This window comes from Chitinilyticum aquatile DSM 21506, assembly GCF_000430805.1.
Classification (GTDB): Bacteria; Pseudomonadota; Gammaproteobacteria; order Burkholderiales; family Chitinibacteraceae; genus Chitinilyticum; species Chitinilyticum aquatile.
In genome coordinates, this window is record NZ_AUMS01000008.1 from 1 (window position 1) to 114224 (window position 114224).

103 protein-coding genes, 4 tRNA genes, 1 rRNA gene and 1 other RNA gene (1 of these 109 running past the window's edge) are annotated in these 114224 nt (G+C 61.8%); 57 read left to right on the plus strand and 52 right to left on the minus strand.

Features of this window, described 5'->3' with window-relative positions:
• The 3 genes from H559_RS0106685 to H559_RS19260 all read right to left on the minus strand — a co-directional run.
• Positions 1-71: ribosomal RNA gene (locus H559_RS0106685) — 16S ribosomal RNA — on the minus strand; the annotation flags it as partial.
• Between the two features lie 494 nt (positions 72-565).
• The gene (locus tag H559_RS0106690; protein WP_028452066.1) at positions 566-1624 is read right to left on the minus strand and encodes a glycosyltransferase family 4 protein; all 1059 of its coding nucleotides are present in this window, start codon (positions 1622-1624) and stop codon (positions 566-568) included.
• Positions 1621-2439: a UDP-2,3-diacylglucosamine diphosphatase gene (locus tag H559_RS19260; RefSeq protein ID WP_051279017.1), complete on the minus strand. Its 819-nt coding sequence runs from the start codon at positions 2437-2439 to the stop codon at positions 1621-1623. The genes H559_RS0106690 and H559_RS19260 overlap by 4 nt, the downstream gene beginning before the upstream one ends.
• A gap of 187 nt (positions 2440-2626) precedes the next feature.
• Between H559_RS19260 and H559_RS0106700 the strand changes: the two genes are divergently transcribed.
• Complete coding sequence (locus H559_RS0106700; RefSeq protein ID WP_028452067.1) at positions 2627-2836, plus strand: DUF1289 domain-containing protein; 210 nt, start codon at positions 2627-2629, stop codon at positions 2834-2836.
• A 68-nt stretch (positions 2837-2904) separates the two neighbouring features.
• Here H559_RS0106700 and H559_RS0106705 read toward each other — a convergent pair whose 3' ends face one another.
• From H559_RS0106705 to H559_RS0106725, 5 genes are all read right to left on the minus strand, one after another.
• Entirely contained in the window at positions 2905-3390 is a 486-nt protein-coding gene (locus H559_RS0106705; protein ID WP_051279019.1) for a GNAT family N-acetyltransferase, read from the minus strand.
• A gap of 154 nt (positions 3391-3544) precedes the next feature.
• Positions 3545-3889, minus strand: a complete 345-nt coding sequence (locus H559_RS0106710; protein WP_162143301.1) for a hypothetical protein — start codon at positions 3887-3889, stop codon at positions 3545-3547.
• Positions 3890-3942: 53 nt separating this feature from the next.
• Positions 3943-5529, minus strand: a complete 1587-nt coding sequence (nagZ, locus tag H559_RS0106715; protein WP_028452070.1) for a beta-N-acetylhexosaminidase — start codon at positions 5527-5529, stop codon at positions 3943-3945.
• Positions 5530-5609: 80 nt separating this feature from the next.
• Complete coding sequence (locus H559_RS0106720; protein ID WP_028452071.1) at positions 5610-7799, minus strand: ATP-binding protein; 2190 nt, start codon at positions 7797-7799, stop codon at positions 5610-5612.
• A 20-nt stretch (positions 7800-7819) separates the two neighbouring features.
• Positions 7820-8320 (minus strand): putative pterin-binding protein, encoded by a 501-nt coding sequence (locus tag H559_RS0106725; protein ID WP_028452072.1) that lies wholly within the window; start codon positions 8318-8320, stop codon positions 7820-7822.
• A 126-nt stretch (positions 8321-8446) separates the two neighbouring features.
• On the opposite strand from H559_RS0106725, the gene rlmD reads away from it, so the two are divergent.
• The gene (gene rlmD, locus H559_RS0106730; RefSeq protein WP_028452073.1) at positions 8447-9982 is read left to right on the plus strand and encodes a 23S rRNA (uracil(1939)-C(5))-methyltransferase RlmD; all 1536 of its coding nucleotides are present in this window, start codon (positions 8447-8449) and stop codon (positions 9980-9982) included.
• Between the two features lie 188 nt (positions 9983-10170).
• Here the strand turns inward: rlmD and H559_RS0106735 are convergent, their stop codons facing one another.
• Positions 10171-11454, minus strand: coding sequence for a DUF445 domain-containing protein (locus tag H559_RS0106735; RefSeq protein WP_051279024.1), 1284 nt, complete (start codon positions 11452-11454; stop codon positions 10171-10173).
• An 84-nt stretch (positions 11455-11538) separates the two neighbouring features.
• On the opposite strand from H559_RS0106735, the gene H559_RS0106740 reads away from it, so the two are divergent.
• On the plus strand, positions 11539-11922 hold the full coding sequence (locus tag H559_RS0106740; RefSeq protein WP_155845325.1) for an immunity 53 family protein: 384 nt from the start codon (positions 11539-11541) through the stop codon (positions 11920-11922).
• Positions 11923-11932: 10 nt separating this feature from the next.
• Here the strand turns inward: H559_RS0106740 and H559_RS0106745 are convergent, their stop codons facing one another.
• The 3 genes from H559_RS0106745 to H559_RS0106755 form a co-directional block, all read right to left on the minus strand.
• A complete protein-coding gene (locus tag H559_RS0106745) occupies positions 11933-13360 on the minus strand; it encodes an exonuclease domain-containing protein (protein WP_034640101.1) in 1428 nt (475 codons plus the stop codon).
• Between the two features lie 127 nt (positions 13361-13487).
• Positions 13488-14351, minus strand: coding sequence for a lytic transglycosylase domain-containing protein (locus H559_RS0106750; protein ID WP_028452077.1), 864 nt, complete (start codon positions 14349-14351; stop codon positions 13488-13490).
• Positions 14352-14353: 2 nt separating this feature from the next.
• Positions 14354-15295 (minus strand): class I SAM-dependent methyltransferase, encoded by a 942-nt coding sequence (locus tag H559_RS0106755; RefSeq protein ID WP_028452078.1) that lies wholly within the window; start codon positions 15293-15295, stop codon positions 14354-14356.
• 112 nt (positions 15296-15407) lie between these two features.
• On the opposite strand from H559_RS0106755, the gene H559_RS21540 reads away from it, so the two are divergent.
• Complete coding sequence (locus H559_RS21540; RefSeq protein ID WP_155845326.1) at positions 15408-19079, plus strand: bifunctional diguanylate cyclase/phosphodiesterase; 3672 nt, start codon at positions 15408-15410, stop codon at positions 19077-19079.
• A gap of 23 nt (positions 19080-19102) precedes the next feature.
• Here the strand turns inward: H559_RS21540 and coaD are convergent, their stop codons facing one another.
• Entirely contained in the window at positions 19103-19603 is a 501-nt protein-coding gene (coaD, locus tag H559_RS0106765) for a pantetheine-phosphate adenylyltransferase (RefSeq protein WP_028452079.1), read from the minus strand.
• A 350-nt stretch (positions 19604-19953) separates the two neighbouring features.
• Here coaD and H559_RS19270 point away from each other — a divergent pair, with 350 nt between their 5' ends.
• The 3 genes from H559_RS19270 (at position 19954) to H559_RS0106780 (ending at position 21910) form a co-directional block, all read left to right on the plus strand.
• Positions 19954-21075: an ABC transporter substrate-binding protein gene (locus H559_RS19270; RefSeq protein ID WP_051279028.1), complete on the plus strand. Its 1122-nt coding sequence runs from the start codon at positions 19954-19956 to the stop codon at positions 21073-21075.
• A gap of 158 nt (positions 21076-21233) precedes the next feature.
• On the plus strand, positions 21234-21584 hold the full coding sequence (locus H559_RS0106775) for a DUF4870 domain-containing protein (RefSeq protein ID WP_028452080.1): 351 nt from the start codon (positions 21234-21236) through the stop codon (positions 21582-21584).
• A gap of 5 nt (positions 21585-21589) precedes the next feature.
• Positions 21590-21910: an NINE protein gene (locus tag H559_RS0106780; protein WP_028452081.1), complete on the plus strand. Its 321-nt coding sequence runs from the start codon at positions 21590-21592 to the stop codon at positions 21908-21910.
• A 79-nt stretch (positions 21911-21989) separates the two neighbouring features.
• On the opposite strand, the gene dnaJ is transcribed toward H559_RS0106780, so the two are convergent.
• The 3 genes from dnaJ to grpE form a co-directional block, all read right to left on the minus strand.
• Positions 21990-23117: a molecular chaperone DnaJ gene (gene dnaJ / locus H559_RS0106785; protein ID WP_028452082.1), complete on the minus strand. Its 1128-nt coding sequence runs from the start codon at positions 23115-23117 to the stop codon at positions 21990-21992.
• Positions 23118-23199: 82 nt separating this feature from the next.
• Positions 23200-25146 carry a molecular chaperone DnaK gene (gene dnaK, locus H559_RS0106790; RefSeq protein ID WP_028452083.1) on the minus strand — a complete coding sequence of 649 codons (1947 nt, stop codon included), beginning with the start codon at positions 25144-25146 and terminating at the stop codon, positions 23200-23202.
• A 126-nt stretch (positions 25147-25272) separates the two neighbouring features.
• Positions 25273-25809, minus strand: coding sequence for a nucleotide exchange factor GrpE (gene grpE / locus H559_RS0106795; RefSeq protein WP_028452084.1), 537 nt, complete (start codon positions 25807-25809; stop codon positions 25273-25275).
• Positions 25810-25986: 177 nt separating this feature from the next.
• Between grpE and aceA the strand changes: the two genes are divergently transcribed.
• The 3 genes from aceA to H559_RS0106810 all read left to right on the plus strand — a co-directional run bounded on the left by aceA (position 25987) and on the right by H559_RS0106810 (position 29753).
• Positions 25987-27267 (plus strand): isocitrate lyase, encoded by a 1281-nt coding sequence (gene aceA / locus H559_RS0106800; protein WP_028452085.1) that lies wholly within the window; start codon positions 25987-25989, stop codon positions 27265-27267.
• 82 nt (positions 27268-27349) lie between these two features.
• Positions 27350-28936, plus strand: coding sequence for a malate synthase A (gene aceB, locus H559_RS0106805; protein WP_034640105.1), 1587 nt, complete (start codon positions 27350-27352; stop codon positions 28934-28936).
• A gap of 205 nt (positions 28937-29141) precedes the next feature.
• Positions 29142-29753 carry a glutathione S-transferase N-terminal domain-containing protein gene (locus H559_RS0106810; RefSeq protein WP_028452087.1) on the plus strand — a complete coding sequence of 204 codons (612 nt, stop codon included), beginning with the start codon at positions 29142-29144 and terminating at the stop codon, positions 29751-29753.
• A 408-nt stretch (positions 29754-30161) separates the two neighbouring features.
• On the opposite strand, the gene ffs is transcribed toward H559_RS0106810, so the two are convergent.
• The 6 genes from ffs to H559_RS0106835 form a co-directional block, all read right to left on the minus strand.
• An RNA gene (gene ffs, locus H559_RS22155) (signal recognition particle sRNA small type) lies at positions 30162-30259 on the minus strand.
• Between the two features lie 73 nt (positions 30260-30332).
• Entirely contained in the window at positions 30333-31268 is a 936-nt protein-coding gene (locus H559_RS19275; protein ID WP_162143302.1) for an asparaginase, read from the minus strand.
• Positions 31269-31358: 90 nt separating this feature from the next.
• Positions 31359-31431 (minus strand) — tRNA-Ala (locus H559_RS0106820).
• A gap of 56 nt (positions 31432-31487) precedes the next feature.
• Positions 31488-31563, minus strand: a tRNA-Glu gene (locus H559_RS0106825).
• Between the two features lie 51 nt (positions 31564-31614).
• Positions 31615-31690: transfer RNA gene (locus H559_RS0106830), tRNA-Ala, on the minus strand.
• Between the two features lie 74 nt (positions 31691-31764).
• On the minus strand, positions 31765-32580 hold the full coding sequence (locus tag H559_RS0106835) for an outer membrane protein assembly factor BamD (protein ID WP_081412912.1): 816 nt from the start codon (positions 32578-32580) through the stop codon (positions 31765-31767).
• On the opposite strand from H559_RS0106835, the gene rluD reads away from it, so the two are divergent.
• The 5 genes from rluD (at position 32579) to btsR (ending at position 38208) form a co-directional block, all read left to right on the plus strand.
• On the plus strand, positions 32579-33634 hold the full coding sequence (gene rluD / locus H559_RS0106840) for a 23S rRNA pseudouridine(1911/1915/1917) synthase RluD (RefSeq protein ID WP_028452089.1): 1056 nt from the start codon (positions 32579-32581) through the stop codon (positions 33632-33634). The genes H559_RS0106835 and rluD overlap by 2 nt on opposite strands.
• Positions 33621-34364 (plus strand): peptidoglycan editing factor PgeF, encoded by a 744-nt coding sequence (gene pgeF / locus H559_RS0106845; RefSeq protein WP_028452090.1) that lies wholly within the window; start codon positions 33621-33623, stop codon positions 34362-34364. Before rluD ends, pgeF begins: the two co-directional genes overlap by 14 nt.
• A 115-nt stretch (positions 34365-34479) precedes the next feature.
• Positions 34480-35502 carry a ZIP family metal transporter gene (locus tag H559_RS0106850; protein ID WP_028452091.1) on the plus strand — a complete coding sequence of 341 codons (1023 nt, stop codon included), beginning with the start codon at positions 34480-34482 and terminating at the stop codon, positions 35500-35502.
• A gap of 181 nt (positions 35503-35683) precedes the next feature.
• Positions 35684-37387 (plus strand): sensor histidine kinase, encoded by a 1704-nt coding sequence (locus H559_RS0106855; protein WP_028452092.1) that lies wholly within the window; start codon positions 35684-35686, stop codon positions 37385-37387.
• 83 nt (positions 37388-37470) lie between these two features.
• Complete coding sequence (gene btsR / locus H559_RS0106860; RefSeq protein ID WP_245579342.1) at positions 37471-38208, plus strand: two-component system response regulator BtsR; 738 nt, start codon at positions 37471-37473, stop codon at positions 38206-38208.
• Between the two features lie 59 nt (positions 38209-38267).
• On the opposite strand, the gene H559_RS22605 is transcribed toward btsR, so the two are convergent.
• The 5 genes from H559_RS22605 to rsmI form a co-directional block, all read right to left on the minus strand.
• Positions 38268-38735 (minus strand): hypothetical protein, encoded by a 468-nt coding sequence (locus tag H559_RS22605; RefSeq protein ID WP_155845327.1) that lies wholly within the window; start codon positions 38733-38735, stop codon positions 38268-38270.
• Positions 38736-39010: 275 nt separating this feature from the next.
• Entirely contained in the window at positions 39011-39544 is a 534-nt protein-coding gene (locus tag H559_RS22610; RefSeq protein ID WP_155845328.1) for an imm11 family protein, read from the minus strand.
• Between the two features lie 26 nt (positions 39545-39570).
• Positions 39571-40542: an RHS repeat-associated core domain-containing protein gene (locus H559_RS21545; protein ID WP_155845329.1), complete on the minus strand. Its 972-nt coding sequence runs from the start codon at positions 40540-40542 to the stop codon at positions 39571-39573.
• A gap of 382 nt (positions 40543-40924) precedes the next feature.
• A tRNA-Leu gene (locus H559_RS0106875) sits at positions 40925-41008 on the minus strand.
• 47 nt (positions 41009-41055) lie between these two features.
• Positions 41056-41901: a 16S rRNA (cytidine(1402)-2'-O)-methyltransferase gene (gene rsmI, locus H559_RS0106880; RefSeq protein ID WP_211230903.1), complete on the minus strand. Its 846-nt coding sequence runs from the start codon at positions 41899-41901 to the stop codon at positions 41056-41058.
• Positions 41902-41916: 15 nt separating this feature from the next.
• Here rsmI and H559_RS0106885 point away from each other — a divergent pair, with 15 nt between their 5' ends.
• The 4 genes from H559_RS0106885 to H559_RS19285 are packed head-to-tail and all read left to right on the plus strand — an operon-like array spanning position 41917 to position 44588.
• Positions 41917-43050 carry a penicillin-binding protein activator gene (locus H559_RS0106885; RefSeq protein ID WP_028452096.1) on the plus strand — a complete coding sequence of 378 codons (1134 nt, stop codon included), beginning with the start codon at positions 41917-41919 and terminating at the stop codon, positions 43048-43050.
• Complete coding sequence (locus H559_RS0106890; protein ID WP_028452097.1) at positions 43047-43391, plus strand: YraN family protein; 345 nt, start codon at positions 43047-43049, stop codon at positions 43389-43391. The genes H559_RS0106885 and H559_RS0106890 overlap by 4 nt, the downstream gene beginning before the upstream one ends.
• Before the next feature lie 13 nt (positions 43392-43404).
• Entirely contained in the window at positions 43405-43998 is a 594-nt protein-coding gene (locus tag H559_RS0106895; protein WP_028452098.1) for a phosphoheptose isomerase, read from the plus strand.
• Positions 43998-44588 (plus strand): BON domain-containing protein, encoded by a 591-nt coding sequence (locus H559_RS19285; RefSeq protein WP_051279034.1) that lies wholly within the window; start codon positions 43998-44000, stop codon positions 44586-44588. The genes H559_RS0106895 and H559_RS19285 overlap by 1 nt, the downstream gene beginning before the upstream one ends.
• A 220-nt stretch (positions 44589-44808) precedes the next feature.
• Here the strand turns inward: H559_RS19285 and H559_RS0106905 are convergent, their stop codons facing one another.
• The 6 genes from H559_RS0106905 to glgB form a co-directional block, all read right to left on the minus strand.
• Entirely contained in the window at positions 44809-47265 is a 2457-nt protein-coding gene (locus tag H559_RS0106905) for a glycogen/starch/alpha-glucan phosphorylase (protein ID WP_028452099.1), read from the minus strand.
• Positions 47266-47278: 13 nt separating this feature from the next.
• Positions 47279-48721, minus strand: a complete 1443-nt coding sequence (glgA, locus tag H559_RS0106910) for a glycogen synthase GlgA (protein WP_028452100.1) — start codon at positions 48719-48721, stop codon at positions 47279-47281.
• Between the two features lie 89 nt (positions 48722-48810).
• Positions 48811-50085 carry a glucose-1-phosphate adenylyltransferase gene (glgC, locus tag H559_RS0106915; protein WP_028452101.1) on the minus strand — a complete coding sequence of 425 codons (1275 nt, stop codon included), beginning with the start codon at positions 50083-50085 and terminating at the stop codon, positions 48811-48813.
• A gap of 151 nt (positions 50086-50236) precedes the next feature.
• Positions 50237-51865 (minus strand): alpha-D-glucose phosphate-specific phosphoglucomutase, encoded by a 1629-nt coding sequence (locus H559_RS0106920; RefSeq protein WP_028452102.1) that lies wholly within the window; start codon positions 51863-51865, stop codon positions 50237-50239.
• Positions 51866-51869: 4 nt separating this feature from the next.
• A complete protein-coding gene (gene glgX / locus H559_RS19290; protein WP_051279036.1) occupies positions 51870-53849 on the minus strand; it encodes a glycogen debranching protein GlgX in 1980 nt (659 codons plus the stop codon).
• The gene (glgB, locus tag H559_RS0106930; RefSeq protein ID WP_051279038.1) at positions 53842-56052 is read right to left on the minus strand and encodes a 1,4-alpha-glucan branching protein GlgB; all 2211 of its coding nucleotides are present in this window, start codon (positions 56050-56052) and stop codon (positions 53842-53844) included. Before glgB ends, glgX begins: the two co-directional genes overlap by 8 nt.
• 254 nt (positions 56053-56306) lie before the next feature.
• Between glgB and malQ the strand changes: the two genes are divergently transcribed.
• Entirely contained in the window at positions 56307-57917 is a 1611-nt protein-coding gene (gene malQ, locus H559_RS0106940; RefSeq protein WP_028452104.1) for a 4-alpha-glucanotransferase, read from the plus strand.
• A gap of 133 nt (positions 57918-58050) precedes the next feature.
• Entirely contained in the window at positions 58051-59202 is a 1152-nt protein-coding gene (locus H559_RS19295) for a TDT family transporter (protein ID WP_211230904.1), read from the plus strand.
• A gap of 24 nt (positions 59203-59226) precedes the next feature.
• On the opposite strand, the gene H559_RS0106950 is transcribed toward H559_RS19295, so the two are convergent.
• Complete coding sequence (locus H559_RS0106950) at positions 59227-59433, minus strand: hypothetical protein (RefSeq protein WP_028452105.1); 207 nt, start codon at positions 59431-59433, stop codon at positions 59227-59229.
• 141 nt (positions 59434-59574) lie between these two features.
• Between H559_RS0106950 and H559_RS0106955 the strand changes: the two genes are divergently transcribed.
• The 11 genes from H559_RS0106955 to H559_RS19305 all read left to right on the plus strand — a co-directional run bounded on the left by H559_RS0106955 (position 59575) and on the right by H559_RS19305 (position 69255).
• A complete protein-coding gene (locus H559_RS0106955; protein ID WP_028452106.1) occupies positions 59575-61005 on the plus strand; it encodes an SEL1-like repeat protein in 1431 nt (476 codons plus the stop codon).
• A 217-nt stretch (positions 61006-61222) separates the two neighbouring features.
• A complete protein-coding gene (gene cysE, locus H559_RS0106960) occupies positions 61223-61996 on the plus strand; it encodes a serine O-acetyltransferase (protein WP_028452107.1) in 774 nt (257 codons plus the stop codon).
• A 106-nt stretch (positions 61997-62102) separates the two neighbouring features.
• Positions 62103-62597 carry a Fe-S cluster assembly transcriptional regulator IscR gene (iscR, locus tag H559_RS19300; RefSeq protein ID WP_034640115.1) on the plus strand — a complete coding sequence of 165 codons (495 nt, stop codon included), beginning with the start codon at positions 62103-62105 and terminating at the stop codon, positions 62595-62597.
• A gap of 9 nt (positions 62598-62606) precedes the next feature.
• Positions 62607-63818, plus strand: a complete 1212-nt coding sequence (locus H559_RS0106970; RefSeq protein ID WP_028452108.1) for an IscS subfamily cysteine desulfurase — start codon at positions 62607-62609, stop codon at positions 63816-63818.
• Positions 63819-63969: 151 nt separating this feature from the next.
• Positions 63970-64350: a Fe-S cluster assembly scaffold IscU gene (gene iscU, locus H559_RS0106975; protein WP_028452109.1), complete on the plus strand. Its 381-nt coding sequence runs from the start codon at positions 63970-63972 to the stop codon at positions 64348-64350.
• 70 nt (positions 64351-64420) lie between these two features.
• Positions 64421-64744 (plus strand): iron-sulfur cluster assembly protein IscA, encoded by a 324-nt coding sequence (gene iscA, locus H559_RS0106980; protein WP_028452110.1) that lies wholly within the window; start codon positions 64421-64423, stop codon positions 64742-64744.
• Between the two features lie 107 nt (positions 64745-64851).
• Positions 64852-65382 (plus strand): Fe-S protein assembly co-chaperone HscB, encoded by a 531-nt coding sequence (gene hscB, locus H559_RS0106985; RefSeq protein ID WP_028452111.1) that lies wholly within the window; start codon positions 64852-64854, stop codon positions 65380-65382.
• Positions 65383-65649: 267 nt separating this feature from the next.
• A complete protein-coding gene (gene hscA, locus H559_RS0106990; protein ID WP_028452112.1) occupies positions 65650-67506 on the plus strand; it encodes a Fe-S protein assembly chaperone HscA in 1857 nt (618 codons plus the stop codon).
• Between the two features lie 73 nt (positions 67507-67579).
• Entirely contained in the window at positions 67580-67918 is a 339-nt protein-coding gene (fdx, locus tag H559_RS0106995; RefSeq protein WP_028452113.1) for an ISC system 2Fe-2S type ferredoxin, read from the plus strand.
• Between the two features lie 72 nt (positions 67919-67990).
• A complete protein-coding gene (gene iscX, locus H559_RS0107000; protein ID WP_028452114.1) occupies positions 67991-68185 on the plus strand; it encodes a Fe-S cluster assembly protein IscX in 195 nt (64 codons plus the stop codon).
• Between the two features lie 59 nt (positions 68186-68244).
• Positions 68245-69255 carry an HD-GYP domain-containing protein gene (locus H559_RS19305; RefSeq protein ID WP_051279040.1) on the plus strand — a complete coding sequence of 337 codons (1011 nt, stop codon included), beginning with the start codon at positions 68245-68247 and terminating at the stop codon, positions 69253-69255.
• 7 nt (positions 69256-69262) lie between these two features.
• On the opposite strand, the gene H559_RS0107010 is transcribed toward H559_RS19305, so the two are convergent.
• Positions 69263-69739 carry an EF-hand domain-containing protein gene (locus H559_RS0107010; protein WP_028452115.1) on the minus strand — a complete coding sequence of 159 codons (477 nt, stop codon included), beginning with the start codon at positions 69737-69739 and terminating at the stop codon, positions 69263-69265.
• Positions 69740-69858: 119 nt separating this feature from the next.
• Here H559_RS0107010 and H559_RS0107015 point away from each other — a divergent pair, with 119 nt between their 5' ends.
• Both H559_RS0107015 and H559_RS0107020 read left to right on the plus strand, forming a co-directional pair.
• Positions 69859-70176: a DUF2322 family protein gene (locus tag H559_RS0107015; protein WP_034640118.1), complete on the plus strand. Its 318-nt coding sequence runs from the start codon at positions 69859-69861 to the stop codon at positions 70174-70176.
• A gap of 79 nt (positions 70177-70255) precedes the next feature.
• Positions 70256-70600, plus strand: a complete 345-nt coding sequence (locus H559_RS0107020) for a hypothetical protein (protein WP_028452117.1) — start codon at positions 70256-70258, stop codon at positions 70598-70600.
• A 57-nt stretch (positions 70601-70657) separates the two neighbouring features.
• On the opposite strand, the gene H559_RS0107025 is transcribed toward H559_RS0107020, so the two are convergent.
• Positions 70658-72112: a DEAD/DEAH box helicase gene (locus tag H559_RS0107025; RefSeq protein ID WP_028452118.1), complete on the minus strand. Its 1455-nt coding sequence runs from the start codon at positions 72110-72112 to the stop codon at positions 70658-70660.
• 180 nt (positions 72113-72292) lie between these two features.
• Between H559_RS0107025 and prmB the strand changes: the two genes are divergently transcribed.
• Positions 72293-73201: a 50S ribosomal protein L3 N(5)-glutamine methyltransferase gene (gene prmB, locus H559_RS0107030; protein WP_028452119.1), complete on the plus strand. Its 909-nt coding sequence runs from the start codon at positions 72293-72295 to the stop codon at positions 73199-73201.
• Positions 73202-73268: 67 nt separating this feature from the next.
• On the opposite strand, the gene H559_RS0107035 is transcribed toward prmB, so the two are convergent.
• From H559_RS0107035 to H559_RS0107045, 3 genes are all read right to left on the minus strand, one after another.
• Positions 73269-74168 carry an ankyrin repeat domain-containing protein gene (locus H559_RS0107035; RefSeq protein ID WP_028452120.1) on the minus strand — a complete coding sequence of 300 codons (900 nt, stop codon included), beginning with the start codon at positions 74166-74168 and terminating at the stop codon, positions 73269-73271.
• An 84-nt stretch (positions 74169-74252) separates the two neighbouring features.
• Positions 74253-75080: an aminodeoxychorismate lyase gene (pabC, locus tag H559_RS0107040; RefSeq protein WP_028452121.1), complete on the minus strand. Its 828-nt coding sequence runs from the start codon at positions 75078-75080 to the stop codon at positions 74253-74255.
• Positions 75077-76375 carry an aminodeoxychorismate synthase component I gene (locus tag H559_RS0107045; RefSeq protein ID WP_051279111.1) on the minus strand — a complete coding sequence of 433 codons (1299 nt, stop codon included), beginning with the start codon at positions 76373-76375 and terminating at the stop codon, positions 75077-75079. Before H559_RS0107045 ends, pabC begins: the two co-directional genes overlap by 4 nt.
• A gap of 71 nt (positions 76376-76446) precedes the next feature.
• On the opposite strand from H559_RS0107045, the gene H559_RS0107050 reads away from it, so the two are divergent.
• Entirely contained in the window at positions 76447-76974 is a 528-nt protein-coding gene (locus H559_RS0107050; RefSeq protein WP_051279043.1) for a lipocalin family protein, read from the plus strand.
• Between the two features lie 140 nt (positions 76975-77114).
• Here the strand turns inward: H559_RS0107050 and H559_RS0107055 are convergent, their stop codons facing one another.
• The 9 genes from H559_RS0107055 to H559_RS0107095 form a co-directional block, all read right to left on the minus strand.
• Positions 77115-79565 carry a DUF1631 family protein gene (locus H559_RS0107055; RefSeq protein WP_028452124.1) on the minus strand — a complete coding sequence of 817 codons (2451 nt, stop codon included), beginning with the start codon at positions 79563-79565 and terminating at the stop codon, positions 77115-77117.
• A gap of 167 nt (positions 79566-79732) precedes the next feature.
• A complete protein-coding gene (fabF, locus tag H559_RS0107060) occupies positions 79733-80974 on the minus strand; it encodes a beta-ketoacyl-ACP synthase II (RefSeq protein WP_028452125.1) in 1242 nt (413 codons plus the stop codon).
• A 133-nt stretch (positions 80975-81107) separates the two neighbouring features.
• Entirely contained in the window at positions 81108-81347 is a 240-nt protein-coding gene (acpP, locus tag H559_RS0107065) for an acyl carrier protein (RefSeq protein ID WP_028452126.1), read from the minus strand.
• A gap of 199 nt (positions 81348-81546) precedes the next feature.
• Positions 81547-82290 (minus strand): 3-oxoacyl-ACP reductase FabG, encoded by a 744-nt coding sequence (gene fabG, locus H559_RS0107070; RefSeq protein WP_028452127.1) that lies wholly within the window; start codon positions 82288-82290, stop codon positions 81547-81549.
• Between the two features lie 102 nt (positions 82291-82392).
• Positions 82393-83322: an ACP S-malonyltransferase gene (gene fabD / locus H559_RS0107075; protein WP_028452128.1), complete on the minus strand. Its 930-nt coding sequence runs from the start codon at positions 83320-83322 to the stop codon at positions 82393-82395.
• Between the two features lie 54 nt (positions 83323-83376).
• Positions 83377-84333, minus strand: coding sequence for a beta-ketoacyl-ACP synthase III (locus tag H559_RS0107080; protein ID WP_028452129.1), 957 nt, complete (start codon positions 84331-84333; stop codon positions 83377-83379).
• 45 nt (positions 84334-84378) lie between these two features.
• Positions 84379-85428: a phosphate acyltransferase PlsX gene (gene plsX, locus H559_RS0107085; RefSeq protein WP_028452130.1), complete on the minus strand. Its 1050-nt coding sequence runs from the start codon at positions 85426-85428 to the stop codon at positions 84379-84381.
• Between the two features lie 86 nt (positions 85429-85514).
• Positions 85515-85691 (minus strand): 50S ribosomal protein L32, encoded by a 177-nt coding sequence (gene rpmF / locus H559_RS0107090; protein ID WP_028452131.1) that lies wholly within the window; start codon positions 85689-85691, stop codon positions 85515-85517.
• 37 nt (positions 85692-85728) lie between these two features.
• Positions 85729-86217, minus strand: coding sequence for a YceD family protein (locus tag H559_RS0107095; RefSeq protein ID WP_245579343.1), 489 nt, complete (start codon positions 86215-86217; stop codon positions 85729-85731).
• Positions 86218-86304: 87 nt separating this feature from the next.
• Here H559_RS0107095 and H559_RS0107100 point away from each other — a divergent pair, with 87 nt between their 5' ends.
• From H559_RS0107100 to H559_RS0107135, 8 genes are all read left to right on the plus strand, one after another.
• The gene (locus tag H559_RS0107100; RefSeq protein ID WP_034640124.1) at positions 86305-86907 is read left to right on the plus strand and encodes a Maf family nucleotide pyrophosphatase; all 603 of its coding nucleotides are present in this window, start codon (positions 86305-86307) and stop codon (positions 86905-86907) included.
• Complete coding sequence (locus tag H559_RS0107105) at positions 86904-87614, plus strand: SAM-dependent methyltransferase (protein ID WP_028452134.1); 711 nt, start codon at positions 86904-86906, stop codon at positions 87612-87614. Before H559_RS0107100 ends, H559_RS0107105 begins: the two co-directional genes overlap by 4 nt.
• A gap of 486 nt (positions 87615-88100) precedes the next feature.
• Complete coding sequence (gene rbsK / locus H559_RS0107110; protein WP_028452135.1) at positions 88101-88994, plus strand: ribokinase; 894 nt, start codon at positions 88101-88103, stop codon at positions 88992-88994.
• Entirely contained in the window at positions 88991-89389 is a 399-nt protein-coding gene (rbsD, locus tag H559_RS0107115) for a D-ribose pyranase (RefSeq protein WP_028452136.1), read from the plus strand. The genes rbsK and rbsD overlap by 4 nt, the downstream gene beginning before the upstream one ends.
• A 17-nt stretch (positions 89390-89406) precedes the next feature.
• Positions 89407-90891 (plus strand): sugar ABC transporter ATP-binding protein, encoded by a 1485-nt coding sequence (locus H559_RS0107120; RefSeq protein ID WP_028452137.1) that lies wholly within the window; start codon positions 89407-89409, stop codon positions 90889-90891.
• The gene (locus tag H559_RS0107125; RefSeq protein WP_028452138.1) at positions 90888-91829 is read left to right on the plus strand and encodes an ABC transporter permease subunit; all 942 of its coding nucleotides are present in this window, start codon (positions 90888-90890) and stop codon (positions 91827-91829) included. Before H559_RS0107120 ends, H559_RS0107125 begins: the two co-directional genes overlap by 4 nt.
• 138 nt (positions 91830-91967) lie before the next feature.
• Entirely contained in the window at positions 91968-92906 is a 939-nt protein-coding gene (gene rbsB, locus H559_RS0107130) for a ribose ABC transporter substrate-binding protein RbsB (protein WP_028452139.1), read from the plus strand.
• Between the two features lie 82 nt (positions 92907-92988).
• On the plus strand, positions 92989-94002 hold the full coding sequence (locus tag H559_RS0107135) for a LacI family DNA-binding transcriptional regulator (RefSeq protein ID WP_028452140.1): 1014 nt from the start codon (positions 92989-92991) through the stop codon (positions 94000-94002).
• 86 nt (positions 94003-94088) lie between these two features.
• On the opposite strand, the gene H559_RS21550 is transcribed toward H559_RS0107135, so the two are convergent.
• Entirely contained in the window at positions 94089-96677 is a 2589-nt protein-coding gene (locus H559_RS21550; RefSeq protein WP_051279045.1) for an ATP-binding protein, read from the minus strand.
• Between the two features lie 101 nt (positions 96678-96778).
• On the opposite strand from H559_RS21550, the gene H559_RS0107145 reads away from it, so the two are divergent.
• The 6 genes from H559_RS0107145 to aroA all read left to right on the plus strand — a co-directional run bounded on the left by H559_RS0107145 (position 96779) and on the right by aroA (position 103297).
• Positions 96779-97999 carry a tetratricopeptide repeat protein gene (locus tag H559_RS0107145; protein ID WP_028452141.1) on the plus strand — a complete coding sequence of 407 codons (1221 nt, stop codon included), beginning with the start codon at positions 96779-96781 and terminating at the stop codon, positions 97997-97999.
• Positions 97996-99570 carry a GGDEF domain-containing protein gene (locus H559_RS21555; RefSeq protein ID WP_051279047.1) on the plus strand — a complete coding sequence of 525 codons (1575 nt, stop codon included), beginning with the start codon at positions 97996-97998 and terminating at the stop codon, positions 99568-99570. The genes H559_RS0107145 and H559_RS21555 overlap by 4 nt, the downstream gene beginning before the upstream one ends.
• A 127-nt stretch (positions 99571-99697) precedes the next feature.
• Positions 99698-100618 carry a branched-chain amino acid transaminase gene (locus H559_RS0107155; RefSeq protein WP_028452142.1) on the plus strand — a complete coding sequence of 307 codons (921 nt, stop codon included), beginning with the start codon at positions 99698-99700 and terminating at the stop codon, positions 100616-100618.
• Between the two features lie 65 nt (positions 100619-100683).
• A complete protein-coding gene (locus H559_RS0107160) occupies positions 100684-100887 on the plus strand; it encodes a zinc-finger domain-containing protein (RefSeq protein ID WP_034640130.1) in 204 nt (67 codons plus the stop codon).
• Between the two features lie 64 nt (positions 100888-100951).
• Positions 100952-101980: a lipopolysaccharide heptosyltransferase II gene (gene waaF / locus H559_RS0107165; RefSeq protein WP_028452144.1), complete on the plus strand. Its 1029-nt coding sequence runs from the start codon at positions 100952-100954 to the stop codon at positions 101978-101980.
• A 12-nt stretch (positions 101981-101992) separates the two neighbouring features.
• Positions 101993-103297: a 3-phosphoshikimate 1-carboxyvinyltransferase gene (aroA, locus tag H559_RS0107170; protein ID WP_028452145.1), complete on the plus strand. Its 1305-nt coding sequence runs from the start codon at positions 101993-101995 to the stop codon at positions 103295-103297.
• 80 nt (positions 103298-103377) lie between these two features.
• Here aroA and H559_RS22615 read toward each other — a convergent pair whose 3' ends face one another.
• The gene (locus tag H559_RS22615; RefSeq protein ID WP_155845330.1) at positions 103378-103542 is read right to left on the minus strand and encodes a hypothetical protein; all 165 of its coding nucleotides are present in this window, start codon (positions 103540-103542) and stop codon (positions 103378-103380) included.
• Between the two features lie 241 nt (positions 103543-103783).
• On the opposite strand from H559_RS22615, the gene H559_RS22905 reads away from it, so the two are divergent.
• From H559_RS22905 to H559_RS0107200, 5 genes are all read left to right on the plus strand, one after another.
• Entirely contained in the window at positions 103784-104344 is a 561-nt protein-coding gene (locus H559_RS22905) for a hypothetical protein (protein ID WP_162143303.1), read from the plus strand.
• A gap of 22 nt (positions 104345-104366) precedes the next feature.
• Positions 104367-105458, plus strand: a complete 1092-nt coding sequence (locus H559_RS19320) for an SGNH/GDSL hydrolase family protein (protein ID WP_051279049.1) — start codon at positions 104367-104369, stop codon at positions 105456-105458.
• Positions 105459-105611: 153 nt separating this feature from the next.
• Positions 105612-106913 (plus strand): DUF3300 domain-containing protein, encoded by a 1302-nt coding sequence (locus H559_RS22620; RefSeq protein ID WP_028452147.1) that lies wholly within the window; start codon positions 105612-105614, stop codon positions 106911-106913.
• Between the two features lie 176 nt (positions 106914-107089).
• On the plus strand, positions 107090-107986 hold the full coding sequence (locus H559_RS0107195; RefSeq protein ID WP_028452148.1) for a DUF2950 domain-containing protein: 897 nt from the start codon (positions 107090-107092) through the stop codon (positions 107984-107986).
• 140 nt (positions 107987-108126) lie between these two features.
• Positions 108127-109791, plus strand: coding sequence for a SulP family inorganic anion transporter (locus H559_RS0107200; protein ID WP_028452149.1), 1665 nt, complete (start codon positions 108127-108129; stop codon positions 109789-109791).
• 78 nt (positions 109792-109869) lie between these two features.
• Here the strand turns inward: H559_RS0107200 and ppk2 are convergent, their stop codons facing one another.
• Together ppk2 and H559_RS0107210 are read right to left on the minus strand one after the other, a co-directional pair.
• Positions 109870-110682 carry a polyphosphate kinase 2 gene (ppk2, locus tag H559_RS0107205; RefSeq protein WP_028452150.1) on the minus strand — a complete coding sequence of 271 codons (813 nt, stop codon included), beginning with the start codon at positions 110680-110682 and terminating at the stop codon, positions 109870-109872.
• Between the two features lie 87 nt (positions 110683-110769).
• Entirely contained in the window at positions 110770-111423 is a 654-nt protein-coding gene (locus H559_RS0107210; protein WP_245579344.1) for an arylesterase, read from the minus strand.
• Here H559_RS0107210 and H559_RS19325 point away from each other — a divergent pair.
• Both H559_RS19325 and H559_RS19330 read left to right on the plus strand, forming a co-directional pair.
• Positions 111422-112147, plus strand: a complete 726-nt coding sequence (locus tag H559_RS19325) for an ABC transporter ATP-binding protein (RefSeq protein ID WP_034640133.1) — start codon at positions 111422-111424, stop codon at positions 112145-112147. The two genes, H559_RS0107210 and H559_RS19325, sit on opposite strands and share 2 nt — an antisense overlap.
• On the plus strand, positions 112144-114224 hold the 5' portion of the coding sequence (locus H559_RS19330) for an ABC transporter permease (protein WP_034640135.1). It continues 370 nt past the right edge of the window; 2081 of the gene's 2451 nt are visible here — the first part of the coding sequence; it begins with the start codon at positions 112144-112146; its stop codon lies off the right edge, out of view. Before H559_RS19325 ends, H559_RS19330 begins: the two co-directional genes overlap by 4 nt.

Consider the following 114224-nt stretch of genomic DNA (forward strand, 5'->3'; position numbering starts at 1 on the left):
CTCCGTTCGACTTGCATGTGTAAAGCATGCCGCCAGCGTTCAATCTGAGCCAGGATCAAACTCTTTCGTTTAATCACTGTTACTACTTAATTGCGCTCGCTTGCTTAAAACTCAGAATCAACAAGTGTGTACTTGTTACTTCTGTCTTAAGTGCGAGTGCCGGTCAAACCAAGCACTCACACTCATCGGCTGTAGATTGTTAAAGATCGTTGCCCTGACACAGAAAAACTCGCTAAACTCTTCGTTTCGCTTCGTTTCCTTCACTGCGTCAGCAGCAGAGAGGCCGAACTATACCGGCCACCTCCAAACCCGTCAACACCCCGCACCACAAAAACATCAACCAGTGCGACAAGTGCTTGTTTTGAAAAGCACCGGTCGGGTGCCAGATTCACCCCCATTACCAGCCACGCTGCATCCGCCAACACCGGCCACTCCGGCGCCGTGCAAGATACAGCCATCAGTAATGGTCTGAGACCCTTGGAATGCGAAGGCCGCAACCTGATACCCCACAAACAAAAGGGCGATGCATTGCATCGCCCTTTTGTTTGTGGATGCAAGCCCCTGCCTATTCGCCGCCAGCGCCCTGCATGACCAGCGTCAGCTCGGCCTGCGCGGCAGGCGTGAACGGATGCAGGTGCGAGAGGAACTGCCGCGTGGCTGCAGCCCAGGAATAGCGTTCGGCAAAACGTCTCACCTCGGAGCGATCCAGCTTCAGCGCATCCAGGCACGCCTCGCGCAGGTCTTCCTTCAGTGCGCCGGGACCATCAACACCAATCACGTCGATCGGCCCGGTCACCGGATAGGCGGCCACCGGGCAGCCGCAGCCCATCGCCTCGAGCAGCACCAGTCCGAAGGTATCGGTTCTGGACGGGAAGACAAAGACATCCGCCGCGTTATATACCTCGGCCAGCTCCTGCTGGTTCAATACTCCCAGCCAGTTCACGCCCTGCTCGGCGCCATACTTGGCCCGCAGGCTGGCGGCTGCCGGGCCGTCGCCGCACACCCACTTGGAGCCAGGCAAGTCGAGCTGCAGGAAGGCCTCCACATTCTTTTCGACGGCAACCCGCCCTACATAGACAAAGATCGGCCGACGGGTCTGCAGCTTGTCGCGGTGCCCCGGCTTGAAGATGTCCAGATCAACACCGCGCGACCACATCACCACATTCTTGAAACCGCGCGCTTCCAGATCACTGACCACCACGCGGGTCGGCGCCATGACCGCGCAGGCATCGTTATGGAAGTTGGCAAGGAATTTGTAGGTCCAGGACAAGGGGATGCCGAAGCGCAGCTGCACATATTCAGGGAAGCGTGAATGGTAAGCCGTGGTGAACGGCAGCTTCTTGCGCTTGCAGTACTTGCGGGCAGCCAGCCCGAGCGGGCCTTCGGTGGCGATGTGGATGGCATCGGGCGCGAAAGTCTCGATGCGATCGCGCAGCTTGCGCCCCGGAAACAGAGACAGCTGGATTTCGGGATAGGTCGGACACGGGATGGTGCGGAATTCAAGCGGGGAAACGACTTCGACCTGGTGCCCGGCCTTCTGCAGCTCAAGCCGTGTCTGCTTCAGGGTGCGAACCACCCCGTTAACCTGCGGCTCCCAGGCGTCGGTTACGATCAGTACTTTCATGCGACAAGATCCTCAGTGGTTGCAGTTAGGGTAGTAAAGGCGCGCACTTCGGCGCTTTGCTCGGAAAAGTATTTCTGCCAGGTCAGGATGCGCAGCTCGCCGCACGGCATTTCCACCAGCGCGGTCAGGCTTTCGACCCAATCCCCATCGTTGCAGTACAGAATGCCGTTGATGTCGCGCATCTCGGCTTTGTGGATATGACCGCAGATCACGCCATCCAGCCCGCGATCGCGTGCCTCGTTCGCGACGGCTTCCTCGAAATCGGTCACGAAATTGACCGCTGTCTTGACCTTGTGCTTCAGGTATTGCGACAGCGACCAGTAGCCCAGCCCCAGCCGGGCGCGCAAACGGTTGAACCAGTGATTGAGTGTCAGGGTGATGCCATACAGCCGGTCGCCGACCACCGCCAGCCAGCGGGCACACTGCACCACGCCATCGAAACGGTCGCCGTGCAGCACCAGAAAGTGGCGACCATCGGCCGTGGTGTGAATGATTTCGTCTTCGATACGGATTTCGCCGAACATCAGCCCCAGGAACTGGCGGGCAGCCTCGTCGTGATTGCCGGGAATGAAGGTGACCTTGCAGCCCTTGCGCGCCTTGCGGAGGATTTTCTGGATGACGTCGTTATGGCTCTGATGCCAGAACCAGGAGCGCTTGAGCGCCCAGCCGTCGATGATGTCGCCAACCAGATAGAGATGCTCGGCGTCGGTGTGCTTGAGAAAATCGAGCAGATAGCCGGCCTGGCAGCCGGCAGTACCCAGATGGACATCGGAAATCCAGATACTGCGGAACTTCAGTCGTGGCAGATCGCCCATGCATGACTCCGAGTGGAATTCATGCGGCTATCATGCCGGCGTCACATGACGGTTCAGCGAAGCATTTGTGACATCAGAATGGCTTTATCGCGACAAAACAATGACATGGCACCACCTGGCGGGCCGGGCATGCACGAACAGCGTCCGCATGGTATTTTCAGCGATTCGCCAGCGCCCCAGAACCGCCATGTCCAAGCCTGAACGCCCCGATACACCCTGCATCGCCGTATGCTCGACCGCACTGGGCGACGACGTCTGCCGGGGCTGCGGCCGTTCCGTGCAGGAAGTTGCGATGTGGGTCATGCTTGGCGACGACGAAAAAGAGGCAGTCTGGCAAAGGCTGGAGCAGTTCTGGGCGGAACGGAATCTGGTGCCGCCGTGGGAGCGGCGCGGCTGAAGCGGCAACGAAAAAGCCAGCACACCCCATCCCCCCAGCGCAGATGAGCCCCCCCGGCTTTACTGGTGCTACAGCAGCTTCTGCATGAATTGCGCATCGGGCCCGTAATAGGCCGGCACCACTTGCGCCGGCTCGACCGGAACAAACCCCTGCCGCTGCCAGTAGCCGGCGGCATCCAGCACGGCGACCAGTGTCAGCCGTGGCAAGCCCTGCCCCCGGGCCCAGTCACTGGCCTGTACCAGCAAGGCGGCAGCCAGCCCCTGTCCCTGCCTGTGCGGCAGAATCGCCATATCGTGCAGAAAAAGCTGGTCAACCTCCCCGGGCATTTGCAGCCCGTTCTTTCCCCAGGCCGGCGGCAATGCTCCTGACCAGGGATGGGCCAGCAGATAGGCGCAGACACGGCCATCGTCCTGCACGCACCAGCAGCTTTCCGGCCCGAGACGCTGCTTGTCGCGCAGCACGTCCACAGCCTCATGCAGCGCCGGTGGATAGGCGTGTGCCTGTACCTCGCGCACGGATTCCCAGTCCTGCGCACCGATACTCACAATCTGCATGAATCGTCCCTCCCAGCTCCGCCTGCAGGCGGCAAACCATTAACGCCGCTCGCCATCACCCGGCCTGCCGGCATGAAAAATGGCGGACTGCGCCGCCATCTGATAGGTATACCACCACAACCCAACAATCTGAAAGGCTGCAGAGCAATACCCGTTAGCGCCTCTTTTTCGAAGCCGCTGACTTGTTCGTCGCTTTCTTGCTGCCGGAAGATTTCGCTGCCGGCTTGGCTGCACTTTTGTGCTTGCCGGACTGGCGGCTGGCCCTGGATTTACCCGATTTGCGACTCGTGCCATAGGATTTTCTGGCACTACTGCCGGACGACTCGCGGGTCTGCGGCGCCGGAGCCTGCGCAACCTTCTTTTTAGGCAAGGGCGCGGCGGCGGCCGGCTCGTCAAAAGGCAGCGGCGCATCTTCCGCGAGCGCGACGCCGTGCGTCGCCACCAGTGCAGCCACCATGAAAGCGGTCACTCCCGCGCGCAAACACTGCATTCTGTTCATCATTTCTCCCGCCCCTTGGCCTGCAAGGGGGCGATTATAACCCTAGAAGCGGATCATGGCCGTGTCGTGCCGGTGCTTTCGACCAGAGGCGTGGCTCCCTGCCCGAGCAGAGCCGCGGCAACCGCCCGCAGTGCGGCTGGCCGGCTGGAAAAGCAGGTTAGTCGTCCCCGCAGCATCGGCCAGCACGCCAGATCGCCACTGATGCGGCCGGCGACCAGCCAGGTGCGGCCGGCGGCCTCACTGGCGAGCTGATCCAGCAGGCGCTGCTGCCGCGGCTGCAGCATGGCGTTGTAGGACACAACAATGATCTGGCCAAAATCGCGCGCCAGGCGCAGGACCTCGGCCAGATCGGCGTCACCCGGCGCCAGTGGCAGGTACATCGCACGCACCGGAACACCGGCTGCATGCAACTGCGCGGCCAGCGTGCCTTCGCGGCTTTCCGTTTCATCCATCTCGGTGCGCTGGCGGATTTCGCACTGCAGCACCAGCGTGGGCAGGCTCGCATCCAGCGGCTCCGGTATTCCCTCCCAGCGCAATGCGCCAGCGTGAATCGCGGCAGAACGTGCGAGCGTCTCCGCGGTGGCAAGACTGGCAGGCAGCGGGATCGGCTGGTTGGCCCAGTCCTGCATGCGGTAGCGCGCCTTCAGCGCCAGAATGCGCGCGACCGACTGATCGATGCGTGCCTCGGAAATATCCCCGGCAAGCACGGCCTGCAGCAGTGCGGCATGGACGGCGCGCTGGCGGTCAAGGCGATGCGAAACAAGCAGCACATCGGCGCCGGCCCGGAAAGCGGCCAGCGCACCAGCCACAACCCCCATCCCCGCCGCGATGGCGTCCATTTCCAGGCAATCGGTAAACACCACGCCGTCAAAGCCCATTTCCTGCCGCAGCAAACCGGTGAGGACGGCATGCGAGCAGGTCGATGGCGTGTCGCGATCAGGCTCAATCGCCGGAAAGACCACGTGCGCGCTCATGACCGCCGGCGCACCGGCCGCCAGAGCGGCACGGAACGGCGCCAGCTCGACCTCATCCAGACGCGCCCGCTCGTGATTCACCACCGGCAGCCCCAGATGCGAATCCACTTCGGTATCGCCATGCCCCGGGAAATGCTTGACGACGGGAACAACGCCGCCTGCATTCACGCCCGCCATGGCGGCCAGACCATACTCGCAGACGGTCGCCACCGTATTGCCGAATGCCCGCACGCCGATCACCGGATTGCGCGGGTTATTGTTCACATCAAGCACGGGGGCGAAATTGACATTCACGCCGGCTTGCAGCAGCTCGGCATTGGCAATGCGCGTCAGCTCGAAACAATCGGCAGCGCTGCCGGCCAGGGCGAAGGCCTGCGCTGACGGCAGGGGGGTCAGCCCGGTTTCGAGACGGGCGACCATGCCGCCCTCCTGATCAATGCCGATCAGCAGCGGCAGGGAACTGGACAAGGCATTGCGTGACTGCAGGGCACGCGTCAGCGCCGCAAGCTGGGCGGGGTTTTCGACATTGCGCCGGAAAAGAATGACACCGCCCACCTGCTCATGCTGCAGCAGGCTTTCAATGTGGTGATCGGGCGCCAGTCCGTCAAAACCGACCATCAGCAACTGGCCGATTTTCTGCGACAGCGTCAATGCTGCTGTATTCATGCTCCGCTCCGCGAAATCAGCGCCATCGGCGGCGCAGCGCGCAAGTATAGCGGAGCAGGCGATCCCGGCGTACCGGGCAGTCAGCCCTGGCGCCAATCGTCCCGGGTCTGCGGCCAGATTTCGCTGGCATGCCGCCAGCAATCAAGGCAATCGGCAAAGCGGGTGGCATCCTCCGGCTCCTGCTCCAGCAGCAGGCAGGCCTGCTGCAGGGCGATGGCACCAATCTGCCCGGCAATGCCCTTGGCCGTATGCGCCAGACGCTGGCGCTCTTCCCAGCCTCCCGCCTGGAGCCACCCCTGCAGCAGATCGCCCACTCGCTGCAGACCACGCTCGACGACCCCCAGAAAACGGGCTGGGGCATAGCCCAGGGCATTCGCGGCAGGTGTCAGCGCCCAGACCGGCACATTCTGCGGCACGCCGGAATCGGGAGCCGCAGTGGCATCTCTCGTGTCGGCATCCAGTGCGGCCGCATGCTCAGCAACACACGCCGAGACCATGGGCGCGAGTGCCGCCAGCAACTGATCGCGCTGGAAGGGTTTGGCAATCGAGCCGCTAATACCGGCCTCCTGCATGTCACGCTCGTCCGGCAACAGGCCGGCCGTGCTCAGCAAAATCCGCCCCTGATACTGGCGCGCGCGGATGGCTTTGGCCAGCTGCAGGCCATTCATCAACGGCATGTGGTAATCGACAATCACGCCGTCAAATTCGTTATCAAGCTGCATGCGCGACAGGGCTGCATACCCGTCGGATTCGGCGACCACACTGGCTCCGGCCTGCTGCAGCAGATCCTGCAGCAGATCGAGGTTCATTTCCTGATCGTCGACAATCAGCAGATGCAGCCCACTGAGACTGTTGGTCGCCGGCAGGCAGACAGCTGGCAGATCAGCGCTGGCATGCTGCACCGGCAATTGCAGGAAAAAGCTCGAACCGGAACCGAGCCGGCTGTCGAAGTGCAGCGTACCGCCCATCAGCTCGGCGAATTCCCGGCTGATCGCCAGCCCCAGCCCCGAGCCGCCCGCGCGCTTGCCATCCAGCGATTGTTCGAAAGGACGGAAAATCCGTCCGGCCGCTTCCGGCGGAATGCCAGGCCCCGTATCGCGCACGACGGCATGCAGCCAGGAATTGCTGCCGGCATCAAGCGTCTGCCAGAAATTGACGCTGACCCCTCCCGTGCTGGTGAGCTTGATGGCGTTGCCGATCAGATTGACGAGAATCTGCCTCACCTTGCCGGCATCGAGCTGCAGGACATCATCCACCTTGGGGTCGACACGCACTTCGAAGTAAAGCCCCTTGTGCTGGGCCTGTTCGCGGAACAACGCATCGAGCTGGCGCGTTAGCTGCGACATCGACAGCGCACCGATCTGCAATTCGGCCTTGCCGGCCTCGATGCGGCTGAGCTCGAGAATATTGGCCAGCAGGTTCTGCAGGTATTCGCCACTGGAAGCAATGCGTTCCAGCCACTGCTGCTGCCTTGGCGCCAGCCCGCCAGCCTCGCGCAGACGCTGACCGTAACCGAGAATGGCCGTCAGCGGCGTGCGGATTTCATGGCTGACATGCGCAAGGAAACGGCTCTTGGCCAGGCTGGCCGATTCCGCGACTTCCAGTGCCTCGTTGAGCTGCTGCGCCATCTTCTGCTGTTCCTGCTGACGCCGCTCCAGGCGCCACAGCGACCAGAACATGAAGGCGGCAAACACGCACAGCATGCCGAACTCCAGCATGGAAAGCAGAATGCGCGTGCGCGCCATGCCATCGATCTGCTGCTTGCGCTCGGCATTGCGCTCGGCAAACTGGGTGCGGGCCGCCTGGACGATGAAATCCACATCATCATTCAGGGCAAACACGGCGCGCTGCAGGCGCTCCGGCCCCTGCGGGCGTTCCATGGCAGCCACGAAGGCATCGATTCCCTCGGCACGCGTCGCCAGCAAATCCAGCCGTTCGGCCAGCTCGGGAGTTCCGCGCGCCAGTTCGGCGAAGGCCGGGTCACGCAACATGGTGATGCGTCCGACGAAAATGTCCTGCCAGCGCCGGACCGCCACATAGGAATCCGGGTTGCGCACATGGCGCAGCTTCAGTGCCTCTTCCCGCAGGTGCTGGTATTCATTGCCGAGCTGGAAAACCTGCCAGAGCTGGTTTTCCACCGCAAACTCGGTCATCCGCGACAACTCGTTGCGCTGCCGGATTTCCAGTTGCAGCACGAAAAACAGCGTCAGCCCCAGCGCACCGATGGCGGCCAGGGCAATCCAGCGCAGATGATGCAGGAGATAGTTCACGGCAGGCAGGCGTGCTTGTGCTATTGAACGTCGATCTGGCTGAGCTGCCAGACGCAACGCTGGTAATACTCCGAAGTCCGCAATGCTTCATTGCGGTCAAACGGGAACATCACGAAAAGCGGCCCCTTGGTGCGGGGCGTCATCACCTCGCCGTTATGGCGCAAGGCGAGAATCACGCCGTTCTTTTTGGCCTCGGCCAGCGAATACGTCACCTTGTAATCATTGAGTGCCTTGAAGGTCACCTGCCTGCCCGTGGCTTTGGCCTGCGCCAGCACATCGGCCAGCAGCGGCCCTTCGAAAGTCTGCGGACCGGTAAACCAAGGCACGACGACGGTGTATTTCTGCTGAGGCAGTTTTTCGAGCATGGCCCGGTCGAATACGGCCGCACTGGCCTGGTTGGCACTGGCAATGGTGCCATTGACCGTCAGAATGACCTCGCCCTGCGGCTTGTCCAGCGCCAGCGCAGGCGGGGCGGACGCGGCAAGAAGCAGCAAAAAGGCAAGCAGTTTGCGTAGCAGCACAATGTGTCTCCGGAAATGTTTTTATTTTTCAGCAGGCTTCATTGTTGCCAGCCGGCCGGCTTTACGCAAGCGATGCGCCGGGCACGCAGGTATAATCGGCCACTTTATTTTGCTCATACCCCGAACATGGCCGACAAGATCGCAACGATTGAATCGCTGGACCACGAAGGTCACGGCATTGCCCGATATGAAGGCAAAACCATTTTCATCGACGGTGCGCTGCCTTTTGAAACGGTCAGTTTCTCCAGCTACCGCAAGAAACCCAATTTCGAAAACGCGCAGGCGACAGCCATCCATAAGGAAAGCTTCATGCGCGTCACGCCGAAATGCCCGCATTTCGACATTTGCGGCGGCTGTTCGCTGCAACACATGGAATTCAACGCGCAGGTTGCCGCCAAGCAGCGCGTACTGGAAGACAACCTCCAGCGCATCGGCAATGTCTCGGCCGAAGTCTCGCTGCCGCCGATCTATGGCAGCCCCTGGGGTTACCGCCACCGTGCACGCCTGTCGGTGCGCCATGTCGCCAAGAAGGGCGGCATGCTGGTTGGTTTCCACGAGAAGCGCTCGTCCTACATCGCCGACATGACCGAGTGCCACATCCTGGTGCCGCATGTCGCGAAGCAATTGCCGGCCATGCGCGAGCTGGTCAGCAAGTTGTCGATTTTCGACCGCATGCCGCAAATCGAAGTGGCCGTCGGCAGCAAGGTCACCGTGCTGGTGTTCCGCAATATGGAAGCCATCACGCCGGCCGATGAAGCGATCCTGAAAGCCTACGCGGACGAGTGGCAGGTGCAGATCTGGCTGCAGCCCAAGGGGCCGGACACCGCCTACCCGCTCTACCCGCTCGACGCACCGCAGCTTTCCTACGAACTGCCGGAATTCGGCATCGAAATGCCGTTCAAGCCGACCGAATTCACGCAGGTGAATCATCAATTGAATCGCGTCATGGTCGAGCGCGCGATCAATATGCTCGACCCGCAGCCGGGCGAAACCATTGCCGACATGTTCTGCGGCCTGGGCAACTTCACGCTGCCGATCGCCAAGCGCGGCGCGAAAGTTCTCGGCATGGAAGGCAGCCAGCAACTGGTCGAGCGCGCATTCCAGAGCGCGGAACACAACAAGCTCAGAGACAAGGTCGATTTCAAGGTCGCCAATCTGTTCGAGATGACCCCAGACTGGCTGAACCAGCTCGGCCATTTCGACAAGATGCTGATCGACCCGCCGCGCGACGGCGCCATCGAGCTGGTCAAGGCCATCGACCCGATCAATGGCCCCAAACGTATCGTGTATGTGTCCTGTAATCCATCGACGCTGGCACGTGATGCCAATGTGCTGGTGAACGTGAAGGGCTACACGATGAAATCCGCCGGGATCATGAACATGTTCCCGCACACCACGCATGTGGAATCCATCGCCTGGTTCGAAAAAACCGGCCCGGGACTGAATGCCGAGGAACTGGCGGCCCTGGAAGCGCGCGAAGAAGCCGCGCGTCAGGCCGCCAAGGAAGCGCGCAAGCTGGAGGCCGCAGCCGAGGCCAAACGCAAAGCGGACAAGGAAGCGGAACTCGCCGCCAACCGTGCGCGCAAGGCTGCTGAAAAGGAAGCCCGCCGCGCCGAATGGGAAGCCAGGCAAGCCGCCGAAGGTGGGCAATCCGACGCCTGAGCGGATCATGCAAGGATCAAAAAGGGGCGCCGTTTGCGCCCCTTTTTGTTGGCCACGCACAATACATGGCGATGTATGCCATTCAAGCCATTTATTCGTAAAGGCTACAGCCACATACTCATCAAAAAGGCAGCACCCCGCCGGAGCTGGGCCGCAGCCCATTCTGGGCGGCAATCGGGCAAAAACACCTACAGCGTGACGACAAACTGCCCGAGCAGATAGATCAGCAGGCCGATCAGCCCGCCCACCAGCGTGCCATTCACGCGGATGTACTGCAGATCGGTACCAATATTAAGCTCCAGCCGGTCAACCATCGTGCGGTCATCCCAGTCCTTCACCTGCGTAGCAATGAAATCGGCAATCGGCTCGCGCCAGCGCTCCAGCAGGCGCGGCACCGCCAGTTCAACCTGCTCGTTGATCCACGCCCGCATGCCGGGGTCGCGCCGCAGGCGCACTGCCAGCGTTGCGGTGACGGCCTCCAGCTGATGGCGGATGACCGAATCCGGCTGCTGGACGTCGAGTGCCAGCCAGTCGACCACGCTCTGCCAGAAGGCTTCGAGCTGCCCGGCAAAGGCCGGCTGCGCCAGCAGCTCATGCTGGGCACGCACCAGTCGCTGCTGCAGCTGCGGATCGTGCCGCAACTGGACGGCGAGCTCGACCAGCCAGCCATCAAGCCGCTGGCGCAGCGCGTGCTGCGGATCATGGCAGGCCAGCCGCAGCTCGCGCTGCACGCCGTGCACCAGCTTTTCGGTGACATAGCGCGCGGCGGCACGGTCAAGGCTGATGTAGCGCAGGATGTTCATTTCGCCGGCAACCACAGTCACCAGCCTTTCCTGCACATCGGTTTCGTCCAGCTGGCGGTCCAGCTCGCGCAGCACTTCCTCCAGCAAGCGGTGGTGACGGTTGCCGTAGGCCAGCCCGTCGAGCAGCGACGCCAGCAGCGGCGCCATGTCGAGGCGCTGCAGGTGCTGCTGCAGCGTTTCACCGACGAAGGTGGCGACACGGCGGTCGTTCAGCGCCAGCAGCAGCTGGCTGAGGAGATTGAACAGCAGCTCGTTCAGCCATTGCTGCGCCTGCGGACGTGCCAGCCAGCGCATGAGCTGCGCGGCCGGGTTGTAATCGCGCAGCGCCGCCAGCACCCGCTCGGTCGACAGGAAATTGCCGGTAATGAAGCTGCCGAGGCTATCGGCAATCCGTGCCTTGTTCTTCGGAATGATCGCTGTGTGCGTCAACGGCACACCCAGCGGATGCCGGAACAGCGCCACCACCGCGAACCAGTCGGCCAGCGCGCCGATCATCGCAGCCTCCGAAAATGCTGCGACATAAGGCCAGAGCGGGTGCGTATTGCGCAGATACTGCGCCAGCAGGAAAAGCGCGGTGACCAGCAGCAAGAGGCCCAGCGCCAGCCGCCGTGCCCGCGTCAGGCGCTGGCGTTTCAGCCGTGTATCGATCGAATCCTGCTCGCTTGCCATTGCCTGCCCTCCCCCTTCTTTTGTCCGCACCACTATAGCCAGAAAAAGCCGGCTGGCGCAGCATGCCAAGTTCAGTAGCCTTCATTGGAATTTGTTATTCTTGGGTCATCCCTGAACAATTCAGCCTTTGCGCCCCTTCACATGTCAGCGTTACTCGAATTACAGGAATGGTATCTGGCTCATTGCAATGACGAATGGGAACATGGTCAGGGCGTCCGTGTCGAGACACTCGACAATCCCGGCTGGAAGCTTGTCGTCGACTTGGCAGGCACAGAACTAAGTGGCAAGTACTTTGATGCGGTGGCAGTAAACTGTGACGCCGGCAATGGGACTGATGAGCAACACTGGTTTCACTGCACGATCCAGAGCCAGAAATTTACAGCTTACGGAGGTCCCAGAAACCTGGACACCCTGCTGCAGATATTCCTTGACTGGGCCAAAGCAGACCATACCGATCCCAAACAATAACTGCACCGAGCTAGGAAAACAGCTGCACCTTGCCGTCGCGCGCCTTCAGTTCCTTCTGAATCAGCTTGTAGCTGTCGACATCGAACTGCGGCACTGACTCCGCCAGCAGCGCCGGCAGCTCGGCCGGATCGTGAATCGTGCCAAGATAGCACCAGTGCAGGATCACATGCAGGGCAGGCGCCCATTCCGGGCCTTCAGGCAGCGCGATCGCGTCCGGATAGGGCCAGGCGGCAAAACGGTGCCGGGCCAGGCCGAACAGCAGCCTCGCGTTGTGCCCGGCTGCCGGCTCGCTGGCCACGCAGATACCGCCGGTTTTGCCCAGCGCGCAGGCGGCGCACCCCTTGCCCGTTTTCGGGCGCACTTCCAGCCCCAGTACCTGCCTGCACAGGCCATTGGCGTCAGCCAGTTTGCTCAGCAGCGCGCGGGCTTCGCGCCGGCTGCGAAACGGCCCGTAGAGGGCATCGCCGGCCGCCAGATCCAGCCCGTCCAGCGCCACCAGCTGCGGGCGCAGCAGGCCATTATCCTGCGTCTCCAGCTGCCACGCGCAGAGCTCCTGATCGCGCCGTGCTTGCGGGTTGAGGCGCGGCGCAAGCTGGCGCAGCCAGCGCTGTTCAAGCAACAGGGCGCCGAATTCACCCGCGGTTTCCGTCCAGTCGATGCGAGTGGTCTGCTGCAGGAGGATGTGCGTGCTGGCCATGTCACGGCTGACCTTGCCGAGCTTTTTGGCCGGTGCGAAATACTGCAGCACGCGCTTGCGAATATTGGGCGCGCGCGCCACCAGCAGCGCCTGCCCGCTGGCGTCATAAAAGGCGAACACGCCGGCGCTTTCCGGCAGCTCGTCGGCCACCTGCGGGTCAACGCCCGGCGGCAGCGCGGGCTTGTTCGTCAGCTCGGCAATGGCGCCAGCCACCGTGTCGCGGCCATGCTCGCGCACGAGCACCGCGAGAAACTGCTCCAGCAGCACCGCATCGGTCAGCGCACGGTGCCGGTCGCCCTCGAAAACGAGGCCGTGCCGGGCAATCAGCGTGTCGAGGCTGTGCTTGAACTCAGTCGGATAGAGCTGCTTCGAGAGCTTGACGGTACACAGCACCGGCGCAACCAGCTTGCGGCCGAGGCGCTTGAATTCGCTGCGCAGAAAGCCGTAGTCAAAGCGGGCGTTGTGCGCGACGAACACCCGGCCCTGCAGCCTGGCGAACACCTCGTCGGCCAGATCAGCAAAGGGCGGCGCGTCGGCCACCATCGCGTCGTCGATGCCGGTGAGCTGCTGGATGAAGGCCGGAATCGGCTGCTGCGGATTGACCAGCGCGCTCCAGCGCCGGCAGCCGTCCGCATCGATCTGCACGATGCCGATCTCGGTAATGCGGTCACGCAGCGCATTGGCGCCGGTGGTTTCGAGATCGACCAGCACCAGCGGTGCATCGTAATAGGGATTGGACATCGACAGTACAGCTCCGGGTATCAGCCCATAACCATTTTATTCAAAGGGCTACAGCCACATACCCATGATGGTGGACACCCGCATCGCAGATGCGGGCCGGCAAGGCGCTCATTGTACCGGAAAGGTTTTACAGAATCCGGCTGCGCGGCGGGCCGGGCCAGCGGTGCAGGTCGGGCCGGTGCATGGGTGAGCGATACAGGTGCAGCACCTTCTTCACGTACTGCTGCGTCTCCTTGTACGGCGGCACGCCGCGATAGCGCTCAACCGCCTTTTCGCCCGCGTTGTAGCCGGCAGCCACCAGTGCCACGTCGCCTTCGAAACGGTCGAGCAGGAAACGCAGATAGCGCACGCCACCGCGGATGTTCTGGCTGGCGTTGAAGGCGTCCTTCACATTGAAGCGCTCGGCCGTTTCCGGAATCAGCTGCATCACGCCCATGGCATTGGCCGGCGACACCACCTGCGGATCAAAGCGCGACTCGACCGTGGCAATGCTCAGCGCCAGTCGCGGATCGACGTTGTACCAGCCGGCCATGCGCTCGACCATGCCGGCCACCCAGCGCTTGTTTTTCGGCAAACCGGCCAGAATGGCATCCAGCTCCGGCGAGCCGGCCACCGCATAGGCCTTGCTGCGCGGCGGCAGTGCGCCGGTCGTCACGCAATCGGGCAGGGTTTCGCCGGCGATGGCGACGGTATCGAGCATGTTCTGCGCTTCGCGATGGCCCTGCATGGCGGCGGCGGAAAACAGCGTCGCCGCCACCTTGCGGTCGGCATCCACACCACCACCGAAGGCATAGAGCATGCCGAGCCGGTACTGCGCCTCGGTCACGCCCTGCCGCGCAAGCTGGCAGTAGCGCACGGCGGCCTGCCAGGGGTCGCTGTTTTCCAGCCGGGTGGCCGCTGCGAGCGCGGCCTCCTGCGGCTCGTCGGCAGCCTGTGCGACGACGCAGGAAAACAGCAGGCACAGCAGCAGGCCGGCGCGCATCCGCTGCATGCTCAGCCCTGTTTCACGAAACGCCAGCACTGATGGATGCGCTTGTTGCGGAAGTCATCCGGCACCGATTGCACTGAGATATCCTCGCACAGGGGGGCGATGTGGTCGTCGAGCCTGAACGTGCGCAGATTGTTCGAGAAGTACAGCACCCCGCCCGGGTTGAGCAATTCGAGACACGACTCGACCAGCCAGCCATGATCGCGCTGCACATCGAGCACGCCGATCATTTTCTTGGAATTGGAAAAGCTCGGCGGATCCATCACGATCAGGTCGAAGCGCTCGCGATCGGTCATCGCGTTCTGCAGAAACTGGAACACATCGGCGCGCACGCGCTGGTGCCGCGCCTGATCCATGCCGTTGAGCTCGAAATTGCGCCCGGCCCAGTCGAGATAGGTATTCGACAGGTCAACCGTCACCGATTCACGTGCACCGCCGGCGGCGGCGTAGACGGTGAACGCACCGGTATAGCTGAAGAGGTTGAGGAAACGTTTGCCGGCTGCCTCCATCATCACCCGCTTGCGCGTGTTGCGATGATCGAGAAAGAGGCCGGTATCGAGATAGGCACCGAGATTGACCCAGAATTTCAGGCCATTTTCCGTGACGACAAAATCCTCGCCCTTCTCGCCGGTTTTTTCATACTGCTCGGTCCCCTTCTGGCGCTCGCGCCGCTTGAGCACGACCGCTTCAGCAGGAATGCCGAGCACCTCGGAAGTCGCAGCACAGAGATCAGCCAGCCACTGCGCGTGCTCTTCCTCGCTCTGCTGCCAGCCGGTGTCGAATTCCTGCAGGTGCACGCGCGCACCGTAGCAATCAATGATGACCGGAAACTCGGGCACATCGCGATCATAGATGCGGAATGCCTCGAGCCCCTGGCGCCGCGCCCATTTGCCCCAGTGGCGATAATTCTTGAGCAGGCGGTTTCGAAAGCTGGCGATGTCGGCCATAAAGATGCATATCCGGACATAAAAATGGAATTCTACCAGCCTAGGCGATATGCTTGACGGATTAAGAAATCGCTAATGTGTTTCCCCTAGCCTGACTGCCGATCACCACACAGTGTCCAATACCGCTTCCTGCCCTTCCTGCTTCGATACCCGTCTCGCCCGCGCCATGACGGAGGGCCCGCACGCGCTGCTGCTGCTCGATGCGGTGCGCGATGAAGCTGGCGAAATCACCGACTTCTGCTGTGTATTTGCCAATGATGCCGCCGTGCGTGAACTGCAACTGGGCGACATCCGCCTGCTGCAGGGCCGCCAGATCCGCCGAGACTGGAATAACAGCGCCGATCGGGAGACGCTTTTCAGCCTGCTGAAGGAAGTGCAGCTGCGGCAAGCCCCGCTGCGCCTCGAACAGAATCTGGCCTTCCGCGACGAAACCCACACCTATCGCGTGCAGATCTATCCGGCCGCACCGGGCATCGCACTGGGATTGCGCAATATCGATCAGGAAGTCGGCGCTCGCCAGCTGGCAGCGGACTACATGGAACGCCTTGAAGCCGCTGTGCAGGAGCGCTCCCGTGCGCTTGAGCAATCAGAGCAGCGGGCCGGCGCACTGCTTGCGGCGCTGCGCACCGGCATCCTCTGCCATGCACCGGACGGCCGCATCACCGAATTCAATCCGATGGCGGGCGCGCTGCTGGATCTGACGCCCGAACAGATCAACGTGCCAACGACAGAGCTGGCGCGCAACTGGGATCTGCTGGATGAAGAAGGCAGACCGCTCCCCGTCGAGCTTTATCCGAACCGGCTCGTCATTGCCAGCGGCGTGCCGGTGCAGGAAGTCATCTATGGCATTGCCCATCATGACGGCCGCCCGCTCATCTGGTGCCTGACCGATGCCTTCCCGCGTTACGACAACCAGGGCGTGCTCAGCGAAGTCATCGTCCATTTTGTCGACATCACAAGCCAGATGCGGCAAAAAACGGCCAGCCAGCGCAACCGCCGCCGCGCCGAACACATGCTGTTCCTGCAAAGCAATGGCAGCGAAATCAGTGAAGCGACACTATTGCAGGAAGTCGAGCAGCTGGCTTGCACACTGACCGATAGCTCGACGGCGATGATTGCCCTCGGTGAAACCAGTCCTACCCTGGTCGGCCAGCACCAATTGCAGGTCCGCATCAATGGCAGCAGCAATGAAATCATGCTGCTGTGCGTCAGCGGCAAGGCTCGCGCCTATGACGAGGTTGACCGGCAGTTGCTGGAAGACCTCGGGCGCGATTGCTGGCTGGTCCTGCACCAGTTGCGCCTGCAGCAGGCCTGGCAGGCTGACCGCAAGCGCATGCAGCTGGTCATCAGCGCCAGCCGGATCGGCATCTGGGAATATGAAATCCTGGAAAACTACAACAGCGTGCGCATCAACCGCGAACATGCCCGCAAACCGGGCTATCCGGTCGAGCATTTCAGCGAGGATGCACAGGGGTTCAGCGAGCGGCTTCATCCGGACGACCGCGAGCGGGTCATAACCTATCTGCACCAGTATCTCGAAGGTGCGATTGCGCATTACCAGCAGGAATTCCGCCTGCGCGACAGCCACGGAGAATATCGCCATATCCTGTCTTCCGGCGAGATTGTCGAGCGTTATCCGAACGGGCAGCCACGCCGCATGCTGGGGACGCACCTTGATGTGACCGAAGAGCGCCGCACCGTTGCCGAATTGCGCGCCATTGAGCAACAACTCAGCGAAACGCTCAACAGCGTCAATCTGATCACGCTGATTCTGGATGCCGAAGGGCGGATTGCCTTCTGCTCGGAGCACCTGGCTCGGCTGGTCGGCTATACGGTCGCGGAGCTGGCCGGGCGCAACTGGTTCGATGAGTTCGTCCCGCCGGAAGAAAGCATCCGCAGCGCCTTCCAGAATGCCATCGCCACATCCAGCCTGCCGGCCGTGCATGAAAATCCGATCCGCAGCCATGATGGCAGTCTGCGGCAGATCCGCTGGCACAATTCCCTGCGGCGCAACTCTAGCGGACAGGTCATCGGCACGATCGCCATTGGCGAGGACATCACCGAACAGCAGCTTGCCCAGAAAGAACTGCAGCTGGCAGCAACCGTCTTCGACAGCAACAGCGAAGGCGTGCTGATAACCGATGCACATTTCCGCATCGTGAAATCCAATCGCGCGTTCAGTCTCCTGAGCGGTATTGACCCGGCCTCGCTGCCGGGCATGCATGCCCAGCGCCTGTTCCAGCTGGACCGGCCGGATGATTACCGCAAGCAGCGCTATCTGCTGGGCATCAATCATGCATGGCAGGGCGAACTGACCTTGCGCCGTCCGGGCAACCGGGCGTTGCCGATCAGCCTGTCGGTCAACTGCGTGCAGAATGCACAGCAGCAGATCAGTCATTACGTGGCAGTCATCACCGACATTTCCGAGCGCAGGCGCCAGCAGGCACAGATCGAGTACATGGCGTATCACGATCCGCTGACCGGACTTCCCAACCGCCTGCTGCTGGCCGATCGCTTCAATGTGGCACGCGCGCTGGCCGAGCGGCACAAGAGCAAGTTAGCGCTGCTTTTCATCGATCTCGACCGCTTCAAGCTCGTCAACGACACACTGGGGCACCCGACCGGCGACATGCTGCTGCAGCTGGTCGGCGCGCGCCTGCATGATTGCGTGCGCGAGAGCGATACCGTTGCCCGACTGGGCGGGGATGAATTCCTCGTCATGCTCAGCCTGCAGAATGCGGCAGATGCAGCTGAGATTGCACAGAACATCCTGAACGTGATGGCCATGCCGCTGCATCTGTCTGGCCGGGCTGTTCACAGTGGTGCAAGCATCGGCATCAGCCTTTATCCGGACGATGGTGACGATTTCACACAGCTGCAGCAGCGTGCCGACACCGCGCTGTATCTGTCCAAGCAGGAAGGGCGCAATACCTACCGTTTTTATCGCAACACGGCGAGCGACGCCGCGCAGGACCCGCTGGAGCTCGATGCCCGCCTGCGCCAGGCCTTGCACAATCGCGAGCTGCAGGTGCACTACCAGCCGCAGATCGAGCTGGCAAGCGGCCTATTGGTCGGTTTCGAAGCACTGGTTCGCTGGCACCACCCGCAGAAAGGCGCGATTTCACCGGCACAATTCATCCCGCTGGCCGAAGAAACCGGCTTCATTCTGGATATCGGTGCGTGGGTCCTGCATGAAGCCTGTCGGCAGATGCGCGAATGGCTGGACGCCGGCTATCCGGAGCTCACACTGGCGGTGAACCTGTCGGCGATCCAGTTCAGCCGTGGCAATCTGGCACAACTGGTCAGCGAAACGCTGGCCGAAACCGGTCTGCCGCCGCACTGTCTGGAGCTGGAACTCACCGAATCGGTACTGCTCAACGACGCCGAACTGTGCCGGCGTACGCTCAATACGCTCAGCAGTATGGGAGTACAGGTATCGATCGACGATTTCGGTACCGGCTATTCGTGCCTTTCCTATCTGAAAGATCTGGATGTATCGAAACTGAAAATCGACCGCAGTTTCGTGATGAACCTCAGTGACGAGCGCAACCGGGCCATCGTGCGCGCCATCATCAGCCTGGCCAAGGCACTGGGACTGACCACGCTGGCCGAGGGGGTGGAAACGCCGGCCGAACTGCTGCAGCTGCACCGGCTTGGTTGCGCCGAAATCCAGGGCTATTTCTGCGGACGGCCACTGGCCGCCGAGGAATGCCTGCCCTGGCTGATCTGCAGCAGCCAGAACGAGCCGCTCATCGCGCCACCGCACAACGTACTGACCGACTGATTTCCGGCTCCGGCCGGATGTGTTTACTTGCCGCCGGCAGCCTGCCAGCGCACCAGATGCTGCAGAACCGGTGGTGGTACATAGTGCGCCACCACCTGCTCCCAGCCCAGCGGGCCAACCAGTCCTTTTACCATTGTCGAGCTGATTTCGGCGATGCTGCGTGGCGGCATGAGGAAAACCGTGTCGATATGCGGCGCCAGGTCGGCATTCACATATCGCATCTTGCGTTCGTACTCGTAATCGGCCGCTTCGCGGATGCCGCGCAGAATGTAATGAGCCTGGCGTTCGCGGGCAAAATCAACCAGATAGCGGTTCTCAAAAACCTCGATGCGCACCTTGGGCAAGTGCTGCAGGCCATCCCGCAGCAACTCAACCCGTTCTGCGGTACTGAAGGTGTAGCGCTTGTCCGGATTCTCGCCGATGGCGACGATCATTTCGTCGAAAAGGCTGACGCCACGCTCGATCATCCACAAATGACCATTGGTCAGCGGGTCAAAACTTCCGGCATAGACGGCTCTACGCATCACTTTTTCCTCTTGCATGAGCCGACACTATACCATTAGCAAACATTTAATTATGATGACCGGAGCTGACAACCGTCGCAGCCGCACCACTTGCAGCAACACTGGCAGTGGCTACCGGTTGCATGACCGGCTTTGCCGGATGCACATCGCTGTACGGCTACAAGCGCCAGCATGTCTCTTGCTGGGCAGTTTCATGAATAACCAGCCTCCGGTTTCCCCTGTATTGCCGGGAAAACGAAGGCAAACGAAAGACAAGTCTTGATTTTCATGCACTGGTTTGCACCGGACTTTGCCCGGAGCGTGTTGACGGTGGGAGAATCAGCTTCTCAATACCCTGGTAGAAGGAGTGCATGACCGTGATCCGCCATCTGATTTTCTGTGCCACCCTGTCCCTGACTTCGATGGCCATGGCAGACATCAACATCGGCCAGTCCGTGCCAACCACCGGGATCGCGGCCGACACCGGCAAGGCACTGGCCATCGGCGCATCGCTCTACTTCAGCCGCGTCAATGCGCAAGGCGGCATCAATGGCGAGATGATCAACCACATCGTGCTTGATGATGCCTACGATGCCAAACGCGCCGTCGCCAATACCCGCACCTTTATCGAGCGCGACAATGTTGCGGCGCTGGTTTCCTACTTCGGCAGCGGCAGCGGACTTGAACTGAGCCAGTCCCGCACGCTGGAAAATGCCGGACTGCCACTGATCGGCATCTATTCGGGCGCACAAAGCCTGCGCAACAACCCGAACATGTTCCACACCCGCGCCAGCTATGCGGAAGAAGTCGACAAAACCATCCAGCTGCTGACCACTCACCTTGGTGTCACCAAGATCGGACTGGTTGCGCAAAGCGATGCATTCGGCCAGGACGGCCTTGAAGCCGCCAAGGCCGCGCTTGCCAAACGCAAACTGAGCGCCGTCGGCGAAGCGCGGTATGACAAGAACAGCGGCGATGTTGGTGCTGCAGCCAAGACCATGGCAAAACTCAATCCGGAAGTGGTACTGCTGATTGCCGTCTCGCAACCCGCCGCCAAATTCGTCAAGCAGTACCGCGAGTTGGGCGCCAGCTCGCAGCTCTACACCCTGTCGCCTGTGCAATACGAAGAAGTCGACAAGGCGATTACCCGCAAGCTGGCACACGGCCTTGGCATCAGCCAGGTCTACCCCTACCCGAACGATGCCCGCCTGCGGCTGATCCGCGAATTCCAGGCTGACTCGGCAGCCATGCTGAACAAGGGCGAGTATCCGTCCTATGCGCTGCTAGAAGGCTACATTTCAGCCAAGCTGACTGTTGAGGCACTCAAGCGCGCTGGCAAGACGCCCAATCGCGAGGGTGTACTGAAAGCCATGCAGGCACTGGGGCGCTATGATCTGGGCGGTTTTGTCGTCGATTACAGCAACGGCAAACGCGCTGGCTCCAGCTTTGTGGAACTCACCATGGTCGCTCCGGCTGGCGGCCTGACGCGATAGCTTCAGCAGCAAGAAGCCAAAAACACAGCAGTGTGCGCCACGTCAGCGTGGCGCGCATCACTCAATACCCTATACGTACTTGACCTTACACCCGCCTCACTTCTACCATCTGCTGACTGCGCAATTTCCATACAATCAAATCATCCGGGAGTAAAGTAATGAGCGATAACCTGCAACCCGCACCGGTCTCCGGCAATTCGGAATCCAACAACATGGCCCTGCTGGTCTGGGTCGGCGCGATCTTTTTCGGCTGGCTCGTTCCGCTGATCATGTATCTGGTCAAGAAAGATGATGCCTTCGTTCAGGAAGTCTCCAAGGAAGCGCTGAACTGGGCAATTACAGCCTTCATTGCGGGCCTAATCTGCAGTGCACTGATGGTTGTGCTGATCGGTCTGATCCTGCTGCCCGCCTTGCTGATCGCCAACCTGGTGTTCTGCATTCTGGGCGCCGTTGCTGCAAGCAAGGGCCAGGTCTATCGCGTGCCCTTCTGCCTGCGTCTGATCAAGTAATCCGGATGCAAGCTGGCAATCAAAAGCGCCTGCGGGCGCTTTTATTGTGTGCGCTGGCCGGCATGTTCGGCGTACACCGCTTCTACGTGCAGCGGCATCTGAGTGGCGGGCTGATTTTCCTGCTGATGACGGGCGGCATGCTCTGGGGCTGGCAGGCACTGGCAGCGCTGCCGCCGGGCAACAGCTGGCCGGACTGGGTGCAGGCACTGCTGCTGCCCTTCATCCCGATGGCGATTGCCATTGTCTGGATGCACATCGATCTGCTCTTGATCCTGCTGGGCAAGCTGGACCCTCCGCCTGCCGCAGCCGACGGCAAAAAAGGGTGACCGCAGTCACCCTTTTTATTTACCCGATCACGTATTGATCCGCAGCCATTTCGAATGAATGGCTATAGACACATACCCATCAACCCGCGAAGAAATCCTTCACCTTGTCCATAAAGGACTTGGCACGCGGATTCTGCTTGTCGGACTCGCCGCGACCGATTTCGTCGAATTCCTTCAGCAGTTCCTTCTGCCGGCTGGTCAGATTGACCGGGGTTTCGATCACGATATGGCACATCAGATCGCCCGTCAGGCTCGAGCGCACGCCCTTGATGCCCTTGCCGCGCAGGCGGAACACCTGCCCAGTCTGCGAACCAGCCGGGATGCTGATGCGGGCCTTGCCATCGAGCGTAGGGATTTCGATCTCGCCACCCAGTGCGGCCGTGGCAAAGCAGATCGGCATTTCGCAATGCAGATCGTTGCCTTCGCGCTGGAACACACTGTGCGCCTTAATGTGCATGACCACATACAGATCGCCCGGAGGACCGCCATTGACACCCGCCTCGCCCTCGCCGGACAGACGGATGCGATCACCCTCGTCGACCCCCGCCGGAATTTTCACCGCCAGGGTCTTGGTGGTCTGCACGCGGCCCGTGCCGTGGCACTTGCGGCAGGGGTCCGGGATGTACTTGCCGCTGCCGTGGCACGTCGGGCAGGTTTGCTGGATGCTGAAGAAACCTTGCGACACGCGCACCTGACCATGGCCGCCACAGGTGTGGCAGGTCTTTGATTCGGTACCCGGCTTGGCGCCCGTGCCGTGGCAGGTATCACATTCGTCATGCGACGGAATCTTGATCTGCTTTTCGACGCCGCGCGCGGCCTCTTCCAGCGTGATTTCAAGGTTGTAACGCAGGTCTGCACCACGATAAACGTTGGAGCGACCACCACCCCGGCCGCCACCGCCGAAAATGTCGCCAAAAATGTCGGAAAAGGCATCCGAGAAACCGCCGGCACCAAAGCCGCCACCGCCCATCCCGGCCTGCTGATCTACACCGGCATGGCCATACTGGTCATAGGCGGCACGCTTCTGGCTGTCGGACAGGATCTCGTAGGCTTCCTTCGCTTCCTTGAACTTGTCTTCCGCTTCCTTGCTGTCCGGATTGCGGTCCGGATGATATTTCATCGCCAGCTTGCGGTAGGCCTTCTTGATTTCGTCATCACTGGCGTCGCGATTGACGCCAAGGATGTCGTAAAAGTCTTTTTTTGCCATTGTTTTCACCACAGAGACACAAGGGCACAGGAAACAGCGGGGCTGCCGCCCCGCGTTTCTGTGCCCTGGTGATTAGCCGGAATTACTTGTCTTTGACTTCGGTGAATTCGGCGTCGACCACGTTGCCGTCGTCCTTTTTCTTGCCGTCATCGTGGCAATCGCCAGCGCAGTCGCCATTGCCGCAACCGTGCTCGCCGCCAGCGGCGCCGGCCTGGGCATACATGGCTTCGGCAACCTTGTGGCTGGCTTCGGTCAAGGCAGCAGTCTTGGCTTCGATGGCGTCCTTGTCGTCGCCCTTCACCACGTCTTCCAGATCCTTGATCGCAGCTTCGATCTTGGTCTTTTCAGCGGCGTCGACCTTGTCGCCGGCGTCAGTCAGCATCTTCTTCACCGAGTGAATCATGCCTTCGGCCTGATTCTTGGCAGTAACCAGTTCATGCAGCTTCTTGTCCTCTTCCGCATTCAGCTCGGCATCGCGCACCATGGCTTCGATTTCGGCTTCGGACAGACCGGAAGATGCCTGGATGGTGATCTTGGCTTCCTTGCCGGACGCCTTGTCCTTGGCACCCACGTGCAGAATGCCGTTGGCATCAATGTCGAAGGTTACTTCAATCTGCGGCACGCCGCGCGGTGCTGGCGGAATGTCGCCCAGATTGAACTGGCCGAGGCTCTTGTTGGCCGAGGCCTTTTCGCGCTCGCCCTGCAGCACGTGAATGGTTACAGCGCTCTGGTTGTCGTCAGCGGTCGAGAAGGTTTGCGATGCCTTGGTCGGAATCGTGGTGTTCTTCTGGATCAGCTTGGTCATCACGCCACCCAGGGTTTCGATGCCGAGGGAAAGCGGGGTTACGTCGAGCAGCAGCACGTCCTTGCGGTCGCCACCGAGCACGGCGCCCTGGATTGCCGCACCAACGGCCACGGCTTCATCCGGGTTCACGTCACGACGCGGATCCTTGCCGAAGAATTCCTTCACCTTGTCCATGACCTTGGGCATGCGGGTCTGGCCACCGACCAGAATCACGTCATCGATGTCGGAGGCCTTCAGGCCGGCATCCTTCAGTGCCACGCTGCACGGAGCAATGGAGCGCTCGATCAGGTCTTCGACCAGCGATTCGAACTTGGCGCGGGTGATCTTCAGCACCAGGTGCTTCGGACCGGTAGCGTCCATGGTGATGTACGGCAGGTTGATTTCGGTCTGCGCGCTGGAGGACAGTTCGATCTTGGCCTTTTCAGCGGCTTCCTTCAGGCGTTGCAGCGCCATCACATCCTGCTTCAGGTTGATGCCCTGTTCTTTCTGGAATTCGCCGATGATGTAATCGATGATGCGCTGATCGAAGTCCTCACCGCCGAGGAAGGTGTCGCCATTGGTGGCCAGCACTTCGAATTGCTTGTCGCCATCGACGTCGGCGATTTCGATGATGGAAATATCGAAAGTACCACCACCAAGGTCATACACGGCGATCTTGCGGTCGCCCTTTTCCATCTTGTCCATGCCGAATGCCAGCGCAGCGGCAGTCGGCTCGTTGATGATGCGCTTGACTTCCAGACCGGCGATGCGACCGGCGTCCTTGGTCGCCTGGCGCTGGCTGTCGTTGAAGTAGGCCGGAACAGTGATGACGGCTTCGGTTACTTCTTCGCCAAGATAATCCTCGGCGGTTTTCTTCATCTTGCGCAGCACTTCGGCGGAAATTTGCGGCGGAGCGAGCTTCTTGTCGCGCACCGAAACCCAGGCGTCGCCATTGTCGGCCTTGGTAATCGCAAAAGGCATCAGGTCGATATCCTTTTGCACTTCCTTGTCTTCGAAACGACGACCGATCAGGCGCTTGACCGCATACAGGGTGTTCTTCGGGTTGGTCACTGCCTGACGCTTGGCGGGCGCGCCAACCAGAATTTCGCCGTCTTCCTGATAGGCGATGATGGAAGGCGTGGTACGCGCACCTTCGGCGTTTTCAATAACCTTGGGCTGACCGTTTTCAATGACGGCAACACAGCTGTTGGTTGTACCCAGGTCGATACCGATGATCTTGGCCATGATGTTCTACCTCAAAAAATCTGATGACAAATTACAGGATTGACCGTATTGGCCAATCGCTTCAATTAACCTTGTTCTGGAAATGGGGATGACAGGCAGCTATTCAAGTGCCGGCATCGCGCACTGCTATTTGGCTGCAGCAACCACAACCATTGCCGGGCGCAGCACGCGGCCGGCCAGCGAATAGCCTTTCTGCATCACGGTCACAACCGTATTGGCTTCCTGATCCGCAGGAACGGCAGAAATGGCCTGGTGCAGATTCGGGTCGAGCTTGTCGCCCACCGCCGGGGCAATATCGACGAGCTCGAATTTCTCGAACGCGGAAACCAGCGCCTTGTGGGTGAGATCAACGCCCATTTTCATCGCATCGAAATTGCCGCTGTTATCAAGCAGCGCCATTTCCATCGCATCTTTCACCGCCAGCAATTCGCGGGCGAATTTTTCGACGGCAAACTTGCGCGCCTTGTCGATTTCTTCCAGACCGCGACGGCGGATGTTTTCACCCTCCGCGCGAGCATACATCACGTCCTGCTTGGCCTTTTCAAGTTCAGCCAGCGCATTGCTGAGCTGCTCGTCCAGGGTAGGAGTCGTCGCGGATTCGCCAGCAACAGCCTCAAGATCCGGGGCTTGTGCGGTCGATGCATTCAGTTCTTCGTTAGTCATGCTGTCCTCCAAATCGGGTCAGGACAGCACATGGGGATAACCCTGCCCATTTCAAGGGGATTGATGATGCTTTTTCCATCACCCGCAGCAATCATCGTCATCAGAATATTGTTGTTGCAGCGCAATATTTTTCTGCTTCAATGGATGGGTAACTCACTGATTCCACGGGAGACCGCCATGACGAACGCCGCACAACGCATTGCCCAACTGCAGCAGGACTGGAGCACCAACCCGCGCTGGCAAGGCATCCAGCGCCCCTATTCCGCTGCAGATGTCGAGCGCCTGCGCGGCACCGTGCTGATCGAACACACGCTGGCCCGACGCGGCGCCGACAAGCTGTGGGCACTGATGCACGAGCAGCCCTATGTGCATGCGCTGGGCGCGCTGACCGGCAATATGGCCATGCAGCAGGTCAAGGCAGGGCTCAAGGCCATCTATCTGTCCGGCTGGCAGGTCGCCGCCGACGCCAATATCGCCGGTGAAATGTATCCCGACCAGTCGCTCTATCCGGCCAATTCGGTGCCGCAGGTTGTGCGCCGCATCAACAACACCTTTGCCCGCGCCGATCAGATCCACCACGCCGAGGGTGACGACAGCATCGACTGGTATGCGCCCATCGTGGCCGACGCCGAAGCTGGTTTTGGCGGCGTTCTCAATGCCTTCGAGCTGATGAAGGCCATGATCGAAGCCGGCGCCGCCGGCGTGCACTTCGAGGACCAGCTCGCCAGTGTGAAGAAGTGCGGGCACATGGGCGGCAAGGTACTGGTTCCGACCCGCGAAGCGGTCGAAAAACTCGTGGCAGCCCGGCTGGCCGCCGATGTGATGGGCGTGCCGACGATTCTGGTGGCACGCACCGATGCCGAAGCGGCCGACCTGCTGACCAGTGACGTCGACGACAATGACAAACCCTTCTGTACCGGCGAGCGCACACCGGAAGGCTTTTATCGCACGATGCCAGGCCTGCAGCAGGCGATCAGCCGCGGGCTGGCTTATGCGCCCTATGCCGATCTGGTGTGGTGTGAAACCGGCAAGCCCGATCTGGACTACGCCCGCAAGTTCGCCGAGGCCATCCACGCGAAATTCCCCGGCAAGATGCTCGCCTACAACTGCTCGCCGTCGTTCAACTGGAAAAAGAACCTGGACGACGCAACGATTGCCAAATTCCAGCGCGAGCTGGGCGCGATGGGTTACAAGTTCCAGTTCATCACGCTGGCCGGTTTCCATGCGCTGAACTACGGCATGTTCAATCTGGCTCACGGCTATGCACGCGAGGGCATGCCGGCCTTTGTCGAATTGCAGCAGGCCGAATTCGCCGCCGCTGACCGTGGCTTTACTGCGGTGAAACACCAGCGCGAGGTCGGCACGGGCTACTTCGACCAGGTCACGCAGGTCATCCAGCAGGGCCAGAGCTCGACGACCGCGCTGACCGGCTCGACCGAGGAAGCGCAGTTCCACTGAACACCGCAGCAGATCGCACCATAACGCCTGCCGGAAATACCGGCAGGCGTATCCATGTCAAAGCCTTATAGGGAAAAGCACAATGAACAATACCCCTGTTGGTGTAAAGGCGCCATTGGCAGCCAACGCGCAGCAGGCCGCCATCCTATCGCAGGATGCGCTGTATTTTCTGGGCCAGTTGCACCGCAAATTCGAACCCCAGCGCCAAGCCCTGCTGGCTGCGCGAGCCAAGCGCCAGGCAGCCCTGAACGCCGGCGAATCGCCGGACTTTCTGCCGGAAACGGCTGACATCCGAGCTGGAAAGTGGACCATTGCTCCGCTGCCGGCCGACCTGCTTGACCGTCGCGTGGAAATCACGGGGCCGGTCGAGCGCAAGATGATGATCAATGCGCTCAATTCCGGCGCCAGATCGTTCATGGCTGACTTTGAGGATTCAAACACACCGACCTGGCAGAACCAGATCGAAGGCCAGCAGAATGTGATCGACGCCTATCGCAGAACACTTGCCTATACCAGCCCGGAAGGCAAGGAATACACGCTCAACGAAAGCACTGCCACGCTAGTACTGCGGCCACGCGGCTGGCATCTCGATGAAAAACACGTCACTGTCGACGGTGAAATCATGTCCGGCAGCCTGTTCGACTTCGGCCTTGTCGCGTTCCACAATCTGAAATACCAGCTGGAACAGGGCTCATCCTGCTATTTCTATCTGCCCAAGATGGAATCACATCTTGAAGCGCGCCTGTGGAACGATGTGCTCACCTTTACCGAATCCTATCTGGGTGCTCCTCATGGCGTGATGAAGGCCACGGTCCTGATTGAAACCATTCTTGCCGCCTTCGAGATGGACGAAATTCTCTACGAATTGCGCGACCATTCGGCGGGCCTGAATGCCGGCCGCTGGGATTACATCTTCAGCTGCATCAAGAAATTCCGCTCGCGCGAAGGCTTCTGCCTCGCCGAGCGCAGCCGCATCACGATGACCACTCCCTTCATGCGGGCATACTCGCTGCTGCTGCTGCAAACCTGCCACAAGCGCAATGCGCCTGCCATCGGCGGCATGAGCGCCTACATTCCGGTAAAAAGCGACCCCGTCGCCAACGAAAAGGCACTTGCGCAAGTCAGGAGCGACAAGGAGCGCGATGCGGGCGATGGCTATGACGGCGGCTGGGTGGCGCACCCGGGGCTCGTGCCCGTAGCCATGGCGGCCTGGGATACAGTGCTGGGCGACGCGCCCAACCAGATTGCCAGGCAGCGCAGCGATGTCGCGGTCACCGCCGCCAATCTGCTCGATTTCCAGCCTGAAGCGCCGATCACCGAGGCAGGCTTGCGCAACAACATCTCGGTCGGCGTGCAATACCTGGCCTCCTGGCTTACCGGGCAGGGATGCGTGCCCATCCACAACCTGATGGAAGACGCTGCCACGGCCGAAATCAGCCGCTCGCAAATCTGGCAATGGCTGCGCAGCGACAAGGGCGTACTCGATGATGGCCGCAAGATTGACCGTGCCTTATTCCACACTCTGCTGCCGGATGAAGTAGGCAAAATCCGGGCCGCAGGCAAATATGCCGCTACCCTGGACGAATCGGCCAGACTGTTCGACCAGCTCACCACCAGCGAAGAATTCGTCGAATTCCTGACACTTCCTGGCTATGCACGGCTGGCGTAATGGCGGCGCCACAATACCCCCCCCATAAACCGGGAGGCATTCTTTGACAAAGGATGGCTGGCAATACCCAGCCATCCGTTTCTTATGCCAGCAGCGCAGCGCCCACAAGCAACACTCTCTGTAAGGATTTGGAAGGATTCTGGCCGCCAGCAGGCCAGCCCGCTAGAATGAACGGACAACACACATAAACCTCGCGCTCCCCCCCATGAAACTGATCACCTCTCCCAACAGTCCTTACGGTCGCAAGGTCCGCATCGTTCTGGCCGAAAAGCGCATCGATTGCGAGCTGCTCCTCACCGACGTAAACCAGCCCGACAATCTTGCGCTGGCGCATAATCCACTTGGCAAGGTACCGGTCTTGCTACTGGATGATGGCAAACCGGTGTTTGATTCCAGCGTCATTGTCGAATACCTCGACCATGTATCGCCGGTCAGCCGCCTGCTGCCGGCCAGCCCCCGCCAGATGGTCAGTGCCAAGCGGCGCGAAGCACTGGCGGATGGAATCATCGATGCCACTGTAGCCATCATGCTGGAGCGTCGCCGCCCGCAGCCGCAGCAATCGGAAGATTGGATTGCCAAGCAGCGCGGCAAGATCGAACGCGGCATCATCGCGGTCGCGGAAGACCTCGGCGACAAGAAATACCTGCTCGATGACAGCTATTCACTCGCCGATATTGCCACCGGCGTCATGCTCGCCTACCTGAGCTTCCGGGTGCCGGAACTTGACTGGGCCAGCCAGCACCCCGCCCTGGCTCATTATCTGGAGCGGCTGGAAGAGCGCCCCTCATTCAGCGAAACACGTCCGCAAGCAGCCTGAGCGCATGGTCAGCGGCGATAGCCGGCATCAAAAACAAAGCCCTTGCATACCAAGGGCTTTGTTCTGTCAAATTGGCAGATACCGGACAGGATGATCAATGGCATTTCACGTCCGCTTCGCCGGGGACAGGCAAAAAAAAACCGCCGCGTAAAGACGCGGCGGAAATTACCACTGGAGATACACGAAGCATCAGCTTGCGAATCACATTCTGCGCGGATTGCGTGTAAGCGTCCTTGACCCCGCTCAACAAAGCAGGCATCGCACGGAAGACGACGAAACTTGGGCTCCTGCCGGAGAGATGCGCAGTCACAACAGCGGCCGGACGCGGAAACAGGCCACGATCTGGAGCGGGTGATGATGCATGTTCGCAAACAGGGGGGCGGATGGGAGACAGAAGGGAAAGAGAGGGGTGGCGAGCCCGACCCCCGGCACTGGCATCAAAAGCTGTGGCTGCTTCCTTCCGGACCTGACCAGGTTCACCTTCTAGCCATGCGGGGAGACCCGCCATGGAGCCGCTGCCATGAAGGCAACGTCACTTGAGGGCTGGACTATAGCACAGCTCGGCAGCAGAACGCGAGATCAACATGTTTGCCAGCGCTGGCGCAAACCGGACACATCGGCGCACTCAGTCAGCAATACATAAAGCTGGGCTAGGCAGGCTTCCACCCCCAGCCAGCCCCCCGAAATCACCCCGAGCCCGGCCAGCAAACTGCCCGCCTGGTATTGCCCGACATGCACTTCGCCGCCAAGACACTGCGTACACGCCACAATCGGAATGTTTTGCTGCACCAGGCCGCGCAGCGCTGCCTGCAAGGCAGGCGAGTCGGGCAGGTTGCCGGAGCCATAGCATTCCAGCAGCAAGGCAGCCGGGGGCGTCGATGCAAGCGCGGCAGCCAGCCAATCGACCGAATGGCCGGGGTACAGACGAACCGCGAGTACCTCATGCCGGGTGCTGATACGACGAGGGCCAGACCAGACTGACTGTTCGACGGGCTGGTAGCGAGCAGCATTGGGTGCCACGAATGCGCGGTCTGCATCCGCATCCAGCTTGTGTACGAAGCGTCCGGGCAGCACATCGCCCCCGAAGGCCAGCCACACACCGCAGCGCTTCTGCTGCGCAGCCTGCAAGGCCAGACGAACGTTGGCACCGGCATCCGAATCTTCGCGGAACCAGGGGCGCTGCGAACCGGTCAGCACGACCGGCTTGCCAAGACCTTCCAGCAGAAAACTCAGCGCGGCGGCGGTGTATGCCATCGTGTCGGTACCATGCAGCACGACGGCCGCATCGCACTCCGGCAATGCAACGGCGAGTTCGTCGGCAATCGCGGCCCAGTCCGCGGGTCCCATGCAGGAGGAATCGAGCAATTGCGGCAGCGCAGTGAATGTCAGCTCGCATGTCACATCACTGGCCAGCACCTGCAGACGCTCAGCCATGCCCGCCGCGGCAGGATTCAGGCCCTCAGGTCCGGGGATGCAGCCGATGGTGCCACCGGTATACAAACAGAATATCCGCACGATTCAGCCTCCGCCGCGCGTGTGGCGCAGAAAAAGAAAAAGCCGGCATGAAAGCCGGCTAATCCATTAAAACACAACATCTGAATCAGTCACAGGTAAACGGGATCGAACCGATGACCTCTTGCATGCCATGCAAGCGCTCTCCCAACTGAGCTATACCCCCACGATTGTTGATGGCCAGCAGCAAACTAGGGCATTTGCTGCTTTTCCACTATAAAGTGGCGTCCCCACGGGGATTCGAACCCCGGTTATCGCCGTGAAAGGGCGGTGTCCTAGGCCTCTAGACGATGGGGACAAAACTGTGTTGCCAACAATCAAACGCAACGCAATCTGTCAAATCTGGTCTTGGTGGAGGTAAACGGGATCGAACCGATGACCTCTTGCATGCCATGCAAGCGCTCTCCCAACTGAGCTATACCCCCGACAAGAGCTGCGCATATTAGAGAGGCACGCCAGCCCTGTCAAGCCGTCAGGCAAATTATTTCATGCTGCGGCTTTAAATCGGTTTCCACCAGTCCGGGTCATAAACCACGTCGTCCGTCGCCGCGGTACTTTCCGGATAATTTTTGGCCAGCACGCGCTTCGCATCATCACGCAATACCGTCAGACCCAGCTTGTCATAGGACTGGATCATGATGCCGAGCGCCTTTTCGGTCTGCTTGGTGTTGCTGTAGTTGCGCAACAGCAGGTTGCCGCGATTGGCCGCCGCCAGATAGGCGCCACGCTTGTAATAATACGTCGCCACATGCAGCTCGTACGACGCCAGCACCCCGAGCAGATAGCGCATGCGGATGTCCGCATCGCTCGCATATTTGCTTTCCGGATAGCGGGTGACCAGTTCCTTGAAGGCAGCATACGAATCACGTGCACTCACCGGATCGCGCGTCGACATGTCCTGCGGGAACAGGGTCGACAGGAAGCCCTGCGAGTCATTGAAGCTCACCAGCCCCTTCAGATACAGCGCGTAATCCATGCTCGGATGCGCCGGGTTCTGCTTCATGAAACGGTCGATGGCTGCCAGCGCCAGCGCCGGCTCCTTGTCCTTGTAGTAGTTGAAGGCCATTTCCAGCTGGGCCTGCTGGGCATAGCGGCCATAGGGGAAACGGGCCTCGAGCTTTTCCAGCAACTTGTTGGAATCACTCCAGTTGTTGGCACTCTGCTCGGCCTTGGCCTCGTTGAAAATCTTGTCGGCTGTCCAGCCCTTGGTCTTGTCGTCGGGATCGACCTTGTCGGCGGTCGGCGTCGACGAGCAGGCACTGATCAGAACAACGGTCAGAGTGGACAGCAGGAAACGCGGTAGAATGGTTCTCATGATGCATCCTGATTTCGAACTCGACGATTATAGCGAGTTAGACGCCCGCCGTGTCCTTACCGTGCCTGCCGAATGTGCAGGCATGCGTCTGGATGCTGCACTGGCGCAACTCATTCCCGATTTTTCGCGCAGCCGGCTGGCCACCTGGATCAAGGATGGCCGCGTTCTGGTGGACGATATTGCCGTCACTGCGCCCAAGCACAAGCTCTGGGGCGATGAGACGCTCAGCGTCGATGCCCAGCCCGATCCGGACGAGATCGCCTTCCAGCCGGAAGACATCCCGCTCGACGTGCTGTACGCCGACGACTCCATCCTCATCATCAACAAGCCCGCCGGCCTCGTTGTTCATCCCGGCAGCGGCAACTGGTCGGGCACGCTGCTCAACGCCCTGCTGTTCCACTACCCCGAGCTGAAAAGCATTCCGCGTGCCGGCATCGTGCACCGCCTCGACAAGGACACCAGCGGCCTGATGGTCGTGGCGCGCACGCTCGCGGCGCAGAACAATCTGGTGCAGCAACTGCAGGCGCGCACCGTCAAGCGCCATTACCTTGCCATCGCGCAAGGCGATGTCAGCAAGGATGGCACCGTTGACGCACCGATCGGCCGCCACCCGCGCGACCGCGTCAAGATGGCCGTCGTCCACACCGGCAAGCCTGCCGTCACGCATTACCGCGTACTGGAGCACTTCACCGCCCACACGCTGGTCGAATGCCAGCTGGAAACCGGCCGCACCCACCAGATTCGCGTGCACATGGCACACATCGGCCACCCGCTGGCCGCGGACAGCGTCTACAACCTGAAGCAGGTTCGCACATCAATCGAAGTCGACATGGCGCTGGACGACTTCAACCGCCAGGCCCTGCACGCCAGAAAACTCGCCCTCGTCCATCCCGTCACCGGCAAGACCATGCAGTGGAAAGCGCCGATCCCGCAGGATTTCGAAAACCTGCTCGCCGCGCTGCGCTTCGACGCCCATCCAGACGACGAGGCGGATGACGACTGGGATGACGAAGACGACGATCATGATTGTGAAATCATCTATGTCCGTGACTGATCCGCAATTCATCATTCCCGACTGGCCGGCACCGGCCAATGTCCGTGCCCTGCAGACCACGCGAGTCGGCGGCGTCAGCCAGGCGCCGTATGCCAGCCTGAACCTGGGGATGCACGTTGGCGACGACCCGACCAGTGTCGCCGCCAATCGCGCCATGCTGGCCAGCCTCCTGCCTTCCGAGCCAGCCTGGCTGAATCAGGTGCACGGCACAGACATTGTTGATATTGCAGGTATGCAGACACAGCCCAATGCTGACGCAAGTTTCAGCCGCATCCCCGGCAATGTATGTGCAATCATGACCGCCGACTGCCTGCCGGCGCTGTTCTGCGACCGCACAGGTAGTGTTGTTGCCGGCGCGCACGCGGGCTGGCGCGGCCTGTGCAACGGCGTTCTTGAAGCAACGCTTGCCGCAATGCAGGTCGCGCCGGCCGAGATCATGGCCTGGCTCGGCCCGGCCATCGGCCCGGACGCGTTCGAAGTCGGCGGCGAAGTACGTGACGCCTTCATTGCCCATGACCCACAAGCCAGCGCCGCGTTCAAGCCCGGCGCAGCAGACGGCAAATGGCTGGCCGACATCTACCTGCTCGCCCGCCAGCGCCTGAATTCCGCCGGCGTAACCGCCATCTACGGCGGCGGCCTGTGCACGGTGAGCGACAGCGCGCGCTTCTTCTCCTACCGCCGCGAACAGATCACCGGCCGCATGGCGAGCCTGATCTGGCTGGAGTCATAAATCCCCTGACCCGATTTGCAGTCGCACGACTGCAAATCGCCTCCAGCACGCACATGCTACACAGTTGCATTTTGCGGTACACTCCGGTTTTGCCTGTCCCTACCCCTCCCTCACCATGTCAACTTTGAGCTGGATTGTGCTGGCGACCCTCGCCGGCAGTATCTTGAGTGTACTTTCTGCCGCGCTGCTGGCCTACACGGCGCGGCCGAGCTGGATTCCGAAGCTGGTGAGCTTTGCCGTCGGCGCGCTGCTGGCGGCGGCCTTTCTAGAAATCCTGCCGCATGCCTTTGGCGAGCACGATCACGCCCACACCACACCCGTAGCCGCACAGGACAGCAGTATCGCCAGCGCGCCGGCCGCTCTGGTCGAAACTGGCCATGACCATGAGCACGACCATGGCGAGGGGCACGATGCAGCAGACGATCACGACCATGATCACGCCACCGCGCACGCCGAGGTCCCTGCTCCAGCGGCAACAGAACACGCCGCTGCTGAAGAAGAACACCCCCGCCCTTCGCCGGCCGCGATCTCGATCACGCTGCTGGCCGGCATTCTGGCCTTCTTCATCCTTGAAAAACTGGTGATCTGGCGGCACTGCCACCATGAATCGTGCGAGGAACTCGAGCCGCACGAGCATTCGCACAGTCACGAGCACGGCCATTCGCATGGCAGTCATGCGCATGGTCACGGCCGCGCCGGGCTGATGATCATCATCGGCGACACCTTCCACAATTTCCTTGATGGCGCACTGATTGCCGCCGCCTTCATGACCGACACCTCGGTCGGCATCGCCACGGCGGCCGCCATCATCGCGCACGAAGTCCCGCAGGAAGTCGGCGATTTCATCGTGCTGCTGCATTCGGGCTACAGCAAGCTGCGCGCACTGCTGTTCAATCTGCTCTCGTCGCTGGCGGCGCTGCTGGGCGCACTGCTGGCCTACTGGTCGCTGCACACGGTCGAGCATCTGCAGCCCTATCTGCTGGCGCTGGGCGCGTCGAGCATGATCTATGTGGCGATTGCCGACCTGATTCCGGGCCTGCACAAGCGCCCGCACCTGAAAGACACAGCGCAGCAGGTGGCACTGATTCTGGCCGGCGTGGCGCTGATCAGCATCCCGCACCTGTTCTTCCCGCACTAGATACGTTGCACCCCATAGCTCTGCAGCCATTTAATCGAAATGGCTGCATGGCCATACGCTTTGACACCAACCCCATCGGGAAAGCCTGCATGGCATTGCCGCAGCACTTGCGGTATAGCTGTCGGCCTGGCCAGACCAGATACGTTCCGATTCCTTCCTTGCCCAGCCAGCGAGGCCGCCCATGCTGTCCCAGCAACTTCTGCTCGTCATCCAGCTCCTGCAGCAGACCTGCGTGTTTCTGGTCATTGCCTGGCTGCTGTCCAAAACACCGCTGTTCACGCCGCTGATGCAGGTCACCATCCGCCTGCCGCACAAGCTGACCTGTTATGTGGTGTTTTCTGCCTTCTGCATTCTGGGGACGTTTCTCGGCCTGAAGGTTGGCGAATCCATCGCCAACATCCGTGCCATCGGCGCCGTACTCGGCGGCCTGCTCGGCGGGCCCTCGGTCGGGCTGGCGGTGGGCTTTACCGGCGGGCTGCACCGCTACAGCCTGGGCGGCCCGACCGACCTCGCCTGCATGATTTCGACCATTACCGAGGGCCTGCTCGGCGGGCTGATCCACCGCGCCCTGATCCGGCGCGGTCGTGTCGACCTGCTGTTCCAGCCGATGCTGGTGGGCGTGGTGGCACTTGCAGCCGAGATGCTGCAGATGCTGATCATCCTCGCCGTCACGCGGCCCTATGCAACGGCCTTTGCGGTGGTGGACAGCGTGGCGCTGCCGATGCTCACCGCCAACAGCATCGGCGCGGCGATGTTCATGCGCCTGCTGCTCGACCGCCGCGCGATGCTGGAAAAATACTCGAACGCCTTTTCGGCGCATGCGCTGCGGATTGCCGCACGCACCGAAGGCCTGCTGCGTGCCGGCTTCAACGAAGCCAATTCGCAAAAGGTGGCCAGGATCATCTCGGAAGAAACCGGCGTCGGCGCGGTGGCAATTACCGACCGTGAAAAGCTGCTGGCCTTCACCGGCACGGGCGCCGACCACCACCTGCCGGGCACGCCGATCACCTCGGAGCACACCATGCAGGCCATCCGCGACAACCGTGTGGTCTACGCGGACGGCAACGAGGTCGCCTACACCTGCTCGATCCATTCCGAGTGCCGGCTGGGCTCGACGCTGGTGATTCCGCTGCAGGACGCCGACGATCAGGTTATCGGCACGATCAAGCTCTACGAACCCAAGGGACGCCTCTTTGCGCGGCTGAACCGCACGCTGGGCGAAGGGATCGCCAAGCTGCTGTCGCGCCAGATCCTCACCGGCCGCATCGAGGCGCAGAAGGCGCTGCTGACGCAATCCGAGATCAAGCTGCTGCATGCGCAGGTCAACCCGCACTTCCTGTTCAATGCGCTCAACACGATCAACGCCGTCATCCGGCTCGACCCCGACCGCGCGCGCGGGCTAGTGCAGAATCTCTCGACCTTTTTCCGCAAGAACCTGAAGCGCCCGGAAGAAACTGTGACGCTCGCAGACGAAATCGAACATGTAAACGCCTACCTGCAGATCGAGCTGGCGCGTTTCGGCGAGCGGCTCAAGGTCGAAGTCGACCTGCCCTACATCTATGCGCAGGTGCGCCTGCCGGCCTTCTCGCTGCAACCCATCGTCGAAAACGCCATCAAGCACGGCACCTCGCACCTGCTGGGCAGCGGGCACATCCGCCTCTTTGCCGAAGCGGGCAAAAAAGCCGACACGCTGCTGGTGCATGTCGAGGATAATGCCGGCCTCTACCCGCCCCGCAAGACTGCCGGCGACGGGATGGGCATGGGGCTGGTCGACCGCCGCATCAAGGCGCGCTTCGGCTCCGAATACGGGCTGGAGGTCGCCTTCGAGGCGGAACGCTACACCCGCATTACCCTCACACTGCCACTGGGTTCTGTTGATGCCTGATTGGTTTTTACGCAGCTCCGCCAGCTTTTCGGGCGCGCGAAGCCGGGCACAAGCAAGAACCGGAATTTTCGAGGACCTGAATCATGCGCGCACTGCTGGTTGACGACGAACCGCTGGCCCGCAGCGAACTGCGGGCGCTGCTGGAAGAAGACGCCACCCTGACCATCACCGGCGAAGCCGGCAATGCCATCGAAGCGATGCAGGCCATCAACCAGCAGCGCCCCGATGTGGTGTTCCTCGATATCCAGATGCCGCGCATTTCCGGGCTGGAGCTCGTCAGCATGCTCGACCCCGGCCAGATGCCGCACATCGTCTTTGTCACCGCCTTTGACGAACACGCGGTGCGCGCCTTCGAAGAACACGCCTTCGACTACCTGCTCAAACCCGTCTCTGCCGAGCGCCTGGGCAAGACGCTGGCACGCCTGCGCAAAACCTCCGCCACGGCCGGCGAGGCTGCCGCACCGCCCGATTACAGCCTGCTGCCCGGCCAGCGTGCGCTGCGGCAGCTGCCCTGCCACGGGCATAACCGCATCCTGCTGCTGCCGCTTGATGCCGTTGAATCCGTCACCGCACGGCTGTCCGGCATCTACCTGGTCGACACCGCCGGGCAGGAGCACTTTACCGAGCTGACACTGAAAACGCTGGAAGAAAAGACCCCGCTGCTGCGCTGCCACCGCCAGCACCTGATCCACCCGGACCAGATCGCCGAAATCCGCCTCAACGACAGCGGCGGTGCCGACATCATCACCCGCAGCGGCCAGAGCGTGCCGGTGAGCCGGCGCTATCTGAAACCGCTCAAGGAATCACTCGGGCTGGGCTGATACGCTGCAACCCATCCCTTTGCGGCCCTTTCATATAAAGGGCCACAGCCACATACACATCAAAACAGGCAAAACAAGAGCGGGAGCTGCTCTGGCGCAGCTTCAGCTATCAACCGGATGCCGTGATGCAGGATAGGGGTTTTGCTGGCCCGAGCATCGGGCCGCTGGCCTGGATGCACATCACCGACCTGGGCAGCATCAATCTTGGCTTTGCCGATGGTGAAGAAACCGGTCCGCTGTTTGCCGACATGCCGCTGCACTTTGCGGATGACAGGCATGTTCCATGCCGGATGCGGGTATGGGGATTGGGAGCGGCACTGGCTGGCCGCCTGAGCAAAAGGTGAAGGGGCCGGATGAGCAGCCACAAGGGCGCGTGAGCGTGGCCCTGCCCAGCTGTGGCGGGAGCCATGCCTGCAGTGCTTCGACAGGAGAAAATGAAAAATCAGACAGGTATATGCCTGCAGCCATTTATTTAAAATGGTTGTGGGCGTATACCCATGAATATCAAAAATAAGTAGGTAGCGCATCCCATGCCCGGTTTGCGTACACCACCAGCAGCGAATCGCATTTGCCCCCCGGAGAATTGCGCCGGCCAGTCTGCGCCAACACCACCACAACCGGTGACACCCCCCCAGAAAAATTGCAATTCAGCGCGGGGCAAGACTCGCCCTACAGGGCCGCGAGCTGCAAGAGCGGGTCAGCGGGCAATGCAAACCACATCGCCTGTGGCGACCCGGATTACCGCGTTGCGGCGAATCCAGGCTACAAAACGGCTGCGCCGTACGCGGTGTTAAGGCCAAAATCAAACAACCTGCCCTATAACTTTAAACCCAACCCCACAAATACCTGAAGACTCAATTGCGCTCTTAATTTTATCAGTAACAAAAAAGACAGAATTATTAGAACCAGCGAGCGTAAATATATCCGCCTTCCCAAGCGCATCATTACTAATAACAAGCCACTGCACTAAAAAAATTTCCTCTGAATAGGGTGAAATGTACACAATAGACTGTCCCTTTTCATAACTAGATACCTTCTTCAAGCAATTCAAAACAAACCACGCACTCCCTTCAACAGAAACGGGGAGAAACTCAACACAATCTTCCGCTACATCGCAAAAACAATCAACAAAAGCGCCATTAACAACCCAAGACGAGAGGTATGTCGGGCAAGCATCAGGATATGCATCCGATTTTTTAATTCTAGAACACCACACAAAATCTAATGGTATCCATCCAGATAACAGCGAAGCTCCTGAGTGAACATTTTTTAAAGCTTCTCTCGCCCCATCCAAGTCTATCGCTTGTAAATCAAGAAATCCTTCAACCGGGAACATCTTATATAGACAACCCACACCACACCTCAAGGGAAAGTGCCAGAAATAATTCCCGCCTTTATCACAGAAAGGCGAGCCGCGACATCCTGATATGTAGAAGCTCCTCTCAGCGCGGTATTCACAGCATCGTAATAAGCTCTTGTGTGCATTTTTCGATGGTATGGCGTATTAACAAACAACCCATTATTTGGATCATTAACACTCATCCCAGCATTATGAAGAATATTACGCGCCTCTTCTGCCCGGTTATCTTTAACAGCCACAACATGATGGGAGCTCTCAAATCTACCCTTAACCACTCCAGTTGCCTCGGTTAAGTTTCTCTCTAGTATTGCACTATTACAATTTAATACTGCGACTCCACCTGCATTTTGTGAATTATCAATATTTCCATAAGGATCAGGAAGGCTGTTTTGGTAAGCTGCTAATGCTATGGCGACAGTGAGAGGGTTGCTTAATAATCTTGCCGCAACCGCACGAGCAACACCGCCAATGAGTGCATTTGCAATAGCTTGTTGTGTTCTCTCCGCAACTACTGCTTCATACAGTCGCCCATCCGGATCAACAAATCTGAGCGGGTTATTGTTCGCGTACGCATAGCGGTTGAAGCTGTGCACCGGGTTGCTGTCCACCCAGTCCACCGGGTCGATGGCCATGAAGCGGCCCAGCACCGAGTCGTACCAGCGCGCACCGAAGTAACTCAGGCCAATCTTGTCCTCAAACGGCTTGCCGGTAAACCATTGCTGGTTTTTCGTCGTCGCGCCGGCCAACTTTTCGCCAAAGGGGCGGTAGCTGGTGCGCCACAGCAGCGCGCCATCGGCGGCGGTGGCGGCCAGCGGGCTGCCGGTCGGGTCGCTGTGGTAGTAGGTGACGCTGCTGCCTTCCACGTCCACCAGCTTGCTGCGGCCGAGGTAGAGGTGTTTGGTGGAGACACTGTTGCCGAGGTTGATTTCGTAATACAGCAGGCCATCCAGCCCGGTGAATTCGAGCTTGTTCACCTGGCCATCGGCACTCGTGCTGATGACGCGGGTGGAGGCGCCGTCGCCCCGCAAGGGGACTTCCACTGGGCGTAGGTGCAGGCGACCTGGCTGCTGCTGCCGCAACCGTAACACGGGCCGGCACTTTCTGAGCCGCTGAAGGAGGCACGCGGGCAGGGCTGATACCCGCTACCCCATGGCAACACTGGCAAACCGGGGAAAGGGGTTCAGCCACATACATCACCACAGCATGCAGAATGGTACGTATGGTCTACCCGGAATCCGGTGACTGCTGCAGTAAAGCTGCTTCGTTTACGGAATGAACGCCAGAGACAACAAAAAACCCGCAAGCATTACGCTATGCGGGTTTGATGGATTTTCTGGACTGCTTGGTACTGAATTCTGGTGCCCGGGGTCGGACTCGAACCGACACGCCTTGCAGCGGGGGATTTTGAATCCCCTGCGTCTACCATTTCGCCACCCGGGCAGGGAGGACAGGCATTATGCCTTGCACCCGCCCCGGTGACAAGCCTGTTACGACTTGTTGTCCTTGAGCTGGAGCGCCCGCTCGTAGAGGGTATTGCGCGGTGCGCCGGTGATGCGCATGGCAATCGCTACCGCCTGCTTGACGGGCAACTCTTCCACCAGCGGCTGCAGGACGGCATCAAACTCGGCGCCGTCAGCGCGCTCCTGCTCCGGGGCGGCATCAATCACGACCACGCATTCGCCGCGCTGCTGGTTGCTGTCCGATGCGACAAAGGCATGCAGGCCGGCAAGGCTGTCACGGCGGATGGTCTCGAAGGTTTTGGTCAGTTCGCGGCAAAGCACGGCCTGACGATCGGCGCCCAGCACCTCGACCAGATCGGCCAGACATTCAAGAATGCGGTGCGGGGCTTCATAGAACACAATCTGGTAGGGCGACTGCGCGAGCGCAGCCAGCTCAGACTTGCGCTGGCCGCTTTTCGGGGGCAGAAAGCCATAGAACAGCGCATGCGCGGCGGTGAAGCCGGCGGCACTCAGCGCCGTGGTCAGGGCCGAGGCGCCCGGAATCGGCACAACACGGATGCCGGCAGCGTGTGCAGTAGCAACCAGCACGGCGCCGGGATCGGAGATGGCGGGCGTGCCGGCGTCGGACACCTGCGCCACTACTTCACCGGCCTGCATGCGGGCGACCAGTTTCTCGGCCATGCCGCGTTCATTGTGTTCGCGCAGGCTGATCATTGGCGTACTGATGGCATAATGCTTGAGCAGCAGACCGGTGACGCGGGTATCTTCCGCCGCGATGACATCCGCCTGCCGCAACACGTCCAGCGCCCGGCTTGTGAAATCGGCACGATTCCCGATCGGCGTTGCAACCACATATAATGAAGACTTGCTCACCAAGAAAGTATCGTCATGCACGCCAGAAACCTCCTACTCCGCAGTGTGCGGCTTATTGCGGCGGTACTATACGGTGCTGCCGCCATTACGGCTACCGCCGCGGACGTCACCGCGTCGGCGCCGAAGGCAGCCGCTCCGGCTGAACACAGCCATATCGCATTGCTGCTGCCCACCAAGAGCAAATCGCTGAAGCCAGCTACCGACCAGATTCGCGCCGGTGTGCTGGCCGCGGAACGGATGCACGGCAATACCGACATTCCGCCAGTGCGCCTGTATGAAACCACCGATTCCGAAGCCGACGTGCTCGCCCAGCTGCAAAAAGCACAGGCCGATGGCGCCCGCGCCGTGATCGGCCCGCTGAGCAAATCGGCGGTGAACTACATTGCCGATGTGGCCGAGCTGGACATCCCGGTGCTCGCGCTGAACAGTTTCGACGGCAGCACGCTGCAGCGTGCCAATCTCTACAGTTTCAATCTGTCGATCGAAGCCGAAGCGGCACAACTGGCGCGCTCAATCCACGAAGGGGGGCTGACGCACCCCGTACTGCTGCAAGGCAGCGGTGCCCTGCCGCCGCGCATGGTGCAGGGCTTCATCGATGGCTGGATGCGGGTGGCCGGCGCGCCGCCTGCCGTGATCGACCTGGCCGACCCGGTGGCTGCTCCGGCAACGCTGGCGGCACTGCTGAACGACAACGGCGCCGATGCAGTCATCCTCGCCACCACCGGCAAGCAGGCCCGCCTGATCCGCCCCTATCTTGGCAATGATCGCCTGGTGTTTGCCACCAGCCAGATCGATACCGGCAATCTGAAAGCCGCGCTGGATCTCGCCGGCATCCGCTTTCTGGACATGCCGTGGCTGGCCACGCCCGAACTGGAAGAATATGCGGCCTACCAGCGCAAGCGCATGAACTCAACCGACCTGGAACGCCTGTTTGCGCTGGGCGTGGATGCCTGGCGCATTGCTGCAGCGCTGGCCACCGGCAACGGCGAAAAGGAATGGCAGGGCGTCACCGGCCAGCTGAGCATCGGCGAGAACGGCCAGATCAACCGCGAGCTGGTGCTGCGCACCGTGCCGGGCCGGCCGCTGGCACTCAGCCCGGCAACGCAGAAAGCGGCCTCGGAACCTGCCGCCGCTTCGCCCGTCCAATGAACGACAAGGGGGCAGCAGCCGAGCAGGCTGCCGCAGAATTTCTGCGCCGTGCCGGGCTGTCTATTGTCGAGCGCAACTGGCAATGCCGGCGCGGGGAAATAGACCTGATTGCCCGCGAGGGTGAAACACTGGTATTTGTAGAAGTCAGAGCCCGCGCTTCCCGCCGTTTTGGCGGTGCCGCGGCCAGCATCGGTCAGGCAAAACGCGCTAAACTCCTGACCGCCGCACAAACTTACCTGAGCAGTCTGCGTGTCACGCCACCCTGCCGCTTCGATGCCGTGTGCTTCGAAGGCAGCGAAATCATCTGGCTGAAGAACTGCCTGGACGCCACTGACGCTTAACGAAGGATAAACAATGGATTTGATCAATCGCGTACAGCACCACTTTCTGGAAAGCATCAAGGTCAAGCAGGCCGCTGCCGACGAGCTCTCCCCGGCCATCGCGGCCGCTGCCGAACTGATGGTGCAGTCGCTGATTGCCGACGGCAAGGTTCTGGCCTGCGGCAATGGCGGTTCGGCCGCTGATGCGCAGCACTTCGCCGCGGAGATGGTCGGCCGCTTCGAGCGCGAGCGCCCGGGCCTGCCGGCCATTGCGCTGACGACCGATACATCGGCGCTCACCGCGATTGCCAACGATTACGACTTCGACCTGGTCTTCTCCAAGCAGGTGCATGCGCTGGGCCGCGCTGGCGATGTGCTCGTTGCCATTTCCACCTCGGGCAACTCGGCCAACGTCATTGCCGCCATCCACGCCGCACACGACCGCCAGATGCGCGTAATCGCGCTGACCGGCAAGGGCGGCGGCCAGATCGGCGAGCTGCTGACCGGTGAAGACGTGCACATCTGCGCGCCGAGCCAGCGCACGGCCCGCACCCAGGAAGTCCATATTACCGCCATCCATGCGATGTGCGATGCTGTTGACTTCATGCTGCTCGGGGGGGATCAGTAATGCTGCGTCGCTCGCTGCTCACCGCTGCTGCCGTCTGCTCGATCGGGCTGACCGGCTGCGTGCCGCTGCTGGTGGCTGGCGGCGTTGCCGTCGGCGCCTGGATCGGCTCCGACCCGCGCAAGACCACGCTGATCGAAAGCGACACCAACAGCGCAGCCACGATCAGCGCCAGCATCATCGACACCTTCAAGGAAAAGGTGCACGTCAACGTCACCGTCTACAACGGCGTGGCACTGCTGACCGGCGAAGTCCCCGATGCTGCTGCCCAGGCCAGGGTGGCCGAACTGGCGCGCGCTGACCGCCGCATCCGCCAGGTCTTCAATGAAACGGTGATCGCACCCAATTCCAGTGCCGCCGACCGCCTGAATGACAGCCAGCTCACCACCCGCGTGAAAACCGCCATCCTCACCGGCGGCAATGACATGGCCAGCGTGCATATTCTGGTCGTCACCGAACGCAAGGTCGTCTACCTGATGGGACTTTCCTCGCCGGCCATGGCCAGCAAGGCCGCCGATCTCGCCAGCCGCGTCAGTGGCGTGCAGCAGGTCGTCAAACTGGTCGAGCACCTGCCGCCAGCCAGCGGCAAGTAATCCTCGCCATCAGAACCATGCAAGGGTATACGCCTGCAGCCTTTTAATAAAAAGGGCCGTGGGCATATACCCTTTTCCATTTACTTTTCCGACCCACATCCCAGAGCCTGAACTGCTGCGCGGACAAGCGCTCCGGCTGCTCGATTCCGGCCCATTGCCATGAAAAAGGCCGGCGTCACCGCCGGCCTTCTGCTGCTTGCGGGACAAGCGCACCGCAGACTCAGAGTTTGACGGAAGGCGTGCGCCAGATGCGCTCGGCATATTCGGCAATCGTGCGGTCGGACGAGAAACGCCCCATGCCGGCCACGTTGAGAATCGCCTTTTTCGCCCAGACATCCGGCTTGGCATACACCGCATCGACCCTGTCCTGCGTGTCGATGTAGCTCTGGTAATCCGCCAGCAGCTGGTAGTGATCGCCCCAGTTCACCAGCACGTCGAACAGGAAGCGGTAGCGCTCGGGCTCCTGCGGGCTGAAGAAGCCATTGGCCAGCTGGTTGAGCACTTCACGCAGCTCGCGGTTGGTTTCATAGATTTCGCGCGGGTTGTAGCCGTTCTTGCGGCGGGTTTCCACCTCGTCGGCCGTCTGCCCGAAGATGAAGATGTTGTCCGCCCCTACAGCATCCTGGATTTCGACATTCGCGCCATCGAGCGTGCCGATGGTCAGCGCGCCGTTGAGAGCAAACTTCATGTTGCCCGTGCCCGATGCCTCGGTGCCGGCCGTTGAAATCTGCTCGGACAGGTCGGCCGCCGGCATGATGATTTCGGCCAGGCTCACGCTGTAGTTCGGGATGAACACCACTTTCAGCTTGTCGCCCACGCGCGGGTCGTTGTTGATTTTCACGCCCACGTCGTTGATCAGCTGGATGATCATTTTCGCCGTGCGGTAGGCGGATGCCGCCTTGCCGGCAAAGATCACCACCCGCGGCTGGAAGTGTTTTTCCGGGTGCTTGATGATGCGGTTGTAGCGCGTGATCACGTGCAGCACATTGAGCAGCTGCCGCTTGTATTCGTGAATGCGCTTCACCTGCACGTCAAACAGCGCATCCGGATTGATCACGCCGCCCAGCGTGCGCGCAACATACCTGGCCAGCCGCTCCTTGTTGGCGTGCTTGGCGGCCTGGAAGGCTTCGACAAACTGCGGGTAGTCCACCTTGTCGCGCAGCTCGGCCAGTTCGTCGAGCCGCACGCGCCAGGTACGCCCGATCGCACCATCAATGAGCTCCGACAGCGCCGGATTGGCCAGCGCCAGCCAGCGGCGCGGTGTGACGCCATTGGTGACATTGGTGAAACGGTCGGGATAGATGCGCGCGAAGTCGGCAAAAATCGACGTTTTCATCAGTTCCGAGTGCAGTTCGGACACGCCATTGACCTTGTGGCTGGCAACCACCGCCAGATAGGCCATGCGCACCTTGCGCTCGCCCCCTTCCTCGATCAGCGACACATGGCGAAGCAGGTCATGGTCGCCGGGGAATTTGGCTTCGACTTCTTTCAGGAAACGCTCGTTGATATCGAAAATGATGCGCAGGTGGCGCGGCAGCAGACGCCCCAGCATGTCGACCGGCCAGCACTCCAGCGCCTCGCTCATCAGCGTGTGGTTGGTGTAGCTGAAAATCTTGCTGGTGTAGCCCCAGGCGGTATCCCAGTCCAGACCGTACTCATCGAGCAGGAGGCGCATCAGTTCGGGAATGGCCAGCACCGGGTGCGTGTCGTTGAGGTGAATGGCAATCTTTTCCGGCAGATGTTCCAGCGTTTCATGCGTCAGCTTGTAGCGGTGCAGGATGTCCTGCAGGCTGGCCGAGCAGAAGAAGTATTCCTGCCGCAGGCGCAATTCCTTGCCCGAGTAGGTCGAATCATCCGGATAGAGCACGCGCGACACGTTTTCAGAGACGTTTTTCTCGGCCACGGCAGAGAAATAATCGCCCTCGTTGAACTTGGACAGATTGATTTCTCGCGTCGAGCGCGCGGTCCACAGGCGCAGCGTATTGGTCGCGATGGTGTCGTAGCCCGGAATGATGATGTCGTGCGCGACGGCGAGCACGTCATGCTGGGTGTCAAGCCAGTAGATCTTGCTGCCTTCCTGCTCGACCCGGCCACCGAAGCGCACGCGGAAACACACTTCATCACGCGGGAAATCGAGCACGTTCACCGAGCCCAGCCAGGTATCGGGTGCCTCGACCTGCTTGCCCTCGATGATGCGCTGCTTGAACATGCCGAACTGGTAACGGATGCCGTAGCCGAAGCCGGGCACACCCAGCGTCGCCATCGAGTCGAGGAAACACGCCGCCAGACGGCCAAGGCCGCCATTGCCGAGCGCGGCATCAGGCTCTTCCTTCAGCAGATCGTCCAGATCGATGCCCATTTCATCAAGCGCCTGGCGCACCGGCTCCTGCAGGTTCAGCGCCAGCAGTGCATTACCCAGCGCACGGCCGATCAGGAATTCCATCGAGAGGTAGTAGACGCGCTTCACATCCTGCGAGTACTGCGCGCGCGTGGTCTGCATCCAGCGCTCGACCATGCGGTCGCGGATGGCCAGAAAGGTGGCATCGGCCCAGTCTTTTTCGTTGGCAACCGAGGCATCCTTGCCGATGGCAAACATCAGCTTGTAGGCAATCGCTTTTTTCAGTGATTCGACATCGAGGCTGTCGGTAGGCGAATCAAAGGTAATCGGGTTGATCATGGTGGCTCCAGGGTCAGGCAATCAGTTGTTGGTATAAGGCAAAGTAATGCTCGGCAGAAGCACGCCATGCAACATCCTGCTGCATCGCCCGCTTGCGGACCTGCTTCCATTCGCGCGACCTGGCCCACAAAGCATAGGCCCGGCGCACCGCGCGCAGGCAGTCCGTGACATTCAGCTCGTCAAACACGAAGCCGGTGGCACAATCGTCAGCCAGATTTTCCAGCGTGCAGTCGCTCACCGTGTCGGCAAGACCGCCAACCCGGCGCACCAGCGGCAGCGTGCCGTACTTCAGCCCGTACAGTTGCGTCAGGCCGCAGGGCTCGAAGCGGCTGGGCACCATGATCACGTCGCCACCGGCAATCAGCCGGTGGGAGAATGCTTCGTCATAGCCGATTTTCACGGCGACCTGGCGCGGATTCGCGTACGCCAGATTGCGGAAGGCCTCTTCCAGCCAGGCATCCCCGCTGCCGAGCAGGGCAAACTGCCCGCCGCGCGCCAGCAGTTCCGGCAGTGCCTCCAGCAGCACCGGCAAGCCTTTCTGGTCGGTCAGCCGTGACACCACGACAAAAAGCGGTTGCTCGTCCGTCTCAAGCAGGCCGAGCTCCTGCTGCAGCGCGGTCTTGCATCTGGCCTTGCCGGCAAGCTTGTCCACGCTGTAGCCGGCCGGCAGCAGCGGATCCGTTGCCGGGTTCCAGACCAGCTCGTCCACGCCGTTGATGATGCCGCTCAGGCTCGCACGCCGCATCTGCAGCAGCCCTTCCAGGCCGCAGCCCTGCTCCGGCGTCGTGATTTCGCGGGCATAGGTCGGGCTCACCGTGGTGATGTGGTCGGCAAAGTGCAGACCCGCCTTCAGGAAGGACAGATTGCCGTGGAATTCGACACCTTCGCGGTCGAAGAAATGCGCGGGCAGTTCCAGCGCGTCGAAACAGTCGCGGCCGAACACACCCTGATAAGCCAGATTGTGCACGGTGATGACCGACCTGGCCGGCCGGCCGGCGGCAGCCAGATAGGCTGGTGCCAGGCCGGCATGCCAGTCGTGCGCATGCACGACCGCCGGCCGCCAGTACGGGTCCATTCCCTGCGCAAGCTGCGCGGCCACCCAGCCCAGCAGGGCAAAGCGCAGATGGTTATCCGGATAGGACTGCTGATTGGCATCGTGGTAGGGATTGCCGGGGCGGTCATACAGCGCGGGGGCGTCGATGATGTAGACGGCAATCCCGTCAGCAGTCTTGCCGAACAACAGCCGCGCAGCGCCGCTGGCACCGCTCAGAGCACTGAATGCCGCCACTTCACCTTCGATGGCGACACCGGCCAGAATCGCCGGGAACCCCGGCAGCAGAACGCGCACGTCGGCGCCGAGCGGCGCCAGCGCCAGCGGCAGCGCGCCGGCCACATCGGCCAGACCACCGGTTTTCAGAAGGGGAAACAGCTCTGCCGCCACATGCAGGACACGCATAATCAATTCTTGCCTCGGTTAAGTCGATTCAGTCAGTCTGCCGGCCGCTGATGACAGCCGGATTGCAGCCGGATTACACCCCTACCGGCTCAGAGCTTCTCCAGCATGTCGCGGGTGATCAGCACCACGCCGTTTTCACTGCGGTAGAAGCGGCGAGCATCTTCCTCGGCGTTCTCGCCGACCACCATGCCGTCGGGGATGACGCAGCTGCGGTCGATCACCACGCGGCGCAGGCGGCAGGAACGGCCGATGGTCACGTCCGGCAGGATGACTGCTGAATCGATGGTGCAGAAGGAATGCACGCGCACCTGCGAGAACAGCACCGAGTTGAGCACCAGCGAGCCCGACACGATGCAGCCGCCGGATACCAGCGAATTGAGCGTCATGCCGTGGCTGCCGTTGCGGTCCTGCACGAACTTGGCCGGCGGCAGCTGCTCCTGGTAGGAGTGGATCGGCCACGCGCGGTCATACATGTCCAGCTCGGGGGTCACGGAAGCCAGATCGAGGTTGGCGGCGTGGTAGGCATCAACGGTACCGACATCGCGCCAGTACGGGTCGCCCGATTCATCGCTCTGCACGCAGGACAGGCCGAAGGGATGCGCAAACGCCTCGCCCTGGCTCACGGCCTTCGGGATCAGGTCCTTGCCGAAATCGTGGCTAGAGTCGGGGTTGCGGATGTCTTCTTCCAGCAGCTGCGCCAGATAGTCGGTGTTGAAAATGTAGATGCCCATCGACGCCAGCGAGACATCGTCCTTGCCCGGCATCGCCGGCGGATTGGCCGGTTTTTCGACAAACGCGGTAATCTGGCGGTCTTCGTTCACCGCCATCACCCCAAAGGCGCTGGCTTCGTTGCGCGGTACTTCAATGCACGCCACCGTGCACTTGCCGCCCTTTTCCACATGATCCAATAGCATGCGCGAGTAATCCATCTTGTAGATGTGATCTCCCGCCAGAATCACCACATACTCGGATTTGTAGGTCCGCACGATGTCCAGATTCTGATACACCGCATCGGCCGTGCCGCGATACCAGTGCTCCTCATCCACGCGCTGCTGGGCCGGCAACAGGTCGACAAATTCGTTGAGCTCGCCGCGCAGGAACGACCAGCCGCGCTGCAGATGGCGCAGCAGCGAGTGCGACTTGTACTGCGTGATGACGCCTATGCGGCGGATGCCGGAATTCAGGCAATTCGACAGCGCAAAATCGATGATGCGGAACTTGCCGCCGAAATACACCGCCGGCTTGGCGCGGTGATCGGTCAGCGCCTTCAGGCGCGAGCCGCGGCCGCCGGCGAGCACCAGCGCGACCGATTTGTTGGGCAGCTGGCGGGCCAGCGTGATCTTGTCCAGGGTTTGCGTCTTCATGTGTTTATTCTCCCTTACTCATCCTCGGAGGGCTTGTCGCCCGCGCCGTTGCGACTGTTGCCGCAAGCTCTGGATCGCAGCGATATACACATTAATGTATATCGCCGAATCCCTTTATTTTTAATGGCTACATCAATATACCCAAAGGAAATCAGGTCACCACAGTCGGCTCGGTGCGGCCGGTGCGCTCGGCGATCTGCGCAAGCTCCCTGGAAATCGTGATCAGCGCCGCCAGCGCCGACTGGGTATCCTCGCCGTGCCCTGCGGCATCGGCCACATAGCGCTCCAGATACACGCGCAGCGTGGCCCCTTCGGTGCCGGTACCGGACAGGCGATACACCACGCGGCTGCCGTCTTCGAACAGCACACGGATGCCCTGCTTTTTCGACACCGAGCCATCAATCGGATCGGTGTAGGCAAAATCATCGGCCAGCTTCACCGTCAGACCGTGCAGCTGCTGGCCAGCCAGTCCGCCCAGCAGGCCACGCAGGTGTTCCATCAATCCATTGGCCGCATCGGTATCCAGCCCCTCGAAATCGTGGCGCGAATAGAAGTGCCGCCCGAAACGCGCCCAGTGCGCACTGACCAGCTCAGAAACGCTCTTGCCCGTTGCGGCCAGCAGGTTCAGCCAGAACAGCACCGCCCAGACGCCGTCCTTCTCGCGCACATGGTCCGAGCTGGTGCCATACGACTCTTCGCCGCACAGCGTGGCGCGGTTGGCATCCAGCAGATTGCCGAAGAATTTCCAGCCGGTGGGTGTTTCGAAGCAGGGGATACCCAGCGCCCTGGCGACGACATCGGCTGCCTGCGAGGTCGGCATGGAACGGGCGATGCCGGACAGGCCGTCCTTGTAGCCCGGAATCAGCGTGGCGTTGGCGGCCATGATGGCCAGCGAATCGGACGGGGTCACGGCCAGCTTCTTGCCGACGATCATGTTGCGGTCGGCGTCGCCGTCGCTGGCGGCGCCCAGATCGGGGGCATCCGCCGCAAACATGGCTTCCATCAACTCATGCGCATGCGCCGGATTCGGATCGGGATGATGGCCGCCAAAGTCTTCCAGCGGCTCGCCATTGACGACGGTGCCTTCTGGCGCGCCCAGCACGCCTTCGATGATGTGCTTCGCATACGGGCCGGATACGGCCGACAGCGCGTCAAAACGCATGGCGTGACCTGCCGCGAACCAGGCGCGGATCGCGGCGAAATCGAACAGGCCGGCCATCAGCTCGCTGTAGTCGAGTACGGAGTCGAGCACCACGACCTGCATCCCGGCCAGCTCGCCCTCGCCCAGCGTATCCAGGTTGTAGTCGGCGGCATCAGCAAGCTGGTATTCGGTAATGGTTTGCGTGCGCGCGTAAATCGCTTCAGTCACCGCTTCCGGCGCCGGGCCGCCGTTGCTGATGTTGTACTTGATGCCGAAATCGCCATCCGGGCCACCCGGATTGTGCGAGGCCGACAGCACGATCCCGCCGACCGCGCCGTATTTGCGGATCACGCAGCTGGCTGCCGGTGTGGAGAGAATCCCGCCCTTGCCCACCAGCACCTTGGCCACGCCGTTGGCGGCGGCCATTTTCAGGATGGTCTGGATCGCCGTGCGGTTGTAATAGCGGCCGTCGCCGCCGACTACCAGCACGCCGCCATCGAGTTCCGGCACCGAATCAAAAATCGCCTGCACGAAGTTTTCCAGATAGTGCGGCTGCTGGAAAACGGTCACTTTCTTGCGCAGGCCGGAGGTCCCGGGGCGCTGGCCGGCAAAGGCTTGGGTAGTAATGGTCTTGCTCATGCGTTCATTCCTGTCCATCGAATCGGGTGAGTACGGTCACGCTGCGCGCGGCGACGCGGCAGTCGTGCAGTTTGTGTGAAGTCTGGGCATCGCCAGTACTGGCCAGCCTCAGCTGCCAGCTGCCCGCCGGCAAATGAAAATGCAACTGGTGCGCCGAGGCATTGAGCAGGATCAGCAAGTCACCCGCCAGCAGAATCATCAGCGCACGACCTGCGGCATCGTCCCAGTCGTGCGGGTGCAGAGCATCACCAGACGGGTTGAGCCATTGCACATCGGCAGTCGCTCCGGCCTCGGTGCCACGCCACCAGTGATTGCTGGTGAGTGCCGGGCAGCTTTTGCGTATGGCGATCAGTTCCGCAACGTAATCGGCCAGCCCCGACTGGGCGTTCTGCCAGTCCAGCCAGGTGATGTCGTTGTCCTGGCAATAGGCGTTGTTGTTACCCTGCTGGCTGTGGCCCAGCTCGTCGCCAGCCAGCAGCATCGGTGTGCCCTGCGACAGCAGCAGCGTCGCCAGCAAGGCCTTCTGCGCGCGTTCGCGCAGGGTGTTGATGCCGGCGTCATCGCTCGGGCCTTCCGCGCCGCAATTCCACGACAGATTGTGCGAATGGCCGTCGCGGTTGTGTTCCTTGTTGGCGAGATTGTGCTTGTGGTTGTAGCTGACGAGATCGCGCAGGGTGAAGCCATCGTGCGCGGTCAGGAAATTCACGCTGGCCTGCGGTGCGCGCCCGCCATGCTGGAAACGGTCGCTCGATGCCGCAAAGCGGCGCGCAAAGAGGGCGCGATTCACGCCGTCGTGCAGCCAGAATTGGCGCATGGAGTCGCGATACTGATCGTTCCACTCGCCCCAGCCGGCAGGAAACTGACCAAGCTGGTAGCCGCCCGGGCCGATGTCCCACGGCTCGGCGATCAGCTTGACCCGGGTCAGCAGCGGATCCTGCTGCATCGCCACCAGCAAGGGCGCAAGCGCGCTGAAGCCGCCGTTGACGCGCCCCAGAATCGGCGCGAGGTCAAAGCGGAAGCCATCAACATGGCATTCGCCTACCCAGTAGCGCAGCGCATCCATCACCAGCTGCGCCACGCGCGGGTGCGAGAGGTTCAACACATTGCCGCAGCCGGTCCAGTTCTCATACTCGCCATGACCGTTGAGCACGTAATAGGCAGCGTTATCGATGCCGCGATAGCCCAGCACCGGCCCCGGCGCATCCAGCTCTGCCGTGTGGTTGAACACCACATCGAGTATTACCTCGATGCCGGCAGCGTGCAGCGCCTTTACCGCGTCGCGAAACTCCGACAGCGGCGTGGTACCGGCCCGGCCCGACCAGTAGCGCGATGCCGGTGCAAACCAGGCCAGCGGGTTGTAACCCCAGTAGTTTTTCAGACCGAGATCGATGAGCCGCGGCTCATCCAGAAAGTACTGCACCGGCAGCAGCTCGATGGCGGTGACGCCGAGTTTTTGCAGGTGCGCGATGATCGCCGGGTGCGCCAGCGCCGCGTAGCTGCCGCGCAGCTCGGCCGGAATCTCCGGATGCCGCATGGTCAGCCCGCGCACATGCGCTTCGTAGATCACCGTCTCGCCCCAGGGCGTGCGCGGCGGCGTATCGTCGCCCCAGTCATAAGCTTCCGCAGTCACGCGTGCCAGCAGCGGCGTCTTGCCGAATTCGCCGACGACTTCGCGGGCATACGGGTCGAGCAGCAGCAGTTCGGGATTGTGGCGCAGGCCGCGCTCGGGCGCCCACTCGCCACTTACCCTATAGCCGTATACAGACCCAGCCTTTACATCATCGATCCTACCAAACCATACCCCGTTCTCACACTGGGTCAGTGTGTAGCGGGCCCGTTCCTGCGCACCACTCGTATCGAACAGGCACAAGGTTACGCCGCTGGCCGCGCCGGCATAGAGCGCGAAGTTCACCCCGCGCTCGTCCGGCGTCGCACCCAGCGGATACGGCAGCCCGGTTGATAGGCTCACAGCCTGATCAACCATCGTCACGCGCCAGATAAATGACCGAGAGCGGCGGCAAGGTCAGCGTGATCGACTGCGCGTGGCCATGCAGCGGATGCGCTTCACTGGCCACACCGCCATTGCCGGTATTGCTGCCGGCATAGAAGGTCGAATCGGTGTTCAGTATCTCGCGGTAATGCCCCGCATCGGGCACGCCGATGCGATAGCCATGACGCGGCACCGGCGTGAAGTTGCACACCACGATCACCGGGCGGCCATTGTCCGCATAGCGCACAAACGCCAGCGTGGAGTGTTCAGAGTCGTCGGCCACCAGCCACTGGAAGCCGCGCGGGTCGAAATCGATCTCGTGCAGCGCCGGCTCTGCCTTGTAAGCCCGGTTCAAATCACGCACGAGCGCCTGCACGCCGGCGTGCCACGGGCCTTCATTCAGCAGATGCCAGTCGAGGCTGCTGTCATGATTCCACTCGCGCCCCTGGCCGAATTCGCCGCCCATGAACACCAGCTTCTTGCCCGGATGCGCCCACATGAAGGCGTAGTAGGCACGCAGATTGGCAAACTGCTGCCAGCAGTCGCCCGGCATCTTGCCAAGCAACGAGCCCTTGCCGTGCACCACTTCATCATGCGACAGCGGCAGCACGAAGTTTTCCGTAAAGGCGTACAAGAGCCCGAAGGTCAGCTGATTGTGATGATGCTTGCGGTGAATCGGCTCTTTCTGGAAATAGCTGAGCGTGTCGTGCATCCAGCCCATATTCCACTTGTAGTGGAATCCCAAGCCGCCCATTTCCGGCGGCCGGCTCACGGCCGGAAACGCCGTCGATTCTTCAGCCATCGTCATCGCCTCGGGGCGCTCGGTGCCAACGGTCGCATTCATCCGGCGCATGAAATCGATGGCTTCCAGATTCTCGCGGCCGCCAAACTGGTTCGGCACCCACTCGCCTTCTTTTCTCGAGTAGTCGCGGTACAGCATGGACGCCACCGCGTCGACGCGCAGGCCATCGATGCCGAAGCGCTCGACCCAGTACAGTGCATTGCCGATCAGGTAGTTGCGCACTTCGTTGCGACCGAAGTTGTAGATCAGCGTGTTCCAGTCCTGATGGAAGCCTTCCTTCGGATCGGCGTGCTCGTAGATGTGCGTGCCATCAAACGTCGCCAGGCCATGATCATCGGTCGGGAAGTGGCCAGGCACCCAGTCCAGCAATACACCGACGCCAGCCGCATGCGCCGCCTCGACGAAATAGCGGAAATCTTCCGGGGTACCAAAGCGCGAGGTCGGCGAATAAAGGCCTAGCGGCTGGTACCCCCAGGAACCATCAAAGGGATGCTCGTTGATCGGCAGCAGCTCGATATGGGTGAAGCCCAGTTCGGCCACATAGGGCACCAGTTGTTCGGCCAGCTCGCGGTAGGTCAGCCAGCGATTGCCCTCTTCCGGCACACGGCGCCAGGAGCCCAGATGCACCTCGTAAATCGACACTGGCGCATTGAAGCGGTTGGCGCTGCGGCGCGCTTCACTCGGCTCGACCCAAGATGGCAGAAAGGCGATTTTCGATGCGGTACTCGGGCGCAGCTCGGACGCGAAGCCATAGGGGTCCGACTTCAGGCGGATTTGGCCATTGGCATCCAGAATTTCGTATTTGTAATTGCTGCCAGCCGGAATATTGGGCAGGAAGATTTCCCACACCCCGCAGCCCAGATGCTTGCGCATCGGGTGCCGCCGGCCGTCCCAGCCGTTGAAGTCGCCGACCACCGACACGCGCCGGGCATTTGGCGCCCACACGGCAAACGCCACGCCGCCCACCTCTTCCATCGTGCGCGGATGGGTACCCAGGCGCTCGTAGGGGCGCAAGTGTGTCCCTTCGGCCAGCAGCCAGACGTCCTGTTCACCCAGCGTCGGGGCAAAGCGGTACGGATCTTCCAGATCGAATTCGTGTTCGCCCCAGCGTACCAGCAGCCGATAGGCAAAGGCATTCTTGCGTCGCGGCACGCTGCCGGCAAAAAAACCGCGATCATCAAAACGGGTCAGCTCGACCAGCTTGCGGCCGGTTTTGGCATCCAGAACGCTGACCTGATCGGCACCAGGCAGCCAGGCCCGCACCTGCAGGCCGGCGGTGGTGGAGTGCATGCCCAACAGGGCAAAGGGATTGTCATGCGTGCCGCTGCAGATGGCCTCGATTGCGGAGGCGTCAAGGGCTGCGGCTTCGATTTCTGCGCACGGGAGGGTCAGCATGTAAATCCTCGCTGGTCATTGTTTTTATTGGCGCCCGACGCTGTCAATTGTCAGCTGATACACCAGATTCGTAAGCCTGCACTTCCAGGGCGGAAATGCTTGCGCTTGCAGCAAAAATGCCACATAACGGGCGATGCAGGCCAGCTTTGCGGCAGCGCAGCAGCACAATATGCGACAACGACAGCTTGCTTACCAGCTAGTTTACCGAAATATTACTTACCAAATTATTACACTTTGTCATATAGGTGCGCACAATGACGTTCAGCCGAGCATCCGGCCTGCTGGCCCACATCACCTCGCTGCCTTCGCCTTACGGCATCGGCGACCTTGGTCCGGCAGCCTGCCGCTTCGCCGATTTTCTGCAGTCCGCTGGCCAGACGCTGTGGCAGGTTTTGCCGCTGGGCGTGACCAGCTACGGCGATTCACCCTACCAGTCCTTCTCCACTTTCGCCGGCAACCACTACCTGATCAGCCCCGAACTGCTGATCAAGGATGGCCTGCTCACTGACGCCGACATCCCGGCGCTCGCCTTTGATGCCCAGCACGTCGATTACGGCAGCGTCATCCCGTGGAAAATGACCGTGCTGCGTGCGGCATGGCGCAACTATCAGGCCAGCCCGCCTGCCGCCTTGAAAAAGGAGTTCGCAACCTTCTGCAAGCAGCACGTCTGGCTGGATGACTTTGCGCTGTTTGTCGCCTGTAAATTCCACTTCATCGCCGCGCGACAGAATGACTATGAAACACCCGAGTACCAGACCTACTACCAGCGACTGGCTGGGCGGCTTACGGACAACCAGATCAAGGATTGCTACTACGGCGCGGTATGGAATTCCTGGCCCGCCGAGCTGGCAGCGCGCACTCCCAAGGCATTGAGCCACTGGCGCAAGACGCTGGCCGACGACGTGGCCTTTTATCAGTTCCTGCAGTTCCTGTTCTTCCGCCAGTGGGGGCAACTCAAGACCTACGCCAATGAGCGCGGAATCCGGCTGATCGGTGATATTCCGATTTTTGTCGCCTTCGATTCGGCCGACGTGTGGGCCAATCAAGCGCTGTTCTGCCTCGATGCCGCCGGCGACCCGAATGAAGTCGCCGGCGTACCGCCCGATTATTTTTCCGCAACCGGCCAGCTGTGGGGCAACCCGCTGTACGACTGGCCCAGGCATCAGGAGCAGGACTTTGCCTGGTGGACAGATCGCATCGCCGCACTGCTCGCTTCTACTGACATCGTGCGCATCGACCACTTCCGCGCCTTTGCCGCCTACTGGGCGGTGCCGTTCGGCGAAGCCACGGCGGTGAACGGCCAGTGGAAAAAGTCGCCGGGCAAGGCGCTGTTCGCCGCCATCGAAAAGGCGCTGGGCAAAAACCTGCCCATCATCGCCGAAGACCTGGGCATCATCACGCCGGACGTCACCGCCTTGCGCGAAAAGCTGGGCCTGCCCGGCATGAAGGTGCTGCAGTTTGCGTTTGATGCCGACGCGGCCAGCGACCACCTACCGCACAACTATCCGGAGAGCCGCACGGTGGTCTACACCGGCACGCACGACAACGACACCACGCTGGGCTGGTATGGCGCAGCCAATGAAAAGGCACGCGACTACTTCCGCCGCTATCTGAATACCTCGGGCGAAGCCGCAGGCTGGGATCTGATCCGGCTGGCGTGGTCTACCAGCGCCCTCTTCGCCATCGCACCGGTGCAGGACGTACTCGGCCAGGGCACGAGCGCCCGGATGAACACGCCGGGCACGGCAAGCGGCAACTGGCAGTACCGCTTCAGCGCCGACGCGCTTACCTCCGGCCAGGCCGAGGGGCTGAAGTACCTGAGCCAGCTGTACGGGCGCAATGGCCTGAGCGCCTCGGCACCATAAAGCCAATACGTATACGGATAGACGCAAAACAGGCAAATGGATACACCGACATACCCAATAATGTATTTAGCGAAAAAGCCTGGAACCTCCCTGACTTCAACACCGTCACGCGTGCTCCGGGAAGGATACCCTGATGATGACCGCAGACAAACCCGCCTTGCCTCCAGCCACGCCCGGCGCCGCAAATCCGGCAGGCATACTAATCGGCCCCAACTGGTTTGCATCGGTGATGGGCACCGGCATCCTGGCGATAGCCGGAAAACTGCAGCCCATCCGCTTCCCCGGGCTTGAGCTGATCATCACCAGCGCCTGGCTGGCAGCAACGCTGCTGCTGATCGTGCTGCTGATCGCAGCGACCTGGAACTGGTGCAGCCGGCCAGCAGCCCTGAACGCCCTGCTCGATGACCCGGTCGGCATCCAGTTTTTCGGGGCGCCGCCGATGGCCATTCTCACCGTGGGCACAGCCACGATGCTGGTCGGGCCGCAGTACATCGGCCTTGAACTGGCGATGTTCATCAAGATCGGCTGCTGGCTGACCGGGACCATACTGGGCTTCGCCTGCGCGGTGCTGGTCACCTTCCGCCTGTTTACCCGCCTGCAGGTCAAGCATGACTCCGCCTTCGGTGGCTGGCTGATGCCCGTCGTGCCGCCCATGGTTTCGGCGGCGGCAGCAGCGCAACTCATTCCATACATTGAAGATGCCCTCTGGCGGCATAGCTTGCTGGTCATCAGCTATTCGCTCTTCGGCATGAGCCTGATTGCCTCCCTGGTCATCATTTCACTGATCTGGAGCCGGCTAGCCCATTATGGCTCCTCGGGCGGCGTGCGCGTCCCGACCCTGTGGATCGTGCTGGGGCCGGTTGGCCAATCGATTACGGCAGCAGGCGGGCTGGGGATCGCGGCTGTGGCCTATGATGGCGCAGCCCTGCCCTTTGCGGAGGGCTTGCTGAACATCGGATTGTTCTACGGGCTGGTGATGTGGGGGTTCATGTGGTTGTGGATGGCCCTCGCCATCCTGCTCACCTGGCGGGCAATCCGCCGCCAGATGGGATTTGCCCTGACCTGGTGGTCCTTCACCTTTCCGGTCGGCACCTGCGTCACCGGAACCTGCGTTTTGTCGATCATGCTGAAACTGCCGCTGTTTCGCTGGATCGCCCTGTTGCTGTATGCCGTGCTGCTGTGCGCGTGGCTGCTGGTGTTTGCCCAGACACTGAGGGGTGTGATTTCGGGAAAACTGCTGCGTCCGCCCCTGATCAGCCCGCAAGCGGTGGCCCGGAAGGAATAATTGTTGGCATGGAATCATTCAGGCTCACGATAGTACTTCCAGATCTGCGGCAATCGCCTTCAGCCTTGAATGCGATGAATGATCATATTTTTGAGCGATTACTAAATTGCCTTTCTGCAGACCTGTAGCCACCACAACAAACAACCTCACGCCGAAGCACAACAACGACCCGAATTCGATGATGCGCCCATAGCTGGGGCAGCAGGTCCTGGTTTCTTGGCTCAGCATCATTCATGCCGCCATCCAGCTCCAATTTCAAAGCACTGGCGTGTGAAACACAACACAGGACAAAGGGTGGGTATCGCCACATACTCCTTGAAGAAAATACCCCCTACCAACATACCCACAACCCTACCATTGCAAATCCCCACCATGTCACTCCGCCATTGCTGCATCACGGTCTTATTCCTGCTTGGCAGCGTCCACGCCGCAACGCTGGAAGAATTGTTCGAACAGAAGCAGTTTGCCGAATTCCAGCCCAAAGCCCTGGCGGCGGCTGAGCAAGGCGATGCACAAGCGCTGTTTCTGCTGGGCAAGGCGCACCATCTGCACCTGATCAAAACACCCGATGCCCCCGATTACATCGAAGCCGAAGAACTGGCACTGGCGCAAGCCTATTACGAGCAGGCTCGCGCCAGGGGCTACGCGCGCGCCAGCCACAATCTGGGCCTGCTGCTGATCGATCAGGGCATGAAGCGCGAAGGGATTGCACTGCTGGAAGAAGCGCTGGCACGCGGCCTGAAAGTGCCGACGCTGCAGGTGCTGGCGCGGGCCGTGGTGCCGGAGGCGGACTATCTGGTCTACCCCAGCACCATCGCCGACTCCGGCAAATCCGGCGACTATTTCGCTGCGGCACTGGCCGCCCAGCCCGAGCAGCACGCTCTGGAGAACGATGCGGCAGGGCAGTACCTGCGCGCCTACCTCTATTACCTGAAAGCCCGCGACGACGTGCAGGCAGAGTTTGACCGGAATGCGCTGCGCCAGCGCGCCATCAGCTGGCTGGACAAGGGGCGGCAGCGCAACGATGCCATTGCCTGGACCAATTACGGCGTGCTGCTGATGGAGGAAGTCCGGCAGGCCGGCAGCGACAACGCTCCCGCCGATTTCGCTCCGGCGCGGGCCGCGCTGGCACGCGGCGCCGAACTCAACAATCCCGTGGCGCACTTCCAGCTGGCAGAACTGGCCTACGAAGGGCGCGGCCTGCCCGAGCGCGACCTCTCGCTCGCCCTGCAGCACTATGAAGCGGCCGCTCTGCTGGGGCTGAAACAGGCAGTCCAGCCGGCGCGGCACCAACTGGAAGAGGCGCTGCGCTACGAAACCGATCTGGTCAAACTGGAAGCGGGCATAGCCCGGCTGGCAGCCCTGCAGAAAATCGACCCCAAGACGTTCGCCTATCCGGATGAACTGCTGGCGGAGCGCCTGGCCTGGGGCAGGCTGCTGGCGGCCGAGCAGGCCTCGCCACCGGTACTGCCCGCCCTGCCGCTGGAGCTGAACCTGTGCGGGATGGGGATGAATCAATCGGCCGGCCTCGCGTACAACCTGAGCGAAGGGCTGGAGTGGTGGCTGGCAGTATTCGAGCAGATGGATGAGCCGGTCAAGCTGGCGGTCAGCGGCCGGATCGACAGCAAGGGCTGCATCCGCGCCAGGGGCAAGGCACTGGAGACGCTGCGCCCCTATCTGCAGCGAGGCGCCATCGCCGCACTGGCCTTCCCGGGGTCGAGCCTGCCCTTGACCACCCGCAGCACGGGCAAGGCAATCCGGCTGGAACTGCGCGGGCCGGACACCCCGCAACCGCAATATTAATATTGCTCCTGCTGCCCATCGAACCAGCCCTTTGGCCGCTGGAGTTCAATTTTCCGAGAGCCGGATCAGCGGCTCCAGGCTCCAGCACCTGGGGGCACGCCGCTTGCATGCCGGCAAGCCCCCTCCTTGCACCACGGCCAGGCAGGCTTACAAGCCTAGCCCCCACCGGCATAGTCGAGTAAAATAGTCGGCTTAATCTGCCCTTCCCGGCCCGATCATGCTTGATTACCTGCGCGAAACCATCAATGTCATCCTGCAACGCGACCCTGCAGCCAAAAGCCGCCTGGAAGTCGTGCTGTGCTATCCGGGTTTCCATGCACTGGCTCTGCACCGCATCTCGCATGGCCTGTGGGTACGCGACCTGCGCCTGCTTGGGCGCATCGTGTCGCAATTCGCCCGCCTGATCACCGGCATCGAAATCCACCCCGGCGCCACCATTGGTCGCCGCGTGTTCATCGACCATGGCATGGGCGTGGTCATCGGCGAAACGGCCGAACTGGGCGACGACGTGACGCTGTATCAGGGCGTGACGCTGGGCGGCACCTCGCTCAACGGCGGCAAGCGCCACCCGACACTGGAGCGCGGCGTGATCGTCGGAGCCGGTGCCAAGGTGCTCGGCGGCTTTACCGTTGGTGAAGGCGCGAAAATCGGCTCGAACGCGGTGGTCGTCAAAGCCGTACCGGCCGGCGCGACGGCCGTGGGCATTCCGGCGCGCATCGTCGAGGCGGTCGTGCAACCGGCCTGCTCCGAGGAAGACCAGGCGCGTGCGGCCAAGGCGGCCCAGCTCGGTTTTTCGGCTTACGGCATTTCCAGCGACATGAACGACCCGATGGTGAAAGCCATCCATGGCCTGCTCGACCACACAGTGGCCACCGATGCCCGGCTGGAGGCCATTCTGAAAAAGCTGGAAGCACTCGGCGTCGACTGCGCCGAGGAACGCGCCCGCGACGATCATTTCGATCCGGGCTACCTGAACCGGCTGGTCGACTGACCGCTGCAGCGCGCCCATAAAACCCGACTGAACCAGTCGGGTTTTTAGTTGACTAAATCACTAGGTTATTTTAGGATTGAGGCAAATCCAAAGCGAGGAAACCCGCATGCGCCTGACCACCAAAGGCCGCTTTGCCGTCACTGCGATGCTCGACCTGGCGCTGCGCGAAGCGAACGGGCCGGTCACGCTGGCCGGCATCAGCGAACGCCAGCACATATCGCTTTCCTATCTGGAACAGCTGTTCGGAAAACTGCGCCGTCGCGAACTCGTCGACAGTGTTCGCGGCCCAGGCGGCGGCTACTGTCTGGCTCGCCCGGCGCACGAAATCACCGTCGCCGCTATCATCTGTGCGGTGGACGAGCCGCTGGATGCCACGCAGTGCGGCGGCAAGGAAAACTGCCGTGACGAACACCGCTGCATGACACACGACCTGTGGGCCGGGCTGAACCGCACCATCTACGAGCACCTGTCCGCCGTTTCGCTGGGCAACCTGCTGGATGACCACAAGGCCAAGCTGGCACGCCGCAGCGAAATTGCCACCGGCAGCCTGATCGACACCCGCACCCTGAAAGAATCCGCAGGTTCGCCTGCCGCACATTGAGTACCGGCCATGACCAAGAAACCGATCTACCTCGATTACTCCGCCACCACCCCGGTTGACCCGCGCGTGGGCGCCAAGATGATCCCCTACCTCACCGAGCTGTTCGGCAATCCGGCCAGCCGCTCCCACCCCTACGGCTGGGAAGCCGAAGCTGCGGTGGAAGAAGCGCGCGAGCAGGTTGCCGCGCTGGTGAACTGTGATCCGAAGGAAATCGTCTGGACCTCGGGCGCCACTGAGTCGAACAACCTGGCCCTCAAGGGGGCTGCGCACTTCTACAGCAACAAGGGCAAACACCTGATCACGGTGAAGACCGAACACAAGGCCATCCTCGACACCATGCGCGAGCTGGAACGTGAAGGCTTTGAGGTCACCTACCTCGACGTACTGGAAAACGGCCTGATCGACCGTGCCGCACTGGAAGCCGCCATCCGCCCGGATACCATCCTGATTTCCGTGATGTTCGTGAACAACGAAATCGGCGTGATCCAGGATATCGAAGGCATTGGCGAACTCTGCCGCAGCAAGGGCATCCTGTTCCATGTTGATGCCGCGCAGGCCACCGGCAAGGTGAAGATTGATCTCAATGCGCTGAAAGTCGACCTGATGAGCTTCTCTGCGCACAAGACCTACGGCCCCAAAGGCATCGGTGCGCTGTACGTGCGCCGCAAGCCGCGCGTTCGCCTCGAAGCGCAGATGCACGGCGGCGGCCACGAGCGCGGTTTCCGCTCCGGCACGCTGGCCACCCATCAGATCGTCGGCATGGGCGAAGCCTTCCGCATCGCTCGGGAAGAGATGGATGAAGAGAACAAGCGCATCGGCGCACTGCGTGATCGCCTGTGGAACGGTCTGAAGGAAATCGAGGAAGTGCACCTCAATGGCGACATGGCGCGCCGCGTGCCGCACAACTTGAACGTGAGCTTCAACTACGTCGAAGGCGAGTCGCTGATCATGGCGCTGAAGGACCTGGCGGTTTCCAGCGGCTCGGCCTGCACCTCTGCCTCGCTGGAACCGTCCTACGTGCTGCGTGCACTCGGCCGCTCGGATGAGCTGGCGCATTCGTCGATCCGCTTCACCATCGGCCGCTTCACGACGGAAGAGGACATCGATCACACCATCGAACTCTGCAAGGCCAAGATCGGCAAGCTGCGCGAACTGTCGCCGCTGTGGGATATGTACAAGGAAGGCATCGACATCTCCACCATCGAGTGGGCCGCCCACTAATTTGCTCCGGCTCGCAGCGCCCTGCGGCGTTGCGTTGCCGCTTGTTTACAGCAGTAAACCGCGCGACACCGCGCCTTGCAGGACACCGCGACCCGGGCAAATTGCCCGGATGTGCGCGACCAATACAGATTAGAACTCGGAGGTACACAAAATGGCATACAGCGAACAGGTCCTCGACCACTACGAAAATCCGCGCAACGTCGGCGCCTTTGACAAGGGCGACGATACCGTCGGCACCGGCATGGTCGGCGCACCGGCCTGTGGCGACGTGATGAAGCTGCAGATCAAGGTCGGCGAAGACGGCGTGATCCAGGATGCGAAGTTCAAGACCTACGGCTGCGGCTCGGCGATTGCGTCGAGCTCGCTCGTCACCGAATGGGTGAAGGGCAAGACGCTCGACGAAGCACTGGCTATCAAGAATACGGCGATTGCCGAAGAGCTGGCGCTGCCGCCGGTGAAAATCCACTGCTCCATCCTGGCCGAAGACGCCATCAAGGCAGCGGTGGAAGACTACAAGAAGAAGCACGGCTAATTAAGAAGGGTATCAGCTTGTAGCCATTTAAAATCAATGACTACAAGGCAATACAGATAAAGGTATAGCAATGGCACTCACACTGAGCGAAAGCGCTGCCACCCACGTGGCCAACTTCCTCGCCAAGCGCGGCAAGGGTCTGGGCGTACGGCTGGCCGTGAAAACCGCCGGCTGTTCGGGCATGGCGTACAAGCTGGAATTCGTCGACGTGGAAAACCCGGAAGATCTGGTGTTCGAGAGCAATGGCGTGAAGATCTACACCGACGCCAAGAGCCTCGCCTACATCGACGGTACCGAGCTCGACTACACCAAGGAAGGGCTGAACGAAGGCTTCAAGTTCAACAACCCGAACGTGAAGAACGAGTGCGGTTGCGGCGAGAGCTTCCACGTTTAAATTGAAATTCCACCACAGAGACACAGAATCACAGAGAAACCCGTTCTCCTCTCTGTGCCTCTGTGTCTCTGTGGTTCAACGCTATTCAAACCGGCAGAAGGACTGCAATGCAGTTTGATTTCAACCAGAGCCATTTCGCCCTGTTCGGCCTGCCGCAGCGCTTTGACGTCAGCGTCAGCGAACTCGACAGCCAGTACCGCGCGCTGCAGGCCGAATTCCACCCCGACCGCTTTGCCAGTGCCGATGACGCCACCCGGCGGCTGTCGCTGCAGATTGCCACCCGCGTCAACGAGGCCTACCAGACCCTGAAATCGCCACTGGCACGCGGCCGCTATCTGCTCGGGCTCAATGGCGTGGACACGCAGGAAGACACCAACACGGCCATGCCGATGGATTTCCTGATGCAGCAGATGGAATGGCGCGAAACCATTGCGGATGCCAAGGCCAGTCGCAATCTGGATGAACTGGAACGCCTGAACGTCGAGCTGCGCCATGAAATCGCTGCGCTGGAAGAACACCTCGGCCTGCTGCTGGACGAGGCACAATGGCAGGAAGCCAGTGTGGCGGTACGCAAGCTGCGCTTTCTGGAGAAACTCGACCAGGAAATCGGCGACGCGATCGAAGCGGTGATGTTTTAAGGTGATGTTCTTTTAAGCAGCCGCAGGCAGGTGAAAACAGCCTGCCCCCTGTTTTCTGGCGCCGCCGGAAAACAGGGAAAGCCCGGTCAGGCGGCACTGGTTGCCGGTTGTGAAACCGGTTTTTCACGATTCATAGTGTGGATTCCAATCCTGAGTCACGACATACCCGCACGCCGATTGCGCCACAGCCCTTCAAAACAAAGGGCCACAGCACAATACCCGTGATTGACGATTAGAATTCAAGCCAAGCACACAGGACTGAAGCCAATGGCTTTGTTGCAAATTTCCGAACCCGGCCTTTCCGCCGCACCGCACCAGCACCGCCTGGCGGTGGGTATCGATCTGGGCACCACCAACTCGCTGGTTGCCACGGTCAAAAGCGGCAGCGCCACCTGCCTGCGCGATGAGGATGGCAGGAGCCTGCTGCCCAGCGTCGTGCATTACGGCAAGACTGGCGACATCCTCGTCGGTTGCGCGGCGCAGCTGCGCCAGAATGAAGATCCGGCCAACACCATTGTTTCGGTAAAGCGTTTCATGGGCCGTGGTGTCACCGACATTGGCGAGCTGGCGACCCCGTACCGCTTTGTCGATGAACCAGGCATGCTCAAGCTCGTGACCCGCGCCGGCGTGAAGAGTCCGGTGGAAGTCTCGGCCGAAATCCTGAAAAGCCTCAAATCCCGTGCGGAAAGCAGCCTTGGCGGCGACCTCGTTGGCGCGGTGATTACCGTCCCCGCCTATTTCGACGACGCGCAGCGTCAGGCGACCAAGGATGCCGCCAGGCTCGCCGGACTCAATGTGCTGCGGCTGCTCAACGAACCGACCGCCGCCGCCATTGCCTACGGGCTGGATAACGGCGCGGAAGGCACGTATGTCGTTTACGACCTGGGCGGCGGCACCTTTGACGTGTCGGTGCTCGAGCTCTCGCGTGGCGTGTTCGAAGTGCGCGCCACTTCGGGCGATGCCCAGCTTGGCGGTGACGATTTCGACCACCGCCTGTATTGCTGGGTGCTGGAGCAGGCCGGGCTGATGACGCCGTCGGCGCAGGACCAGCGTCTGCTGCTCACGCGCGCGCGCGAAGCCAAGGAGGCACTGACCGAGCACGACAGCACGCGCATCACTGCCGTGCTGTCCGATGGCCAGGTGATTGACCAGCAGCTCACCGCGCACGATTTCCAGCAGCTCACCGCACATCTGGTGCAGAAGACCCTCCTGCCGGTAAAAAAAGCGCTGCGCGATGCAAGGCTCACTACCGGCGACATCAAGGGTGTCGTGCTGGTCGGTGGCGCAACCCGCATGCCGCATGTGCGCCGCGCGGTTGCTGACCTGTTCGGCCAGGAGCCGCTGACCAACCTCGACCCGGACAAGGTCGTCGCGCTCGGTGCGGCGATGCAGGCCAATGTGCTCGCGGGCAACAAGGGCGATGACGACTGGCTGCTGCTGGATGTGATTCCGCTGTCGCTGGGTCTGGAAACCATGGGCGGGCTGGTCGAGAAGGTCATCCCGCGCAATTCGACCATTCCGACCGCGCGTGCGCAGGAATTCACCACCTTCAAGGACGGCCAGACCGCGATGGCGATCCACGTGCTGCAGGGCGAGCGCGAACTGGTCTCCGACTGTCGCAGCCTCGCACGCTTCGAGTTGCGCGGCATTCCGGCCATGGTGGCGGGCGCGGCGCGCATCCGCGTCACGTTCCAGGTCGATGCAGACGGCCTGCTGTCGGTATCGGCACGCGAGCAGTCGACCGGCATCGAAGCCAGCATCGCCGTGAAGCCCTCGTATGGCCTCTCGGATGACGAGGTGGCCCGCATGCTGCAGGATTCGATGCAGCACGCCCAGGACGACCTGCGCCTGCGCAAGCTGGGCGAAGCGCGGGTCGAGGCGGAAAGCCTGCTCAATGCACTGGATGTGGCACTGGCCACCGACGCAGACCTGATCTCGGCTGCCGAGCAGGCTGCCATCCGTGCCAGCATGGCGAATCTGCGCGAGCTGTGCAGCGCCGACGATGCCGATGCCATCCGCATCGCCGCCGAAGCACTGAACCAGGCCAGCAGCGACTTCGCCGCCCGCCGCATGGACGCGGCGGTACGCCGTGGCCTCGCCGGGCAGAAAATTGCCGAGCTTTGAATACCCCATGCGGCCGATGAGTCCCTTTTGCCGTGACTGAACTCATGGCACAGACAAATCCAGAGAAACGATCATGACCCAGATAGTTGTCCTGCCCCACGCCACACTGTGCCCGGATGGCGCAGTCATCGACGCCGAACCCGGCACCAGCATCTGCGATGCCCTGCTGGAAAACGACATCGAAATCGAGCACGCCTGCGAGAAATCCTGTGCCTGCACCACCTGCCACGTTCTGGTCCGTGAAGGCTTCGACAGCCTTGCCGAAGCGGACGAGCTGGAGGAAGACCAGCTCGACAAGGCCTGGGGGCTGGAAAGCTGCTCGCGACTCTCGTGCCAGGCCATCGTCGGCGAAACCGAGCTGGTCGTCGAGCTGCCGAAATACACCATCAATCACGCACGTGAACACCACTGAGATACATTGACAGGTATGAATCTGCAGCCCTTTTTTCAAAAAGGCTGCAACGAAATACCCAAGGAGATTGTGATGAAATGGACCGATAGCCGGGAAATTGCCATTGCACTGGCCGACAAGTTTCCCGATGTGGATCCGAAAACCCTGCATTTCGTCGAACTGATGCAGTGGGTACTGGAGCTGGATGGCTTCAATGACGACCCGAAACATTGCGGCGAGCGGATTCTGGAAGCCATTCAACTGGCATGGATGGACGAAGCCGACTAAAACACCTTAAACTGCTGCCAGCGAATATTAGCGTATGGTAATGCAGAAGAAAGGTGCCCATGCCCTCCTCCCACTCCGCCACGGCCGGTGAGTACGCCGGCAACCGCCTCACCCCGCTGGCGCGCCTGCTCGGATTGCGTGGCCTGCTGGGCGAGATGCTGGACAATCCGCATTCTTTTGCGGAAACGCTGCCTCAGCTGATTCGCCAGTGCGTCCACAGCATCCAGGAGGCTTGCGGCGAAAATGCCGATCTGGCGCTAGCCAGCATCCTCGTCTGTCAGGAAGGCGATTACCCCAGCCGCCATGCCTGCAATGTCGCCGTACTGGTCGAGCAGGTACTCAAAGCGCTCGGCTGGCGCGACAACGAGCGCCTCCCTGTCGTTGCCGCTGCACTGACGATGAACATCGCCATGCACCAGCTGCAGAAGGAGCTGTCGCAGCAAAGCACGGCCCTGACCGAGGCACAGCGCCAGCTGATCCAGCAGCACCCGATCAACGGGCGCGACCTGTTGCGCGAGCTTGGCGTCGCCGACGCGGCCTGGCTGGAATGCGTACTGCAGCACCATGAAGCCCCCGATGGCAGCGGCTATCCGCAGCAGCTCACCGGCGATGCCGTGCTGTTCGAAGCCCGCCTGATCGGCCTGGCGGATCGCTACTGTGCCATGCTGTCGAAAAATGCCTGGCGCCGGGGCCAGCAGGCCGATGCGGCGCTCATTTCGGCGCTGAACAGCTCGGCCAAATCGGTGGATGGCAAGCTGGGCCGCATATTCACGCAGACACTGGGCCCCTATCCACCGGGCGCGCTAGTCAAGCTGCTTACCGGTGAAATCTGCATGGTGCAAAGCGCGGGGCGTTCACTGGAAACCCCGCTGCTGATCGTACTCTTCGATGCCGCCGGCCGCGCGGTGAAGCCGCTGCTGCTGCGTGACAGCTTCCAGCTTGAATACAGCATTCAGGAAGTCCTCGACCTGCAAAGCGCACCGGGACCGATCAGCCTCACCCGCGTCTGGGGGCCGGATGCACGCCTGCCGGAGCCGGCGCCGGCCGCAGCAAGCACTGCCAGCGCCTGAAGCACGCTTACCAGAGCGGCTCGTCAACCGGGGCTCCGCCGCCTCGCCGCTGCTGGTGCGCGGCCCGCTTCTGCTGCTGCCAGCTCTTGCGTTCGGCTTGCGTCACGACGCCGTTCCTGTCGGCATCCATGCGATCGAACATCTGTTCGGCGCGCTGAACGAAATCAGCCTTGCTGATGTCGGCCTGCATCCGCGGCCCCCGACCATCGCCCTTCGGGCCACTGGCTTGCTGCTTGCCCGCACGCGGGCACTGCGCCTTCATTGCGTCACGCCTGGCCTGACGCTCGGCGACCGTCAAGACACCATTGTGGTCGGCATCCATCAGGTCGAAGTGTTCGCCGGCCAGCCGGCCGGCATCTGCGCGGTTCAAATCGCCCTGCATTGCCATCGGGCGGGCACAGGGGCCGGATACAACAGGTGCGGGCACTGCCAAGGCAACGGCCGAAACGGCCACGGAAATAACTGCGGTCATGAAGATTTTCATGATGATTCTCCAGGGATAAGAAAAGTGCCGGCCAGCATGTGTGATTAACGCCCGCACCTCTGCCCGGTTGACACAATCTGCGCTATCCTCGCGGCTCTTTGCTCTCGAGAGGCTCAAGCATGACCAATACCTTTGCCGAAAATCTGGCGGCCCTGCCCACCATTGACCACCTCGCTGCGCTGGAGCTGCTGCACGGCGATACCCTGATTGCCCGCATGGAAAACAAACCCGGACAGGCTGGCAGCCTGCGGGTCTATCATGCGCTGTATCAGGAATTCGGCTGCATCAATACGGTTGCGGCCGACAAGGGCCTGCGGCTCTATGCCGAGCACACCGACGATGCGCGCACGAACCCGGGCAAGCATCCGAATATCGACCGCCTGTTTGCTGTCGAGGCCGAGCGCCCGTTTGCGGTGCGGCTGCTGCCGTCTGCCTGATCGCACACAGCAAGGAATGACAAACCGGCCGGACTTTTTGCCATCATGATGAAGTCATGTTCTTCCCGGAGTATGCGCCATGGCCGCCTACGGCTTTTTCGATGATGTAATCCTGCCGGCCTGCGTTGTCACGGCTTTTGCCGGTTTTTTCCTGCTGCTGGCCATTTCACGAATCCTGTATGACTACATCGAACGCAATTACGGCCTGATGCTGAACAAGACACTGAGTTCGACCTTCTGGGTCGACCAGGACATGGCCATGGCCTACGTCGGCGACATCTGGGCACTGACCCGCAGCGGCGAATACCGCCGCATTGAATCCCCCTTCTGGCGCGGCCTTTTTGCCGTCAATGCGGCCATCGGGCTGGCGACCAGCACCGCACTGGTGGTTCTGATCCTCGGCTTTCTGGGGCTATTCCAGTAGTTCCGCTAAAAGCCGTTTGCCATGAAAAAGCCCGCGTACTGCGCGGGCTTTTCTGTCTTACTCCTCGGAGCCGGTCTCGACTGCCACCACCGGCGGTCTGGCTTTCGGCGGCAGGAACAGGGCGGCAATCTGCTGCTGCGGACGGGCTGGCAGCGGAGGCAGATTGGTTGGAAAAACGACACCGGCCATCGGATCGATATCGCGATCACGCCGGGGCGCGCGTTCGGCATATGCATCGCGGCGCTGACCATCACGCTCGGAGCGCGGCCTGTCGGTGCGTGCATCACGGCCTGCACGTTCACCGCGACTGCTGCCTCGGTCTGTGCGCGCAGCGAAATCATCGCGGCGCGGCGTGCCCAATTGCTCGGTACCCGGCGAGAAGCCCGGAACCGGAATGAGGGCAAGGTCTTTCTTGATCAGCTTCCTGATCTGCTCGAAGGCTTTTTCCTCTTCCGGTGCCACCAGCGAAATGGCAACGCCTGTCGCGCCGGCACGGCCGGTACGACCAATGCGATGCACGTAATCTTCCGGATTGTTCGGCAGCTCGAAATTCACCACAAACGGAAGATCGGAAATATCGAGCCCGCGCGCGGCAACATCGGTCGCCACCAGCACTTTCACGCGGCCTTCCTTGAATCCGGCCAGCGTTTCCATGCGGGCACGCTGCTCGCGGTCACCATGAATGGCCTCGACGGCAAAGCCGTCCCGCTTCAGGTCACGGCTAAGCTGGTCGGCGTTCTGCTTGGTGCGGGTAAAGACAATCACCTGCTCCATCTCGTGCAGACGGATCAGATGCGCCAGCAGGGCTTTCTTGCGGTAGCTTTCAACCGGATGCAGTTCCTGCTTCACCGATTCATTGGTGGAATTCTGCCGCTCGACCTGGATGAGCTGTGGCGAACTCATGAAATCGTCGGCCAGTTTCTTGATTTCCGGGGCAAAGGTTGCCGAGAACAGCAGGGTCTGCTTGCGGGCGGTGCACAGGTTGAAGATGCGGCGGATATCGAGAATGAAGCCCATGTCGAGCATGCGGTCGGCTTCGTCCAGAACCAGAATTTCGACCTGGGAAAGATTGACCGATTTCTGCTCGATATGATCCAGCAGACGGCCAGGCGTTGCGACCAGAATTTCCACTCCGGAGCGCAGCGCGGGAATCTGGCCCTTGATGTCTACCCCGCCATAGACCACGTGATTGCGCAGTTTGCTGTACTTGGCGTAGGTGGTGACACTGTCGTGCACCTGGTCAGCCAGCTCGCGGGTCGGCGTGAGCACCAGCGCACGGATCGGGTGCTTGGCTGGTGAAACACTGCTGCTGGCGTGCTTCAAAAGGCGTTGCAGAATCGGCAGGGTAAATGCGGCGGTCTTGCCTGTGCCTGTTTGCGCGGCACCAAGCACATCCTGGCCTGCCAGCACAACGGGAATCGCGGCAGCCTGAATCGGAGTCGGATTCTCGTATCCCTGTTCGCTTACGGCCTTGAGCAATTCCGGCGCCAGGCCGAGCGCTGCAAATGTCATCCTTTTGTTACTCCAGTGTGCAAAAAATAAGCAGCTCATTCTACACCAAGCGCCCTCCCCTGCCTACCTGACACTGCCGGCCGGCAGCAGGGAAAAGGCCAGAAATCCATAGCCTGAGCCCAGGATACACACTAAACTGACGCCCATTCATGCCATTCAAAGTCTTGTCCAGGAGGCTCCATGTTCGACCAGGCCAGAACCACCCTCACCACCATCCGTGACCTGCACCGCTTTGCAGTCAGCCGCTTCCGCGCCGCCGAGCTGTTCTACGGCCACGGCACCGACAATGCCTGGGACGAGGCTGCCTACCTTATTCTTGCCACGCTGAAGCTGCCGCTGGACCGGCTGGAGGCGGTCTACGATGCCAAACTGCTGCCAGGCGAACTCGAGCAGGTTCTGGCCGTGCTGCAGGCCCGAGCTGAAACCCGCAAGCCGGCCGCCTACCTGACCAGAGAAGCCTTTCTGGGCGAATACCGCTTCTATGTTGACGAACGCGTGATCGTGCCCCGTTCCTTCATCGCCGAAATCCTGAATAAGGGCGGACTCGACCCCTGGATCGAACATCCGGAGCTGGTCCATCGCGCGCTCGACCTGTGCACCGGCTCAGGCTGCCTCGCCATCCTGCTGGCAGAACACTTCCCTGATGCGCAGGTGGATGCGGTCGACCTTAGCCCGGATGCCCTCGATGTCGCCGAACTGAATGTTGTGGACTACCATCTCGGCGAGCGGATTGACCTGCTTGACGGCGACCTCTTCGGCCCGCTGGAAGGCGAAATGTATGACCTGATCATTTCCAATCCGCCCTATGTCGACGCGCACAGCATGGACGAGTTGCCGGACGAATATCGGCACGAGCCGGAAATGGCGCTCGGCAGCGGTGAAGACGGACTGGACATCACACGCCGCATTCTGGCGGAGGCCAGTGCGCACCTGAATCCCTTTGGTGTCCTCGTCGTCGAAATCGGCCACAACCGCGATGAACTGGAAGCCAATTTCCCCGAACTGCCGTTTGTCTGGCTCGACACGGAGTCAGGCGACGGCTTTGTATTCCTGCTCACGCGGGAAATGCTGCTTGAGGCCGGCTACTGACCGGCAGTGCACCCCAAGCACACAAAAAAGGAGCCTGGCGGCTCCTTTTTTGCTGCCTGCAGCCAGCTCAGAACAGCGCAGGCAAGCGGGTATCCGAACTCATCAGCGCCAGCTCCAGCGGGGTATGCCCTGCCCAGTTGACAATGGTGCGGTCAGCGCCATAACTCAGCAGCAGCTCGACCATCCGCGCCTGCTTGGACGTCACGGCCATATGCAGCGCGGTATCCTGCCGCGCATCCTGGCGCTGGATATCCGCGCCAGCTTCCAGAAGGCGCACCACCGAGCGCATCTTGCCTCCCTGCACGGCAAGATGGCAGGGCGTCAGCCCCTTCTTGTCGGCGGCATTGACATCGGCACCCGCATTGATCAGCAACTCCAGCGTATCCGCACTACCAGACTGTGCGGCCAGATGCAGCGGTGTGCGCCCCTGGCTGTCTGCCGCATCCACCTGCCCGCCCAGACGCAGAATCGCTTCAACACACTGAGCATGACCATACTCGGCAGCGCCATGCAGGGCCGTTGCTCCGCCAATTCCGGAAGGAATATTGATGGTCAGACCGGCATCAAGATGCTTGCGGATGGAATCCAGATCAGCGCGCTGTGCGGCTTCATGCAGCGTTTCCGGTGTCAGCAGGCTTTCATTGCTGCGTTTCTCGCCCTGCAACATCTCGGCGGTTTCCCACACATCATCAAAATGGGACAACGCTCCGGCAGCCTGCAGACGCATCGATTCAGTCATGTGAGACTTGATCCACGCATGCAGATGGAACAGATCCTTGGCGACCGCCTCGGGAAATCCTTCTCGCCCGCCGCGCTGGTCAAACAGCAAACCGTTGAGGTAGACCATGACATCCGGCGTCCCCCACAGCGTCACGATCCGCTCAACGATGCGCGGGTAGTGTTCGGCCAAGGCGTGCGGGTATTGGGTCTCGTCGCCCCCCAGCTTGTGCAGCAAGTTCTCGTTCATGACCTTTGCCATCCTTGACTGGTGATGTTTCAGTCTAGAACGCAGCAAGCACAGTGCAAGTTGCGCAGTATTCCGTCTGGCGGTTCAGCGCAATGACAGACTTTCCTGACAACACCGGTCTGCCAGGGTCTGCTGCAGAGCCCCGTTCAGCGGCAGAATCTGCCAGTTCCGTTCTCCAAGCATCCGCACTGGCAGCAGGCCGAAAAGGCTGTTGCACAACCAGACCTGCTCGGCCTCCAGCAACTCCGCCAGCAGAAAATCACTGGGTATTACCGTATAGCCCTTTTCAGCAAAGAGCTCCATGACAATACCCCGCATCACGCCGGCAACGCCACTCGCCGCCAGCGTCGGGGTCAGCACCTGCCCACCACGCAGAATCAGCACATTGCTGAACACACCTTCGACCACCAGCCCGTCGCGATCCAGCAGCAGCCCCTCGAAAATGGCCGGATCACTCCACTCACGCCGTGCCAGCACATTTTCCAGGCGATTGAGGTGCTTGATACCCGCCAGCGCCGGCTGCCAGCTGGCGCAGGTGTCGCACACGCGAATCACGACGCCTTCATCCCGCAGCGCTGACGGGTAAGCGGGCAAGGGTGCGGCCAGTACCATTCGTGTTGGCAGGATATCCGCCGGTACAGCATAGCCACGCGCCGATTCCCCCCGGCTGACGATGATTTTCACCACCGCATTCTCGACTCCCAGCCGATGAAGGTCCGCCAGCAGCACTTCCTCGCTGGGGCAGGCGATGCCCAGTGCGGCGCAATCCGCTGCCAGCTTTGCATGGTGCCGCGACCAGAATGGCACGCGGCCATCTTGCACCTGCAGCGTACGAAACACGCCATCGCCAAACTGAATAGTCCGATCAGTCAGATTCAGATGATCGGTGGGCTGGCCGTTGACGAGCCTCATCCGGCGACTCCCAGCGCGCGCAGGAGTCCGCGCGCCTTGTGCCGGGTCTCGGTCAGCTCGCGTTCGGCATCCGAGTCGGCAACGATGCCCGCACCGGCACGGAAGTAAAGCCGGTCATCCTGCATCAGGAAGGTGCGGATCAGGATATTCAGATCGAGCGAACCATCCCGGTTGATGTAGCCGAGGCTGCCGGTATAGGCCGCGCGCGGGCGGTCCTCCAGCTCGCGAATGATCTGCATGCAGCGCACCTTGGGACAGCCGGTGATGGTGCCGCCGGGAAACAGCGCACGCAGCACATCGGCCGCCGTCATGCCCGCGCGCAGTTGCGCGCGAATGTTCGATTCGATGTGGTGCACGAAGGCATAGGTTTCCACGGCCATCAATTCATCGACATGCACCGTTCCCGGCACCGCAATCCGGCCGAGATCGTTGCGCTCGAGATCGACGAGCATGATGTGCTCGGCACGTTCCTTGGGCGTATCGATCAGTTGCTGCTTGAGCCGCGCGTCCTCGACCGGATCGGTCGAGCGCGGGTGCGTGCCGGCAATCGGCCGGGTCTGCACCACGCCAACACGCACACTGACCAGACGCTCAGGCGACGAGCTGACAATCTGCACGCTCCCCAGATCCAGCAACGCTGAAAACGGTGCCGGATTGGCCTGGCGCAAGGCGGCAAACACGTCGCACGCCGCACCGGCGGCCAGCGCTACATCCCAGCCCCTGGAGAGGTTCACCTGGAAGACATCGCCGTCGTAAATGTACTGCTTGCAGCGCGCCACCCCGGCCAGAAAGGCGGCCGGATCATCTTCCGTGATCTGAGCAACCTGCAGGGCCTGCGGCAGCCAGGCAGGCGCACCATCCAGCAAGGCCTGCAGCTCGTCGAGTTGCGCGGGCGTCTCAGCCAGCAGCGTCACGGCGCCGCTGGCGCGCTCGACCAGTACGGCAGCCGGGCAGCGAATCAGCGCGGCCAGCGGGGCCGCATCGCCGACACGCGCAGGCACGCTCGGCTCGAAGGTTTCCAGCAGTTCGTAAGCGGCATAGACCAGCCAGCCACCATGAAACGGCAGGCCACATCCGGGCAGGGGCATTTGCGGCAAGGCCGCGAGGTCGGCAACGAACTGCGCCCCTTCGTGGCAAGCGTAGAGGCGCAGCTCCTGCGGCAGCGCGAACAGCATGTCCCAGCCGCTGTCGCGCGCCGATTGCAGAAGCGCGGGGAAATGCGCAGGATCACGGGCGGCCAGCGCCATCAGGTCGAGCCCGGGCGGACCGCTGCGGGTATGAATCTCGGTAGACATGGCGCGCATTCTAGCTTGAAAATGGCCCGAACAGCCCAAGTTCAAGCCCGTGCCATCCGAGGAACTCCGCCATGCTGCTCCGCCTGCTTGCCCCCCTGTTTCTGACGACAGTACTGCTGTACCTGCCCGCACACGCCGCCGGTGTGCAGACGGTGCCAGCCGTCGACTTGCAGCGCTATCTCGGGCACTGGTACGAAATTGCCGCCTTTCCGATGCGCTTTCAGGCGCATTGTGTCGGGGAGACTACGGCACAGTACAGCCTGCGCGACGATGGGCAGATCAGTGTCGTGAACCGCTGCAAGACCGCGAGCGGCGAATTCGACAGCGCCAGCGGGCGCGCGAAAGTCGAGCCCAACAGCGGCAATGCCCGCTTGCGGGTGACCTTTTTCTGGCCCTTCTATGGCGATTACTGGATCATCGGCCTCGACCCGGATTACCAGTGGGCCGTGGTCGGCCACCCGGAGCGCGAGTACCTCTGGATACTGAGCCGCAACCCGCAACTGCCACAGCCAGCGCTGGATGCGGCCCTCGCGAGCGCCAGGGCACAGGGCTACACCCTGGAAAAACTGCGCTATACGCCGCAGTCCACCGCGCCCTGACACTGCGTCGTAAAACGGGGGCAGGCTGTGCTACCACAGTCTGCTCAGGATGACCACCGGACTGCCACGGCGAATACCAATAAGGGTATCAAGCCAAAGCCATTTATATTAAATGGCTACAGATCAATACCCGGCAAGCACTACTGCGGATGCTGCGCATCCATGGCATCGGCCGTATTCAGCAGCGAGGCAATAGCCCGCTCGAAGAGCGGCGCGTCTTCCAGCAGGCGCAGGCGCCCATTGGCCAGCATGCGGCGGAACACGGAAACACTGAGCAGGCTGGGAGCCGCCTCGCCATCGAGCGTGAGAACCATGCTGGATTCGGTCGGGCTCATCCAGCACAGCTTGGCCTTGACCGGCTGGCCAACCAGATTGATTTCGATGGTGACGCCTGCGCGCAGGCTGGCCATCATCTGCGCAACACTGTCTTCCTCCGGCGCGGGCGCATCATTCCGCGCGACATCACTGCGCGCAGCGCTCTCCTCGACCAGGCGGTCGATCTGCCTGAGTTCGACGGCAATTTCGCCAATGGCCTCCTCCAGCAGCACGGGATTGACCGCGTCCAGCGTCACCAGATTGCTGCTGTCGACCTCTTCGGCGGTCTGGCCGATGAAATCGGTAAAGCGGGCGCGCAGCTCGGCCACGCTGGGCACCTGCACGTTGCTGCTGGTGATACGCAGGGCGTGCCGATGCGCATCAACCAGCCAGCTCTGGAAGGCCTGCCTCTGTGCAACAGTCCACGGCGTATGCTGCAAGCCTTCGGTCAGCGTGGCCAGCAGTGACGGAATCATCGTCAGCAGCTCCTGCCGCTCGGCCCGATCCGTCTTGGGAGCGATGCTCCACAGCAGCTCCGGCACCAGCATGCGATAGCGCAAGGCAGTAACGGCATCGTCACGCTCGGCATGTTCGATCGCATAGGCCCAGGTGTTGACGAAGAAATCACGCAACTGGGCGTCCAGCGTAAAGGCGGCCAGCGCCTCGGCCGACTGTGCGCTGACACGCGCATAGCGCAGCGTGCGGCCTTCGGCATGCTCCATGGCCCGGGCGGCGCGATCGACCTTGTCATCCCCGGCACGCAGCTCACGGGCGATGAAGGCGTCAAGCTCGTCCAGCATGCGCGCAAACAGCGCCACATCCTCTTCGTCTTCCGTCAGCAGCGCCTCGATGATGCGGCGAATTTCGGCGGTGATGCGCTCGGCGTTGGGATCCAGCTGCTGCAGGCCTTGGGCAATCGAACCGATGCGGTTGACCAGCAGACGGGCCGGATGGTGTTTCTGCGAGAAGAGTGCCGGATTCTGCAAGGCGGATTTCAGCACCAGCAACTGCAGCCGCCCGAGCTGGGCGCGGATTTCGGCCGGCACCTGACCATCGCGCAGAATGAACTCGAACAGCATCCCGACGATGTCGATGATCATCTGCTCGTTGATGTCTTCGGTCGCCTCGCTGAGCTGCGGGCGCATTTCCAGGATCAGGTTGCGCACCTGCCCCTGCGCATCAAGCAGGGGCTCTTGTCCGGCAATGCTGGCCTGCTGCAGGGTATCGATCGATTGCGTCAATGAGGCCGTCATGGGCTCGCCGGCGCGGCCGGCGCCGCCATGGCCGCTGAACAGCTGCCTGACGGCGTGGCCGATTCCCTGCACGCTGGCAAGCCAGCCACCGTGCTGCGATCCGGAATGGCCGGGTGCTGCCGGCGCATTCATCATGGCATCCATGCCTGACCATGCCTGCGGTGCTGCAGCCGGCATGCCTCCCGCCGGCTCGATACCACCAGCCTGGGCACGCACCAGCTCAAGCAGGCGGTTCAGCCGTTGCGGCCCTGCTGCCTGCGCAGGTGCAACATCAACCGCATGCGGTTGCCCCACGCTGCCCGGATGCATGTCAGCCGCTGCGCTGCCAGCGCTCACGGCCTCGCTGGCCTGCGTTGCAGTCGGCATGTGCCCAGGCAACTGGCGTACCCGCAACTGCAATTGCGCAGCAATGCCCTTGCTCGCCAGCAACTGGTTCAGCTCTTCGTAAATACCGCTGACCTTGCTCATCAGCTCACCCGCCATCACGGCGGTCAGCAGATCGTGCTGTGTGGGCGTCAGCCCGAGGTGCTCGACGGCAAGACTCAGGCAGCGTGAAATCAGGTAGGGGCGGAACGGATTTTCCCGCTCGTTGATATTGTCCTGGTCGAACAGCACCGCCATGCGGATATTGAGGTCGCGCAGCTGCTCTTCGGCCATGTTGCGCATGCGGGTGGTGATTTCGTCGATGCGCAACTCGCCATCAAAGACCGAGGCATCGACCAGCGACAGCGACTGGCTGCTGAACGCCGAGGAAAAGGAAGGCCGGAAGGACGCATAGGCCGTCTGGTAGCTGCGGTTGAGCAAACGCTCCATCGAGGAAATCAGGGATTCCTGGATTTCATGCTCGCGCGACATCAGCACAACGCGGATATCCAGCAGGTCGCGCTGCTCGGTCAGATTGCGGGCGTGATCAGCCATGCCGAACAGCGTTTCCGCCGTACGCCCGGTCAGGCCGTGTACGGCCACATTGAACGCCCGCAAGAACGCAGTCCGGGTTGCGGTGAGCAGTTCGTTCCTGTCCATGGTAACTCGAGATAGGGAAAAGGATTGGCAAAGCCGCGTATTATGCAGGCAGCGAGGCAATTATAGTGCGGGTTTTACATTACCCGCCGACGAAACCCCGGCACTCAGATGCCAAAATGCAAACAGCCACCCGAAGGTGGCTGTCCGTTTTCCGTATTTCGCGACCGTCAGACGCGCTTGAAGACCAGCGTGCCGTTGGTACCACCAAAGCCGAAGGAGTTGGAGATCGCCACGTCGATCTTCATATCGCGAGCGGTATTGGCGCAGTAGTCCAGATCGCAACCGGCCTCGAGATCCTGCTCGTTGAGGTTGATGGTCGGTGGCGAAACCTGGTTGTGCACAGCCAGAATCGAATAGATGGCTTCCACGCCACCGGCGCCGCCCAGCAGGTGGCCGGTCATCGACTTGGTCGAATTCACCACCAGTTTCTTCGCGTGATCGCCAAACGCCAGCTTCAGCGCATTGGTTTCGTTGGCATCGCCCAGCGGGGTCGAGGTGCCATGCGCATTTACATACTGCACCTGGTCGGCGTTGATGCCGGCATCGCGCAGTGCGTTCATCACACCGCGCGCCGGACCTTCGGCGTTCGGCGCGGTGATGTGGTGCGCGTCCGAGCTCATGCCGAAACCGATCAGCTCGGCATAGATCTTGGCGCCGCGCTTGACGGCATGTTCGTATTCTTCCAGCACCAGGACACCGGCACCTTCGCCCATCACGAAGCCATCGCGGCCCTTGTCCCACGGCCGCGAGGCAGTTGCCGGATCATCGTTGCGGGTCGACAGCGCCTTCATCGCGGCAAAACCGCCAACGCCCAGGCGGGAAATCGCGCCTTCGGCACCACCGGCGACCATGATGTCCGCATCGCCGTACTGGATGATGCGCGCAGCATCACCAATGCAGTGGGCACCGGTCGTGCAGGCAGATACGATGCCGTAGCTCGGGCCCTGATAGCCCTTGATGATCGTCACGTGACCTGCGATCAGGTTGATCAGCGAGCCCGGAATGAAGAACGGGCCGATCTTGCGTGGACCGCCTTCCATCAGGTCGACACCGGTGTTTTCGATCAGCGGCAGGCCGCCGATGCCGGAGCCGATATTCACGCCGACGCGTGTCTTGTCGAGATCAGCCACCTCGTCGAGGCCGGCATCGCCAATCGCCTGCAGCGCAGCGGCAATGCCGTAATGGATGAACACATCCATGCGACGCGCATCTTTCGGGCTGATGTACTGGCTGATGTCGAAGTCTTTGACTTCGCCGGCGATCTGGCAGGCCAGGTCGCTGGCATCAAAACGGGTAATACGGCCGATACCGGACTTGCCGGCCAGCAGGTTGGCCCAGCCAGTGGCAACATCGTTGCCGATCGGGGATACATGGCCCAGGCCGGTAACCACTACTCTGCGTTTGGACACGGTGGAGATCTCCAGAACAGTGCCGGCGGCATGTCGCCGGCTGCAGCTGCCCGTCAGAAAGGCAGCGCCAATGCAATAAGACCTCCGCGCTGGCCGGATAAGGGCCAGGGCAGAGGTCTGGGAACGAGACTGCTTACTTGCTCAGGTTGGCAGACACGTAGTCAACTGCTTGCTGAACGGTAGTGATCTTTTCAGCTTCTTCGTCGGGGATTTCGCACTCGAATTCTTCTTCGAGGGCCATCACCAGTTCAACGGTGTCAAGGGAGTCGGCGCCGAGGTCGTTCACGAAGGACGACTCGATCTTGACGTCGGTTTCCGGCACGCCAAGTTGTTCGGCTACGATTTTCTTAACGCGTTGTTCGATGTTTTCCATGGATTTTTCCCAAGCCTTCCTAGCTGTTTGTATGAAAAAGCGACCGCATTCTACCAAAAATCCGTCGTGGTGTAACGACACGGATTTGAAATGGATCAAATGGGCGCAGTCTAACCCAGGCGGGGCGGATTGCAAATATCTCTCCGCCACGCGTCACATTTACTTCATCAAGCCACTGCAGCAATGCCGCAACGGCAGATCAGTTCATGAACATGCCGCCGTTCACGTGCAGCGTATTGCCGGTAATGTAGGCCGCACGATCGGACGCCAGAAAACCGACGGCATCGGCGATGTCCTTCGGCAGACCAAGGCGGCCCAGCGCGATGGCTTCGACCAGCTTCGCCTTCTGCTCTTCCGGCAGCGCCTTGGTCATGTCGGTATCGATGAAACCGGGAGCCACGGCATTGACGGTCACGCCACGGCTGCCGATTTCCTTCGCCAGTGATTTGGTGAAACCGAACAGTGCGGCCTTGGCGGCCGAGTAGTTGGTCTGCCCGGCATTGCCGGTGGCACCGACCACAGAGGCGATATTGATGATGCGCCCCCAGCGGGCCTTCATCATGCCGCGCATCACGGCCTTGCTGAGCTGGTACACCGGCTTGAGATTGGTGGCCATGATGGCGTCCCACTCATCATCCTTCATGCGCATCAGCAGGTTGTCGCGGGTGATGCCGGCATTGTTCACCAGAATGGCAACAGGGCCGTAGTCCTTCTCGATGGCAGCGATGATGCCTTCGCAGGCACCCTCCTCGGTCACGTTCAGGCGCAGACCGGCGCCGGTGGCACCCGCTTCCTTCAGATAAGCGGTAATGGCTTCGGCGCCACTATCGCTGGTTGCGGTGCCGATGACGGTCGCCCCCTGGCTGGCGAGCTCCAGCGCAATGGCCTGGCCGATACCACGGGATGCGCCGGTCACCAGCGCGACTTTGCCTGCAAGACTCATGTTCAAATCCTTGTCATGCGTACCGGACGAGCCGGCATCGTGTATACCTTGTTATCCATACAGCCACAGCCATTACAATAAAATGGCTACAGCCATATACCCTTAGAGAACAGCCTTGAGTTCGTCAAACGCCGCGAGACTGGTCAGCGCCACGTGCTGCGCATCGGCAGCCAGACGCTTGTTCAGGCCAACCAGCACCTTGCCCGGACCGCACTCGGCAATGACGCTCGCACCATCAGCAGCCATCTTCTGCACGGTTTCCACCCAGCGCACCGGCTGATACAGCTGGCGCGTCAGCGCATCGCGGATCTGCGCCGGATCGGTATAGGCCACGACATCGGCATTGTGAATCACCGGGAAGGTCGGCGCGGAAACCGTGATGCCGGCCAGTGCCGCCGCCAACTTCTCGGCGGCCGGCTTCATCAGCGCGCAGTGCGAGGGCACCGACACCGGCAGCGGCAGCGCACGCTTGGCACCCTTCTCCTTGCACAGTGCCATGGCGCGCTCGACCGCAGCCTTGTTGCCGGCGATCACCACCTGGCCCTGCGAATTGAAATTCACGGCTTCGACCACTTCACCCTGCGCGGCATCAGCACACGCGGCCACGATGTCGGCATCGGCCAGACCCAGAATCGCCGCCATCGCACCGACACCTTCCGGCACGGCAGCCTGCATGGCCTCGGCGCGCAGGCGCACCAGACGCACGGCATCGGCAAAGGCGATCGAGCCGGCACACGCCAGCGCGGTGTATTCGCCGAGCGAATGGCCGGCAGCAACAACCGGCAGCGCGCCGCCCTGGGCAGTCCACGCACGGAACACGGCCACGCCGGCGGTCAGCATCAGCGGCTGGGTATTGACGGTGGCATTGATGACGGCCGCGTCGGCATCGGGCTGGATCATCGCCCACAGGTCCTGGCCCAGCGCAGCACTGGCTTCCTCAAAAGTCTGGCGCACGCTGGCATCATCGGCAAAGCCGGCCATCATGCCCAGCGACTGCGAGCCCTGGCCCGGAAATACAAAAGCGAGAGACATGTTTCAGCTCCTATCAGCAAATCGGTCGCCCGGCGCCCGACTCAAAATCAACAATCAGAAACGGGCCAGTACCGAGCCCCAGGCAAAGCCGCCGCCAATGCCTTCCATCAGGATGGTCTGGCCGCGCTGGATGCGTCCGCTCTTCACGCCGGCATCAAGCGCCAGCGGAATCGACGCCGCCGAGGTATTGCCATGCTCGGCGACAGTCACGATGACCTTGCTCATGTCCAGATGCAGGTGCTTGGCGGTGGACTCGATGATGCGGATATTGGCCTGGTGCGGCACCAGCCAGTCAATGTCTTCCTTCGCAAGACCCGCCTTGGCGAGCGTTTCTTCCGCCACCGCCGAGAGCGCCTTGACTGCGAACTTGAAGACCGCACTGCCATCCATGTGCACAAAGGCCTCGCCATCAACGGCATTGGCCACCGGGCGACCCGGTACGTTCAGAATGCCATTGTAGCGGCCGTCGGCGTGCAGGTGCGTAGCCAGAATGCCGGTTTCTTCGTCGGCCTTCAAAACAACCGCACCGGCACCATCACCGAACAGCACGCAGGTATTGCGGTCATCCCAGTTGATGATGTTGGAGACCTTTTCCGCCCCCACGACCACGGCACATTTGGCGGCACCGCTCTTGATGAACTGGTCGGCCGTCGTCAGCGCGTAGACAAAGCCGGCACACACGGCCTGCATGTCGAAGGCCGGAAAACCGTGCACGCCAAGCTTGTTCTGCACGATGCAGGCAGTCGACGGAAAGATGTTGTCCGGCGTGGTGGTTGCCACAATCAGCAGATCGATCTCGTCGGCCGTAACACCCGCACTCTCCAGCGCACGCTGGATGGCAATCAGCGCCATGTCGGAGGTGGTTTCGTCGGCAGCAGCAATGTGGCGCTGGCGGATGCCGGTACGCGCCACGATCCACTCGTCGCTGGTATCGACACGCGCGGCGAGTTCGTGATTGGTCAGGATGCGCTCGGGCAGATAGCTGCCGGTTCCTGCGATACGGGAAAACATACATGTACTCCTTCGGTTTGCGCGGCCCGGGCGGGACTGGCTTGGTCAGCCAGCCGCAGCGGGAGCGGGCGTCGTGTCACCCAGATCGGCAACCTGTTGCTGCACCTGATCGGTAATACGCTGGATCACCCCGGCGCGGGCTTCTTCCACGGCCTGCCTGAGCGCCCAGTAAAACGCCAGTTCGTCGGCACCACCGTGACTCTTGACGACGATGCCGCGCAGGCCCAGCAAGGATGCGCCATTGTAGCGGCGCGGATCAACCCGCTTCTTGAAACGGTTCAATACCGGCATGGCAAAGAGCGCCAGCAGCTTGGAAAGCGGATTGCGGGTGAATTCTTCCCTGATGAATTCCGACATCATTTTCGCCAGCCCCTCGGATGCCTTCAGCGCAATATTCCCGCTGAAGCCATCGCAGGCGACGACGTCGACATTGCCGCTGTAGAGATCGTCCCCCTCGACATTGCCGATGAAATTGAGCGACGTGCGGCGCAACAACTCTGACGCAGCCTTCACCTGCTCGTTGCCCTTCATCTCCTCTTCGCCGACATTGAGCAGGCCGACGCGCGGAGCTGGCACGTGCTGCAGTGCCTCATACAGCGCCGAGCCCATGATGGCAAACTGCACCAGCTGCTCCGGCGTGCAGTCGACATTCGCACCGAGGTCCAGCACACAGGTCTCGCCACCCTTGCGGGTTGGCAGCAGCTTGGCAATCGCGGGACGATCAACACCTGGAATGGTCTTCAGCACGAAGCGGGCCGTGGCCATCAGTGCGCCGGTATTGCCGGCGGAGACGCAGGCATTGGCCTCTCCGGTTTTCACCAGATTGATCGCCACACGCATGGAAGAATCTTTCTTGTTCTTCATGGCGGACTGCGGCGACTCGTCCATGGTGACGACTTCGCTGGCGGCATGAATGCGCAGGCGCGGGCCGACTTCGGCATGGTGCGCCTTGAGTTCGGCAGCGATGGCATCGGAAAGACCCACCAGCACCACATCCACTTCGCTATATTCGCGCAGGAATCGCAATACGGCAGGAACGGTCACATGCGTACCGTGATCACCACCCATTGCGTCGACAGCTACTGTAATTTCCATCAGCTTTCCAGAATGACGAACGGCGCAAACAGGTCAATCCTGTTTGCGCCGTCAGATAACCCTTTGCTTGCGCAAGGATTAAGGGATTACTCGGCCTTGGCCTTGACCACGCGACGGCCCTTGTAGAAGCCATCCGGGCTGACGTGGTGGGGACGATGCACGGTGCCGCGCTCGTCAACGGCGATCGCCGGAGCGGTCAGGAAATCGTGGGCGCGGTGCATACCACGCTTGGACGGGGACTTTTTATTCTGTTGAACGGCCATGATTACTACTCCTTGAAAACCAGTTTTTCAGTTTCAGTTATTCCGCTTTCCTGGTTTTCAATTGAGCCAGGACAGCAAACGGATTCGGTTTGTCGGACACCACCACCACGTCGCTTTCGCCGCAGCGGTCATGCCGTGGCGCGAACGGCAGCGCCAGCAATACTTCTTCTTCTACCAGCGCAAGCACATCCAGCGCCGGATCGATGACAAGGCCCTCAAGATCGTCGTCGGCCTGTTCGGCCTCGTCCAGAGTTGCTTCGTCGGCAAACAGTGTCAGCACCGTTTCGCAGTCGAGCTTGAAATCCATCGCCTGCAGGCAGCGCTGACAGGCCAGCTGCACTTTGCCGTTGACAGAAAGATACAGCCACGGGCGCTCGAGCTTGTCGACGCCGCCCTGCAACTCCCAATCCAGCTCGGTAGTACCGTCAAGCACCACTTCCGCCAGCCTTGGCAGTTCAGAAACAGCAATCCGGCCAGACAGCTGCGCACGGGAAACCGCGAATTCTGCGCTATCAATCACTGGCATGGCAAGCATAGGCTCCCGAGAAACCGCGCATGATACAATGCTGCCCACGCCACTGTCAAAAGCTTCCGCACTCCTGATCCGATGAATATGCCGAAAAAACAAGCCCCTTCCGCACTGCCGCTCGTTCTCGCCTCAACATCGCCCTATCGCCGCGAACTGCTGCAGCGCCTTGCCATCCCTTTCGACGTGGCCAGCCCCGCTATCGATGAAACGCCGCTGCCGGGTGAAACGGCGCACGCCACCAGCCTGCGGCTGGCCATCGCCAAGGCCCAGGTTTTGCGCGACCGTTTTCCCGCCCACCTGCTGATCGGCTCCGATCAGGTCGCGCTGCTCGACGGCGTGCAGCTCGGCAAACCGGGCACACACGAGCGCGCCGTCGAACAGCTGCAAATGATGCGCGGGCGCACCATCGAATTCCACACCGCGCTGGCGCTCTACAACAGCCAGAGCGGCCACACGCAGACCCACGTCGACATCACCCGCGTGGTAATGCGCGATTACGATGACGACACCATCGAGCGCTACCTGCGACATGAACAGCCCTACAATTGCGCCGGCAGCGCCAAGACCGAGGGACTGGGCGTCATCCTGATCGCGCGCATCGACAACAGTGACCCGTCCGCCATCATCGGCCTGCCCATGATTGCGCTGACTGCAATGCTGCTGGAAGAAGGAGTGCAACTGGTATGAAAGGCACCCTCTATCTGATTCCCACACCTCTGGGTGGCGACACGCTGACCGACATTCTGCCGGCCGACGTCATCGGCATCGCGCAAAAGCTCACGCATTTCATCGTCGAGGCGCCGAAAACCGCTCGCGCGCATCTGAAACTGTTCGGCACGCCACACGAGCTGCGCAGCCTGTGGATGCAGGAACTCAACGAGCACAGCAAGGATGCCGAACTCAATGGCCTCCTCGAACCACTGCTGGCCGGCCACGATGTCGGCCTGATGAGCGAGGCTGGCTGCCCGGGCGTGGCCGACCCCGGCGCCAATCTGGTGCGCCTCGCGCATCGCAAGGACATCCGCGTGCTGCCACTGGTCGGTCCCTCGTCGATTCTGCTCGCGCTGATGGGCTCGGGCGCCAACGGCCAGAAATTTCGCTTCAACGGCTACCTGCCCGCCAATGAAGCCGAGCGCAGCACGGCAATCAAAACGCTGGAAGCCAGCTCGCAGAAGGAAAAACAGGCCGAGCTCTTTATCGAGACGCCGTATCGCAACAAAGCGCTCTTTGATGCACTGCTGGCAACCGCACGCCCACAGACACTGCTCACCGTTGCCTGCAACCTCAGCCTGCCGGACCAGTACCTGAACAGCCAGACCGTGGCCGACTGGAAGCGCAGCCCGGCTCCCGACCTGCACAAGAAACCGACCGTCTTCGTGCTCTACGCCGCCTGATACCGCTCCATCCGCAAGTGCTTTCCCGCAGCAGCCGGGAAAGCACTTGCGACCCAAACCATGCCGCTGCCGCATGACCCGCCCTCTCCTGCAGCCCTACGCCCCGCCCTACCCCGCCAAATACACCATACCGTATATGGCCACAGCCTTTTTACCTGAATGGCTGAGACCATATACCCACGCCAAGTTCGAAGCTGCGAATTGCAGTGCAATGCTGTAGCCGCGAGTTATTCATTCCCAACGCCAGCTCAGAAATCAGCGAGCCAGATTACGCCTCAGCACCAAGAAAGCAAGCTCAAAACCACTCGTAAGACAAAGCCGCATAAGGTATTTCCGTAGTCGGATTGCTTTGACTACATATTGTTGATATAAATCAATTCTAGTTGCTGATTACGGTTTAGCATGGAATCAGATCACGGCAGAGCGTCTTTAATGCCAAGCAGTGACAACAAAACAGTCATACAACGGATGAACAAGGAGTCGCACATGACCAGGATTCTGGTAGTCGGCAGCATCAATATGGATCTGGTCACCACGGCCAGCCAGTTCCCCCGGCCGGGAGAAACGCTCACCGGGCAGGGCTTCGCTACCTACCCCGGTGGCAAGGGAGCCAACCAGGCCGTGGCCGCCGCACGACTGGGCGCCGAGGTCAGCATGCTGGGCTGCGTGGGCAACGATGCCTTTGGTACGGAGCTGAGGCAGACACTGCACCGCGAAGGCATTGATACACAATGGGTTTTCACGACAGACAAGCACCCCACCGGCATCGCCAGCATCACCGTCTGTGACGCGGAAAATGCCATCATCGTCGTCCCCGGCGCCAATCACGCACTCACCCCGCAGCACATGCAGGATGCCGAAGCAGCCTTCGCCAGCGCGGACATCGTACTGGCGCAACTGGAGGTCCCGCTGGCCACCGTCACCGCAGCCGCGCAACAGGCAAAGAAGCATGGCAAACCCTTCTTCCTGAATCCTGCACCCGCCGTAGTGCTGCCGGAATCACTACTTGATCTGGTTTCGCTGCTCACACCCAATGAATACGAACTAGCGCTGGCACTGAACGATCACGCCGCCAGCTGGCAGGCACTGTTTGCGCGCCTGCCCGGCCGAGTGGTGATGACGCAGGGCAAGGCCGGCGCGAGCTACAGCACATCCGATGCCGGCATTCTGGCGCAAGCGGGCTTTGCGGTCAGCGCAGTGGATACCACCGGCGCGGGCGACACCTTCAACGGCGCACTGGCGACCTTCTGGCACCTCGGCGCGGCGGAGGCCATGCGCCGCGCGTGTGCCGCCGGAGCCTTGTCCGTCACCAAGCCCGGCGCACAAAGCGGCATGCCGACCCTTGCCGAACTGGATTCCTTCCTGGAGCAGCAGTCATGAAAAAACACGGCATCCTGAACCGGGACATTGCCCGGGTTCTCGCCAGCATGGGGCATACCGATTCGATTGTCATCGCCGACTGCGGCCTGCCGATTCCAGCTGGCGTCGAGTGCATCGACCTGTCGCTTTCGATTGGCACACCGGATTTCTTCAGCGTGGTGGACTACGTGCTGGCAGATTTCCAGTGCGAAAAGGCGCTGTTTGCCAGCGAGGCTCGCGAGAAAAATCCGGCAGTGGTCGAATGCGCCGAGGCCATGGCCGCCACCGGCTGTGAAATCAGCATGGTACCGCACGAAGAATTCAAGGCGGCCACGCGCCATGCGCGCGCCATCATCCGCACCGGCGAGGCCACGCCGTACGCCAACGTCGTGCTGTATTCAGGCGTGATCTTTTAAAGAGCCGGGAGAACATCATGCAAATCCGCATGCATGGCATCAACAAGGCGTTCGGCCCGGTCCGGGTGCTCGAAGGCGTGGAATTCCGGCTTGGTGCCGGTGAAATCCACGCGCTGATGGGCGAAAACGGCGCGGGCAAATCGACGCTGATGAAGATTCTTTGCGGGGTGTATCAGGCTGACGCGGGCGGCATCGAAGTCGACGATCACCCGGTACACATCCGCAACACCCGCGACGCCGAGCATCTCGGCATCGCCATCATCCATCAGGAACTGAACCTCATCCCGCAGCTGTCGGTGATGGAAAACATGTTCCTTGGCCGCGAGCCGCGCCGCTTTGGCGTGATCGACACCGCCACCATGAAGAAAAACTGCCGCGAGTACCTGAAGCTGCTGGGCACCGAGCAGATTGACCCGGAATGTGAAGCCGGCCTGCTGTCGATCGGCCAGCAGCAGATGGTCGAAATCGCCAAGGCGCTGTCGCTGAACGCGCAGGTGCTGATCATGGACGAGCCGACCGCAGCGCTGACCGACCGTGAAATCGAACTGCTGTTCGGCATCATGACCGACCTGAAGAACCGCGGCGTCGGCATCGTTTACGTGTCGCACCGCATGGAAGAAATCTTCCGCATCTGCGACAAGATTTCGGTATTGCGCGACGGCCAGTTCGTCGGCGAGCGTCGCATCGTCGACACCGGCTTCGATGAAATCGTGCGCATGATGGTCGGTCGCGAAATCGGCGAACGCTTCCCCACCCGCAGCGTCACGCTGGGCGAGGAACGCTTCCGCGTCGAACAGCTGGCCGACGAAGGCCAGATCAGCGACATCAGCTTTTCCGTCCGCGCAGGGGAAGTGCTGGGCGTAGCCGGCCTGATGGGCGCGGGACGCAGTGAAATCCTGAAAACGCTGTTTGGCATCAACCGCAAGACCAATGGTTCTGTGAGTCTGGAAGGCATACCCCTCAATATCACCAAACCGCACGAGGCCATTGCCGCCGGCATCGGCTTTGTCACGGAAGACCGCAAGAGCCAGGGGCTGGTGCTGTCGATGTCGGTGCGCGAGAACATCACGCTCACCAATCTGGGCGGTTACGCCAGGGCCGGCGTGGTGAATGGTGGCGCGGAAAGCCGTTCGGTCGGCAAGCAGATCGAACGCCTGAAAATCCGCACGCGCGACGCCGAGCTCGACGTGAAATCGCTCTCGGGCGGCAACCAGCAGAAAGTGGTTTTCGCGAAGTGGCTGGAAATTGCGCCCAAGGTGCTGCTGCTCGACGAGCCCACCCGCGGTGTCGATGTCGGCGGCAAGGCCGAGATCTACCACATCATCAACGAACTCGCCGGACAGGGCGTCGCCATCGTGATGGTGTCGTCCGAACTGCCGGAAGTGCTGGCGATGAGCGACCGCATCCTCGTCATGCACCAGGGCCGGCAGGCCGGCATTTTCGACGCTAAAACAGCAACCCAGGAATCCATCATGGCCGCTGCGGCCGGAGGTCAATCATGACAGCCCAACAAAAAGCCCTGCTCCAGAAGCTCGGCCCCTTCATCGCACTCCTCGTCGTCTCGGCCGGCCTCGCCGTCATGAGCCCGGACTTCCTGACCGTGGGCAACCTGCTCAACGTGATGCGCCAGGTCTCGATCAACGCGCTGATTGCCTTCGGCATGACGCTGGTGATCCTGCTGGGCGGCATCGACCTCTCGGTCGGCTCGATTCTCGCGCTGTCCTCGGTCTTCACCGCGATGCTGATCGCCAACTTCGGTATTGATCCGGTGGCGGCCACCTGCATCGGTGTGGCTGCCGGCGCGGCCATGGGTGCGGCTAACGGACTGATCATCGCCAAGGGCAAGGTGGCACCGTTCATCGCCACGCTCGCGACGATGACCATCCTGCGCGGCCTGTCGCTGCAATTCTCCGAGGGCCGTCCGGTCACCGGGCTGAACAGCGATTTCTTCAGCATGCTGGGCGGCGGCTACATCGCCAACCTGATCCCGATTCCGGTGGTCGGCATGCTGGTGATGTTCGGCGTGTTCTGGTTCGTGCTGAAGAAAACCGTGTTCGGCCGCCATGTGTACGCCGTGGGCGGCAACGAGGAAGCCTCGCGCCTGTCCGGCCTGTCGGTCGACAGCGTGAAAATCTGGGTCTACACCATTTCCGGCGCCATGAGCGCGATGGCCGGCATCATCCTCACCTCGCGCCTGAACTCGGCACAGCCGACCGCCGGTGCAGGTTATGAGCTGGACGCGATTGCGGCAGTCGTGCTGGGCGGCACCAGCCTCACTGGTGGCCGTGGCTGGATCTTCGGCACGCTGGTCGGCGCACTGCTGATCGGTGTACTCAGCAACGGCCTGAACCTGCTGGGCGTATCGAGCTTCTACCAGCTGGTGGTCAAGGGCATCGTGATTCTGCTGGCAGTGCTGATGGATCGCGGCGGCAAGAAGTAAGCGCATTCGCTTTTCGCGGTCGCCGGCGGCAACACCGGCGGCCGCACAAGAAGAAAGCCGGGGTATAGACACCCGGCCCTTGCAAGTAGTTGGTTACAAAGCAATACCCACAATACTATTTCTTCAGGAGTCGATACCATGAATCGTTTTCTTTCCCCCTTGCTGATTGGTCTCTTGGCCGCCGGCCTTGTTGCCTGCTCGAAACAGGGCCCGGATGCGGCTCAGCCGGCCGCCAGCGCGGCACCGGCTGCCAGCACGGAAGGCGCCGCCGTTGGCCTGGCGATTTCCACGCTGAACAACCCCTTCTTTGTCAGCCTGAAAGACGGCGCCGAAGCCGAAGCCAAGGCACAAGGTGTCACGCTGATCACCGTCGACGCGCAGAATGATGCGGCCAAGCAGATTTCCAATATCGAAGACCTGATCCAGAAAAAGGTGAAAGTCATCCTGATCAATCCGGCCGATTCGGACGCTGTGGCCGGTGTCGTCAAGCAGGCCACTGACGCCGGCATCAAGGTGGTGTCGCTCGACCGCAGCGTGAACGGCGCCGAAGTCACCAGCCACATTGCGTCGGACAACAAGGCTGGCGGCAAGCTGGCAGCGGAATTCCTGCTGGAAAAGATCGGCGGCAAGGGTAATGTCGTCGAACTGGAAGGCATCCCGGGCTCCAGCGCTGCACGCGAACGTGGTGAAGGCTTCAATGCCGGTATCGCCGGCAAGACCGACGTGAAGGTCGTGGCCAAGCAGCCGGCTGACTTCGACCGCGCCAAGGGCCTCTCGGTGATGGAGAACATCCTGCAGGGCAACAAGAACATCGTCGGCGTGTTTGCGCATAACGACGAAATGGCGCTCGGTGCCATCAAGGCCATCGAAGCAGCCGGCGTGAAGAATGTCGTCGTCGTCGGTTTTGACGCCACTGCCGATGCGGTTGCCGCCGTGAAAGAAGGTAAAATGGCCGCCACCGTGCAGCAGAAACCCGATCTGATCGGCAAGATGGGCGTGGAAACCGCCAAGAAGCTGATCGACGGCCAGACCGTTGAAAAGAGCATTCCGGTACCGCTGGATCTCGTGAAGCAATAAGCGGCTGCGTGCCCCGCCTGCCGGGGCAGACTTGCTGCGGCCGGTGCTCTGCACCGGCCTTTTTCATTTCAGGGATGGGCTAATGAGCCAGTTCGAACGCCTCACCATTGACGACATCGCCAGACTCGCCGGCGTCTCGAAAACCACCGCCAGCATGGTGCTCAACGGGCGCGCGGCGGAGTACCGCATCGCAGCGGCAACGCGCGACCGCGTGCTGGCTGTCGCCGCCGAACACCATTTCAGCCCTTCCCAGTCGGCGCGCACGCTGCGCAGCCGCAGCAGTGGCACGCTGGGGCTGGTCGTGCCCGAACTCACCAACTTTGCGCATGCGATGCTCGCACAGGAGCTGGAAATCCAGGCGCGGGCACTCGGCTATCAATTATTGCTGGTCACCAGTGACGACGATCCGGAACGCGAGTATGAGGGCATCCGCCATCTGCTGTCGCGCCAGGTCGACGGCCTGCTGGTCATTCCCTGCGCAGTGACGCCCGGTCATTACGAGCGTTACGCCAGGCGCACGCCGCTGGTGCTGGTCGACCGCCGCGTGCCCGGCAGCACGCTGCCTTTCGTTGTGACGGCGGCCGAGGACCGGGTGGCCGATCTGGTATGCGAACTGGCCACGGCTCCCGGCGTGAACGAGGTGGTGTTTTTCGGTGGCCAGCCCGGTTTCTCGCCCAGTATCGACCGCCTGGCCGGCTACCGCGCCGGGCTGGCGCGCGCAGGCCTTGCCGAGCAGGATGGCTGGGTGTGGCAGCGCACCTTCCAGCGCCAGTCCGGAGCCGAGTTGATGGCTGCCTGCCACGCCGCGCTGGGCCACTATCCGCAGGTGATTTTTGCCGCGTCGATCACGCTGCTGGAAGGCGTGCTGGCCTATATGAAGGAACACCAGCTCTTTCGCACGCCGCCACGGCTGGCGTCCTTCGATAACCACGATCTGCTGGATTGCCTTCCGGTCGCGGTCGACAGCGTCGTGCAGGATAGCGCGGGGCTGGCGGCGGCGGCACTCGCGCGCGTGCTGGCATTGCGCGAGGGGCTGGCGGTGGCGCCTGAGTGGGTGCCGGCCAGGCTGCTGCGCCGCTCGGAACAGCCCGGCTAGCCCGGCCAGGTCAGCCGCAGGCTTAATACCCACACCCCCATATAGCCACAGCCATTCGCCTGAAATAGCCATAGCGCAATACCCATTCAATTGAGATAGCGGGCCAACACCTGGCGCAGCAGATCGAAATTGATCGGCTTGGTCAGAAAATCGTTCATGCCGGCTGCGAGGCAGGCGGTCTCGCTTTCCTGCAGGGCATTGGCCGTCAGCGCGATGATCGGCAGCGAGGCGGTACGGCTGTCCTGCCGCAGGCGTCGCGTTGCCTCGAGGCCATCCATGACCGGCATCTGGCAGTCCATCAGGATCAGGTCGAATTCAGCCTCGCCGGCTTTTTCCAGGGCCTCCAGCCCATTGCCCGCAATCGTGACCTCGCAGCCCAACCGCTCCAGCCCGATCGCGACGACGCGCTGGTTGAGCAGGTTGTCCTCGACCACCAGCACCCGGCCGCACAACTGCGATTGTGGCGGCCAGTATTGTGGCGCTTCCGGCTGCCCCGGCCCCCCCACCAGCGCATGCAGCGCGGATAACCAGGCATCCAGACCGAAAACCGGCTTGGTGAGCAGACGCCGCCCGGCGCGATCAACCCAGCCCTCGGGCTGCCGCCAGCCACAGTAGAGCACCGGCAATGACTCAGGCCAGTCACCGGGGCCGAGTTGCTGATGGCCATCACCCGGCTCGTCAACAATCAGCACATCCAGACCATCCAGATCGCTGCGCCTGTCCACCGGGCGGACGGCAACACCGGCCGCGCGCAGCAGTTGCATCAGCCGCTCGTCACGCCAGACCGGATCACCCTGCCAGCCAAGTTGCCGGCCACGCAGGAAACCGGCAATGCTCGCCTCGGCTTCCGGAATGATGAACTGCTCGGCCAGAAGCGGCAGTTCGCACACAAAGACGGCCCCCTGCCCGGCCTCCGATTGCACACTGATGCGCCCGCCCATCAACTCACAGAGCAGCCGGCAGATCGCCAGCCCCAGCCCGGTGCCACCAAAGCGGCGGGTCGAGCTGGAGTCAGCCTGGTAAAAGCGTTCGAACAGGCGTTGCTGGCGTTCTTGCGGAATGCCGACCCCGGTATCCGACACCTCCAGCCGCACCAGCCCCGACTGCCAGTGCAGGGCGACCCGGACACCGCCAGCATCGGTGAATTTCAGCGCATTGGAAACCAGATTCAGTACGATCTGGCGGTAGCGCAAGGCATCGCCGCTCACGCGCAGGGGAACGGCGGGGGCAATATCCAGCAGCAGTTCGATGCGGCGCTCGGTGGCTCGCGGCGCCAGCATGCGGCAGGCATCGCGGGTAGTCTGGATCAGGTCGAAGGAAGCATTTTCCAGCTCGAGTTTGCCGGCTTCGATCTTGGCAAAATCCAGCAGATCGTTGATCAGCACCAGCAGCGCTTCGCCGGAGTGGCGAATACTGGCGAGCTGCTCACGCTGTTCGCTGCCCAGCGGCGACTCGGCCAGCAACTGGGCAAAGCCGAGCACGCCATTGAGCGGCGTACGAATTTCATGCGAGATAGTGGCAAGGAATTCGCTCTTGGCGCGGCTGGCTTCTTCGGCCGCATCGCGCGCGGCCAGCAGTTCCTCGGTCTGCTGCGACAGTTGCTGGTTGGCCTGCCGCAGCCCGGCTTCGAAACGCTTGCTGCGCACCAGCTGCGACAAAATGGCGGCAAAGAGTTTCAGCACCTCGCGCTGCCCGGGCGGCATAGGACGGTGCTTGATGAAATTGTCGCAGGCCACCCAGCCCAGCAGCTCGCCTTCATGATGCAGGGCGACCAGTGCATTCCAGCCGCGCCCGACCACCTGCTTGTCGTAGTAGAGTGCGGCGTCTTCCTTGACGACAACCTCGCCCGGCCGCGCGCGCGCCACGGCAAACATGTCGTGCGCCGGGCAGGCACTGCGATACCAGTGCTCATCGGTGACGTTGCCATCGTTGTCGGTGCCATAGGTGCCGACCATGTCGCCACTATCGGGCTCGTATTCGAAAATGCCCATGCGATCGACATCAAGCTGGCTGATGGCCAGCGTGACAGCACTGCGATAGAGCGCATCCAGATCCGGCGCTCGGGTCAGCGCCAGCGTAACTTCGCCCAGACGGTGCAAGAGCTGACGCTCGTCCTCGACGCGCGACAGGCTGGCATGCAGCTGGCCAGCTTCCAGATTGGCAAAACGGCTGCCTTCCGCCTGGCGCAGGCGCATGACGATTGCCGCTGCCAGTGCTGCGCATTCGCCATGGAACACCGGATTGGCCAGCGCACGCTCGATCGAGGAGAGCTGTTCGGCCTCGACATAGATCATGCCGATCAGCAGGCCTTCGTCGGTCAGCGGCACAATCAGCTGGTAGCGTGGCACCAGCGGCGCACCGGCCGGTCGCCAGATTTCATCAGTCAGCATGGTGCTGGCCATCATGGCCACCACGGGCGTTGTCAGTTGTGATTTCAATGCTGCCAGCGGCAGCCCGTAGAAGAGCTCCAGCGCCTGCAGTTCGTCATATTCCTGCGTCGCCTGCCCCTGCACGAACTGGGCCCGCACCCGCAGCGTCCCGTCCTGCGGATAGAGCAGCACCACGCGGCGCGCCTGCAGTTCACTGGCAAAACGCTCGACGATGGTCACCGCCAGACCTTCGCGCGGCGCATCGCGTACCCAGTCGGCCAGACCATGGATCAGGGAAGTATGCATCGACAAACCCTCAAACTGACTCAGGGATTATCAGGCAGCAACAGCAGGCTGTCTTGACTGAGCTGCAAGCATACGTGCCGCATGCAACACATGCATCCGTCATGCATACCCCGCACCATGGCGGCACCGGTAGCGTTGGCAGGAAAATCAACCATACTGACGAAAACAGCCCCCGCCTTACGCGCACCATGCCCAACCGCAATTCCCTTTCGCTGGCAGACTGGCGCAACCGCTTCGCGGCGGTGCGGGAAGCGGTGCGTCTCGGCCAGGCCCACGCCCTGAAGCAGGCCCGGCAATTGCACCGGCAGATGCCGGCGAGCCTGCCAGTCGAAGAAAGGCTGGCGCTGCATGAAACGCTGAGCCGGGCGGCATGGGGGCAACAGGCCTACGCCACCATGCAGCATCACGCCCGCCTGTTGGCCGCAGAGGCCAGCGAAAGCAATTTGCTCACGCACCGCATCACCGCCCTGCAGCTGCTGGCGCAGGCGGCCTATGACCAGGGCAAGCGCAGCCAGGCCTTGCGCCACTGGCTGGCGAGCCTGGAAGACGCCGATAACCAGGAAAACCTCGGTGCGCTATGCGAAGCCTGCCTCGGCATCGGCTCGCTGCTGCAGCAGGATAATCGCGATGATGCGGCCAGCCAGATCCTGCAATTCGCCTTTACCCTGGCCCAGGATGCCGGCCTGAGGCGCCTGCAGTTCCGCAGCGGCCTGCTGCTGGCGGCGCACTGCTCGGTGCGGCAGGATGCGGCCGGACTGGCTCGCCAGCTTGACGCGCTCGCCGGACTGCCTCAGAACGAAATCGATACGGCCTGGCGGGTGGACCTCGACAATTTCCATGCCCGGTTGCACATCCTGCAGCGCGAGCCTGCGGCCGCAGAGCCCCTGTGCCTGCAGGCCAGCCGCACAGCGCATCAATGCCGCTACAAGTGGGGTGAACTGCAGGCACGTCTGCAGCTCGCCGACATTGCCCGGTTGCGCAAGGATACCGGCAACGCCATCATCATCCAGCGGGAAGCACTGGCCTTTGCCGCCACCAGCAACGCCCTCAAACGCCTGCCGCTGAGCCACCTGCGCCAGCTGGCCGACATGCAGGAAAGCTGCGGCCAGTTTGCCGAAGCCCTGGCCAGTCTGGAGAGCTGGCACGAACTCCACTGTGCAGCGCAGGCCGAACGCCAGCGGCAGGCACAGCGCATTTCGGCGCACGATGCCCGCCTGCTGCAGTTGCACCAGCAGATTGCAACGCTGAAACTCGAGCGGCGCGCCCTGCTCCGCGAGCTGCAGCAGCTGAAAGCCCCCGCCGCCAGCGAGGTCTCCGCATGATGCTGCAGCAACTGCAGGACGAACTGGATCACGCACCGGAGCAGACACGGCTTGCCGCACTGGCGCTGGCCCGCCGCGCCGAGGAACAGAAAGAACACGTCACCGCGCTGCAGGCGCGGCTGCTGGCGGCCAAGGCACTGGGCCGGCAGGATTACCAATCCTCACTGGCCGAACTGCAAAAGCTGCTACTGCCCCTGCGCCATGCCGGCCTTTACCCGGATCTGATGGAGGCACTTGACGAGGCCGGCGGACATGCCATGGTGCTGGGCGACATCAATCTGGCCGTGCAGTACTGGTCGGACTGCCTCGACCACGCGCTGGATCGCCGGCACGGCAGCTTTGCCGTGCGCGCGCTCAATGGCATCGGCAAGGTATTCTGGGTGCTGAACGACCACGTCACCGCGCACCACTACCATTGCACTGCGCTGGATTTTGCATTGCCGCTTGATGACACCATCAGCCTGAGCGCCGTGTATCTTTGCCTGTGCACCGATCTGATTGCGCTGCAGCGACATACAGTTGCAGGTATTGCACTGAAAATTGCTCATCCCTATGTCAGTCATTGCGGTAACCGCCACTGGCAGGCTGAATACCAGCTGCACTGCGGCACGGTACTCGCCGCCGAAGGAGATCACCTTGCCGCAGCGCAGTCCCTGCACCAGGCCGAAAGGATGGCCGAAGAGCTGGGCTTCCGCTGGGTACTCAGCCAGGCGGCCTTCCAGCTGCACCTGCTGGCCCTGACCAGTCACGAGGATGAGCTCGCACGCCAGCAGCTGGAGCGTGCGGTGGCACTGGCGGCAGCCATCGAGGCGCACACCCTGCTGGAACAGATCCATTTCCACGCCTACTGTCACTACAAGGCCGCCGGCCACCTGCAAAGCGCGCTGGCACACTATCGCGCCTATCTCGGCCACTATGAACACAATCACCAGACCACGGCCCCCCGGCTGGCGCGCCATACCGAACGCCGCCTGCGCCGCCTGCAGGGCCGCATCGAACTCGCGCAGCGCACACTGGAAAACGATCTGCTCAACAACACCCTACGCGTCCAGCACGAGCAGCTCGACACGCTCGGCCGGGCAGCGATCACCGACCCGCTGACCGGCTTGTTCAATCGCCGCATGCTCGAACAGCAATTCGAACACTATGACCGGCAGCCGGTGCTGCCGATGACGCTGCTGCTGGCCGACATGGATCATTTCAAGGAAATCAACGACCACTACGGCCACCAGGCCGGTGATCGCGTGCTGCAGGCACTGGCGCAATTGCTGCGGCAGGCCTGCCGCGGCTCGGAACTGATTGCGCGCTACGGTGGCGAGGAATTCGTGATCCTGCTGCCGCTGATCGGCCTGGAGCAGGGTCGCCGCATTGCCGAGCGCCTGCGCAATCTGGTGGCAACGCACGACTGGCAGGGCATCACGCCGGGGCTTAACCCCACCATCAGCATCGGCCTGGCGGCCACCCGCAACACCAGCCTCGCCATGCCTGCACTCGCACGCATGGCCGATACGGCGCTCTATGCCGCCAAGGCGGCCGGGCGCAACTGCGTGCGCTGGCAGCAGGCGGGCTGAGCGGCGCTGCCGCGGCAAGCGGGGTTTTCGATGCCTTGCTGGCCGCACGCGTTTTGTGCCGAATCAAGGGCACTTTGCGTTACAATTGGCGTTTTCCGCACCCACACTACGCTCAAGGAGAGTACCCATGTCGTTGGCTGATCGCGACGGAGTCATCTGGTATGACGGCAAACTGGTGCCGTGGCGCGATGCCACCACGCACGTCCTCACGCACACCCTGCACTACGGCATGGGCGTGTTCGAAGGCGTCCGTGCCTACGAGACTCCCAAAGGTACTGCCATTTTCCGCCTGCAGGATCACACCGAGCGCCTGCTGAATTCGGCCAAGATCTTCCAGATGGAGATCCCCTTTTCCGCCTCCGAACTGAACGAAGCCCAGAAGACCGTGGTGCGTGAAAACCAGCTCAAGTCCTGCTACCTGCGCCCGCTGTCCTTCATCGGCAGCGAGAAGCTCGGCATTGCCGCTTCTAATAACAGCATCCACACCATCGTGGCCGCCTGGCCCTGGGGTGCATATCTCGGTGCCGACGGTCTGGAAAAGGGCATCCGCGTGAAGACATCGAGCTTCACCCGCCACCATGTGAATGTGTCGATGGTGCGTGCCAAGGCCAGCGGCTACTACATCAATTCCATCCTCGCGCATCAGGAAGCCGCCGCTGACGGCTACGACGAAGCACTGGTGCTCGATACCGACGGCTACGCCTCGGAAGGTGCCGGCGAAAACCTCTTCATTGTGAAGAAGGGCAAGATCTACACGCCGGACGTCGCGTCCTGCCTCGATGGCATCACCCGCAACACGGTGCTGACGCTGGCGAAGGAAGAAGGTTTCGAGATCATCGAAAAACGCATCACGCGCGATGAAATCTATACCGCCGATGAAGCCTTCTTCACCGGCACCGCCGCCGAAGTCACCCCGATCCGCGAACTCGACAACCGCGCGATCGGTGCCGGCTCGCGTGGCCCGGTTACCGCCCGCCTGCAGCAGCGCTATTTCGACTGCGTACAGGGCCGCGATCCGAAGCACGAAGACTGGCTGACGCTGGTATAAGCTTGCAACCATTGCGGGATATGGCCTGCAGAGCCATACCCGCCTTGTGAAGACTGGAATACATCATGCAACTGAAAGAAAACACCCAACGTGAAATCGAAGTGGGCGCTGCCGACCTGCCGCTGCACTGTCCGACGCCCGACCAGGTGAAGTGGAACTCGCACCCGCGCGTGTTTCTGGATGTCACCAAGACGGGCCAGGCACTCTGCCCCTACTGCGGTACGCTGTACAAACTGCGTGCCGGCGAAGTGATCAAGGCTCATCACTGATTTTCTTCTTGTTCGCCAAAGCGGCGCCGGCTGACCGGCGCCGCTTTGGTCTTTGTACTGGCCGATGAAAAAAATACTGATCGTTGCCCCCGCCTGGATCGGCGACGCCATCATGGCGCAGCCGCTGTATGCGCGCCTGCACCAGCGTTACCCCGGCCTGATTCTTGACGTCCTGGCTCCGGCCTGGACGCGTCCGCTGCACGAACGCATGCCCGAAGTGCATGCCGCGCTCGACAACCCCTTCGGCCATGGCGAGCTGGGCCTGCGCCAGCGCTGGCGCCTCGGGCGCACGCTGAAAGCCGCCGGCTACGAGCAGGTGATCGTGCTGCCCAATTCGCTGAAATCGGCGCTGGTGCCGTGGTTCGCCCGCATTCCGAAGCGCACCGGCTGGGTCGGCGAAGCGCGCTACGGCTTGCTGAATGATGCCCGCAAGCTGGACCCGTACGCGCTGCCGCTGATGGTCGAACGCTTCCTCGCGCTGGCCGACGAGCCGGATGCCGAGCGCCGCCGCCCGCTGCATCCGCGCCTCGTTGTCCAGCACGCACACCGTGATGCGGTGCGCGCACGCCTGCGCCTGCCCACCGACCTGCCCGTCGTGGCGCTGTGTCCCGGCGCCGAATACGGCCCGGCCAAGCGCTGGCCGGCCCGCCACGCGGCGACGCTGAGCCTCGCCCTGCTGGAGCGCGGCTATCAGGTCTGGCTGTTCGGCTCGGACAAGGATGCGCCCATTGCCGGTGAAATTGCCGACATGGCCCCCGGCGTCGTCAACCTTGCCGGCAAGACCTCGCTCTCGGAGGCCATCGACCTGATGAGCCTCGCCAAAGGCGCGGTCTGCAATGATTCCGGCCTGATGCACGTCGCCGCCGCCCTGCATATTCCGCTGGTGGCAATTTATGGTTCCAGCTCGCCGGAATTCACGCCGCCGCTGTCGGACCGCGCCGCGATTGTCACGCTCGATCTGGAATGCGCGCCGTGCTTCGAGCGGACCTGCCCGCTGGGCCACATGAAATGCCTGAACGATCTGGCACCGCAGCGCGTGCTGGATACCCTGCTCCCCATGCTCCCCTCACCCATTGCCAAACAGGCTGTCTGAAGGATACCCCTCATGACCTCCCCGCACCTCGAACATCTCGACCTCGCCCCGATCGCCCGCGTCAATGGCGCGGTCGTGCTGCCCGGCTCGAAAAGCATTTCCAACCGCACGCTGCTGCTGGCCGCACTGTGCGACGGCACGACGCTGGTGCAGGGACTGCTGGCCTCCGACGACACCCAGCGCATGCTCGAAGCACTGGATGCACTCGGCGTGAAGGTCGAGCAGCAAGGTGCTTCGCGCGACTTTCTGGTGCATGGCTGCGCCGGGAATTTTCCGAACAAAGCGGCCGACCTGTTCCTTGGCAACGCCGGCACGGCCTTCCGCCCGCTGACCGCGGCGCTGGCACTCTCGGGTGGCGAATACCACCTGCACGGCGTGGCGCGCATGCACGAGCGTCCGATCGGCGATCTGGTCGACGGCCTGGTGCAGGCCGGCGCAAAGATTGACTATCTGGCCAATCCGGGTTTCCCGCCGCTGCAGATCCACCCGGCGGAACTGTCCAGCGACCGCATCGCGGTGAAGGGCAATGTGTCCAGCCAGTTCCTCACCGGCTTGCTGATGGCGCTGCCGCTCACTGGCCGCGACATGACCATCGAAGTGGTCGGCGAGCTGATTTCCAAGCCCTACATCGAGATCACGCTGAACCTGCTGGCGAAATTCGGCATTGAAGTTGTCCGCCGCGAGTGGAAAGAATTCTTCATCAAGGGCGGCCAGACTTACCGCAGCCCGGGCCAGATCTTTGTCGAGGGCGATGCCTCGTCGGCGTCCTACTTCCTGGCCGCCGGCGCGATCGGTGGCGGCACCGTGCGCGTCGAAGGCGTCGGCCGTGATGCCATCCAGGGTGACAAACGCTTTGCCGACACGCTGGCGCAAATGGGCGCACAGATCACCTGGGGCGACAATTTCATCGAAGCAGCGCCCCCCGCGGACGGGCAACTCAAGGCCATCGACGTGGATCTGAACCACATCCCCGATGCGGCTATGACCATTGCCGTGGCCGCGCTGTTCGCCAGGGGCACGACGACCATCCGCAATATCGAAAGCTGGCGCGTGAAGGAAACCGACCGTCTCTCTGCCATGGCCACCGAGCTGCGCAAGGTCGGCGCCACAGTCGAAGAAGGCCAGGACTATATCGTCGTCACCCCGCCGGCACAGCTGATTGCCAATGCCGCCATCGAAACCTACGACGACCACCGCATGGCGATGTGTTTCTCGCTCGTCGCCTTGGGCGGCGTGACGGTGCGGATTCTCGATCCGAAGTGCACCGCCAAAACCTTCCCCACCTATTTCGAGGAACTGGCGCGCATCGCCGGCTGAGCGCAGCGTGGACAAACAAAAAGGCCAGTCATTGCGACAGGCCTTTTTTATCGGGCAAGCGGATGCTTGCCTGCCCTCTTTCAGGGCTTGCCGGGAGGGACGGCCTTGCTGCGGGACCAGGCCGGTTCCGGCAGCAGCGTGTTGCGGATCAGATGGCAGAAGCGGCATGGATAACCAAGCAGGGACAGGGGAAACCCCATGCCACGGCGGGCCATCACATTGCTGTTTTTCTGACTGCTGTTCATACAGGCTCCTTGCGTGATTGAACTACCACACGGGCGACCGCAATAGCGGCCGCGCATAAGGTCTTTGCACTACGGCGCAGATAGTACGCCGGTTTCTTGCATTTGTTTACTCCCCGTTACATTTCTTTTTGCGCCACGAATGCGACAGCAGAAACAGCGTGTTCTGTCAGCGGTTTACCGCGTTTGCACAATCGGCGTACAGTCACGGCTTACAATCATTTCTGCCCGTTGACTGATGACCATGCCAGACAATCCCTACCAAACGCCTGCGGCCAATCTGGCCATGCCTGATGATCCCTATCAAGCACCTGCGGTCGATCTGACCGCGCCACCTGAGCCCCGGCAGCCCGGTGCACTCTGGAAAGCAGTGTTGTTCGGAGTGCTGATCGATACCGGCGGAACACTGGCATTCGTCACCCTGCTGGCGCTCGGCCTCGGCATTGCTCTCAGCGTCGCCGGCTTGCCTCCGGCGCAACTCGAAGGTGAAATCCAGCGTTTGCAACAGCCATTCTCTGGTTTCTGGCTGACCAGCATCGCGGTCGGACTCGGTTTCTCTCTGCTTGGTGGCTATGTGTGCGCCCGCATCGCACATCGCCCGAGCTTGCGACCGGTGTATGTGCTGGCAGCCTGCTCATTCGTATTCGGGGCACTGCTTGGCGGCCTGACGAATGGCTGGATTCTTTTTCTGCTCCTGTCTGCCAGCGGTATTGCCAGCAATCTGCTCGGCGGCTGGCTCTACCAGCGCCACCACTGGCCGGCCAGACAATACCAGCCACCCCATACCTCCAAAGCCCTTGATTAGAAATGGCTGCAAACCAATACCCATGAAAAAACCTCAGATCATGCAATCATCCCCCCTTTCGCTGCTGGCCAGCCTGCTGCTCAGCCCTGTTCTGCTGGCGGCGGTTAGCGATGTGCCTGCCGAAGCGATCAGCGTCAGCGGCAGGACGGCTTCTACTGATGGCCGCTGGCAGGCGACGTGGCCGGCAGTGAGCTGGGGCCTGCGTTTTTCCGGCACGGCCATTGGCGTGAAGCTCAACGACCCGAAGAATTATTACGTGCTGGAAATCGACGGCAAGCCGGCCAGGCAGATCGCGCCGGAGGCCGGCGAGCGCACCGTATGGCTGCGCGAGCTGAAGGACGGCGAACATCTGGCGCAACTGGTCAAGCGCACCGAATCCCCCAGGGACGTCGGCGCCTTCGGCGGTTTCGTGCTCGACGGCGGCAAGGTGCTGGCCACGCCGGCCAAACCCGTACGGCGCATCGAGTTCATCGGTGATTCGTATATGGCGGCGCTCGGCAATCTGTCCTCGAAGCGCGAATGCACGGAAGAGCAGGTCTGGCTCAATACCGACGCAACGCAGGGCTTTGCGGTGCAGACCGCGCGGGCGCTGAATGCCGAATGGCAGGTGAATGCCATGTCGGGGATGGGCGTGCTGCGCAACTGGAATGGCAACAATCCCGAGCACGACTACCGCAGCTTCTACCCGCTGACGCTGCAGACCGACCCGGCCAGTGCCTGGGGTTTCGACTGGAAACCGCAGGTCGTGGTGATCAGCCTGGGTACCAATGATTTCTCGACACCGGTTAGGGCCGGCGAGACCCGCACGCAGGAACAGCTCGCGAGCGACTGGCTGGTCGCCTACAAGGGTTTTCTGGCCAGCCTGCGCGCCCGCTACGGCAAACCCGCCATTATCGTCACCGGCGCCTACCTGTGGCCCGACGACCGCCTGCGCCCGCTCCTGCAGAAGCTGGTGGCCGACGAGCAGAAGGCCGGCAACAGGATCAGCTTTCTCGACTGGGGCAATCTGGAGCTGACCGGCTGCAGCTGGCACCCCAATCTGGCGGATCACCGCAAGATGGCTGAGTTGCTGAAGGCGAAAATCTCCGAACAGGGCAAGGTCTGGCCGCAGTAACCGCCGTCGGCAGACTGCGCGCAGCGCACTGTCATCATTACCGGACGCGGGGATAATTACCCAAACGCCTTTCTTTCCTTTCGCCGTATGGCATATTCTGAAGCCAGTTCTGCGGGACGCGTGTCGCCCCGGTTCATATCCAAGGAGGTTTCCATGCCCCGCCTGCTGCATTCACTGTTCATCTCCGCCGCCCTGCTCGGCACCCCGGCCGCAGTGCTGCTGGCACCAGCGGCCAGCGCGGCCGATGCGACCGCCGCCCAACCCGCTTCCTACAAGCAGGAAGAACTGGAACAGCTCGTCGCGCCGATTGCGCTCTATCCTGATTCGCTGGTCGCGCAGATCCTGATGGCATCGACCTATCCGCTCGAAGTCGTGCAGGCCCAGCGCTGGCGCAAGGCCAATCCGAAGTACAGCGGCGCAGAGCTGGAAAAGGCCGTGAACCAGCAGCCCTGGGATGCCAGCGTCAAATCGCTGACCGCCTTCCCGCAAGTGCTCGACATGATGAATGACAAGATCGACTGGACCCAAAAGCTGGGCGATGCGTTCCTGGCCGACCAGAAGCGGGTGATGGATGCCATCCAGGTGCTGCGCCAGCGTGCGCAAGCTTCCGGCAACCTGAAATCCGGCGCGGAACAGACCGTCAGCACGCAAAGCAGCAATGGCGAGCAGATCATCATCATCCAGCCCGCCCAGCCCGAAACGGTCTACGTGCCGGTCTATAACCCGACCGTGGTGTACGGCAGCTGGCCCTACCCCTACTACACGCCCTATTACTGGTACCCGCCCGGCTACGCCTACAGCGGCGCGGCATTCGGTTTTACCGCCGGGCTGATCGTCGGCGGCGCATTCTGGGGCTGGGGCAACTGCAACTGGGGTGGCGGCAATATCGACATCGACATCAACAACAACTTCACCCGCGTCGACCATTACAAGCGCAGCAGCAACGGCAGCTGGCAACACAATGCCGAGCACCGCCGCGGTGTCGAATACCGCGATCAGGGCACCCGCGAGCGCTATCGCAACCAGCAGCCCGGTGCCGCTACCCGCGATGCCAACCGGGATGCCTATCGCGGCCGGGCTGACAATGCCCGCCAGGATCTGGGCAAGATGTCGCCCGAACAGCGCGATGCGATCAACCACGATGCCGCCAATCGCGATCGGGATGGCAGCCAGAACCGTCCGCAAACCTCGGACCGTGCCACCGGCACACGTGACGCAAGCCGCGATGCCGCACGTCCGCAACCAGCAACCCGCGATAGCGGAACACGCGACAGCAGCCGCGCTCAGACGACCAGCCGCGATACCCCGCGCAGCAGCAATTCGCTCAATAACGTGAACAGCCCCAGCGTCGATCGTGCGGCCAGCCAGCGTGGTGCCAGCAGCCGCGCCAGCACCGGCAGCCGCAGCGGCGGCAGCGTGCAGCGCCCGGCCCGCAGTGGCGGTGGCCGCCGCTAGCTGGCTACGGAAAGACAACCTGCTCCCCGCTGTTCCGCCAACGCGGAACAGCGCATGAAACACACTATGTTGATGGTCGACTTTGATGCGGTGGTTTGCGCCGGGGCGAGCCCGGCACCGGAGGCCGGAGGAAAACCCGGCCCCATCCCCCGCCCAAGCCGGCCAAGGAGAACATCATGATTCTGAAGAAAAGCCTGCTCGGTCTGTGCGCCCTGGCCCTGACACTTCCCGCGCTTGCCGCGCAGACCTTCGGCACAGCCGACGCCGCCGGCGATGCGCTGGTGCGCGCACTGGAAACCCGCGACCGCGCCGCTCTGCAGCGCATTCTCGGCAAGGGTTACGGCGATCTGATCCATGTCACCGACCAGGACGATGCCCGCGCCCTGATCGACAGCTTCGTCCGGCAATACCAGACACGCCACCAGTGGCTGGATCAGGGCCAGCGGTACAAAGTGCTGGAAGTAGGCGAGGAAAACTATCCCTTTGCCATTCCGCTGGTGAAGAAAGCCGCCGGCTGGGAATTCGATCTGCCGGCAGGCCGTGAGGAAATGCTCAGCCGCATGATCGGTACCAACGAACTCAGCACCATCGAGGTACTGAAAACCCTGCGGGAAGCACAGCGCGAGTATTTCCTGCGCAATCCGGACGGCAGCCCCTTCCCGCATTACGCCAGCCGGGTGCAGAGCAGCCCCGATACGCGTGATGGCCTCTACTGGCCCAGCGCGGAGGGCGAAGAGAGCAGCCCGATGGGCGAGCTGTTTGCCCGCGCCGCCAGCGACATGACCGGCAAGAGCAAGCCCGCCGAGCCCTTCCATGGCTATTACTTCCGCCTGCTCAAGCGCCAGGGGCCTGACGCCCCCGGCGGGGCCTACGATTATCTGGTGAAGGGCAAGCTCTACGGCGGTTACGCCATCATCGCCTGGCCTGCCAGCTACGGCAAAAGCGGCATCATGACCTTCATGACCAGCCATGACGGCAAGATCTACCAGCGCAACCTGGGCCGCCAGACAGCGGCACAGGCTGCCGCCATCAGCAGCTTCAACCCGGACAAGTCCTGGCAGGAAGTGCATTAGCCAGAAAGTGCAACAGCAAATCCCGACAAAACCAGATACATCACCCCATATAGCCATGCAGCCCTTAAAAATGAAAGGCCGCATGGCTATACCCATATAAAAACCCACCCATAAACCAGAATGCAGACACGGAGAACAGCATGGACAGCTCCCCATCCGCCGGCACCCTGCGCTTTGACTTGCTGGCTGGCCTGATCGCTGCAACGGTCGTACTGCCCAAGGCCATGGCATATGCCACGGTCGCCGGCCTGCCGGTTGCCGTCGGCCTCTACACGGCGCTGGTGCCGATGGTGATCTACGCGCTACTCGGCTCGTCCCGCGTGCTCAGCGTCAGCTCCACGACTACGCTGGCGATCCTCGCCGGCACCGAACTCGTGCTCGTAGTGCCCGATGGCGATCCGGGCAAACTGCTGGCCGCCGCCGCGACGCTGAGCGCACTGGTCGGCGTGTTGCTGATGGTGGCGTCAGTACTGCGTCTGGGCTTTGTCGCCAGCTTCATTTCCACGCCGGTTCTCACCGGCTTCAAGACCGGCATCGGGCTGGTGATCGTGCTTGACCAGCTGCCCAAGCTGCTGGGCATCCACATCGAGAAAGCGAATTTCTTCGCCGACCTGCTGAGCATTGCCCAGCACCTGCCGGCCACGTCCTGGCTGACGCTGGCGGTGGCCGCTGCGACACTGATCGTGCTCATCGGCATGGAAAAGCTCTGGCCGCATTCACCGGCACCGCTGGTGGCCGTCGCCGGCGGCATTGCCGCCTCGTGGTTCTTCGGCCTGCATGAACAGGGCGTGGCGATTGTCGGGCTGATCCCGCAGGGCCTGCCCGCGCTGACCCTGCCCGACCTGAACCTCGTGCAGCAACTGCTGCCGGGTGCGCTCGGCATCGCGCTGATGAGCTTCACCGAATCGATTGCCGCCGGGAGGGCCTTTGCCCGCAGCGGCGAGCCCCCAATCAATGCCAACCGCGAACTGCTGGCCACCGGCATCGCCAATCTGGCCGGTGCCTTCGCCGGCGCGATGCCGGCCGGTGGCGGCACCTCGCAGACCGCCGTGGTTCGCGCGGCGGGCGGCCGCAGCCAGACGGCATCGCTCGTCACTGCCGGCATGGCGCTGGCGACCATGCTGCTGTTTGCGCCGGCGCTGGGGCTCTTGCCGAATGCGGTCCTGGCTGCGGTAGTGATCGTGTATTCGGTCGGGCTGATCCAGCCGGCCGAATTCAGAAACATCCTGCGCATCCGCAGCATGGAATTCCGCTGGGCGCTCTTTGCCTGCCTGGGCGTGCTGCTCTTCGGCACCCTGCAGGGCATTGTGATTGCCATCATCGTTTCACTGGTCGGCCTCGCCAGCCAGACCGCGCGACCGCGCATCTCGGTACTGGGCAGAAAACCCGGCACCAACGTGCTGCGGCCACTGTCAGACGAACACCCGGAAGACGAACAATTCCCCGGCCTGCTGATCGTCAGGCCCGAAGGACGGCTGTTCTTTCTCAACGCCCAGACCGTGGGCGAGCAGCTGATGGCACTGATCCATACGCATCGCCCCGATACGCTGGTCCTTGACCTGAGCCGGGTGACGGATATCGAGTATTCTGCCCTGCAGATGCTGATCGAAGGCGAGGAACGCATTGCGAAAGAAGGCGTCACGCTGTGGCTGGCCGGGCTGAACCCCGATGTCTACGAAGCAGTCAGCCACGCGGGACTCGCCGGAAAAATGGGCAGGGAACGACTGCTCTTCAACGCGCACCTGGCCATTGATCGGCATCTGGCAGGCCAAAACCAGCATACCTCAAACCCCATAGCTCCATAACCATTGACATGAAATGCCTATAAGGCAATACCCATGAAAAAGCCACCCGGGCGGGTGGCTTTTTCATGGACAGAGGAATCAGTACTGCTCTTCGATGAATCGGAAGGGGTAATTGCTTTCCTTGTATTTGCCGATCTTGCGCTTGGGCAGCTTCACCTCTTCCTGCGGCAGTGCTTCATAGGGCACATGCTGCAGCAGATGGCGAATCACATTGAGACGCACGCGCTTCTTGTCTTCCGAGCGGGCAACAAACCAGGGCGCCCAAGAGGTGTCCGTCTTGGCGAACATATTGTCGCGTGCGGCAGTGTAGTCATCCCAGCGGTCGAAGGATTTGATATCCATCGGCGAGAGCTTCCAGATCTTGCGGCCATCGTCGATACGGTCACGCAGACGGCGCTCCTGCTCTTCCGGGCTGACTTCCAGCCAGTATTTCAGCAGGATGATGCCCGACTCGACCATCGCACGTTCGGCCATCGGCACCACTTCGAGGAATTTGTCCGACTGCTCCGGCGTGCAGAATCCCATCACGCGCTCGACGCCGGCGCGGTTGTACCAGCTGCGGTCAAAGATCACGATTTCGCCTGCGGCCGGCAGATGATTCATATAGCGCTGGAAGTACATCTGGGTTTTTTCGCGCTCGTTCGGCGCGGGCAAGGCCACTACACGGAAAATTCGCGGACTGACGCGCTCGGTGATGGCCTTGATGGTGCCGCCCTTGCCGGCACCGTCACGCCCTTCGAACACGATGCACACCTTCAGGCCCTTGGCGACAACCCATTGCTGCAGCTTTACCAGCTCGACATGCAGTTTTTTCAGCTCTTTTTCGTATGCCTTGGTCCCCAGCGCTTCTTCTGCCACTGCGGTTTTCTTATCCAGCTTCTGCTTGCTCATGTTGATTCTCCGGTTTGCCAGCACAGCCGGCCGAACGGGCCGGGCTTGCAAGTCCGTTCACTATAGCCCGATCTGCTCCTGGCTGACTCAGGGTTTTTTCTTTGCCAGCAGCAGGCGTAATTCCTGAGCCATCATCGTCGCCACTCTGGTCTGACCAGCGGCGGTGGGATGCAGCTGGTCGTTCTGGAACAGGCGCCGGTCATCTGCCAGCGGCGCCAGCAGGAAAGGCGTGAACGTCAGCTTCTGCTGTTTCGCCACATCACGGAAGGCCTGCTCGAACGCCTGCGTGTACTCCACGCCATAATTGGGCGGAATGCGGATGCCGACCAGATGCACCTTGGCACCGCTGTCCTGCGCCAGCTTCGCCATTTGCAGCAGATTGGCCTGCATGTCGCGCACCGGCAGGCCGCGCAGGCCATCGTTGGCACCAAGTTCCAGCACCACCAGTTGCGGTTTATGCTGTTTCAGCAGCGCGGGGAACCTTGTCAGCCCACCGGCTGTCGTTTCTCCGGATACACTGGCATTGATGACCTGCCAGTTCGCCCCCTGCCTGAGCAGGGTATCCTGCAGTAGCACCGGCCAGGCCTGGCTGGCAGGCAGGCCGTAGCCGGCCGACAGGCTGTCACCAACCACCAGCAGTTTCGGTGCCCCGGTCGCTGAAGCGGCTCCGGCAAACATCAGGGTGCAAATCGCAAGCAGGATTTGGCCGCCAACCATTCTGAGCAAACAGGGCTTGAACATGCTGAATTCTCCGCAAACCGCTTCACCACTGCTCGCTGCCCGCCAACTGGGCAAAACGGTGAAGACCGGCACTGAACAACTGACCATCCTGCATGATATTGAGTTCAGCCTGCCTGCGGGAGAATCCCTTGCGATTATCGGGACATCGGGCTCGGGCAAGTCGACGCTGCTGGCACTGCTTGCCGGTATCGACCAGCCCAGCCACGGCGATGTTCAGCTCGACGGGCAGTCACTCGCGGCACTGGATGAAGATGGCCGCGCCCGCTTGCGCGGGCAGCTTGCCGGTTTCGTTTTTCAATCCTTCCAGCTGCTGCCCGACTTCACGGCGCTGGAAAACGTGCTGGTGCCGCTTGAGCTGCACGGCGTAGCCGATGCAACAGCACGCGCAACGCACTGGCTGGAGCGCGTCGGCCTGGGCGCGCGCCTCGACCACACCCCGCGCCAGCTCTCGGGGGGCGAGCAGCAGCGCGTCGCACTGGCTCGCGCTTTCGCCGGCGCGCCGCGCATCGTGTTCGCCGACGAACCCACCGGCAGCCTCGATACCGCCACCGGCGCGCATATTGCCGACCTGATGTTTGAACTCAATGCCGCTGCCGGTACCACGCTGGTGCTGGTCACGCATGATCCGAAGCTGGCGGCACGCTGCAGCTGGCAGTTGCAGCTGCAGGGCGGCCACCAGATTGCCCTGCACCCCAACACCGCGCCAGACGGGTGGCCGGCATGAGGCGCCTCGCGCTGCGTTTCCTGCGCCGAGATCTGGCGGCTTCTGACTTCCGCCTGCTGCTGATCGCGCTGGTGATCGCCGTTGCCGCCATGACGGCAGTCGGCCTGCTGGCCGATCGCGTCAAACGCGGCCTCACCGGTCAGGCCAACTGGCTGCTGGCGGCGGATGCGGCGCTGATCAGCGACCACCCCATCCCGCGCGCTTACCTGCCCGGCAATGGGCAAGCAGGCTTGCTGGTGGCGGAAACGGCCACCTTTCCCAGCATGGTACGCAGCGGTGAGCAGATGCGGCTCGCCGCAATCAAGGCCGCCAGCAGTGATTACCCCTTACGTGGCAAGCTGGAAACCAGCCTGGGCGTCGTGCATGCCCCGCAAGCAGGCCAGGCCTACATCGACCGCCGCATTGCCGAACAATGGCAGCTCAAGGCAGGCGATGCACTCAAGGTCGGCAGCAAAACACTGACCGTTGCCGCCATCATCGTGCGCGAACCCGATGCCGTCATCGACTTCAGCAGCCTGCAGCCGCGCGTGATCATCAATGCGGTCGATCTGCCCGCCACCGGCCTCATCGGGCCGGGCAGCCGTGTCAATTACCGTCTGCTCGTTGCCGGCGCGGAAGCGGATGTGGCGCGCTGGAAGGACGGAATCCACTCACGCCTGCAGCGCGGTGAACGGCTGGAGGACGCCCAGGAGTCGCGCCCGGAAGTGAAGAAGTCGCTCGCCAAGGCCGAACAGTTTCTCCAGCTCGCGGGCCTGCTGGCCGCGCTGCTGGCTGGCGTAGCCATCCTGCTGGCGGCCCGCCGCTTTGTGCAGCGGCATTACGACAGCGTGGCCCTGCTGCGCACGCTCGGCGCCAGCCGGCGCCAGATGCAGCAATTGCTGCTGGGCGAATTGCTCGCACTGGTGCTGCTGGCGAGCATTGCCGGCGGCTTGCTGGGCTGGCTGGGGCAGGAAGCACTGGCATACTCGCTCAGGTACTGGCTCGAAAGCAGCGGGAATGAAAGGCTGCCAGCAGGTACCCCATGGCCATGGCTCTGGGCTTCCGCCTATGCGCTACTCCTGCTGGCCGGAACTGCCGGACCACAGCTGCTGGCATTGACACGTACACCGCCCCTGCGCGTGCTGCGGCGCGAACTGCAACCGGGTCTGCGCCTCGGGGCGCAGTGGCTGCTCGCCGCCGGCGCAACGCTGCTGCTGCTGTGGCTGGCTGTGCGTGACGTGAAGCTGGCGCTCCTCACCGGTGGCGGGCTGCTGCTGGCGATGCTGGCAAGCGGCGCGGGCGGCTGGCTGCTGATCCATCTGCTGCTGAAGCTGCCCTTTGCCCACTGGCGCCTCGCCCTGCGGCCGCTCGCGCGCCAGCCCGGGCTGGCAATGGTACAACTGGGCGCGCTCACCATTGGCCTCACCGGCCTGTGCCTGCTGACCATCACCCGCAATGATCTGCTTGATGGCTGGCAGGCGCGCGTTCCCGCCAATGCGCCGAACCACTTTGCCATCAATATCCAGCCCGACCAGGTTGCCACGCTCACGCAGCTGTTCCGCGCCCAGGGTGCCAGTGCGCCAGTCTTCCAGCCGATGATCCGTGGCCGCTGGATGGCGCACAACGGCCAGCCGGTGAATCCCGCCGCTTACCCGGATGATCGCGCGCAGCGGCTGGCCGAGCGCGAATTCAACCTCTCCTGGGGCGATGCACTACGCGCGGACAACCGCCTGATCGCCGGCCGCATGCCGGCAGCTGGCGAGCGCGGCTGGACCGTCGAGGCTGGCCTAGCGAAGACACTGAACATCCGGCTGGGCGACACGCTGGTCTTCGACATCGCCGGCAGCAGCGTCAGCGCGCCGGTCATTGCCCTGCGTGAAGTGAACTGGGATTCCTTCCGCGCCAACTTTTTTGTTACCGGCAGCCAGGCCATGCTGGCCGACCAGCCGGCGAGCATGATTACCAGCTTTTATCTGCCCGCAGAGCAGCGTCCGCTGCTGCGGGAGATCGCCAACAGCATGCCGAACGTAACGGTACTCGATGTCGGGCAGTTGCTGGCCGAAGTACGCCGCATCCTGCTGATCGCCACGCAGGCACT

Excerpts from the sequence above, each read along its gene's own strand:
- H559_RS0106955 (WP_028452106.1), top strand. The coding sequence starts at position 59,575 with ATGTCACTCCGCCATTGCTGCATCACGGTCTTATTCCTGCTTGGCAGC.
- H559_RS0107095 (WP_245579343.1), bottom strand. The coding sequence starts at position 86,217 with ATGCCAGTGATTGATAGCGCAGAATTCGCGGTTTCCCGTGCGCAGCTG.
- cysE (WP_028452107.1), top strand. The coding sequence starts at position 61,223 with ATGCTTGATTACCTGCGCGAAACCATCAATGTCATCCTGCAACGCGAC.
- hscA (WP_028452112.1), top strand. The coding sequence starts at position 65,650 with ATGGCTTTGTTGCAAATTTCCGAACCCGGCCTTTCCGCCGCACCGCAC.
- H559_RS0107055 (WP_028452124.1), bottom strand. The coding sequence starts at position 79,565 with ATGGACAGGAACGAACTGCTCACCGCAACCCGGACTGCGTTCTTGCGG.
- iscR (WP_034640115.1), top strand. The coding sequence starts at position 62,103 with ATGCGCCTGACCACCAAAGGCCGCTTTGCCGTCACTGCGATGCTCGAC.
- glgX (WP_051279036.1), bottom strand. The coding sequence starts at position 53,849 with ATGGTTGATCAGGCTGTGAGCCTATCAACCGGGCTGCCGTATCCGCTG.
- dnaK (WP_028452083.1), bottom strand. The coding sequence starts at position 25,146 with ATGGCCAAGATCATCGGTATCGACCTGGGTACAACCAACAGCTGTGTT.
- H559_RS0107080 (WP_028452129.1), bottom strand. The coding sequence starts at position 84,333 with ATGTTTTCCCGTATCGCAGGAACCGGCAGCTATCTGCCCGAGCGCATC.
- fdx (WP_028452113.1), top strand. The coding sequence starts at position 67,580 with ATGACCCAGATAGTTGTCCTGCCCCACGCCACACTGTGCCCGGATGGC.
- H559_RS0107015 (WP_034640118.1), top strand. The coding sequence starts at position 69,859 with ATGACCAATACCTTTGCCGAAAATCTGGCGGCCCTGCCCACCATTGAC.
- H559_RS0107050 (WP_051279043.1), top strand. The coding sequence starts at position 76,447 with ATGCTGCTCCGCCTGCTTGCCCCCCTGTTTCTGACGACAGTACTGCTG.
- grpE (WP_028452084.1), bottom strand. The coding sequence starts at position 25,809 with ATGACTAACGAAGAACTGAATGCATCGACCGCACAAGCCCCGGATCTT.
- H559_RS0106705 (WP_051279019.1), bottom strand. The coding sequence starts at position 3,390 with ATGCAGATTGTGAGTATCGGTGCGCAGGACTGGGAATCCGTGCGCGAG.
- fabG (WP_028452127.1), bottom strand. The coding sequence starts at position 82,290 with ATGAGTCTTGCAGGCAAAGTCGCGCTGGTGACCGGCGCATCCCGTGGT.
- coaD (WP_028452079.1), bottom strand. The coding sequence starts at position 19,603 with ATGCGTAGAGCCGTCTATGCCGGAAGTTTTGACCCGCTGACCAATGGT.
- glgA (WP_028452100.1), bottom strand. The coding sequence starts at position 48,721 with ATGCGTGTCCTGCATGTGGCGGCAGAGCTGTTTCCCCTTCTGAAAACC.
- H559_RS19305 (WP_051279040.1), top strand. The coding sequence starts at position 68,245 with ATGCCCTCCTCCCACTCCGCCACGGCCGGTGAGTACGCCGGCAACCGC.
- H559_RS0106970 (WP_028452108.1), top strand. The coding sequence starts at position 62,607 with ATGACCAAGAAACCGATCTACCTCGATTACTCCGCCACCACCCCGGTT.
- H559_RS0106780 (WP_028452081.1), top strand. The coding sequence starts at position 21,590 with ATGCAAGCTGGCAATCAAAAGCGCCTGCGGGCGCTTTTATTGTGTGCG.
- H559_RS0107020 (WP_028452117.1), top strand. The coding sequence starts at position 70,256 with ATGGCCGCCTACGGCTTTTTCGATGATGTAATCCTGCCGGCCTGCGTT.
- H559_RS0107100 (WP_034640124.1), top strand. The coding sequence starts at position 86,305 with ATGCCGAAAAAACAAGCCCCTTCCGCACTGCCGCTCGTTCTCGCCTCA.
- aroA (WP_028452145.1), top strand. The coding sequence starts at position 101,993 with ATGACCTCCCCGCACCTCGAACATCTCGACCTCGCCCCGATCGCCCGC.
- H559_RS0106835 (WP_081412912.1), bottom strand. The coding sequence starts at position 32,580 with ATGAGAACCATTCTACCGCGTTTCCTGCTGTCCACTCTGACCGTTGTT.
- pabC (WP_028452121.1), bottom strand. The coding sequence starts at position 75,080 with ATGAGGCTCGTCAACGGCCAGCCCACCGATCATCTGAATCTGACTGAT.
- aceA (WP_028452085.1), top strand. The coding sequence starts at position 25,987 with ATGACGAACGCCGCACAACGCATTGCCCAACTGCAGCAGGACTGGAGC.
- glgB (WP_051279038.1), bottom strand. The coding sequence starts at position 56,052 with ATGCTGACCCTCCCGTGCGCAGAAATCGAAGCCGCAGCCCTTGACGCC.
- H559_RS0107135 (WP_028452140.1), top strand. The coding sequence starts at position 92,989 with ATGAGCCAGTTCGAACGCCTCACCATTGACGACATCGCCAGACTCGCC.
- H559_RS0107145 (WP_028452141.1), top strand. The coding sequence starts at position 96,779 with ATGCATACCCCGCACCATGGCGGCACCGGTAGCGTTGGCAGGAAAATC.
- dnaJ (WP_028452082.1), bottom strand. The coding sequence starts at position 23,117 with ATGGCAAAAAAAGACTTTTACGACATCCTTGGCGTCAATCGCGACGCC.
- hscB (WP_028452111.1), top strand. The coding sequence starts at position 64,852 with ATGCAGTTTGATTTCAACCAGAGCCATTTCGCCCTGTTCGGCCTGCCG.
- fabD (WP_028452128.1), bottom strand. The coding sequence starts at position 83,322 with ATGTCTCTCGCTTTTGTATTTCCGGGCCAGGGCTCGCAGTCGCTGGGC.
- rbsK (WP_028452135.1), top strand. The coding sequence starts at position 88,101 with ATGACCAGGATTCTGGTAGTCGGCAGCATCAATATGGATCTGGTCACC.
- H559_RS0106700 (WP_028452067.1), top strand. The coding sequence starts at position 2,627 with ATGTCCAAGCCTGAACGCCCCGATACACCCTGCATCGCCGTATGCTCG.
- H559_RS19320 (WP_051279049.1), top strand. The coding sequence starts at position 104,367 with ATGAAAAAACCTCAGATCATGCAATCATCCCCCCTTTCGCTGCTGGCC.
- H559_RS0106810 (WP_028452087.1), top strand. The coding sequence starts at position 29,142 with ATGAAACTGATCACCTCTCCCAACAGTCCTTACGGTCGCAAGGTCCGC.
- iscA (WP_028452110.1), top strand. The coding sequence starts at position 64,421 with ATGGCACTCACACTGAGCGAAAGCGCTGCCACCCACGTGGCCAACTTC.
- H559_RS0106895 (WP_028452098.1), top strand. The coding sequence starts at position 43,405 with ATGGATTTGATCAATCGCGTACAGCACCACTTTCTGGAAAGCATCAAG.
- rluD (WP_028452089.1), top strand. The coding sequence starts at position 32,579 with ATGATGCATCCTGATTTCGAACTCGACGATTATAGCGAGTTAGACGCC.
- rlmD (WP_028452073.1), top strand. The coding sequence starts at position 8,447 with ATGGCCGACAAGATCGCAACGATTGAATCGCTGGACCACGAAGGTCAC.
- H559_RS0106905 (WP_028452099.1), bottom strand. The coding sequence starts at position 47,265 with ATGATCAACCCGATTACCTTTGATTCGCCTACCGACAGCCTCGATGTC.
- H559_RS0107160 (WP_034640130.1), top strand. The coding sequence starts at position 100,684 with ATGCAACTGAAAGAAAACACCCAACGTGAAATCGAAGTGGGCGCTGCC.
- H559_RS0106750 (WP_028452077.1), bottom strand. The coding sequence starts at position 14,351 with ATGCAGCGGATGCGCGCCGGCCTGCTGCTGTGCCTGCTGTTTTCCTGC.
- H559_RS19325 (WP_034640133.1), top strand. The coding sequence starts at position 111,422 with ATGCTGAATTCTCCGCAAACCGCTTCACCACTGCTCGCTGCCCGCCAA.
- H559_RS0106745 (WP_034640101.1), bottom strand. The coding sequence starts at position 13,360 with ATGTCCAATCCCTATTACGATGCACCGCTGGTGCTGGTCGATCTCGAA.
- H559_RS0106735 (WP_051279024.1), bottom strand. The coding sequence starts at position 11,454 with ATGGCAAGCGAGCAGGATTCGATCGATACACGGCTGAAACGCCAGCGC.
- H559_RS0107155 (WP_028452142.1), top strand. The coding sequence starts at position 99,698 with ATGTCGTTGGCTGATCGCGACGGAGTCATCTGGTATGACGGCAAACTG.
- H559_RS0107210 (WP_245579344.1), bottom strand. The coding sequence starts at position 111,423 with ATGTTCAAGCCCTGTTTGCTCAGAATGGTTGGCGGCCAAATCCTGCTT.
- pgeF (WP_028452090.1), top strand. The coding sequence starts at position 33,621 with ATGTCCGTGACTGATCCGCAATTCATCATTCCCGACTGGCCGGCACCG.
- H559_RS22610 (WP_155845328.1), bottom strand. The coding sequence starts at position 39,544 with ATGTTCCCGGTTGAAGGATTTCTTGATTTACAAGCGATAGACTTGGAT.
- H559_RS22605 (WP_155845327.1), bottom strand. The coding sequence starts at position 38,735 with ATGCGCTACCTACTTATTTTTGATATTCATGGGTATACGCCCACAACC.
- iscX (WP_028452114.1), top strand. The coding sequence starts at position 67,991 with ATGAAATGGACCGATAGCCGGGAAATTGCCATTGCACTGGCCGACAAG.
- H559_RS0107105 (WP_028452134.1), top strand. The coding sequence starts at position 86,904 with ATGAAAGGCACCCTCTATCTGATTCCCACACCTCTGGGTGGCGACACG.
- btsR (WP_245579342.1), top strand. The coding sequence starts at position 37,471 with ATGCGCGCACTGCTGGTTGACGACGAACCGCTGGCCCGCAGCGAACTG.
- waaF (WP_028452144.1), top strand. The coding sequence starts at position 100,952 with ATGAAAAAAATACTGATCGTTGCCCCCGCCTGGATCGGCGACGCCATC.
- H559_RS19260 (WP_051279017.1), bottom strand. The coding sequence starts at position 2,439 with ATGGGCGATCTGCCACGACTGAAGTTCCGCAGTATCTGGATTTCCGAT.
- glgC (WP_028452101.1), bottom strand. The coding sequence starts at position 50,085 with ATGAAGACGCAAACCCTGGACAAGATCACGCTGGCCCGCCAGCTGCCC.
- H559_RS0107010 (WP_028452115.1), bottom strand. The coding sequence starts at position 69,739 with ATGAAAATCTTCATGACCGCAGTTATTTCCGTGGCCGTTTCGGCCGTT.
- rbsD (WP_028452136.1), top strand. The coding sequence starts at position 88,991 with ATGAAAAAACACGGCATCCTGAACCGGGACATTGCCCGGGTTCTCGCC.
- H559_RS21555 (WP_051279047.1), top strand. The coding sequence starts at position 97,996 with ATGATGCTGCAGCAACTGCAGGACGAACTGGATCACGCACCGGAGCAG.
- ppk2 (WP_028452150.1), bottom strand. The coding sequence starts at position 110,682 with ATGAGCAAGCAGAAGCTGGATAAGAAAACCGCAGTGGCAGAAGAAGCG.
- rbsB (WP_028452139.1), top strand. The coding sequence starts at position 91,968 with ATGAATCGTTTTCTTTCCCCCTTGCTGATTGGTCTCTTGGCCGCCGGC.
- H559_RS0107045 (WP_051279111.1), bottom strand. The coding sequence starts at position 76,375 with ATGTCTACCGAGATTCATACCCGCAGCGGTCCGCCCGGGCTCGACCTG.
- iscU (WP_028452109.1), top strand. The coding sequence starts at position 63,970 with ATGGCATACAGCGAACAGGTCCTCGACCACTACGAAAATCCGCGCAAC.
- malQ (WP_028452104.1), top strand. The coding sequence starts at position 56,307 with ATGACGTTCAGCCGAGCATCCGGCCTGCTGGCCCACATCACCTCGCTG.
- H559_RS22615 (WP_155845330.1), bottom strand. The coding sequence starts at position 103,542 with ATGAACAGCAGTCAGAAAAACAGCAATGTGATGGCCCGCCGTGGCATG.
- H559_RS0106855 (WP_028452092.1), top strand. The coding sequence starts at position 35,684 with ATGCTGTCCCAGCAACTTCTGCTCGTCATCCAGCTCCTGCAGCAGACC.
- H559_RS0106950 (WP_028452105.1), bottom strand. The coding sequence starts at position 59,433 with ATGATGCTGAGCCAAGAAACCAGGACCTGCTGCCCCAGCTATGGGCGC.
- H559_RS0106690 (WP_028452066.1), bottom strand. The coding sequence starts at position 1,624 with ATGAAAGTACTGATCGTAACCGACGCCTGGGAGCCGCAGGTTAACGGG.
- H559_RS19270 (WP_051279028.1), top strand. The coding sequence starts at position 19,954 with ATGACCGTGATCCGCCATCTGATTTTCTGTGCCACCCTGTCCCTGACT.
- H559_RS0106885 (WP_028452096.1), top strand. The coding sequence starts at position 41,917 with ATGCACGCCAGAAACCTCCTACTCCGCAGTGTGCGGCTTATTGCGGCG.
- H559_RS0106775 (WP_028452080.1), top strand. The coding sequence starts at position 21,234 with ATGAGCGATAACCTGCAACCCGCACCGGTCTCCGGCAATTCGGAATCC.
- rpmF (WP_028452131.1), bottom strand. The coding sequence starts at position 85,691 with ATGGCCGTTCAACAGAATAAAAAGTCCCCGTCCAAGCGTGGTATGCAC.
- H559_RS0106755 (WP_028452078.1), bottom strand. The coding sequence starts at position 15,295 with ATGGCCGACATCGCCAGCTTTCGAAACCGCCTGCTCAAGAATTATCGC.
- H559_RS0106920 (WP_028452102.1), bottom strand. The coding sequence starts at position 51,865 with ATGAGCAAGACCATTACTACCCAAGCCTTTGCCGGCCAGCGCCCCGGG.
- aceB (WP_034640105.1), top strand. The coding sequence starts at position 27,350 with ATGAACAATACCCCTGTTGGTGTAAAGGCGCCATTGGCAGCCAACGCG.
- H559_RS0106710 (WP_162143301.1), bottom strand. The coding sequence starts at position 3,889 with ATGAACAGAATGCAGTGTTTGCGCGCGGGAGTGACCGCTTTCATGGTG.
- H559_RS0107120 (WP_028452137.1), top strand. The coding sequence starts at position 89,407 with ATGCAAATCCGCATGCATGGCATCAACAAGGCGTTCGGCCCGGTCCGG.
- H559_RS0107125 (WP_028452138.1), top strand. The coding sequence starts at position 90,888 with ATGACAGCCCAACAAAAAGCCCTGCTCCAGAAGCTCGGCCCCTTCATC.
- H559_RS0107195 (WP_028452148.1), top strand. The coding sequence starts at position 107,090 with ATGATTCTGAAGAAAAGCCTGCTCGGTCTGTGCGCCCTGGCCCTGACA.
- H559_RS0107025 (WP_028452118.1), bottom strand. The coding sequence starts at position 72,112 with ATGACATTTGCAGCGCTCGGCCTGGCGCCGGAATTGCTCAAGGCCGTA.
- prmB (WP_028452119.1), top strand. The coding sequence starts at position 72,293 with ATGTTCGACCAGGCCAGAACCACCCTCACCACCATCCGTGACCTGCAC.
- H559_RS0107200 (WP_028452149.1), top strand. The coding sequence starts at position 108,127 with ATGGACAGCTCCCCATCCGCCGGCACCCTGCGCTTTGACTTGCTGGCT.
- H559_RS0106850 (WP_028452091.1), top strand. The coding sequence starts at position 34,480 with ATGTCAACTTTGAGCTGGATTGTGCTGGCGACCCTCGCCGGCAGTATC.
- H559_RS21550 (WP_051279045.1), bottom strand. The coding sequence starts at position 96,677 with ATGCATACTTCCCTGATCCATGGTCTGGCCGACTGGGTACGCGATGCG.
- H559_RS19295 (WP_211230904.1), top strand. The coding sequence starts at position 58,051 with ATGATGACCGCAGACAAACCCGCCTTGCCTCCAGCCACGCCCGGCGCC.
- H559_RS0107035 (WP_028452120.1), bottom strand. The coding sequence starts at position 74,168 with ATGAACGAGAACTTGCTGCACAAGCTGGGGGGCGACGAGACCCAATAC.
- H559_RS22620 (WP_028452147.1), top strand. The coding sequence starts at position 105,612 with ATGCCCCGCCTGCTGCATTCACTGTTCATCTCCGCCGCCCTGCTCGGC.
- H559_RS19285 (WP_051279034.1), top strand. The coding sequence starts at position 43,998 with ATGCTGCGTCGCTCGCTGCTCACCGCTGCTGCCGTCTGCTCGATCGGG.
- acpP (WP_028452126.1), bottom strand. The coding sequence starts at position 81,347 with ATGGAAAACATCGAACAACGCGTTAAGAAAATCGTAGCCGAACAACTT.
- plsX (WP_028452130.1), bottom strand. The coding sequence starts at position 85,428 with ATGGAAATTACAGTAGCTGTCGACGCAATGGGTGGTGATCACGGTACG.
- H559_RS22905 (WP_162143303.1), top strand. The coding sequence starts at position 103,784 with ATGCCAGACAATCCCTACCAAACGCCTGCGGCCAATCTGGCCATGCCT.
- nagZ (WP_028452070.1), bottom strand. The coding sequence starts at position 5,529 with ATGAATACAGCAGCATTGACGCTGTCGCAGAAAATCGGCCAGTTGCTG.
- H559_RS0106890 (WP_028452097.1), top strand. The coding sequence starts at position 43,047 with ATGAACGACAAGGGGGCAGCAGCCGAGCAGGCTGCCGCAGAATTTCTG.